Here is a 93,078-nt window from a genome sequence, read left to right as displayed (position 1 = left end):
ACCACATTGGCTTCGTCTTCCAGTTTCATCACCTGCTGCCCGAGTTCACGGCGATGGAGAACGCGATGATGCCAGGTCTGATTCGGCGTCAAAACCGCCGAGAATGCGAGGCCGAGCTCGGCAGATCCTGGACAGGGTCGGGTTGTCCCATCGGCTTACCCACCGGCCAGGTGAGCTATCCGGGGGAGAGCAGCAGCGCGTGGCATTGGCGCGGGCCTTGTTCTTGAAGCCGCGGCTTCTGCTTGCCGACGAGCCCACGGGGAATCTCGATACGCGGACCAGCCGTGAGATGCACGGCATGTTTTTCGAGCTGAACCGCGAGCTGGGCATGACGATCTTGCTCGTGACCCACAACGACGAGCTGGCGGCGCAGGTGCCCCGGCGCCTGCGTATGGTGGACGGGGTAATCGAGGAGGTGGTGGGCTAGATGCGACCTTCTCTACACCTGCGGAAGGTCCTTCAGGCCCTCGGGCTTTGGGCGCTCTTGGGGGCGGGTCCATTGTCGCCGCTCCTGTGGGCGCAGGCCGAGGGGGCGGGCGAGGGCGAGGGCGACTCACTCGACGTGGCCGCGGTTGGCTTCCGGGGGAACCGGAAAGTCGAGGACGATGCCATTCGGGTGAACATCCGGACGGCGCCCGGCATCACGCTCACGCAGGAAACCCTGCGAGAGGACGTCCGTGCGATCTGGGCCATGGGCTTCTTCGACGACGTCCAGGTGGAAACGGCACGTGGCCCGAAGGGCCTGGTGGTGACGTTCGTCATCAAGGAAAAGCCATCGATTCGAAAAATCTACATTTCGGGGCACGATGAGATCGGCCTCAGCAAGATCAACGAGATCCTCGACATCAAGCGCGAGGAGATCCTGGACCTCGCGAAGGTCAAGAAGAACTCAGGAAAGATCCGCGACCTCTACATCGAGCGGGGCTTTTATATGGCCGACGTGTCCTACGAGGTGAAGCCTCAGGACAAGGGCCAGGTGGACGTCTACTTTCGCGTCCAGGAGAACACGAAGGTGGACGTGAGGCGCATCACGTTCGTCGGCAACCAGCACGCGTCGGACCGGGACCTGCGGGGCGTGATGCTGACCCGTGAGGGGGACCTGTTTTCGCTCCTCACGTCGTCGGGAACCTACCGAGAAGACGCGTTCCAACGAGACCTTCTGCTCATCCAGTCCTGGTACTGGGACCGGGGGTTCGTGGACGTCAAGATCGGCGAACCCCTGATGGAGCTGTCACAGGACAAAAAGTCGCTCTTCATCACGATTCCGATCGAGGAGGGGACCCGCTACGAGCTCGGGACCGTGAACATCGTGGGCGAACTCATCGCTCCGCGGGACGCCTACCTCAAGCTGATCTCCGTCAAACCCGGACAGCTTTTCAATCGTTCGCAGTTGACGCAGGACATGCAGACGATCATGGACACCTTCAAAAACGAAGGTTACGCCTACGTCAATGTTACGCCGCTGACCGATAAGGACGAGGCTTCACGGCGAGTCAACCTGACCTTCGACGTTCAGCGCGGCGAAAAAGTCTTCGTCGAGAGGATCAACATCCGGGGAAACTCGAAGACCCGCGACAAGGTGATTCGGCGCGAGATGCGGATCGTCGAGGGCGAAGAGTTCAGCCAGTCAGCCTTGGACCTGTCGAAGCGCAGGGTGACGGCGCTTGGGTTCTTCGAGCGGGCCGATATGGCCACCGCGCGCGGCACCTCGGATGACCGGATGGAGATCAACGTGGAGGTGGCCGAGCGCCAAACGGGGGCGTTCCAGATCGGTGCGGGCTTCTCCTCGGTAGAAAACTTCATCGCACAGGCTCAGATCTCGCAGAACAACCTTTTTGGCCGCGGGCAGATGCTGACCCTACAGGCCCAGCTCTCGTCGATCCGCAGGCTCTTCCTGCTTCAGTTCCAGGATCCCTACTTCCTGGACACCCGGTGGACCTTCGGGTTCAACCTCTTCAACCAGCAGCGTTTTTTCTTCTCGTTCTTCCGCGAGTCAGTTGGTGGAAGTCTCACCTGGGGCTATCTGCTCCACGACGACGTGCGCCTGCTGCTCACCTACACCCTCGAGCAGGTTGGTGTGCGAACCTCGACCCGGGGCAGCCTGTTCTTCAGCGGCCTGCGGGATCCGATACCGAACGGGTCACTGGCCAACCTTCTGCGTTCGGGGCTGACCTCATCGTGGCGCGTCACCATGCATCACGACACGCGGGACAACCGGCTCTTCACGACCCGAGGGTGGTTCAACACCCTCTCGGCCGAGTTTGCCGATCCGGCCTTTTTCTCTGAAAACACCTTCACGCGCTACGAAGCGGCCACCCGGTTTTTCTACCCCATCTGGGGACCTTTCGTGTTGAGAACGAAGCTCGAAGCGGGCCTCATCACGAGCCGGAACCCCCAGGGCGTTCCCATCACCGAACGCTACTTCGTGGGCGGCATCTTCGACATCCGCGGCTATTCCCCCCGCTCGCTGGGGCCCAGGATCCGTGCGCCGAACACCCAGTCGCCCGACGCGGCGCTCTCCAGTTTCCGGGTGGGCGGCAACCTCCAGCTCATCGGCAACCTCGAGCTCGAATTTCCGATCGTTCCCAAGGTGGGCATCAAGGGCGTGATGTTTGTGGACGCGGGCAACGCGTTCAATACGGAAAGCCAATACTGCGCCCTTCGGCCCCCGGACGTTCACCCCTCGGCTGACCCCTGCAACGTCATCTTTCCCCTGAACAGCCTCCGTACCAGCTGGGGCTTCGGGTTTCGCTGGTTTTCGCCCATCGGCCCCCTCCGCTTCGAGTGGGGCATTCCCTTCTACAGGGTCAGTTCAGCGGAAAGACCGGTGGTCTTCGAGTTTACGATCGGGAATTTCTTCTAGCCGACAAGCGTCTTTCTTCAGGGACCCCCAAGCGAAGGGCTCTTAGTGGGCCGGAACTTCCCTGCAGAGACGGGGCGTGCTATTCGATGGGCCTTCCCCAACGTCAATATCAAAGGGATTCGGGAGACAACTGCCAATGATTCGTTTCGTCAATGCACCGGTGCCGAGGTTCCTGCCCGTCGTCTGCAGCCTTTTCTTGGGCCTCACGGCGAGCCTGGGCGTCTGCGGGACGGCGCAAGCCGAGGAGCCGGTGAAGATCGCCTACGTCGACATGCAGCGGGCTCTCCTGGAAGTCGAGGATGGGCGCCGGGCCCGCGAAGAGCTCAAGAAGACGCTCGAAAAGAAGCAGAAGGAGTTGGACGAGCGTCAGCAAGAGCTGATGAAGGCGGGCGACGACCTCAAAAAGAAGCGGACCCTGTTGCCCGAGGACAAGCGGCTCGAAAAAGAAGCCGAGCTTCAGGACGGTTTGGCCAAGCTGCAGCAAGCGTTGATGCGCAATCAGCAGGAGCTGAACCAGCGGGAGCAAGAGGTGCTGGCACCGATTGTCGAGCGCATGCAACGCATCGTGGGGCAGATCGCCCAGTCCGAAGAGATTTCGCTGGTGCTCGACCGCAACCAGGCGGGCATCATCTTCGCGAAGACTCACCTGGACCTCACCAACGAGGTCATTCGCCGCTACAACAAAGACGGCGGCGGTGCGCCGGCTGCCGCAGCGGCGCCGGCCAAGAAGAAGGGCAAGTAAGCCCCCCGCCCACCTCGGCCTCGCGGCGCGGCCCCGTTCCGCGCCTTGGTCGCAGAGGACGCCGGCCAGCTGACGCGCCGACGGTGCGCGTCCCGGAGCGGATCGCCACGCTCGAGAGGCGCGGCTTCGCCCGGGCAGCTTCCCGACCTCGTTGACCCCGACCCTTCAGGAGATGCCTTGTCCATGGAACTCGACGTTCGCGCCATCGAAGCCTTGATCCCGCACCGCTACCCGTTTTTGATGATCGACCGGGTGGACTCCCTGACGGACGACAAGATCGTCGCCCGCAAGATGGTGACCCGCAACGAACCGTACTTCGACGGCCACTACCCTGGCTTTCCCGTCATGCCGGGTGTGCTGCAGGTGGAGGCCATGGCCCAGGCGGGGGCCCTGATGGCCTGCAAGGTCCTGAAGATCGATCCGAGTCAGACGCTCATCCTGCTGATGGGCGTGGACAAGGTGAAGTTCCGCAGGGCCGTGGTTCCTGGGGATCAGCTGACCATCGAAGTCACGCCGCTGCGCAAGGGCGCCTCCATTTGGAAACTGCGAGGCGAAGCAAAGGTGGACGGCGAGATCGCGGCCGAAGCCGAGTTCCTCGCCAGCATTCAGCCTCGTCAGCCCAAGAGTGCTCAGCAGGGGGAATGAGGCAAGGCACTCCCCCTCGGCTCGAGACGCGTCCCCCGTCGCGGGCGTGCGCCGTGGGGCTGATGGTGCTCCTCGCGGCACCTGCAGGACTCGCAGGATGTCGCTCGCGGAAAGTCCTTCTGCCTGCAGGGGAGGGTGTTGCCGTCGAGGTGGTCGAGCACGACGCGGGTACGGGTGGGGACCCAGGGGCCGACGTCGTGGCGATCGCCGAGTCTGAGCCCAACAACTTTCCCTCGCAGGCCCAGTTGCTTCATCTCGCCGAAGCGCCGGCGCTCGAACTCGACGTGGAAGGGCCGCCGGCAGCGCGCCAATGGCGCGTGTCGGGAACGCTCGCGGGGGCCACCGACGTCGACACATTTCGTTTTCGGCTCAGCCAGAGGCGAGAGGCTTCCGATGCCGCGGCGCCTGACGCAGCCGAAGGTGCGGACGCCGGCGTGGAGGGGCCGACGGAACCTGCCTTCGTCGTGCGGATAGCGCTCGAGGCGCTCCCCGGGGCGAGCGCTGCCACTCCTCTGCGCCTCGACGTCTCGAACGCAAGCGGGGCAACGCTCGTGCGTATCACGAACACCGTAGAGGGTGAGGCGCTCGTGGTACCGAACCTGGACATCGGCGCGTCCAGCGATTTGCTCGTGCGCGTGGGCCGAGGCCAATCTCCCTCCGAAGAGCCCGTACCCTTCGTTCTCACCGTGAGCCTGAGGTCCCTCGGCGCAGGGGAAGAACGGGAGCCGAACGGCACGCCGGAGCGGGCCACCGTGGTCGCCGTTGCAACCGCCACCGCCGAAATGGCGGGGCACCTCGGATGGCGCCAAGACACCGACTGGTTTCAGGTGAGGTTTCCTTCGGCGCTGGCCGGCATGGTGATCGATCTCGACCTCCAGCTGCCAGGCGACGCTGCGGCTCAGGTGGGGTTCGCCGATGCGGCGGGCACGATGCTTTACGGGTACCAGCGCCCCGCCAGTGGGCGTTTGCAGCTTGCTGGCTTCCAGCCGCCCGGGGACGGTGTGGTGATGGTGAAGGTGCAGAACACGGCAGGTGCGATAACCGATCGACGGTACCGCCTGACCCTGGCGGCAGTTCCCGCCGCCCCGGAGCTCGAGCAGGAGCCGAACGACCAGCTCTCGACCGCGCCAACACGCACGGCCGACGCGCTGAGTGGGCGCATTCATCCCGCGGGAGACGTTGACGTGTTTCGCTTCTGTAGGCCCGCCTCGAAGAGCCTGATGGTCGTGCCGCCGGCCAACTCGACGCTTGAGATCGACGTTCTGGACGCGACGGGGCGCCTCGTGACCAGCGAGACCATCAGCGCCGACCGCCAGGTGACTTTGGAGGGGCTGGAGCTCCCCGAGTGTTTCTTCGTCCAAGTTCGAGAAAAGTCGGCCAAGCGTTCGAATTTCCTTGAGCCTTACTCTCTCCGACTCACACCACCGTGAGGACGAACGAATCCCCGGAGGGCGGTGCCGCATCAGATGATTGGAGGGTCTCAAGAAAGCGCCAAAAACAGCCGCTGCTTGACTAAGGGGCGGTGATGTAGCAAGCCAAGACAAAGGGGGTAGCCATGCTCGACCCGTGGATCATCGAACAGATTCGGCGCCGCGAGAGCGAAGAACGGCGTCGACGAGAACAGCCGGTGCTCGAGTTGCCCCTTCCCGAGCCTGACCCGGACGCTTACGAGCGCCCGGTCAGCTGGCCGGGAGAGCCGCAGCCCGAACGCGGGGTGGTCATCATCGGAATGTAGGGGGGCCGAGAGCCCAAGGGCTCTCGCAGTGCTTCGGCTCGGGCGAGGGTGGCGCTTCGGGGGACGTCGGTGGGCCCGAGCCGCGGCGGCTCTAGAAACGTCGGAGATACGTAACGGCGCTTCGTGTTCGATTTATTGCCCTCCTCGGTGAATCGTCATGTCATGGCTGCATGAGGGACGACGCCCTGGACGTGACCCGCATAGAGCCACTGCCGCTTGCAGAGATGGAATTGCCTTTCGTGGCAAGACCTACCGAGTGGCGGGCCCTCGAGACGGCTCTCGAGCGCGCCGTTCGGTTCGAGGCGCCCCAGATGGTGACCGTGAGCGGACCGCTCGGAATCGGCAAGTCTCGCCTGTTGCAGGCTTGGCTTGACGACGTCACCCAGCGCAGCGTCTTCCGCGTGGTTCGGGCGGGCCGACGAGAAGCCACGGTGGCGGCGAAGCACACGCCCGAGAGGTTTGCGTGGTGGGGGGCGTTCTTGCGCATGCGTCTTGGCCTCACCCGCGAGATGGGACGGCAAACTGCCATGGAGCTGTTTCGGGGCGAGCTCCAGTCCGTTTTCGGTGACCGCCGGGTTGCGGAGGTGGCCGCTTTTTTGGCGCCTTTCCTCGGCTTCGAGCTGCCCGAAAGCCCTCTGCTTCATGCCTTGGCAGGAAAGCCAGAGTCGTACGCGGACGTCGCGCGAGCCGTGTTGTGCCGCTTCCTCGAGGAGGACGCGCGCATCACGCCTCTAGTGGTGGCGTTCGAGGATTTGGATGTCGCAGACGAGGCCTCCCTCGACCTTCTCGCACGCCTTTGCAATGAGCTCGGCGAAGCGCCCCTCGTCATCATTTGCACGGCCCGTCCCGAGCTCTACGTGCGGCATCCCGAGTGGGGGCGTTCAGGAGGCAGCCACGTGCGGCTGGACATGGCGCCCTTAGAGCCCGCGCAAGTTGCCGTTTTGGTCAACTCGGCGCTCTCGGGCCCCGCAGACCCGCGGCTCCTCGATCGCATCGAGGACGAAAGTGGGGGCAACCCTCGTACGGTCTTGCGGTTGCTCGATGGATATTGGCGACGGGGGTTCCTCACGCAGGCGGCCGGGCAGGGCACCTGGAGGCTCGACGTGGAAGAAACGGGCGCGAGCCCGATCGATTTGTCACCGGAGCAGATCGCGTTTTCTCGCGTGGCCGCGCTCTCGCCTGCCGAACGTGACCTGTTGGCTCGTGGCGCAGCGTTTGGCCATTCGTTCACCACCGGCGGCGTGATCGCACTCGGACGATTGGGCGGTGTGCCACCGGATCCCACGACCGTGTTCGCTCCGGATCCAAACATCGAGCACACCCGCCAGATACTGGTCATGCTCGAGGCGCGCGGACACCTCGAGCGGCTCGCCGAGCCTCGGCTGGCGGGGGAGACCGAATGGAGCTTCGCCATTCCGGGGGACCGCGAGATCCTTTACGGGTCTGTGGATCCCGAGCTCATGCGTCGCCGCCGGCTGTTTGCGGCCCAGTGGATTGAAGGGCGGATGCTGCTGGATGCCCGGCCGGACCGCTTCGAGTGGCTGGGCACACTCTACGAGGCAGGGGGCGACGGGCGACGGGCAGGTGAGTGCTTCGTGGCCGCGGCCGACCGCATGCGCGAGGAAGGTCGTCTCGAGCAAGCGCGCACTCTTTACTTGAAGGGGGTTCGCCTGCTCGACATGGCGGACTCCGTTTACAAGATGGATGCTCTTCACCAGCTGGGTGACGTGGCAGCGCGGTTGGGACGAACCCGCGAGGCCCTGGCACATTTTGCCGAGATGCTGCATCTGGCGTGGCGGCTGGATCTTCCCGCCAAGGGGGGGGCCGCTCATGCCCGGATCGGCCGGCTGCATCGCACGCTCGGCAATTACCGACTGGCGCTGCGGCACCTCGAGCTGGCCCGCTTGCTCTTCGAACTCGCGGGCGACCTGCCAGGTGTGGCCGCAAGTCAGGACGATGTGGGCCGCGTGCACATGCTCACGGGCGACGTTCACACGGCCATGGCCTGGCACCGCAAAGCCTTGGCGCTGCGGGACGAGCTTGGAGACCACCGGGGCAAGGCGTTGACGCTCTCCTGGTTGGGACTGTGCGAGGTCCAACGAGGCGACCTCCTCGCGGCGGAAGCCTGCTTCAAGGTCTCGCTCGACGTGTCCCGCAGCGAAGGTGACCCGCGCGGCGTGGCGTTTGCGCTGATGGATCAGGCCGCCGTACAGCGTGAGTTGGGACGGCCGGATCGGGCCCGAGCGTTGCTCGAAGAAGCGCGTGAGGTGGTCCGCCAGTTGGCCGATCCTCTGACAGAGGCGCACCTCGGCATTCAGATCGGTGAGTGTCTGCTGCTCGTCGCGTGGCCGAAGCAGGCCGAGCTCGAGTTCGAGGCGGCCCGGAAGTTGGCCGATCGTTTCGGGACGAAGCGGCTGGTGTCACAGGCCGAGCGGGGCCTGGCCGAAGTGAAGCTGGCGATGATGGACGTGCTCTCGGCACGCGACCACGCTGAAGCGGCGCTGACCGTGGCGGAAGCCATCGGTGTGCCCTCGCTCGTGGGCGCGGCGCTCCGCACGATGGCAGAGGCGATGATGGCCGGGGCGCCGGGCGACCCCGATCGTGGCGGCGCCCGGGAGATCTTCGATCGCGCCATCGAGGTGCTCTCGGACAGGGGCGCCGAGCTCGAGCTGGGACGGACCTTGCGAGCCTATGCGGCGTTCGAGCACAAAATGGGCCGGCGGGACGTGGCGGGTGACCTGCGTGAACAGGCCGAGGGCATCCGGGCCCGTGCCTGGGCCAGCGACAAGTTCGAGGCCTTCGCAACCTGAACGCGGTGCAGGCCAAGGGGCCTCTGATACCATGTCGACGTGTTCGCATGGTTCGGGGTTGCCAGCCTGGCCCTTTCGTCGGGTGCTCTCATCAACGTGACGGCGCAAGGCGAGCAGGCTTGCCCGTCCGTCGCACAGATCGAGGCCGCGCTCTCCCTTCACCTGCCCGGTATGGTAACGGCCTCAGCGGCCCCCGGGGACGTGGGGGTCATGCGCCTGGAAGTGCGCGGCGCCGCCGGGGCCCCCACCATCGTCCTCTTTGACGACCGGGGGACGGCCCGTCTGTCACGGCGGCTCGAATCCTCTCACACCGCCAACGACTGCGCCGCGTTGGCCGAGACGGTCGCGATCATCGTCGAGCGCTATCTCGACGAGCTCGACGTGGGGCGGGGCGATCCTCGCCCGCCTGCCGCCCTGGAGGCCCCCGCGGCCCCCCAGCCCGTGCGAGTCGGCCTGGCGGCGCTCGCGCGGACGCGCAGCGGACGTGAGGGCGTGGGCGCCCTCGGCGCAGAGCTAGAGTTTTCTCTTCACAAAGGCCTGCCTCGGCTCTTGGGTGCCCGGGGCCTCGCCGGGATCGCCCTCTGCCTGGGGGGAGGTGTTCCGGAGCCCCTTCGCTGGCCCGCCTTGGGCTCCCGCCGCGCAGGAGAGGGTGAGGCCCGCGAATTCTGGGCATCCCTGGCGGTCGGCCCCGCCTGGGATCTTGGGGGACGAGGGCGCCACCTTTTGGGGGGACGAGGGGGAGCGGCCCTGGCCCTCAAGGGCGCCGCGCGGACAGAGCCCGACGCGAGCGACAGACGCTGGGCGGTCCAGCCCTGGGTGCATGCCGAAGCGTTTTACCGCTGGCATCCCGGACGCCGATGGTTCGTCCACGTTGCCCTGACAGGTCGGGTGGCTCTCGTGCGGCATGAACTGGTCCTGGAGGGCCCCGAAATGGGAGCTGCGGACCGCGTGGTCGACCGGACGCCCCGGGTTTTCGCCGATTTCGGTGTGGGAGCCGGATTTGCGTTTTAGAATGATGAAGCGGCCTAACCAGGTCCTCTAACTAGGAGAAAAGATGGCACCGGGCGGCATGGCTCAGCAAATTCCACGAGTTTCAGACAAGGAGTTCGTCGCGCGTTGCGTGGCTGGGGATCACCAGGCCTGGCGCGTGCTCTACGACCGACACGTCGGCCAGGTCATGCGCTTCGTTGCCGCGTTCGGCGTGGCGGCCGATGAACGTGACGATGCGGTTCAAGACGTATTCATGGCCGTCTACCGGAGCCTGCCCGGGTTTCGGGGCGACGCGCAGCTGTCGACCTGGATTTACCGCATTGCCGCCCGGCACGTGCAGCGTATGGGCAGCCGCCGCCGCATGCGCGAGATGCTCGGCAACCTGCTTTGGCGGGAGGTCAAGCATCTGACGGAAGGGGCGCCCTCCGCTGCCGAGCACGTCGAGCGGGCCTCAGAGCTCGAGTTGCTCGACTCCATGCTCCAGAAGCTGAGCCCGAAAAAGCGCACGGCGCTCTTGCTCTTCGAAATCGAACAGCTGCCTGTGGAGGAGGTTGCCGAGATCGTGGGTTGCCCGGTAAATACCGTTTGGTCCCGCTTGCACCATGCGCGCGCCGAGCTGACGAAGCTGGCCAAAAAAACCACCTGGCGACGGGCAAGCCAGGAAGGAACGGCGTGATGGGGACGCGCGAAGATCTCGGATCGAAGGACGCTTGGCTGATCTCGGGGCCCGAGGGGGATGTCCTCCGCAAGGGTCTTGCCGCGGCACGCGCCCGCGCTGGCGATGAGATTGCCCGCCGGAGAATTTGGACGGGGCTCAGCGCCCAGATGAACCAATCCATGGAGCGTCCGGCGTCGCGACGGCTGCGCTGGCCCGGTCTCGTCTTGGCGGGTATGGCCTTCGGTATGGCGGCATCTCTGGCTCTGCTCGTGTGGCCAGAGGCTGAGCAGGCAGACAGCCTTTCGGTGGCCGTGGAAAACGTCACGGTCCCCGAGATCGAGCCTGAGTCTTTCCTCCAAGGCCCTGCCGTGGTCCGTACGGGACCTCGGGAAACCATGAAAGTACGTCTGCGGGGCGGCGCTCGCCTCGCACTCGCGACCCACACGCAGCTCGCGGTCGACAGCAAGGACTTGCCGGAGCTCAAGACCGGAAAGATCACGCTGGAGGTTCCAAAGCAGCCCCCGGGGCGGCAGTTCAAGGTCGCGGCGGGGCCCTTCGAGGTCAAGGTGGTGGGCACTCGGTTTTCCGTCTCGGTCGAGCGCGACCAAGTCGGGGTCGAAGTATTTGAAGGCGTGGTCGAAGTGGCGGAGGGTGACCGAGCGGTGCGCCTCGAGGCGGGGCAGACCTGGACGGGGTGGTTGAGCGCGCCTTCGACACCACGCGACGTGGGTCGATCGAAGCCGGCCGCGGGCAGCCGGGGGCGCGGCAAGCTGGCTTCCGTTGCAACGGCTCCGGCGGCTCCGGCGGAAGCGCCGGCCGCGGGCGGGCTTGCGGTCAACGCGCCCGTGCCGTTAACCTTGTCTCAGCAAGCCCGTGCAGCCTTGGCCCAGGGCGACCCGGACCGCGCGATCACCTTGCTCGAGCGTGTCGCGGAGCAAGACGGACCTGCGGGAGAGAACGCAACCTATGAGATCGGGCGTATTTGGCGAGATCACAAGCTGGACCCGCGGCGGGCGCTGCAGATATGGGAGCGCTACCGAAAGGAGCGGCCCAGCGGTTTGCTGCGCGCCGAGGTGGATCTGTCCACGCTGGAAACCTATGCCAAGCTCGGGGACACGCGCCGCGCACGGGACGAAGCCGAACGCTTTTTGAAGAGGTACCCTCGGAGTGAACGCCGTGACGACGTCGCGCGGCTTCTCGAAACGACGTCGGGCGACTGACCGAGACGCGGTAGCCGTGAACGTAAGCCGAAACGGTACCAGGATAGGTGGGGCCGGGGTCTGGCAGTGGGCCCTACTGGCTGGGGTTTTGGGAGGCGCGTGTACGGAAGAGCTCCCGATTGGGGTCGACCTGCGGGTGGGTCCAAGCGCGGGAGCGGGGGGAAACGGCGCGTCCGGGGGCGTAGGGGGAAGCGGAGAAACGTGTCAGGACCTCAAGCAGGTCGTGCTCTCACTCCGGGAGCCGAACCCGGTTGTGTTCATCGTAGCGCAAAAGTCGGTTTCGATGACGCTTCCCTGGCGTGATTCACGCTCTCGGATTTCCCTCGTGGCGGAAGCCGTTCGGGAGGCCCTGGACGAAAGACGCCTGCGCTTTGGTCTGGTTACCTTTCCGTCGCTTCAGTTCAGTTGTGATTCCTTGAACACCTGTTGCGAAGCGGCCGTGGCGTCGTTCCCCATGGAGGATGCAGGCAATCACATCGATCGCGTGCTTCGCTGCGAGCAGGAGGGACCTTTCTGCTTTCAGACGAACGACAGTGTGCCTACGGCCTTGGCCTTGAGGGAAGTCCGTCAGCTCGGAAACGCATTTGACCTACAGGCGGCGTTCCTCGTGACGGACGGTGACCCTACCTGCCCCGGTGACCCCAAAACGGCCTGCGAGGCCGCTGCCATCGAAGCGGCGGGCCTCTTCCAGGACGACGTGCGTACGTTCGTATTTCCCGTGGGAGCCACACCCAGCTCCTGCTTGGCAAGCATCGCGCAAGCGGGAGGAACGTTCGACCAGCTCGAGCCCTTGCCGACGGAGGAAGACTTCGCGCAGGCACTCGAACGAGCCGTATCGAGCGTTGAGAACGCTCTTTGTCAGGTACGGCTCAACATTCCAACAAATCGGCCTGAACGCCTCAAGCTAAGCGTCGGTGGCGTCGAGATCTCACCCAAGACGGAAACCAGCAGTTCCTGGTTCGAGTTCGAAGGAGGATCGCGATCTCGCATTCGGCTGCGCGGCGAGATCTGTACAGCCCTCAAACGGAACAAGCTGGACATCACCGCGCTCGAAGTTTGTTGTCGAAGCGAGCCCGACTGCTTTTGACGCTCTCAGTTCGACTTAACGCGTCCGCCGCGGCGGCACCGGTTCCCCCGGCCGACCGCGGCGGGCGTTCTTTTTGGGGCCGGTCGTCACGTCACCCCGGCCGCGACCGATTCAGCTCGTCTTCTTGAGGTCATCCTTCTTGGGCAGAACGCGATCCACCTGCCACTGCGGGACAATGTACACCTCGGCCCCGCCCGGTACCTGCACGTAGGTGCTGGCCTTGTCTTCCGTACCGCGTCCCACCTTCAACGTACACCCAACACCCGGGGTCTTGGACTTGACCGTGATGGTGGCCACCGGTTTGTCGAGGCCTGTGGCCGCAGGTGAGGTGGTCTCCGCAAAGCCGGTGGCCTTCCACGCGCTGAAGTAGCCTGCGATGGTCGATGCTTTCGAGGTGTCGAGTTCGAGCCCCCGTGGCTGGGTCACTTTCCAGTCGTCCGGGCCCGCGCCGGCCCGTACGAGAGTAAACGGATCCTCCTTACGAGCAACCGAGATCTCGTGCACGTCCCCCGGGGGCACATTGCAAATGGTCTTGTCGCTAAAGTCGAGGGGACGCTTGTTGATACGCTCGAGGTTCCAGCGCTTCACCACGAAGACTTGGTCGCCGCCCTCCTTCTTCACGTAATAGTCTTCATCACCCTTCTTGTTGCCAACGAGGAGCGTCGCGGACGCGTTTCCCTTGAGCTTGACCGTAACTGTGAGTTTGGGTGACGCCAGCCCAGTCACCTCGGGCCCCTCGGCGTCCGCGAAGTCGTTTGCCCTGAAGCTCGACAGAGCGTTGACGATGCCGTCGGCGATCGCCTTGTCGAGAACGTCGATTTTGAGGCTGCTCTCCTCCACCTTCCAGCCCCCATCGGTAGCAGCCGCTTCGTTCCCCTCGGCTTTTGGAGCTGGCTCGGGTTTGGCCAAGGCGATCTTCGATCCGTCTGCCGCGCTCACCGAGAGCCCTGTCACGTTGCTTTCTTCGAACGTGGAGATGGTCTTGTTCCTCCAGCTGGTCGTGTCCCGGTCGTACTTGAACCGGAGAGCCCCCTTCGCCTGCCACACCTCGTCTTTGCCCTCGAGGCGGACCATCGTATGGGCGCCCGAGCTTTTCCCGATGCGGAGGTCGGCAACGGGTTTGTCACCTTTTTGCACGGTGACCCGCAAAGCGGAGTCGCCCACCTCGAACTCTGCGTGCTTCGCTTTTTGGTCGGTGACAATGCTGCCGAATGCGAGCGTTTCGATGCCCTCGAAGGCCTCCTTGGCGGCGCCTTCATCGGCATCGAAAGCAAGCGGGGCGGTGAGTTTGTAGGCGTCGCCTTCACGGACGACGGTGGTGGACTTGCCGTCCTTGGTGACGACGAGCGTGTCGAAGTCGCCGCGGGCCAGCTTCGGAATGGGCCGGGCGCCTTCGCCCGTGCGCTGACCTTTCTCGGGAGACTTCAATACGGTGAGGGCCACGAGCCCAAGCGCCACGAAGGCCACACCGGACAACAGGGTCTTCTTGTTCATGATCGTTCTCTGCGGGAAGGAGGGAGGATCACAGTTTCATCGCGGCACGACGCGAACGGCGCACGCCCCAGCGAACGAAGCCGAGCATGCAGAACGCGAACGGCAGGCCCACGACGTTAGCCCAGAGCAGAGCCGTGGCCTTCGCGGGGTCCACCTGGATCGGCCGTGGCGTGAGGGTCTTGTTGCGCAGAGGCGTCAGTGTTTCGTCCTCGATGGCCCACGAGATGGCGTTGAACATCAGGGCGGCCCCGGTGGCGTAGGCCTGAAGCAAGGGGTGTCGCGCCAGCCCAACGTATTCGTCGTGGGTGAAGTCCGAGTCCGCCATCACCACGAGGCGCGTCTTGGCTTGTTGGGACACCGGCGCGGAGGGGGCGTCGCCGCTGGCCGGGGCCGAAAGTGGAGCCGCCGCGTCCGGGAACGCCGACTTGAGCGTGCCGGCGTAGGCGTAGCCGAAGTCGAAGGGCCCACGCTCGGTCGAAGGCTCGAAGTTCGTGGTGGGCGTCAGCACGAAGAACCCCGTGTGCCGCCAGGCCTCAGCCGTGGATCCCGAGATGCGCCAAAGTGTTCCGTCGCCCACTTTGATGCCCTCGGCAGCGCTGCCCTGCTTGGCGTCCTTGAGCGGGCCCACCAGCTGGAGGCTGCTGGGGTAGGGGAGCACGGCGCCCCGCATATTGGACACCACGGAGAGGTTCGGGTGTTCGTCGATCTCGGCCACCACGAATACAGGTGCGTTCATGAGAGCCATGCGCCCGTTCATGTTCACCGGGCCCGGCGTGTTGGCTTCGGGCTCGAAGATGAAGTCTTGGTTGACCTTGAAGCCGTAGGCCTCGAGCAGCTTTTCCATGCCGTGGTTGTTGGGCTGGCCCATGCGAATCTGGCCCATGTTCATGCCCTGCATGCCTTGGGCCTGGGGCGAGGTCATGGCCATGCCGTCGACCAAGAAAATGGCACCCTTCCCCCTCATCAGGAACTTGTCGATGGCGGCCAGGCCTTGCTCGTCGAAGGCCTGCTTCGGGCCTCCCACGACGAGCAGATCTACGTCGTTGCCAATCTCGGCCTGCGAGGGGTTCACGGTCGAAAGATCGTACTCCTTCTCGAGTTCCTCCTTGAGGGCTTGAAGGCCCTGACTGGTGTCGGCCTCGCCGTGCCCCGTGGTGAAGGCGATCTTTCGTTTGCGCTGGGTCATTCGCTTGACCAGCGAGGTCAACTGGTACTCGAGTCCTTCGGGGCGCGCCACCTGGGGGATGGACTCCGTTTGGTCCGCATACTGAAGGCACACACCCAGGTAGTAGTTGCCCATCTCGAACTTGCCCTCGCGCAGAACCTGAATCTGCAGAGGGTCGACCTTGCAAGCCGAGGCTTCCTGTTGAAGCTTTTCGTCTCCGCCTGGGTCGATCGCCTCCCACTTGAACTTGGGGGACGCGTTGGCGTACTCGTCCACCGTGTCGCGCAGGTAGCGGCCCGCGGCCTTGAGTTCGGGTGGCAAGTCATTCGAGATGAACACCTTGACGTTCAGGTAGTCCGGAAGGTCCTTCACCAACTTTCGCGAAGCGTCGGAAATCGTGTAGGCCTTGGCTTCGGTGAGGTCGGCCCGGGCGAAAAACCGGGTGCTAATAAGGTTCACCAGCACCACGGCGCCCACGACGAACACCGCATAAAGCACGGCGTTGCTGGCAGACACACGCTTCTTGCGCGCCTGGAGACTGGTATGGGGGACGGCTGACTTGGACTTGTCGGTGGTGGCCATGGTCTTACCTCCACTTGCGGGATTCGAGGGTCACCGAGGCCACCACGAGGCTCACGGCGATGATCGACAGGTAGTAGAGCACGTCGCGGGTGTCCACCACGCCGCGGGCCATGCTTTGCATGTGCTCGCCGATGGCGAGCCAGGCAAGCAGCGGCTGTAGGCTCTGGGGCGCCAACGGAACGATGCTCCCGAAAATGAAGAGCGCAAACGAGATCCCGAAGGCAACGATGAACGCCACGATCTGGTTACGAGTAAAGGCCGACGCCATCACCCCGATTGCCGCGTAGGCAGCGCTCATCAGCAGCATGGCCAGGTAGCCCGCGATGGCGGGGCCTGTGTCGAGATCGCCCACGGACGCGACGGTGAAGGCGTAAACCAACGTCGCCCCGATGACGGTGGCCATCAAGGCCAGAGCCGCCAGAAACTTACCCACGACGACCTCCCAGTCGCGCACGGGCATGGTGATCAGCATCTCCAGCGTGCCACTGCCTTTCTCCTCGGCCAGCAGGCGCATGGTTATGGCAGGCACGATGAAACAGAAGAAGATTGGCGTCAGGCCGAAGTAGCCGCGCATCTCGGCCTGCTTTTCGAGGAAGAGCCCGCTGAAGAAAAAGTAGCCTGCCAGCAGCATGTACACCGTGGCGACGATGTAAGCGACAGGGCTATTGAAATACGTGCGGATCTCGCGCTTCGTGATCGCCCAGGCAGCGGTCATGGCGTTGCTCCTTGTAGGTCGTTGCTTCGTAAGTTGGGCGAGCGCTCAGGCGCCGTCGCCAGTGGTCAGGTTTCGGAACACGTCTTCGAGGCTGGCGGATTCCCGTGTGAGCTCGAGCAGCGTCCATTCGTTGTCGACAGCAGCCCGGAACAAGGGCTTGCGCAGATCGTCCGAGGTCGACGTATCGATCTTGAAGGCGTGCTCGCCCCCCTCTCCCAGCGCCAGCTCGCAGCGGGACACGCCGCCCAACTTGGCGAGGCGATCGCGGATGGCTTCCTGAGGGACGCCATTGGCTTCCAGGACCAGGCGGTAGCGGGCGCCGCGGTCGCGGGCCTGGAGTTCCTCGGGGGTGCCGTCGGCCACCAGTTTGCCGCCGCTGATGATGAGGATGCGGCTACAGGTAGCCTGGACCTCGGGCAGGATGTGGGTCGAGAGGATGACGGTCTTCTCTTTTCCGACTTCTTTGATGAGGTCGCGAATCTCTACGATCTGGTTGGGATCGAGACCACTCGTGGGTTCGTCGAGCACGAGGATGTCAGGATCGTGCAGCATGGCCTGGGCGAGGCCTACGCGCTGCCGGAACCCCTTCGACAGTTCCCCCACCAACTTGCCAGCGACGTTGCCCAGGCCACAGCGGCCCCCGATTTCGCGGATGCGGCCGTCACGCTTACCCCGCTCCATGCCCCGGACATCGGCGACGAAGGTGAGGTACTCCCGAACCGTCATGTCGCGGTAAAGGGGTGTATCTTCCGGCAAGTATCCGATGCGCTTGCGCACCTCGAGCGACTGCTCGAACACATCGAAGCCCGCCACCTTGGCCTGTCCCCCGGTGGGGGCCAGAAAGCAGGTGAGCATCTTCATGGTCGTGCTCTTGCCGGCTCCGTTCGGGCCGAGGAAGCCCAGCACCTCGCCCTTGTGGACATCGAAACTCACGCCGTTGACGGCTCGGAAAGACCCGTAGTCTTTCGTGAGGTTCTCAACGTGTATCATCACCTCTGGCATGGAAACCTCGTCATTTTGGGACGTTGTGGCGCCGGCGTGCGGCGTTCGGGCCCTTCAACCGTGGTGGCCGGAGGATTTATTCCCAGCCTGGCGCCTGTGGTCGTAACCCTCGGAAACCCCAGAGCTATACCGCTGGCACCTGAGTGTCAAGAGTGCCAGGAGGGGGCCGGGCGTCGATGGTCTCGCCCGGGGTCAGGGGTTCGAGGAGGTGGGGCTGGGCGCCGCGCGACAGTCAGGATCCGTGGTGGGCGCGTTGCAACTCGAGGCACAACACTGGTCGGAGGCGGTGCTGCACTCGAGAATCGGCGCCTGGACGCACCGGGCGGTGCACGAGCTAGGATCCCCCTGCAGCATGGCCATCGTGCACAGATCTGTGTCGTCTTTGCACGAGGTCGGGCAACTGGCCGGTGGATCACACGTCTCGCTATCTTCGACCACGCCGTTGCCGCAGATGGGCGCGCAATCCGCATCGGTGCCGAACGAGCAGCCCACGGGGCAGCAGCCATCCCCCGACGCGCAGGCGCTTATCTTGGCGAAGACGCAGGAGCGAGAGCAAGCATCAACGCTGCCCGTCGCGAAATCCACGGTGCAGCTCTGGCCGTCATCGCATACGGAGGGGCATGCGCCTGGGTTGCCTGCGGTGATGCCACGGTCGCAGGCCTCACCGGGCTCGCGGACCCGGTTCCCGCAAATGGTCTGGCAGTCATCGTCGGCGGCGGCGCTGCACCCCGCAGGGCAGCAGCCGTCCCCCGAGCGGCAGGCAGTCACGGGCTCCCGTGCACAGCGGGCGTCGCAAGCGTCGGCGCTGCCCGTCAGGCTGACTTGAAAGCAAGCGGGGGCAGGGGGACAGGTTTGCGGGCAAGCGCCAGGCTGCCCCGCGGGCACGGCACGGTCGCAGGTCTCGCGCGGGGACTCCACGATGCCGTTGCCGCATACGGCGGAGCAGTCCGCGTCCACGGCCCGGTTTGCGCCGGGCGGACAGCAGCCGTCACCCGGGCGAAAGCCCATGATGGCCCGCCTCACGCACCGGGCCTGACATGTTCCCCGGGACACGAGCGTCTCCTCGGTGCAGGCGTCACCGTCGTCGCCGCATACTTCGGGACAAGCCCCTTCAGAGCCAGAGCCCCTGGCCGTGTCGCACGATTCGCCCTCGTCGATTTGTCCGTTGCCACAACCGGGCGAGCAGTCTGGATCGGCATCGGAGGTGCACCCCGTCGGACAGCAGCCGTCCGATACCGGCGCACACGCTGTGAGGGCGGTCGACGAACAACGCGCCGAGCAGGAAGCCGCCGCCCCCGTCAGAACTACGGTGGCACAGGCCCGGGGAGCACAGACCTCGACACACCCACCCGGACGTCCAGACAGAGCGCTGTCGCAGGTTTCCCCGGGTTCGACGAGTCCGTTACCACAGGTGGCAGGGCAGTCGGAATCCGCAAGGGCCGTGGCACCCTCGGGACAGCAGCCGTCTCCCGAAAGGAGCTCGACCACCGGCGACGACACACATCGAACACCACACCCCGTGCCCGCGAGGCGATCCGCGGTGCAGGCTTTGCCGTCATCGCACCCCGCAGGACAGCCGCCGGGCCGTCCCGACAGGATGCCGGTGTCGCAGGTTTCACCTGTTTCCAGAATGCCGTTGCCGCAAACGACGGGGCAGTCCGGATCGTCGCGGGCCGTCGACGAGGTGGGGCAACAGAGGTCGCCGGGCGCGGGGGCCGTGATGAGTTGGCGTGTGCAGCGGGCGGCGCAGGTGTTGGCTGACAGCAATCCGTCCACGGTGCAGGGATTTGCGTCGTTGCAGTCTGTTGCGCTCGGGCAAGCGCCGGGGGTACCTGGTGGCCGGGCCGTGTCGCATGTCTCCATGGGTTCCACGGTTCCGTTGCCGCAGGTCTGCGAGCAATCATCGTCCGTCTCGAAGGTGCCGTTCGCGGGGCAACAGCCATCGAGCGACACGAAGGCCAGAACTTCTTGGTGCACGCAGGTGACGCTACAAGCCTCCCCGACCCGAACATCGCGGGTGCAGGCCAACCCGTCGGTACAGTCGCTGGGCGGACAGGACCCGGGTAGACCGGACGTGATCGCGATGTCGCAGGTCTCTCCCGGATCGAGTCGTCCGTTGCCACAGCCTTCCGGCAAGGGCGGGGCGCCATCGGCTCCCGCGCCCGCGTCGGGCACCGCTCCGGGACAGGCACCCAGACAGCTAAGGACAACCTCCGCAGCCACCGTCTTTCCGTTCCGCAGAGTCAGCCCGGGGACCAGCTCCGCGCGCGCCACCGTTCGGCCCGCGCCATCGAGCCCCAACACGCCGAGTTCGAGCGGCCCACGCACCCCAGATGCGACGGTCAGCGAGAACGTGGTGGGAAACCGCAGCGGCAATCCTGCGTCGTCCGCATAGTCTCGGGTATCACCGCCTGCCGCCGCCTCTGCCGTTACGCGCAAGGTGTACACCACCCCCTGGAGTTCGGAGGCGCCCAGCCTGACCGTGACGAGAACGCTGGGCTCGGCCGTCTCGCGACAACCCGCTGCCAGAGCAATCGCCGCGCCCAAAGCCGGGCCGAGCCAGCGCAGGCGGAGCCAGGGGAAGGGGCGCCGTGCCCGCGCCATCCTAAAAGAACCTCTGGTTACCAAGGTCGCTGGGGGGAGGGCCCGCCTGATCCTCGCCCGAGAGCAGGATCCCGACTCCCAACCCGGTGGCGACCAACGCTCCTGCTGCAACCCAGACCCACCAGCGTGCCCAAAGCGGGGAGGGCTCCTTCCCGGCGACGTCATTCACGAACAAAGGGGGTCCGGACGGTGCGGGGGAAGGTGGCAGCGGATACGTTACCGGGGGCTCGGCTCGCACGACGAAGGCTTCGGCTTCTGAGCGATGGGAGGCGTCTGGCGGGGCGGTTGAAAGGTACCGCTTGAAGAAGTAGAGCGCTTTGTCGCTTTGTCCCAAGCGATCGTAGCTTCGTGCGATGTCGAAGAGGAACTCGGGACGCGCTTCGAGCTCGTAGGCTTTACGGAATTCGGATACGGCGTCTTCGTAACGTCCCTCGTCGAAGAGCTCGAGGCCCGTCGCGTGGTGAATCCGCTCGCTCGACTCAGGGGCCGCAGTGGCACGGGTCGCCAGGGGCAGGTCCACGTCAGTCGGCGCGGCAGGCACGGGAGGCGTGGCCCATCCGGCCCGACTCACGCCCGTCGTCAGCACCAGGACGAGCAGGCACAGCCTCCCTGGGGTCTCCTTGGCGCGCCCCTTCGAACGTCCGCACGTTTCGGCCGAGGCACGCCGCTGGGGCGCGAAGGCCCCACGACGCCGAATCCAAGTTCGCTTCAAGCTAGTCCGCTCCCCTAAGTCGTCTCAGTTTCGCGAAAGCAGGGGCGCGCTGTCAAACGCGGAGGGCCCGCACTGTGCGCCTCAGGCGTCGGTGGGGACCTCGGAGGCCTTCAACACCGGTTCGAGCGGGACCAGCGAATCGGCCCAATCGCGCGCAACCTGGGCAGCCGCCTGCGGCACGTTGCCTCCGGGAACTGCCGCACACAACGTCTCGAAGGCCCGGGCCCGCACGTCGAACGTCGAGGCGGCGAACCGCGCCAGCTCGTGTTCGGAGAGCGCATGCAAACCGGGGTGGGTGTTGCCGAGCAGGCGCCCCACGAGCACCGTGCGCGCCAGGACACCGAAGTCGATGGCAGCGCCGTCCCGGATGCCCAGCGTGGGCCAGCGCTCCGGGGAGAGCTCGCGCGGCTCGACGCCGAGGGCGCGGACCAGGGCGATTTGCATCGCCAAGCGCTCTAGCCGCGCAGTGGCGCGTGCCACGTCGGCCAGAGCGCCGAAAGGACGCGTGCCATGTGCAGGATCGGGATCGAGGAGCCTCGGGTAAAGCGGCCGCCCCGCCGTGAGGGCAGACAGCACCTCGGCGTCGTCAGCTGCCCACAGAGCGAGGGCCTCCGTCGCGCTTGCGAACGGGTTTTCGCTCAGGAGCGTCTGGGCCGCCTTGGATACCTTGGCGACGAGCGAAACGCCGAGGCGGTGCAGCCGCAGCAAGGGCACGGATTGCACGGCCTCGCGCTCGACCGATTCGCGCGTCTTCGCGGTGGGTGCGGTGCGCGCTAGATACTCGAGCGCAAGATCCAAGGTGCCTTGCATGCGCGCCAAGACCTCGGCGATCCGCGCGGCGTCCGAAGGCGTGACACGATCGGCCGACAGCACCCGGTTCGAGAGCGCCACCAGGGCCGCGTGCACGTCCGCGAGTTGCTCGTCATCGGTCAACCCCGACAGCGCGCGAGCGAACCGCGATTTGGGGGACGTCACGGACTCGGCGAGAGCCCTCGGCATACGAAGCGCATCTGCGTTCGCGCGGGCGGACTCCTCGTCGACGAAGGGACGGACCCGGTGCCCCGTTGCTTCCCCCACCTCGACCGTCGCGGGATCCAAAGGCGCGTAGACCTCGAGGGCTTCGTAGTAATCGACGAAACCCAGGTCGGCGAGTCGGCCCGCGCGCCAGCGGTAGGCTTGCTCCTCGAGGTCACTGTCGAGCTCGGCGTTCAACGCCACGAGCACACGGCGGGCGTGGACGAGGTCGGCACTGTAGAGCGCTTCGATGAGGGCCAGTGTCACACGCTGGGCATCAGGGCCGCCGGTCGCCTCGATCATGAAGAAGCCATCAGGGGTCTTGAACAGCTGGCCCTCTGGCTCTTCTTCCGGCTCCTCGCCCAAGGTGAGATCCCAGACCTTCATGCGCCGCCGGAGCAGCAAAGCCACGAGCTCGACGTCGAACCCACGCAGCCAGGCCTGGACCTGCTCGAAAGGGGCCTCGACCAGGGCCGAGAGCCAGGGCTCTGCCTTGGCGAGGGACAGCCGATCACGATCCCAGGCCTCGATGTCGAGCACCGTCTGCACCTGCTCGGGCGAGCCCAGGAGCAGAAGCTCTTGCGCCTCGGGCAAGCCTCGTTCGGCCACCAGGTAGAAAAACTCGTCGGCGGGGAGGGCGGCCACGGCCGCGCGGGGGTCAGGGTGGTCCAACAGGGTGTCGCCGCGTCGGATGCGTTTTCCGCGAGCCATGCGCGCGGCGAAGCGCGAAAAAGCGATAGTCTTGTCCGAAGCGTCTGACATGGGTTCCTGTCGGGCGCCTATTTATGACCGATGGGGCCCGGCTTGGCTACTCGTCGAAGAGGACGTCGGCCGACATGTCGGGCACGTGGGCCTCCTGGCGCGCTCCGGAAAGATCCGCGGTGGTTTTCCGCAAACGCTCGGCAAGCACCTGAACGAAGCTCCAGAGGAGCTTTACCGAAAGGGGCGGGTGCTTCCGAATGATCTCATAAAACTCGCGACGCCGGAGCACGAGCAGCCGGCTGCGTTCTTCGGCCGTGGCGCTGACCGAGCGTGGGCTGCGGTCTACAAGCGCCATCTCGCCAAGGTGCGCCCCCGGCTCGAGGTGGGTTATGAACGTGTTTTCCTTGTGCAGCTTCAGCTTGCCGCGAAGGATGATGTAAAGCTCGTCACCCGGCTCACCTTCTTTGAGCACACCCTGGCCAGCGTCGTAGTCGGCCACTTCCGTCACGTTGAGCACCCGCATGATCTCTCGGTACGTCAGGTACCGGAAGAGCGGCATGTGGCGAAGAACCTCTATACGCTGAGTGAGCTCTTCACTGCGCACCTCCTGGGCCTCGGACACGGACTCCTGGATGCGAATCACCACGGCGGTGATGTTGTCGATTCCGCCCGAGCGGTTGGCGTGGTCGATGAGGCGCTGAGGCACCTGCGTCACGTCGTCCTCGGACATGAGCTCGAGCGTGCGGCGCTCGTCGAGGTAGGCGTGAAGGCCATCCGAACAAAGCAGGAACTGGTCTCCAGGAAGGATGTCGAAGTCGATCGTGTCGACCTGCACCGTCTCGTAGACGCCCACCGCGCGGGTGACGGCGTTCTTGAACGATGCATAAGGTGACTGCGCCAAGGTTTCCTTCGTGACCTTGCCTCGACGGATGAGTTCGTTGACCAGCGAATGGTCCTCCGTGAGCTGCACCACCTGGCCTTGCCGAAGCAGGTAGATACGGCTATCCCCAACGTGAGCGATGAAGCCTCGTTCGCCCACCACCAGAAGGACCGACGCCGTCGTTCCCATGCCCCGTTTGTCCGGATCCTGCTGGCCCCGCCTGAACACGGCCTGGCAGGCCGACTGCACAGCCTCCTCGAGGATCTGCAAGACATCTTGTGTGGCGGCCTTGCCCTGCTGATAGGCCTCGAGGGTCGGCCGGTCTTCTTCGACCACGCGCCGCAGCTCGTGAACGGCCAAGTGCGACGCGACCTCGCCGGATGCGTGCCCCCCCATGCCATCGGCCACGACGAAGAGCGACAACTTCTTGTCGACCAGGAAGTTGTCTTCGTTGTGTTCCCGTTTGCGTCCGACGTCGGTCGCGGCCCAGAAGCTGAGTTCCATGTGACCCTTGGACCGGCACACGCCGGCAATTCATCCAGGGTTAACACCGATCCCACAACCGGGCAAGAACCGCGCTCGGTCCGCGGCCCAGGTGAGAGGACGCCGGTTCGGGCCCTCACCGAAGCGGTCGGCGGCTCGATGCGCGCGGGCAGGGACGAAGGCGCCGCGCGCCGAGAAGTACCGGCCGAAGAGCGCACTTACAGGCGTGTTTGCGAACGAATTCGATGCGCGTGCAAGACTCTTGACACCGAATGGCGCCCTGGTACAAACGTTCCTCCCGAAACACAGGTTCGGGCCAACAATCGGGGATCGTCTAACGGCAGGACGCCAGACTCTGGATCTGGCTATCGGGGTTCGAATCCCTGTCCCCGAACCAAATAAAACACTTGAAAAGTACTCGGGGATCGTCTAATGGCAGGACGCCAGCCTTTGGAGCTGGCTATCGGGGTTCGAATCCCTGTCCCCGAACTGGGGCGGGAAAACGTCCCCATGAAACATAAACTCAAAACTTAATACTCCGGCCCCATAGTCTAGCGGTTAGGACGGCGCCCTCTCACGGCGCAGTCCCGGGTTCGATTCCCGGTGGGGTCACAAGTTCAGGTCAGCGCGGAGGATGCTCCGTCTGAGCGGAGCCTCACGCTCCAGGCCGTACCTCCTCAGGGCTCAGGTCGAGCCCAGGGCTCAATCGGGTTTCGTCTCGGAGGACCCATCGGCGGGATCCAAGTCAGCAAGCTCCCAGGGGCGATCGACGCGCGCCCCCGCGGGAATGCCGCCCGTGACCTCGCTCGGGGCCAGCGCGCCTCGCGTCCACAGCGTGCGTTCGACCATCACGCGCAAGAGGTGTTCGAGCTGCAAGCGTACCTTGGAGCCACGAGACCCCTCGAGAACCTCGAGCGCCAACGCGATGGCCTCCAGGGTGCAGACCTGTCCCGGTTCGTTCGCCGTGCGCAACCGATAAAGCGAAGGCCCGTCGCTTGCCACGATCGCCGCGGGCACCCCCTCGAGGCAGGGAATGCGCTTGCGGGCGCGAGCGGCTTGACTCCAAGTGCCGTCGGGCACGATGAGGGCAACGGGTTTATCTCCAGCGGCGTAAACGTGCATCGGTTGTGCGCCAGGAGCCGGGAAGAGCAAAACTGGCTGGTGCGTCTCCGGCCACAGCGGCGCCTGCGAAAGAGGTTCGTGTTGTCCCCGCACGACCTTCTCGCTGTTGGGCAGGCACCGAAGCGCCAGGTGGCCCGTGTTGGTGGTCTTCCTGGCCTCGAGCTGATGCATGATCACCACGAGCCGGGTGCGCGTTTCGATGCGTGGTACGAGGTCGCAAATGCAGACCACCTTGTGCATGTGGCAGGCGCCACAACGCCGATCATGCCCCCGCTTGTGTCGGCCTGCGTGGCGCATGGCTCATTCAGCGCCCGGAGCAAGGGCTCCGCCCGAGCCGCCAAGCCCCATGCCCATGAGCGGCCGCAGGATCGTGGCCAAGTTCTCGAAGGTGCGCCGTGGCACGAAGAGGTCCATCGTGAGGGCCTCGCCCCCCACGTACGAGGAGATGAGCGGCAGGCGCAGTTTGTCGATCCCCGGGATGAACGACAGCAGGGTGTTGGCCTGGTTGAGGCTGGGTTCTACGGCCGCGGCCGCGGTCAGCATCGGACGAAGCATGCGAAACAAGTCGACGTAAAGGAACCCCTCACGGTTCTTGGTCTCGTCGAGCACCCGTTGCACCTCGGGATCTACGCCACCTGCGCTGCCTCCGCTCAGCAGGGCCGCGAGCTGCGATTCGCCGTCGATACCCGACACGACGACCATGCGGCCCGGCGTGAGCGCGACGGTGTAGACCAGCGACTCGCCCCCCAGGACCTGTTTGAGCACCATGTCCTCCCGCGCCCGTGCGGGCGCCGACTTGGCCGTGCGAGGCAGCGTCATTTCGAGGCGGCCCCTTAGCCCCTGACGCTTCCAGGTGAGGCGAGGGAACTCAGGTGCCGCCGCCTTGGCCCTGCCTTTGCCCGCTGCGGCTGCGTCTTGTGCCTCTTTTTCAGCTTGTTTGGCCGCTTCCTTCATCAGGGCGCCAAGCCCCGCGGGCCCCAAGGCTTCGTCGAGCGCCCCCATGAGCGCCTCGGGGTCCGTTCCGGGTTTGAGCTCGACCACGGACGCGTACTGGAACCCCTTGTCCATCGAGAAGCTGATGGACTGCTGGCCTTGGCTTGCCGCCAGCAGGGCGGACGCGCCACGGGCCACCTCTTTCACGCCCGCAAGTTTGACCTCGCCGAGCGCGTCCATGGCCTCGTGGAAGCGTTCGAGCGTTTGCGCGGTGTAGGTACCCGAAAACAGGGCGGCCGGCATCGGCTGTCGCTTGAACGCGGGCTCGAGCACGTAGGGCACGACCGCGCCCACGGATTTCGCGAGGGGAGAGCCCGCAACGGGGTGAAGCCGCGAGATGAGCCGGAGGCCGCGGGAGGCATCGAGCGAGACCGCCATGTCGACCTGGCGGGCGTCGGCAAGAGGCGCGGCGTAGGCGTCGAAGAGGCTCGAAACCATGCGCTCGAGCGCCTCGAGGGGCACCAGTTGGCCGGTCTTGTCAGCGTCGCGCCGAAGCACCTCGAGAACGTCGCTGCGGGCCTTATCGAGGGCCGCGCGCAAGGTCGTCCCTTCGGCGCGCGCCATCGCCTCCGGAAACAGGTTCACAAGCAGATCCTCTCCGCGCCCGTGGCGGCTGCCCATGGCATGAGCGCCTGCGGTGCGCAGGCCCTCCAGGGTGTCGCTGCCCACCAACAGAGCGCCGTCGCGGTAGAACCAAAGATCCGAGCCGGTGACGCCCCTGACGTGAAGGGCGCCTTTGTCCTCTCCGATTTTCGTGCCCGAGGCGTCCACGAACGACGCCGCGGCTTCGGGGGACTTCGCCATCACCGCCGCCGCCGTGTAGGGTGAGGTTCCCTTTTGGCGGCCGATGACAGCGATACCCAGAGGCTGTGAGAGGTCGAGGTGCGCAAGCAGAGATTCGGGAAGCCCGGATTTCGCGAGGAGCATGGTCCGAAGTTCATTCGCGCCGAAGGGCAGGCCGAGACTCTGAGCCAGAGCCCCCGCCGCACCCAGACTGCCTTCGAGGCTGCGCAGCGTGAACGTGGCGTTCAAGTGAGTTTGTGTCTCTTGCGCCGGAAGGAGGGGCGTCGTGGCCACCGGGGGTGTGGTTACGTTCTTTTTGCATCCGGAAGTGCCGGCCACCGCCATCGCCACGCCCAGCATCGCTCCCACGAGACCCCGACGAAGGGAGCGCGCACGGCTCGAGTTCTTCTGCATGGACGACATTATCAGCGGACGTTGCCGCAGCGTCCACCTCGTCGGGTATGATTCCGGCCACCGTGGCCTCGGCGCAAAACCGTACGATTCTGCATGTGGACCTGGACGCGTTCTACGCCTCGGTCGAGCAGAGAGACGAGCCTGCGCTCCGGGGTCAGCCCGTCATCGTGGGTGGGGGCTCGAGGCGTGGGGTGGTGTGCGCGGCCTCTTACGAAGCGCGGCGCTACGGCGTAAGGAGTGCCATGCCCATGGCCCAAGCGATGGCGCTGTGCCCGCACGGCATCGTACGACAGCCCCGCATGGCTCACTACGCCGACGTCTCGGCCCGCTTCTTTGCAATCCTGTGTGCGCATTCACCCCTGGTCGAGGGGTTGTCGCTCGACGAAGCGTTCGTGGATGTCACGGCCGTCAAAAAGCTCCTGGGCGAGGGCCCTCAGGTGGCCGCCCTCATCAAGTCCCGTGTGCGGAAGGACCTCGGACTCGTGGCCTCGGTCGGGGTGGCGCCGAACAAGTTTGCGGCGAAGATTGGCAGTGATCTTCACAAGCCCGACGGTCTCGTCGTGGTCGAGCCCGACGGCTTGTTGGCCTTTCTTCACCCGCTGCCGGTCGGACGTCTTTGGGGGGTGGGGCGGGTCACGGAGCAAGCGTTGGGAGCCTTCGGTGTGCGCACGATTGGGGACGTGGCCTCGACGCCCCTCGACTTTCTTACCGCCCGCATCGGGCGCAACCTCGCGGTCCACCTTCACGCACTCGCCAACGGTGTCGACGAACGGCCCGTGAAACCCGACCGCGAAGCGGTGTCCATGAGCCACGAACACACCTTCGAGCAGGATGAAAAGGATCCGCAGCGTTTGGTGCCGTCGATCTTGCTTCAGGCCGACCAGGTCGCAGAACGGCTAAGGCGTCAGGGACTCCGGGGGAGGGTGGTGACTTTGAAGATCAAGTACGCCAACCACAAGCTCGTGACCCGGCGCCGCACGTTGAGCCTGGCCACGGCTGACGGCCAGACTCTGGGCCAAACCGCAAGGACGCTGCTCGCGGAGGTGCCGGGCATCGCCCAACTTGGCGTACGGCTGACGGGGATCGGGGTTGCAGGCCTGGAGCCCCTGGAGGCCAACGGCGTAAAGCGGGGGGACGACTCCGAGCGCGATGACCCGTCGACAGGCACCGCGACCCGCACGCGGACGCAGCTGGCCTTCACGGGCCTGCTGTCTCCTCGAGCTCCCCAGCTCCCGGAGGGGGGAGAAGCCCGCCGCACAAGGGCCCGAGGCGAACGACTCGGCCGAGCGCTCGACGACATCCGGGGGCGCTTCGGTCCCGGGGCGATCGCGCGGGCGGTGTGCTTGAACGACGGCGAGCCAGACGAAAGCCCCGAGTAAGGACGACGAAACGGCCGAGACAGGGAAAGACACCTCCCTGCCGCGAAGATCATTGACGCCGGCGACAACGTCATCTACGAAAGGCGGACTCCGTTCGTCCCCGAGAAGGTTGTCCAATGAAGACCATCACCGAGTTTCCCGGCATCATTTTGCGCCTTGCGGCCGACGCTCAGCAGGCCTATCGCCGCCAGCAGCAGGCAGAAGCCCCGGCCAAGAACGCCGAGGTCGAGGCCAAGACCGAAGCCGCAGAGCCGATCGCTGCCAGCGATAGTGCACCGGGGGCCGGGGAGGTTCCGAGCGAGGGCGGAGACTCTGCGGAAGCAGCCTCTGCCGAGGCCGGAGACACCACGGACGCAGCTCCCGCAGAGGCGGGAGACTCCGTCGAAGCAGCCCCTGCCGCCGAGGCGGATCCCGAAGCCCCCGCGGCCCCCGTAGCCCTGGGCGAAGGGCCCGAGGCCGAGGCCGTCAGCGCGGCCGTGGGCATCACAGGCGATCGCCTGACCCGTCTGATGGAGGCGTTGCAGGTCGCGGGAAGCCGCGTTCGTAACGTTCGCCTGATCCGCGTGCTGCAAGGGGACAAGGCTCCTGCAGGCTCGGAGCAAAAAGGAGACTTTTTCTTCCTCATCGACATGATGCCGCGGTCCATGTCCCAGGCCCGGCCCGAGCCCCACGGACGAGGAGGGCGTGATCGCGACGGCCGCCGAGGCGGACGCGAAGGCGGTCGCGGGCCCTCCGGCCCCGGTCGAGGCGGGGACCGACCTCAGGGTCGTTCGGGTCCCGGTGGCCCTCCCGGTGGTCCTCCCGGGCCAGCGGGCGAGCGTCGCGAGGGCGACTTCCGTCGGAGCCGACCACCGGGCGGACCCGGTGGGCCGGGCGGACCCGGTGGAGCCCCGGGAGGCCGGGGACCTGGCCGTCCAGGCGGCGGACGGGGAGAGGGCCGGGGCCCTGCGGGGCCGGGAGGCCCTCCGGGACCTGGAGGCGAGCGCGGCCGCTCATTCGGCGGCGATCGCCGACCGCGGGGACCCCGTCCTGCCAGTGCCACGCCTCCGGTCTACGCTGCCCCGCGACGGGGCGGCTGGGATGAACCCCCGGTGGCGCCCCCCGCAGAAAAGCCCGCAGCGGAGCACCAGCCTGCGCCCGCACCGGCCGAAGCGGCACCCGCCGAAGCGGTCAAGCCCGCCGATCAGGGCTGAGCTGGCGCCGGCCAGGCCAGTTCGGTACCCACCGGCTGGCCTGGAGTTCCGGAGGGGCGAGTTCCCGGCACAGCCGGCGGCGAGGCTGTTTTTTTCCTCACGACGTTCGGCCTCACGGCCTGCGAAGGGGGGGGAAACGCCGGATCAGGGCGAGGCGCCACAGGGAGCACTGTGGGCACGAACCTCGCCCCTTGCTCTCCGGGACTCTCCGGCCAGGGCAACTCGAACGCGACCGGCCGCTCTTTCCCACCAGTGTAAAGGCGCGGGGGAGGGTGTTCAGGCTTCGCGTCCGTAGGCCGCGAGGTCAAGTGGGGCGTCGGCAACTCCAGAGGGTGCTTGCTGCTGTCGTGCGTTTGGTTGGCTGGCGGGGAGGTCGTGTAAATCGTGGCCACACCCAGGCGGTCGTCCAAGCCAGGGCGCCGCTGCCGTACCGTGCCCGTGCTGCTGAACATGACAGCATCAGGGTCCACGCTGTGCCCAAGTCCCAGCACGTGCCCCAGCTCGTGGGTCAAGACGGCTTGAAGATCGAGGTGGTCCGGAGCCACGCGATCCGGGCCCACGAAGCGGTAGTCGCACTCGTTGACCTCGACCACAGCCTCCGCAACGAGGCCGCTGCCCGTCTCGGCCTGAAAGAGGGTGTGGCCAAGAAGACCGGCCGGCCGCTCCCAGCGTCCCTGACAAAAACGAACCTTCACGGCTGCCTCGGGGACGGGCGCGCGGACGAACGTCACGCGCATCTCCGTCAGCGCATTCCAAGCCGCCGCCGCCTCGTCGATGGCCTGTGCGATTTCCTCCGCAGACACGCGCCGGCTCACGAAGGCCGGGTCGACGCCCACGGTGACCGTACCCGGGGCCCAGTGCACGAAGTGGCCCGTATCCGTCTTCATGAGATTGGCGGCCCATCCCTCGGAAGAGAGCAGGGCCATTCCGAAAACCAGGGCCTTACGCATGGCTCGCCCGAGACATCGGCGGGTCTCGTGGCCGAGCTGAGTTTCGCCCGTGGCGTCGCGCGTCGACGAGGGGATCAGGAGGGGCGGCCCGCAGGCGCGCCCAGCGAAGCGCGCAGAACCTCGAGGTTCTCCGCGGAGAAGTGATAGGTGGTCCTGCAGAACTCGCAGACCACCTCGGCTACGCCGGGATCGACCAGAATCGATGCAAGGTCCCGCTCGCCGAGCAGCGCCAACGTGGCTTCGGCCCGTTCTCGGCTGCACTGGCAGCTGAACTGGACAGGGCGGGTGTCGAGGACCCTCAGGTCCGCCGCCACTTCACCCAAGGCCGCCCGGGCCAGGCCCTCTGGGCCGTCGCCGGCGACCTGCATGAGGGCGTCGAAGAAGGCGCCCTGATGCAAGTGTTTGCGCTGCTCTTCGAGCGTGGCCTCGTGCTCGCCGCCTGGCATCGCTTGAAGCAACAAACCGCCGGCCCACAACACGCGCCCCTCCTCATCGAGAGCCGCATCGGCCACGAGGACGCTGTCGATTTGCTCGCTGGTCACCAGATACCGCTCGACGTCCTCGTCGACTTCGCCGGAAAGAAACGCCGTTTGCCCGGTGAAGTGCTCCTTGAGACCGAGATCACGCGCGACCGTCACGAGGCCTTCGGCGCCCGTGAGCGGCGCCAACTTGACGCGGGTACGGGGAGGTACAGGGAGGTCTTGCCCGCCGTTTTTTGGATAGGCCCTTACGTCTCCTGACGAACTCGCGTCAACTGTGAGGGTTCCCAGTGCGCCTTCGCCCAGAAGATGCATGGACACCTTCTCGTCGCCCTTGGTCAGAGTCGCCAGCAAGAGCCCGGAGGTGGCTGCGCGTGCGAGCGCTACGGCGAGAGCCCCCGAGGTTTCGTGGCGGCGGCAGATCTCCCCGCACAGCTCGGTCGAGGTGACCGCCACGAGGCGCATCGAGCCGCCCGCGAGCAGGCAGCGGGCAATCAGGTCTTCGCTGGACATCACATCTCTCAAGCCGTCGCCTCCCGAGCCTCGCCTCCGGAGGATTGCGCGAACTTGCCTCTCGGTGGACGCGTCCGTCAACGAATTTTCCAGGTTTCGAGAGTTCGTTACGAGGTCACCCTTCACGACCCCACCGCCTTCGCCGCTTTGAACCCACATCGGTAGAGCATGCCTTCCACCTGACAGGAGGGCCAGCCCGCCCGCGCAGGCCGGTTTACGGTCGTTGGTCCGCTTGCGAGCCGCAACTACTTAACGAGGCGCGTGCACGGACCGACAAGCCTGGCTCCTGGCTCCGGGCAAGGCGCCGGAGCAGAGGCACCGCGCCTCGAGCGCAAACGCCGCCGAGCGCCTCGACGGCCAGGCGCCGCAGGCGAGGGCGCTCCTGCGCCACCAGCTTTTCCGCGAAGTCCACACCGAGGGCCGCGTCCAACGCCAGCAACGCCTCGAGGGTGCTGCGGGCGAGGTCTTCGAGTCCCGGGTCGGAGGCGCTTTGGTTTACGAGGTGCGCGAGCGTTCGGGCCACGAGAGCCGCGTCTTCGTGAGCCCCCCGCTCTCGGAGCAGGTCCGCCGCTGCCGTGCGGAGGCTGACAGGCGCCTGCTGCCGGGCCAAAAGACGCCGGGCTTCCTCATGCCCCGCAGGAGGCACGCATCGGGCCAGTCCCTGAAACGACACGAGGCGCGCGTCGAGCGGGAGGTCGTCGAGCCGCAGCGATTCCGCCCAGGGCACCCCGGGCGTGCAGGCGGCAGAAAGGCCCTCGAGGTACGCCGCCTTCACGAACTCCCAACGTTCGGCGAGGAGCGCGGTGAGCAACGCAGGTCCCGCGTCGGCAACGTCGGCGCGCGTGCTGAGGCCGCGGGCGGCCGTTTGGCGCACCCGGGGGTCCCGGTCGCGCAGGGCCTCTCGCAAGAGCGCCTTGGCGCGGTCGGTGTCGCTGGCGCCCGTGGCGGCCACCGCGAGGTGGCGAATCACGGGATCGGCATCGCGGGTGAGAGGCCCGAGCGCCTCGACGGCGCTCAGCTCCCCCAACAGTTCGAGCGCTCGGGCGCGGATGAGGAAATCCCCGGAGGGCTCCGAAAGGGCGCGAGCCCGGGCCACGAGCGCAGCACGGGACTCTGCCAGGGGCCGATCGCCGCTTGCGATCCGCGCACGCGTGACCCGCAGCAGCTCGGCCTGTCGTCGGCCTTCAGGGGAGCCGCCGGCAGCAGGGGCATCGCCCAGCATGCCGGCGAGGAGGGCGAGCCAGGACGGTCCTTTCGCGCGCGCAACGGCCTCACGCACCACCTTGTTCGTATCGGTCTCTTCGGCCCCCAGGAGCACAAGCAGCCGCTGGCGGGTCTCGCCGTCGGCGCGGGTGGCCAGCTCTGCGGCGGCGAACGCGCGGCCCGGAAGGGAAGCAGACGGATCTCGCACCACGCCGACGAGGGCAGGGTCCACCGTCGCACCCGCGCGTCTCATCCAGGCGCGCAGCACCTCGGCTGCCTCCGGCGGCGCCTCCTGTCGGCCCAGCGACGCCACGGCCACCGGCAGGGCATCGGGCAGCCAGCCCGCCGGATGGGGAACAGAGCCCTCGGGGAGGCTCGCCAACGCTCGCAAAGTACAGAGCTGACCCGTGGCGCCCTGGCTTGGCAGCGCCGCAATGAGCGCCGCCGCACAGGCGTCCGGTTGGCGAACCCCGTCGAGCAGGCGCAGCGCGGCCGCGCAGTGGGTCCCGGCAGCGATTCGGCCGACGAGATAACCCAAGGCAGCCTCGTCGTCCAGCAGGGTCTGCACCTGCACTCCGCCGAGCCCTACGGGAGGAGGGGGCGCCGGCGTGGCCGTTCCCTCGATGTCCACAGTGACGCAACCGCTCTCGACGGGCGCGGGCAACGCGACCTCGAGGGCCTCCGCCAAGGGGTCCAAGACCTCCACCGTGTAGCGATGCCTCGGTGACAGGGAGAACGTGATCCGGGCCGGCCAGCCACCTCCGCCCTCACGGGGGGCGATGAACCGCATGCCTGTGATGGGGACCCGGGCGGCAGCGCCCACCGAAACGAACCCTCCGTCCGCACCGGGGGTCCAGACCCCAGCACCCCGTCCTTCCGTGAGGCCCCGGGGCGCCAGCAACGTGCCCGGCTCGCCCCAGCGGGTGGCGGGCCCCGACGCCCCGGTCACCCGAAAGCGAGACGACGGGGCATCGGCAAGCGGCACGGAGCGCGCCGCGAGAAGAGTGCCTCGCTCAGAAGCCCGAGGGGCAGGCACGAACACCCTTCGCTTCGGGTCGAAGCGGGCAGGGAAGAGCTCGGCAGGCCGTCCGTCACACCGTCGCAGCGCCGCCACGTGATGCGTACGCTCGAGTCCCTCGGGCGTCACCCTGACCTCCACCCGCACTTCGCCGTCGGGGTCGAGCGCGCCCAGGTCGCCCTCCCAGACAGACGTGAGGCGCCGCGCATCCGGAACGGCCCGGAGCAGCACGCCGCGGCGGGCCTGCCCCGCGAGCGGCCACTGCGCCAAAACAAAGCGCTCGCCGTCGAAGGCCATGCTCTCGGTCCGAACGTCTTCGGGACGCACACCCCGCACGGGCAGCACGGTGCGAGAGTTCCCCCACACCAGCTCCAGCCTGCCCCCCGTCAGAGTGCGGACGTGCGGGGCCACGCTCGAGCCCTCGGCCGCAACGCCGGAGGGAAGGGCGGCCCCCAGAGCCACGCAGAACGACACGCAAACGGAAAGCAGTCCAGCGAGACGCACCCGCTTGCCCTACCACAGGCCGGGCCAAGCGCTGCCATGGAATGAAGACACACCCGAGTGCTGGTGGTATAGAAGCGCCCCCTGACCGAACCGAAAGATCTTTCGCCCCATGACCGAGCAACCGTCCCGCCCCGTGCAGGGCCCCCCAGATAGCGAAGCCGCCGAGGCACGCGCCCATGGCACGCCGCAACAGGGAGCCCCGGGCGGCGTCGCTGGCGTCGTAGCCATCGTGGGCGAGCCGAACGTGGGCAAGTCCACCTTGCTCAATCGCGTGGTGGGCGAAAAACTGGCCATCGTCACACCGAAACCACAGACCACACGGAACCGCATCCTGGGCGTGTGGAACGGTCCGCAGGGCCAGATCGTGTTCGTCGATACGCCCGGCGTCCATGCCGCGCGCTCGGCACTCGGCAAGTACATGGTGGACGAGGCGTATCGCGCCCTCGAGCAGGTCGACGCGGTCCTGATGGTCGTGGATCTGTCCAAGTCGGGAGCGGGAGGTTCACGGCATCTGCCCCGGGGCGCCCGGAAGGGGTCACCCGTGGAAGCGGCTCTTCTCGAGCGGGTCAAGCAGGCGGGCAAACCCGCCGTGCTCGCCCTCAACAAGGTGGACCAGTTCAAGGACAAGTCCAAGCTGTTTCCCGTGCTCGAGGGCTGGAACGAGACAGGCGCCTTCTCGGCCCTCGTGCCCATATCGGCCACGAAGGACAAGCACCTCGATGGGCTCGTGAGCGAGCTCCTGAAGCTGCTCCCGGAAGGCCCCCCCCTCTACGATCCCGACACCCTGACGGATCGTACGGAGCGGTTCCTCGTCGGAGAGCTCGTGCGCGAGCAGGTGTTCTTGCAGCTCTATCAAGAGCTGCCCTTCTCGACGGGGGTCGAGATAGATTCGTGGCAGGAACGGCCTGACAAAGGCGACGTGGTCATCTCTGCGACCATCGTCGTGGAGCGAGAGAGCCAAAAAGCCATCGTGGTCGGGCGCGCCGGCGCCGTGATCCGAGACATCGGCAAGGCGGCCCGACAGGAGGCCACCCAGCTGCTTGGGCGCCCCGCACACCTGAAGTTGTTCGTGAAGGTCTCGCGCGATTGGACGGAAAGCCGCGAGGGCCTCGGTCAGCTTGGCTACGCACCGGAAAGCGACAGATGAAGGCCCGAAAGGCTCCAGGCAAAGCCTCGAAGCGCACGACCAAAGCGCCCAAGCGCGAAGCGGCCCCCGCGCGGGAAACGAAGCCCCTCGCGAAAACGTCGCCCCCCAAACGGCGCATTGGGGGCATCCGTGCCGATGAGACCCTGGCGGTTCAGGGCTCCATGGGCCAGCCGCTCTCGGCAGAGGAACAAGCTCTGCCGCTCGTGGCGCTGGTGGGCCGCCCGAATGTGGGCAAGTCCTCCCTCTTCAACAGACTGGTGGGGGGACGACCCGCCCTCGTGGAGGACGAACCCGGGGTCACGCGAGATCGGCGTTACGGCACCATCAACTGGAACGGCGCGCGGCTTCGCGTGGTGGACACGGGCGGCTTGGATCCGTCGGCTGAAGGCATCCTGGGCGCCATGCGCTCACAGACCTTGCGTGCCGTAGACGAAGCTGACGTGCTGTTGCTGGTGATCGACGCCGTTGCGGGCGTCACAGGGCTCGACCAAGAGGTGGGGCGTACCCTTCGCCGGACAGGGAAGCCCGTGCTCGTGGGCGCCAACAAGGTGGACACCGATAGGCGGGACGCGATGGCCAGCGAGGCTCACGCGCTGGGATTCCCACAAATGTTCCCGATCTCGGCCGCCCACGGCCGGGGGGTGAGTGACCTGATGGAAGCGGTCCTCGGCCACCTGTCGGACCGGATCGCCCCCGCTTTACCCGAACCGAAGCCAAAACGACGCCGCAAGGCCGCCCGGCACGACCCACCCGACGAGGCCCCGAAGGCTGTCGACGCGATCGCCGACTTGGGCAGCGATTCCGAAGATTTAAGCATCGATCTGGAAGCTTTGCATGAGGTCCAGGCGTCGGCCGATCCAGATCCTCGCAGGCCCATTCGGCTCGCGCTCGTGGGAAAGCCGAACGTCGGCAAGTCCTCGCTGGTCAACCGTTTGCTCGGCGAAGAGCGGGTGCTCGTCCATGACCAGCCCGGCACCACGCGTGACCCCATCGACTCGCCGTTCACCTACGGCGGGCAAGACTTCGTCCTCGTGGACACCGCGGGCCTGCGCCGCCGCAAGGTGGTCAAGACGCTGACGGAGGCGGTCTCGGCCAAGATGTCGCGCGACCAGATCGAACGCGCCGATGTCGTCGCCCTGGTGGTGGACCTGGCCGCGGGTGCCAGCGACGAGGACGCCAAGTTGGCCAACTTCGTCGAAGAGGCCGGCAGGGCCCTTGTGGTGGTGCTGAACAAGAGCGACGCCGTCCCGCGGGCTCAAACCGACGCCAAGATCAAGCAGTGCAAGGAACGGCTGTCGTTCGTCTCGTGGGCCAGTTTCGTCGTGACCTCGGCCATGACGGGACGGGCGGTCACCGAAATCATGCGGGCCTCCCAGTCAGCCTTTGGGGCCTGGAGCCGCAGGGTTCCCACCTCCGAGCTCAACCGCAACTTCGAGGAGATGATCGCACGACGGCCGCCGCCTTCGGGCCCGTCGGGGCGCCACATTCGCCTTTACTACTGCACGCAGGCCCGCGTGGCACCTCCCGTATTTTTCGTCAGCGCCAACTTGGCCGAAGCGGTGGGTCAGCCTTACCGCCGCTACTTGGCAAACCAGTTCCGCAAGATCTACGGCTTCGAGGGCAGCCCGCTCAAGGTCGTGGTGCGAGGCCGCCGGACCCCTGAAGACGAGCCCGGGCCCCCAGGACCCCGCCGCAAACGCTGACCTCAAAACAGGCGGTACGACAGACGCACAGCCAGCGCGACGAGGGCAGGCGCCCCGGCGGCGCCCCGGCTGGCACCGTTCAGTTCGACGGGCAAATACGTGTACTGCGCCACGAGGCCGAGGGACCAGCGTCGGTCGAGCAGATAGTCGCCCCCGAGGCCGAGCTGCAGTCCCAGGTCCAGCCGGGCCTGCGGATACGGCCCGGAGGCGCTCACCACGGCCACTCCCGCTTCCGCGAAGGGCAGGACCCGGAGGACATCGAGCGTGTACACCACACCTGCGACCCCTGAGCGCGTCCCCAGTGCTCCGGCCTCCCGCGAGGGGGCCTGGAACCAAGACGTCCCCAAGGCACCGTGCAGAGCCACCGCATCCGAAAGCCCGTACTGGACGTCGGCCGCGACCCCTCCGCCCCAACCCGTGTCGTCCGAGACGACCGCGCCGCCTCCCGAGAGCATCAGCCCCAGCTGCCACTCTTCCTCGGCGGCTGCGTGAAGGGGGGCCGGCAGGCACAGCGCCACCCCGGCGAGGGCCCCAAGGGCCCACCTCGCAGCCGAAGCTCGGTTCCGGCGTCGCGTCGACATGGGGTCGTACTATAGCGGTCGAGGGTCGAACGGCAGCACTGCCCCCCTTTCCGGGCCGTTGAACCCCATCGGGCGCTCGCAGGCCTTCGACGCGGCCCCGGTTCGTCATGTTGACCGCGGTCGGGGCGTCTGTTAATCCGGAGGGGCCGTGGCCAAGAAAAAGCACAAGGAAGAGCTCGCAGAGCTAAAGCAGCCGGACCAGTTCGTTTCGTTCTGGAGCCGGATGGGGGAGCGCGCTGCTCGCCACCGCCGTGCGCTGGTCACGGTCGTCGTCACCGTGCTCGCCGGGACCGCGGCCCTACAGGCCAGCCGCCACGTCTTCGGCAAGCGCGATGCGGACACTTCGCTCGCGTTCGCGCGCATCGAACGGGTGGCGCGGGCGCCCCTGCTTCCCAAAGAGGGCGAGCCTCCGAAATTCGAGGACGGCTTGCCCCACTTCAAGACGGACGCGGAGCGGAAACAAGCCGCGCTGAAGGAGGCCGAATCGTTTTTGGCCACCCATCGCAAAGGGAAGCTAGCGGCCATGGCGGGCCTCATGAAGGCCGACTATTTGCGCGACCTTCAAAGGCACGAAGAGGCCCTGGGTCTTTACGAAACGCTCAGCCAGAACGAAGACCTCACGCCCGACCTTCGGCTCATCGCGCTCGACGGGCTCGCGCTGACGCAGGAGTCACTCGGTAGGCTCGACGCGGCGATGGCCAGCCTGGACAGACTGGTAGCCGCCTCAAAGGAACGAGGGGGCTTCATGGGGGACAGGGCCACGTACCACAAGGCCCGGCTTCTCGAATCGCAGGGCAAGGCAGCAGAAGCCTTGCGACTCTACAAGGCCATCAGCGCCGAATATCCCGACACGACCTTGCGCGAAGAGGTTACCCGCCGCCTTGCCCTTCTCGAGGAAGAGGACACGGCAAAGGCCGGTGGCACGGCGACACCGTGAAGGCGTTTGACCTGAGCCAACTTAGCCGTTTGCGGCGTCGCGGTCCCCGCGTCGAGGCCCGCATCTCGGCAACGGCGCTTGGCCTCGTCACGGTCCTGCTCGGGGGCTGTGCGGCGATGACCGTGCGGCGACCGTCCGAGCCTACGCTGGCCCGGCAAGCCCCCCAGGGGGCGCTGTCGCTGGCGTGGCAGCGTGAGGTTCACGCCCATGAGCTCTTCGAGCCGTCGCCCGAGGAGTGCTCGACGGGCGTCGTGGTGAAGAACCGGTTGGTGCTTGGCAGTCGTGCCCGGGACGTCGTCGCCCTGAGTACGGTTGACGGGACGGTGCTGTGGCGGCGCTCCGTGGGTGCCCAGATCGAAAGCGAGGCGCTCCACGACGCGGAGAGAAACCTGGTGTACGTGGGCGCCAACGACGGCCGGGTGTTGGCACTTCGACCTACGAACGGCGACATCGTTTGGTCCTTCCAGGCCGAGGGCGGCTTGGTCGAGGCGCCCTCCTTGGCAAACGGACGTCTTTTCTTCACGACGAACCGCGGGCGCCTTTACGCACTCAACGCCGACAATGGCCTTTGGCTTTGGGACTACGAGCGGGAGCGTCCCGAAGAGTTCACCATCGCGGGGCAAGCCTCGCCGCGGGTGCACGGCGATACCCTCTACGCAGGGTTTTCGGACGGTTTTCTCGTGGCCCTCGAGCCGGAATCAGGCGAGGTCAAGTGGGCCCGCTCCTTGGCGTCGGCCTCCGAACAGTACGTCGACGTGGATACGACGCCCCTGATATTCGAGGATACCCTGATCGCGGGTTCGCACTCCGGAGGCCTTTACGGCCTGTCCCCGGACGGCTCCACTGTGAAGTGGCGTCTGCCCGTCGAAGGAGCGGGTACGGGCACCTTGGTCGATGGCAAGCTGTTCTTCTCCACACCGCGTGAAGGGCTGTACGCCATCGACCCCCGCGACGGGCACGTTCTGTGGCGCCGCGCCGTGCCGGGGGCGAGCAACCTCACGCGGCCGCGGGTGGTGGGTCCCTATCTCGTGTTCAGCGGGGCGCGGACCGGGCTTTACGTGGTGAACCGCGATTCCGGCACTCTCGCCCAGACGTTCTTCCCGGGACGCGGCATGTGCGCCGCCCCTGCAGTGGACCCGATGGCGGAGCGACTCTACGTACTTTCGAACGGCGGCTCTGTCTACGCGATGAACGTCAGCTGGTAGCGGCCCGGCCGGCGGACAGAAAGCCCGCCATCACCTGACCACAATCGGGTGCGACAGACCAGGTACGATCGGTCAGGTCGAGGTCAGTCGGCGAACCAGCTCTTTGATCCGGCGACCACCCCCGGCGTCCCGGGCGCGCCACTCGAGGCCGAAGCCCGTCTCGTTGCCCCCGCTGTTGGTCCAAGCCACGCGCCCCGAAAACGACATCGCACGGGCTGCGCCTGGCGGAGCCAGCTCGAGCACCACCTCGCGGTCACGATCCGACGGCGGTTGCGTCTCCACGAACGCCCCTCCATGACCAATGTCCCTCAGGGTCCCCGTGCGGGGCTCCTGCTCGCCCTCGAGCCACCAGGAAACCGGCATTGCCAACCGCACGCGCTCATGTCGACGCCGGCTCTTCACAGGATCTCCCGCTGGGGCTACCTCGAGAACGAAGTCGAGCTTGGGTCGCTCGGTCAGGGCGAACTGCACCCCAACACCAGCGCGCACTTTGTCGGCATGCCGCCCCGGTCGACGCCAGCTCACCTGGCCTTCGAGGAGGAGAGGCGGGCGACGGCGACCCAGGCGCACCATGATCCGGACCGGAAATCCCGGCGGCAGCTTGCGCCGGGTGGGGCAAAACACGATGCCTGCGTCAGCTCCGTCTTCCATGGCCGCGTCGCTGGGCGACGTCGCCTCGAAGGCCTCGAAGAACTCCTGGCGGCTGCGGAACAAATACTCAAACGGCGCCCATCCTCGGGGGTCCCCTGGGACGTGGACAAAATCGGTTGCTTTTGAACCCACGGAAGGCATCCTGCTTGGCGTCTGAAACGGAGGAATACTACCTGCGACTCGATGACTTTGACTACGATTTACCACCTGAGCAAATCGCATCCCATCCGCTCCCGGAACGCGACGCATCGCGCCTGTTGATCCTGGATCGAAACGGAACGGGATTCAAATTTAGCGTTTTCAGCCAGTTACCCGGGCTGCTCCGCCCGGGCTCGGTCCTCGTACTCAATGACACCCAGGTCATACCTGCGCGTCTCGCAGCCCGCAAGCCAACGGGCGGTGCCGTGGAACTGCTCCTGGTGCGTCGGCTGGTGGATGCCGAGATCACCGCCGAGGGCTCCGACGCAGCGCTTGAGAAGGCGGCTGCGACACCTGCCACCTTCCGCGAAGTCTGGGAGGTCATGGGCAAGGGCCTGGGTCCGCGAGCGGAGGGGATGGAGCTGAGCATATCGCCTGAGGTGCGTGCGCGCGTCCTTCTAGCAGGGACCCAGGGAAGCTACAAGTTGGCCATCGAGGGTCACGGACACGAAAGTCTGCTTCACGCCGCCGAGACCCTGGGGCGCATTCCTCTGCCCCCGTACATCGAAGCGCAGCGGCGTCGAGCCACGGAGGCCAGCGGAGGTCTGTCGTCACGCGACACCACGGTACCCAACGACGAGCAGCGCTATCAGACCGTCTACGCCAGAGTGCCCGGTGCGGTGGCTGCACCGACCGCCGGCCTGCACTTCACGCCGGAGGTGCTCGCCGAGGTGAGGGCGCGCGGCCACGAAATCGTCTTTCTCACGCTTCACGTCGGACCGGGGACGTTTCGTCCGGTCAAGGAAGACGATCCGTCCCGGCACCGCATGGAGGAGGAGCATTACGTACTGCCCGCGGCCACGGCGGATGCGGTGAGCCGCGCCCGCGCCGAAGGGCGGCCCGTCGTGGCCGTGGGAACGACCGTCGTGCGCACGCTCGAAGGGGCTTTCCGCCAAGGCTTTCAGCCAGGCCCGGGGCGCACCGACGTTTTCATCAAGCCGGGGGACTCCTTCAACGTGGTGACGGACCTGATCACCAACTTTCACCTGCCCAAGTCCACCTTGCTCATGCTGGTGTCGGCCTTCGCGGGACGGGACCACGTTCTAGCCGCCTACAAGGCGGCCGTGGAGGCGAAGCTACGCTTTTACAGCTACGGCGACGCCATGTTCATCTCGCCGGGGCAGGTCTAACGCGCACGGGACAGGTGGCAAAGTTCGCGTTAAGACTTGCGGGTTCCGCTCTGACGCCGCCCCCAAGGAAACGTACATGCCCGATGTCACGCCCGTGTTCACCGAGGAAGCCCGTGACGGCCAAGCACGCGCCGGTCGCCTCCGAACCGCTCACGGAGAGGTTCCCACGCCGATCTTCATGCCGGTGGGCACCCAAGCCACCGTCAAGGCGCTGTCGTCCGGGGATCTCGAGACCCTGCAGGCGCCCATCATCCTGGGCAACACGTATCATCTGGCGTTGCGCCCCGGCGCCGACCTCATCCGCGATCTCGGAGGCCTACACGGCTTCATGTCGTGGAACAAGGCAATCTTGACGGACTCTGGCGGGTTCCAGATCTTCAGCTTGGCCGAGCGTCGCAAAATCGACGAGGACGGGGTCACGTTTCAGTCTCACATCGACGGCAGCCTCGAGCGGTTCACCCCAGAACGGGCGATGCAAATCCAGGCCGCGCTGGGGAGCGACATCGCCATGGCCTTCGACGAATGCCCTCCAGCCGACGCCCCGCAGGCGGCAGTGATCGCTGCCATGGATCGCACCACCCGCTGGGCGCACCGTTGCCTGACGGAGGCGCCTGCTCCGGGTCAGCTCCGCTTCGGCATCATTCAAGGGGGCGTGCACGTGGATCTGCGCCTCCGCCATCTCGAACAGATGGCCCCGCTGGGCTTCGATGGCTTGGCGCTGGGGGGCTTGTCGGTGGGAGAACCTCCCCCTGTCATGTACGAGGTGGTCTCGGCTGTGGCGCCACGAATGCCAAGCGATCGGGCGCGCTACTTGATGGGGGTGGGAACGCCGGCAGACCTCCTGACCTGCATCAGGGCCGGAATCGACATGTTCGATTGTGTCATGCCCACGAGAAACGCTCGCAACGGCCATCTCTTCACGCCTGATGGTCACCTCAACATCGCCAACGCGGTTCACAAGACGGACCAGCGCCCTCTGGTGGAGGGGTGTCCTTGCGAAGCATGCCGGCGCTATAGCCGAGCGTATCTATCGCACCTCTTCCGAGCCAAGGAGCTGCTCTTCCACAGGCTGGCCACCCTCCACAACCTGCAGGTCTATCTGGACCTCGTGCGAGGCGCCCGCCAGGCCATCTTCGACGGCCGTATCGATGCCTACGTCGACACGGCTCTTCGTAGACTGCGCGGCGGCTGAGCGGCTTCGAGGGTCTGCGCCCCGCCGCAGAGCCAAGTCGTCGGCGTAAGCGGCGTCACTCCATGCCGCGGTTGCGCTTGATTTGCTCCATGACCTTGCCGTACTCCACCTCCCAGGTGGAGGTGCCTTCTTCCAGGTTCTTGATGCGGCGGCGAACCTCCGCATCGAGCTCTTGGTCGGCGGTCATGTGACGCTTGAGCACGTTCGTCATCGACCGGCGCAGCTGGTTGTCCTCCGCAAACACCTCATCGACGTGAGGCGAGTTCAGGAACGCTTCGATGAGCTGGGTCGTGATCCAGGCCAGGCCTTCTTCGCCAAGGCCGAAGCGCTTCTCTTCGGCCACGGAGCGCTTGACACGCCCGAACTGCTCGTAGGGGAGGTTCTTCTGCTGAAGGATGTCTTTTGCCCGGTCCGTAATCTCCCGGTCGAGCCGTGTGTATTCCTTCAGAACGGCCTGCACGTCGAGTTCGGCTTCGCCCCGGTCCGACACCGCGATGGCGCCTTCGTCGACCAAGGCTTTCACGACCTCGGAGCCAATCAGCGGGATTTTCGTGGAGTAAAGACGCATGCCAGCGCGGTTTATACGGGGGGCGGCCGGCGAGCGTCAAGGCAAGGCCGCCCTGCAATCGCCCATTCGGCTCATTCGAAACCGGCTTGCCCGAAAACAGTCACGCAAGTTCAACGGGCGTTTCGACAAGAACGGTTCGGTTCTCGCACGCCGACTCTTGACAGGCGGCTCGCCTTGAGCAAAATCGCGTCTCCCCTGGCGGATTAGCTCAGCTGGTTAGAGCAGGCGTTTCATACGCGCCGGGTCCGGGGTTCGAGTCCCTGATCCGCCACAAAAAAAGCGCCGGAGGAATGATGATTCCTTCGGCGCTTTTTTTACTCACGAGCCTACAGGCCCGGAGTCGGTGACACAGGGTGCGTCAAGGGGCAGGGGGTTCAGTGCCGGCGGCGCCAGGCTCCGTGGCTGCGGCAGCCGGTTCGGCTTCGGCCTGAGCCTGGGGCTCTTCGGCGGCGCGGTCCCACTTGTCCGCTTTGCCGTCGCCCTTGGTATCGTAGCCGATGCGGTCGAGTTTTCCGTTCTCGTAGTACTGCCACTCGTCGACACGGCCGTCGCCGTTGGCGTCGCGCTCGACGCGCGCCACCTTGCCGTTTTCGTAGAACTCGACGTAGTCCGGGCGCGCGTTGAAGTCCATGTCCCGTTCGAGGCGCACACGCTTGCCGGCGCTATAGAACACGGTTTGGTCGAAGCGGCCGTCGAAGTCGAGGTCGAACTCCGACATCTCCACCTTTCCGTCGTCTCCGTAGTGGTCGATGAGATCCACCTTGCTGTCGAGATTGAGATCCACCTGCTTGCACGACAAGCGCTGGGTCTCCCCCCCTTCGGCATAGAATTTCCAGACGTCGGGCTCGTTGTCCTGGTTGGTATCGGCCGTCACGACCTGCTTGCCGCTTTCTCGGCAGCGGGAGCGGTCGATGTTGCCCATACCCCAGTTGACTTCACTGCCCCCTGCGGCGTTGGCCGTATTTTTCTTCTGCGAACCACCACAAGCCACGAGGCCCAGGCTGGACGCGAAGAGCGTGGCCGTGAGAGCCGAGGCCAACCATGCGATGGGCTTGCGACGAGGTCCCGTCGAACGCCCGGACTCCGTTTGAATCATGCAGCTACGCTAAGGCGAAACCCGAGCGGCATCAAGAGATTGCAATGTTCGAGCCCTCTCGAACTCGCAGCATGCGATGGCGCGACGAGTCGTGAAGCTTCTCCCGCAGGGGGCCGAGGCCGCTTCTCTTTGACTATTCATGTATGGTCATGCATGGTCTCGCCCATGGCGCGGAAGAAAATCTCCACGACCGTCTACATCACCCCTGAGCAGAGCGAGTTGCTCAAGGCCCTACATGAGCGTACCAAGGTGCCCATTGCGGAATACATTCGCCAGGGCATCGATTTGATGCTGGAGCGGGAAAAGCACAACCTCCCGGGACAGCAACAACTCTTGCTCAACATGCCCCGACCCCAGTAGTGAATAGAGTCCGTTCACGCGCCTGTCGTTGGACCTTTTCCCACACCGTTCGCCAGAAACCACCTCCGTGACCACCCCGACCCGGCTGATTCGTAACTTCTCCATCATCGCCCACATCGACCACGGAAAGTCGACGTTGGCCGATCGCCTCCTGGACGAGACGGGTGCGCTCACCCAGCGGGAGCAGCGGGCGCAGTTCATGGACAGCATGGACCTCGAGCGCGAGCGGGGCATTACGATCAAGGCTGCCACGGTGAGGCTCGAGTACAAAGCCAACGACGGGGAGACCTACGAGCTGAATCTCATCGACACCCCGGGGCACGTCGACTTTCACTACGAGGTCTCGCGCTCGCTCAACGCCTGCGAGGGCGCTCTCTTGGTGGTGGACGCTTCCCAAGGCGTGGAGGCCCAAACGATGGCCAACGTCTACATGGCCTCCGAGCTCAACCTCACGGTCGTGCCCGTCTTGAACAAGATCGACCTGCCTGCGGCTGACCCCGAAGGCGTTCGGAGGCAGATCGAAGAGGTCATCGGCATCGACGCCAGCGAGGCGATCGAGGCGTCCGCCAAGGACGGCCGCGGCATCTCGGAGATCCTCGAAGCCATCGTGAAGAAGGTTCCCCCTCCCAAGGGCGACCCTGCAGCCCCCTTGCGGGTTCTCTTGCTGGACAGCTGGTACGACACCTATCGGGGGGTCGTGCTGCTGGTTCGTGTCTTCGATGGGGTCTTGCGGCGAGGTCAAAAGATTCTGCTCATGGCGGCGGGCCGGGATTTCGAGCTGCAAACGATCGGTGCCTTTGCTCCGTTCGCTCGCGAGATCGACGAGCTCGGCCCCGGTGAGGTGGGTTTCCTCACGGCCGCCATCAAAGACGTCGCCCTTGCGCGGGTGGGGGACACGATCACGGAAACGGGGCGCCGCTGTCTCGAACCGCTACCGGGCTTTCAGCCTGCAAAGCCCATGGTTTTTGCCGGCATTTTCCCCACAGACTCGGCGAAGTACGGCGATTTGAGGGACGCACTCGAGAAGCTACGATTGAACGACGCTTCCATCTCGTGGGAACCCGAGACCTCGGAGGCCCTCGGCTTCGGTTTTCGCTGCGGCTTTTTGGGGCTGCTCCACATGGAGATCGTGCAAGAGCGGCTCGAACGCGAGTTCAACTTGGATCTCATCACCACCGCGCCCACCGTGCGCTTTCGGGTCACCCGCCGCGGTTCGGGAGAGGTGACCGAGCTCGATAACCCTGCCAAGCTGCCTCCCGAGGGCGACATCGACCACATCGACGAGCCCATCATCGCCTGTACGATCCACACGCCTCCCGAATACATCGGCGCCATCTTGAAGCTGTGCGAGGACCGGCGGGGCACCCAGACGGGCTTGCAGTACATCAGCGAGTCTCGCGTGATCATTCGTTACGATTTGCCCCTCACGGAGGTCGTCTACGGATTCTTCGACAAACTCAAGTCGATCTCTCGCGGCTACGCGAGCATGGACTACGAGCCCAATGGCTATCGTCCCGCCCAGCTGGTGCGGCTGGACCTCCTCGTCAACGGGGAGAAGGTAGATTCACTGTCCGCCATCGTCCACCGCGTGAGCTCTTATGACAAGGGTAGGGACCTTTGCGAAAAGATGAAAGAGCTCATCCCTCGACAGCAGTTCGAGGTAGCCATACAGGCTGCGATAGGCTCGAAAGTGATCGCCCGCACGACGGTGAAGGCTCTTCGAAAGAACGTCACTGCGAAGTGCTACGGCGGCGACATCTCCAGAAAGCGCAAGCTGCTCGAGCGCCAAAAAGAGGGCAAAAAGCGGATGAAGCAGGTGGGTAGCGTTGAGATTCCCCAAGAGGCCTTCCTGGCCATTCTGAAGGTCGACTGAGCAAAGAGAAATGGGATGACTGGATTCTTCGATACCTGGAAAGCGCGCCGCGAGCTCAAGCGCACACGTGGAGAGGCCAGGCATGCGCTTGCCGAGTGCCGACGCATCCTCAAAAAGCGTGGCTATTTGGTGCCCGAGGCGGCGACACAAGAACTGAAGATCCATGCCGATGCGGTGGAGGCCGCCCTTGGCACTCCCGACGTGGAACGGCTTCGGGAAGCCGTGGTAAGTCTGGATGACCGCATGACGAAACACCTTTCCTTCGCCCGCAAGTCGGCCATCCGAGAATACGCTGAGTCGATTGGGGTGGCCGTAGGCATCGCCATCTTCTTGCGCGCGTTCGTCGTCGAGGCGTTTCAGATCCCCTCCGGGTCGATGATCCCCACGCTGCAAGTGGGGGACCACATTTTCGTCTCGAAGTTTTCCTACGGAATCACCATTCCGTTCACGGACCGCAAGCTCGTCGACTTCGGGCCTCCAAAGCGGGGCGACGTGATCGTGTTCAAAGTACCCGGGGGACCCGTCCATCGACTACATCAAGCGGTGTCGTGGGTCTCCCTGGAGACGAGGTGGAAATCCGGGACGACCAGATCTTCATCAACGGCAAGCCTGTCGCTCGTGAGCACCAACCCGACAGCTGCAAGCCCGAACAAGAGCGATCCATCTTCACGAGAGAGTGTGAGCTCTGGGTTGAGCACCTGGGCGAACGGACGCACGACACCATCTTTTACGGCGGGGGCGACTCGTTCGATTCCATCAAGGTTCCCGAAGGCTCGGTTTTCGTGATGGGCGACAACCGAGACAACTCGAACGACTCCCGGGTTTGGGGCAAAGTCCCCCTCGAGTACGTCAAGGGCCGCGCCCTCGTCGTATGGTGGTCACGCGGTCCCACGCGCGCCGAAGGGCTCGGGGCGTGGTTCAACGCGATTCGCTGGCAACGCTTTTTTTCCCTCATCCGTTAGGCAGATGAGGGCCGTGGTCAGCGGCGCACGACCGCCAGCACGAGCGCCAGCACGATGAGCAGAGCGCCCGCGACCACGCCGAGGCGCATGAGCTGTTGGCGTCGGGGCGCTCCACTGGCAGCCGCCCGGGCACGCTCGATGTGCCTTCGCAGGTCGTTGACGTCCGCGTGACGGTCTTCTGGATTCTTCGTGACCATCTTCAGGACGACCTCGTCCACGTAGGCGGGTAAATTCAGGTCGGGGCGCAGCTCCGAAGGCGCGGGAGGGGCCTTGTGCAGATGAAACTCGATCACCTCCGTAGAGCTCTTGGCGTTCTTGAAGGGCAGCTGCCCGGTGAGCATTTCGTAGCTCATCATGCCCAGGGCATAGATGTCGGAACGACCGTCCAGGGCCTTTCCGCGCAGCTGCTCCGGAGACATGAACTCGAGGGTGCCGACCGTCTGACCGATGGCGGTCAGCGCGGGGCCGCGGGCACCGTCTCCCGAGACAATCTTGGCGATGCCGAAATCGAGCACCTTCACCAGATCCCCGTCCTGCGTGACCTCGATCATGACGTTCTCCGGCTTCATGTCCCGGTGAACGATACCCTGGCGGTGAGCCTCGCCCAGGGCCTGAGCCACCTGGTCGAGAATGCCGAGCACCCGGTCGGGTTCGAGCGTGCCGGCTGCCTTCTGCACTTGCTGAAGACTCTTTCCCGAAAGGAGCTCCATGGCCAGGTAGAGCACACCATCTTCGGTTTCGTCGAAGTCGTACGTGATGACCGTGTGCGGATCCCTCAGCTTCGAGCACGCCTCGGCCTCGCGCTTGAATCGAGCCACGACGGTAGCGTCCGCCACGTTGTGGGGATGAAGGATCTTGAGCGCCACGTCTCGCCCTGTCGCGAGCTGCTTACCCTTGAAGACAGCTCCGAACCCCCCTTCGCCGATCTTGTGTTCGACCAGGTAGCGGCCGTTGAGCTTGCGCCCCACCAGGCGGTCCACGGACCTGGCCTTCGCATAGGCCTTGCTAGCGAGCGCTTTGGGGTCGGTGGCCGGACTCGAACGATCGGCGGCGGCAGAGACGGGCTCGGGCACCGGTGAGGCTACAGGAGACATGCCGAGGGTTGCGGCCGCGTTTCCTGAGGTCGTGAGCTTTTCGCCGCATTCCCCGCAAAACCTCGCACCGGCTTCGATGGGGGCACCGCAGCGGGGACACGGAGGCTCACGGGAGGGTTCGACGTTGGTCACGGCACGTTCGACGTTGAGGGGTGCGCCCCAAGCTGTTCTTGTTCGAGCGTTCGGGCTCGATCGAAGTGCAGGAAAAGCCCCGCGCCCACGGCCGCCAACAACACGAGCACGACGAAGGTGACCACGGACCGGCTGCTTTCGTCTGCGGCGTTGCCTTCCCGGGGAACCGGAATGTCCTGGAGGGTCTTGAGTCCGGCGTCGCTGGTCATCGAGATGAACTCTCGCGGAACCGTGACCTCCTGGGTTGCCTTCTCGGGCAACTCGGCGCGGTCCCCCGGGCTCCGTCCCGGGTCACAGGGCACGAATTCCACGAGATCCGATGCTGTTGCCTCGGCGAGAGCGCCCCCCTCAGCCTTGAAGAGCACCACCGTGACGTTGTCGGGCCCCTCGTGTTCCAGGGCCCGCGCAATGAGCGCGTCCGCGGCTTTTTTGATCTCGGGCTCGTTCCTCAAGATTTCGAGGATCTCGTCGTCGCCAACGGGTCCGTGCAAGCCGTCCGACGACAGCAGTACCACGTCCCCTTGGCGCAAGGACACCTGAGAGAGCACCACATCGACGCGCTCTTGTACGCCCAGCGCCTGCAAAATGATGTTGGCGTGTTCGAACTGCTTGGCCTCTTCGGGCGTCATGGCGCCGGCTTCGATGAGCTGCCAGGCCAGAGACTGATCTTTCGTGACTTGGGCAAGACGCCCCTGCCGGAGGACATAACAGCGAGAGTCTCCGATCTGGCCAATCACCAGGCTCGCGTCGCGGAGCGCTGCAACCGTGCACGTGGTACCCATGCCGCGCTCACTCTGGTTGTCGCGCGACTGGGCGTAAATGCGATCGTTGGCGTCCTCGACGGCCCTGCGAAGGCCCCGGGCAAAATCGTCGCGCGAGGAGGGTGAATAGCTCGCCATCGACGACGAGATGGAATCGACCGCCATGAGGGAGGCCACCTCGCCGGCGGCCGCGCCCCCCATGCCATCGCACACCAGAAAGACTGCCCCCTTGTCGCCGAGGCCGAACACCAACGGAGCGTCCATCTCGTGGGTACGAAACCCATCGTCGAGATTGGCAACAAGGAAATTGTCCTCGTTGTGCTCGCGGATCAAGCCCACGTCGGTGCGGCCGAACACGGAAATCCGCAGGTCGCGCCCGTTCGGAGCGGCGACATCGGCGCCCGTACGCGTGTCGTCGCCTTCCGCGTCACTCATGCGGCGAAGCCCCTCGGGCGAAGGCCCTCGCACGCCAGGGAGGAGAATTCGAGGATATGGGCAGGGCGTTTTTCACGGAGCATCCTCATGATAACTCGAAGCGTAGGAGTTCGTCTCCTAAGCGGATCATCTCTCCGTTTTGGAGGGGGTGGGCCTCGCGCAGTCGCACGAAACTACCGTTCGAGCTGCCAAGGTCCTCGAGCTCGTACCCGCCACCCCGGTTCCGGATCGCCGCGTGGCGTCGCGACATGAACTCGTCACTCGAAAACACGATGTCCCCTTGCTCTCGACCCAATATCACCTCCGCGCGGGTCAGATGGTAGATGTCCCGCGCCGTGCCGGCCGCCGTCATTTGGCGAAGACGCCCCCAGGGGGAGTGGGTGGGCGTACCGAAGAGCACGACGCCTTGTTCGATGCCCGGGGGGAGGGTGCGCTCCACGGCAGGGACCTCCTCGAACATCAAGACCTGCTTGCCGACGAGCATGTGGTCCCCATGTCGCACCGTCTTGGGTTGCGAGATGCGAATGTAGACGCCGTTGCGGAGCTCGAGGGGAATCAGGGTGAATCCGTGCGGGCCGCGCACGATGCGCGCGTGGCGCGCAGCCAGGTGGGGGTCCTCGAAAAGCAGCTCTCCCTCGCTTCGGCCGATGTCGAGCTGCTCGCGGTCGATCGTGTATACAGCGCCGTCGGAACCGTCCCGGCGTACGGCCACGAGGCGCGCTCGACGAGGCGCATGCGGGGGCGGCACCGCCGAGACCGGGGTCCGCAAGCGCGCGCCACACTCGAAGCAAAAGTTCGTGTCCGACGGATTTTCGTTTCCGCAGGCCAAGCAAGGAACGGCCGGCGTCGGGACGCCCAGGCCCTTTCCGCAGAACTGGCAAAAGGACGCCGTCGACGCATTCGTACGCCCACAAGCAGGGCAGGGCGAGGCCCTGGGGGCGTCAGGGGCCAACAAGCGGCGTCCCTCGGAATCCGCCGCGCCCGTGCGCACGCGCAGCACGGCGCTTGGACTTCGGCTGGTTTGGATCAGCGAGCCTCGTGCTGAGGTTTGCAACGGGCGCAATCCTCTGGTAACAGGCGAGCGGAGAGTTCTTCATCGAAAGCCCTTCGGGCGCTCATCGTCGCCGCGAAACGACGCTTTTCCAAGCATTTAACAGGGCCTCGGCACAGGCGTCAAACATGTCCATTCGCACAACTTCCCGCATTTTCGCTCGAAACCCCTCGCGTTGCGAGGGTAGGTGAGCGACAAGGCGTTCGGGTCGGGAGACCCCGTCGCGCCTCTGGCCGTCCGGCCCGCTACCGCACGGGGCCGAACGGGTGGGTTGCCCCCCCAGATGTGGGTCATCGGTGCATGCGCGGCACTTTGCTGGGCCGCCTGCGGTCCGATCGTGCCAAGAGCGCCCTTTACCGCGCGCCCCGAGACGCTCGATCCCGGCGATCTGTTGGGCCCCTTCGATGGCTTGGTGCTGGACGCCGAAACCGAACGCCCTCTGCCCGAAGCTGTGGTCTCGGCCTCGTGGGCGTTCGAGGGAGGCGTGGGGCTCGTGGGTCCAGCGGGGGGCTACACCCTCGAAACGGTGACCAACCCGGACGGTCGATACGAGTTGCCCTCGTTGCCTCGGCTACCCGAGGGGGCCTCGGCGCGCGTCGCCCGGTTCACCTTGGTCATCTACAAGCGCGGCTACGTGGTTTGGCGCAGTGACCACCTGTTTCCAAGCGGCGAGGCACGCAAGGACTTCAGCCAGAACCGCAACCAGGTTCGCTTGATGCGCTGGAGGGACGAGCTTTCTCACGCGCGACACGTCGTCTTCATGGGCGGAAGCCCCGCGGTGCGAGAGGCGGCGGCCTGGGAGCGTCAGCCGGCGGCACTCGAACTGCGAACGCCGGTACCCGGTGCGCCCGAGATCGAACCCACACCCACCGGTCTGCTCGACGCCTCCCCCCTGCTGACGGAAGCCGAGCTTCGGGCCATCAGCACATTCGAGGGGCTACTCACCGTGGGAAGGCTCCCCGACCTCCCCCGCAGCGAGTTCTACGACAGCTTGCACTTTCGCGCCGAGACTGAATCGGAGCGAGACGACGTGGCCGTGCGCCTCTGGCGGCTAGGGGAAGTGGCCGCCGAGGCCCAGTACCGGCAGCTCGTGTCCGAGTTACCCGAAGCCGAAGCGCGGGGCGAGCTTGGTGATGCCTCCGTGCGCGTGCGCGCCGAAGAGGTGCGCGCCGTGGTCTTCCTCGTGCGGGACCCCGGATTCGTCGTCTCCGTCACCTGTGGACTCGGGCAGTGTGACGACGCGGCCAAGGTCTCGCAACTGGCGCGCCTGGTACGAGAGCGGCTCGGTCGCCTCCCGTCGCCCGGCGATGCCAGCGGCGGGGACCAAGGTGTTGGCAACCCCTTCGAGGCCCCTCGCTCACAGACTTCACCCATTCCCGGTGCGTCGAAGCCCCCGGAGGCTGAGCCAAAGCCTCCTTCGTCCGGAGCTCTCACTCCTCCCGAAACCCCGTCAACGCCGGAGCGTGCGCCATGACCCGTCGTCACCTCTCGATTCGGCTCGGTCTCGGCACCCTTGCGTTCGCCGTCGCTCACCCCACGGTGGCCAAGGCCTGGGCACCAGCCACCACTCAACCCGGCCTCGTCGAAAAAGCGGCGTTGGCCTCGCGCCTTCACGACAAGCTCACGGGGCCTTTGGGCCTGGCCTTGGGTTTGTTCGAGCCACTGGCGCTCCCCAAGCCCAGCGCCGCGGCGGCGGCAGGACTCGAGCCCGAGCGGCTGACCTGGCTTTGGCAACGCCTTGCGGCCCTGGATCCCAGCGCGGGCAACACCCCCGATAGCCAGGGCACGAACCTGGCGCTGAACTGGCTTGCGGCGGGGGCCGTGATCGAAAACACCCCTCCGGAACGGGGACGCCATCACTTCCTCGACCCACTGTCGGGGCGGGGACTTCACGACGACCCGGGCCTTACGGGCATGGCCCACAGCCTACGACTGGCGCTCGATGGTCGAGGCGGGGTTCGAGGACTTGCGACCGGAACCACTTTCGACCTTACGGGGCGTCCCGCTCTGAGCTGGGCACTGGCAGAGGACAACGAGCTCGGCTTGCCTCGTTTTCTGACGTTCCTCGAGCGCACGGCCTCCGGCGAAACCCCCGAGGCCCGCCGCGCGGCCTTGGTCGAGGCGCTGCTGTCTCTGGGAGCCCTGGGCGCCGTCCTCGCCGACATGGGTGAACCTGCCCACGTCCGCAACGACTTCCGCGGGGCCTACCTGAGACGCGGGGGCGGAGCAGGCTCCTGGGATCGCGGCTCGGATTTCGAGGCCTTCGTGGCCGCACGCTACGGGCGGGCCGGAGTGCCGTCAGCCGCGGCTCCTGTCGAGCGCCCCACGTTGAGCGCCTTTTTCACGGCCCCCGATGGCCGAGGGCTCGCGGACGAAACCCAGCGGCGGTTCTTCTCGGCGGGCACCGTCCCCGAGAACGTGGCCGTGGACGCCAACACCACGCCCCTGGATGTCAAGGTCGCCGCGAACGGCTCGCTCACCTATCCGCAGCCCCGGGTTGACCGGCTCCAGTTGCGCCGAACGGGCAAGCAGTACCTTGTCTCGAACGGGCTGCGCCAGCTGGCCTACGAGCGCGTCCCGGGGCAGGTGCTCTTCTCCCTGGACGAGGCTGTCTACCTGGATACGGCCGAAGCGTGGCTGCCGGTCGTGGGCAGCTACGTGAGTGGGCTCTTCAACCAGCTCATACGTGTGCAGGTCGCCATCAAGGTCGAGCACGAGGGGGCCGGCGGGCGCGCCGAGGTCACCCTTTTAGGCTTCTCGGGACCGGCGCGGGGCGAGCTCCTGATGTACGCGGAGGACGCTGCGGGGATTCGGCGCAAGATCGCCGCCCCCGTTCCGTTCAGCGCCGAGGCGTCTTCGTCTTCGACCGAGAACCAGGCGACGGGCCCGACCCAGATCGCTGAGAACGCACCGCCTGCGCGGCCTTCGCAGGTCGCTTTGTCGCTCGTTTTGCCGCCGGGCGTGAAGCGGGTGGCGGTTTCGGTGCGCGGCCAGGACGCGGCGGGGGCCTTCGTGGGGGTGGGGGAGCACTCGGCACCGTAGGGGCCAGCGCCTTCGCGGTGGGCAGGCGCTTGGCCGACGTGGCCGGGGAAAACGCGTCGAGCAGAGGAGCCACGGCGGCGTAGGCATCCGTATCGTCGGCCTTCACGGCTTCGGCTGCGGCCTTCGTGAGCTCTTGTACGATGCCCTCGGAGAGGGAATGGGCCCTCACACAGGCTTGCTGGCGTTCTGCTTCGTGCTCGGGACCTGCAGACTTGAAGGCAAAGGCCCGCCAGGCGAAAAAGCGTGCAGCGTCGTCATCGTCGACGAAGGCAGCAGCCTGGCCGAATGCCTCGGCAGCCGACAGCCACGCGTCGGCCATGAGGTGGGCCCGGCCGAGGTCGAACCAGATCCACGGGTTTCGCGGATCGCGCGCGGCCGCCAGCGCGAACGACTGGGCAGCCTCTTTGGCACGCCCCATGCGTCGCTGAGCCAGACCCAGCTCATGGTGGGGCTCAGCAGCCCCAGCATCTTTCTTTGCGACCCTGCGGGCCAGCTTGAGGGCGAACGCGGGCGTCAGGGACATGCCATCGTCGTCGAAGGCCTCCAAGATGAATTCGCCTTCGGAATCGTAGAGAGGTAGCTCTCGGGTCACGGTCGTGGCCAGCCATGTCTCGAACGTGGTCCCCGCATCCCAGCGTTCCTCCCACCTCGAGCGCTCCTCATCGAAAGCGCGCAAGCGGGCGACGCGCCCGCTGGGGTCGATGACCAGGCATTCACCAGCTGAGGTCGTTCCGAAGACAAAGTCTCCTGATGCGAGTCCGGCTGGCCGCTCACTCAGGTTGGCGTCTGCAAGCCCTCCGAACGCATTGCCCGTGCCGTGGATGCACACGCTCTCGTGAAAGAGATCCGCACCATCCCAGGATTGAAGAAATGTTCGGAGAAGCGGTGGAAGCGGGTGAGGAAGCTGCGCCTCGAGCGCCTCCAGCGCCTCGGAGCTTGCTGGTTCCCCCACCCGAATGAGCCCCTCGGCGCCACGGGACAAGGCCTGCCGGAAGTCGTCGAAGAAGCTTGAAGCCACGCGTGTTCAGCGTCGCAAGACGTCGTTCGGAACGGGCTTGCCCCGTGCTTCCAGGGTCATCGCCAGGCGGCTGCTGGTGCTGCCCGACTTATAGGCTCCCCCAGTGCCCTTCGGCTCGAAGGCGATGAGCTCGGTGGCGTCGATGCGCCCGTCCTGAGTCACCGTCGGCTCTGCCAGAGTGGATATCCGCCACCCGGATTGAAGAGGCACACAGTGCACGACGAGGTCGAAGGCCGTGGCGATCAATTTCGTGGCAGAGGCTGCACGAAAGGAGGAGCCAGTGCCAGCCTCGAGCCGGGCAAGCGCATCTCGTGCCGAGCGGCCGGGCGCGAGTACCACCGCGCCCTGCTGCCCGAACGTGCACTCGTGGAGGATGTCAGCGGCAACGGCTGCGGCCGACACGTCCGCGAAGACGTACTCAGGGTGCAGATGCGCAACGGCGTGAATGAGGTCCGGATTGCGAGGCTCGGTTGCCAAAGTCACCCAGGGCTTCTCTGGATCGTTGCTCGCCACCAGTTCGCCCACGCTGATCACCGTGCTGTGCGGGTCAAGCTCACGGGCGAGGGCGCGCAGGAGGGAAAGAGCCGGCAAGCGATCGCCCGATACGAGGATGTTGCACCTCGAGGCAAGAGCCGCCTGCAAAACACTTTTCACATCGGCCGACATGCAGCCCGCGCTCTGGAGAGACCCAAGGTCGGTCTCGGTCATGACGCCGCGGGTGAGGCTGGCACAGACACTGCGTGCGTAGGGCGGGAAGATGGCTACGAGGCGTGCGCCGCCTTCCACGGCAACGTCCACCACACCCGGCTCGACGGAGACGCCGGCCCGCTCTGCCAAGGTCCGGATCGTCAGCGCCAGGGCTTTGGACTCGGCCTGTCCGAGCGACACGGCCTCACGCTTTCCGTTGCGTTCGAGCTCGACCGCCTCGGGGCCCATGACGTAAACGCCAGCCACGGAGGCATCCGACAGGACCTGCGAAATCCACGCGGCAGGGTTGGCGGGGTTATCGAACCTGTTGGGAGCAACGGCCCCGCGCTTTTTCGTGGCGGTGATGGCGTCGCTCAACGCCCGCTCACGAAGATCGTCGTCGCCTTCGGGAGCCTCCGCATACACCGGAGGTGCGGCCACCGGAGCCGGCGGTTGGATGGGGGATTGAGAAGCGGGGGCCTGGGCCTTCGCGGGGGGGGCCGAGACAGGCTGGAGCACCGGGGGCTGGAGCACCGGGGGCTGCAACGCAGGCGCCGCGAAGGGAGCCTGCAACGCAGGCGCCCCGAAGGGAGCCTGCAACGCAGGCGCCCCGAACGAGGGCTGCACGGGGGGAGAAGGAGCCGGCGGCGGCGTAGGGGCGCGGGGCGGCGCCGTGGCCAACGGCTCGCTGTCGTCGAGATCGAGCACGGTGGGGGGGGAGACAACAGCCGGCGCCGGTGCAAGCGGCGCAAACACAGGCGCTTCTGCCGACTGCTGAGGCACCATGGTGTCGCGGCGCCCGGGAGGCGGGGGCGGCAGAGGAGGGCGGCTCCCCTCTTCACTCTGCGTCGGCAAGGAACTCGTGGGGCGCCCGGGTGGGGGCGGAGGAGGGCGGCGGTTTCCCAGAGCGGTGCTCAGCGAGCCCGCTTCGGTGCCGAGATTCGCCGCCTCGGCGGTGGGCGCGTTCTCGATGCGAATGACGAAGTCGCCGATGTAGATCTTGTCGCCGCCGAAAACCTCGGTCACTTCAGCGACCTTGCGGCCGTTCACGTACGTGCCGTTGGTGCTTTTGAGGTCTTCGATGGAGAAACGGCCGTCCTGCAGGACGATCCGGCAGTGGCGTTTCGAGACGTTGCCCTTGGGCAAAACGATGTCGTTGCCCTGCACCCGTCCGACCCCTACTTCGGCTTTGTCGAACTGCAGCTGCTTCGTCTCACCGCCTTTTTCGGTCAGGCTGAGAATCACCATGGTGCCACGCTAAGCCGAGGGTCCAAAACGGTCAAGGATTTTGGACGGATAGGTCACCCTTGGCGAGCGACCACAAGCCTTCGCCGAAGACTGTTACTATGCCCACCGCCGCCAACAGCAGCATCCCGACGAGCACCACGCGGCTCGTGGTGTCGGGTCGGGAATGGAGTTCGTGCCTCTCGGGGTTCACGGGAGGCAAAATACCCTTCGAGACGCCCAAACGACAAGTCGTGTCCAAAGCGAACCCTCCCGAAGACCCGTGTTCGACGCGTCACCAAGGCCCCCGCATGACCAGACCCACCCGCTCCTCCGCAAAGCACATCCCTGGCGCACGGCCAGCCCTCTCCCGTTCGAGGCTGGCAGCTTGCCTTCTCTGTCTATTCCTGCTCGCGTGCAGACGAGAAGCGCCCTCGACCCCGCCCGTGGTGCCTCTTCCGCCGGAGCCGGTCTACGTGGAGTCGGGCGGCGGGTGGCTGTTCGTATACGCCACGTCCGAAGGCACCTTCGCTACGACGGACCAAGCGAGCGACGTCCCCGCGGAGTCACGAGGCGTGGTACGCGCCCTCGAGCCGAAACCCTCGGAAGGCTCGCCATCCGCGACGGGTGTGTGGGTGGTGAACCTGGCACAGGTGATGGACGCGGGACGCGCGCCCGCTCGACGAGTAGCGCGAGAGGTCTTCGAGACTCAAGCGTTGGCTCGCTTGCCCCCGGGCGACTCGTCCCGCTTGGCAGAAAGACCCGCAGCCGAGCCCACGGACCAGGCCATCGCCCGAGCCAAGCCGGGAGGCGATCGTAGGCCTGACGTCACGCTCTACGGGACGAGCTGGTGTGGAGCTTGTCGAAGCGCGCGGCAGTACTTCCTTTCCCACGACATTCCGTTCGTCGACAAGGACGTCGAGAAAGATCTCGCAGCTGCCGATGAGTTGCGGCGAAAGGCCGCAGCCCTCGGGGTAGATGCCGACAGGGTGCCGATCCTCGAGGTTCGCGGACGTTTGTTGATCGGTTTCGACCCAAGAAGGGTCGAGGCCCTCCTCGGGGAGACGATATGAATAAACGACTCGGTTTGGCGGTGCTCGGAGCCTTGGCCCTGGTGGCTCGCGACGCGCCTCGGGCCGAAGCAAAGCTGCTCGACCTTTACGCCTCGATGAAAGGCGGCTGGGTCACGGGCCAGGGATCGAACAGCCTCGCCGCCAACGCCTCTGATTACTTCGACCTCGCGCAGGGCCCTTCGATGGGGTTCGAGCTTGGCGCCGAGGTGCTTTTCATCGATTTCGTCGTCAGCGGGACCCGTATCTTCGACCAACGCTCGCAGGACGAGGCGGGTGTCTCGGGGCCAGGAGGAAGCACACTTTTTCAGTTCCTCCTGGGACTCGACGGTGACTTCGCGCTCGACAGCCATCCCGAGCCGTCCACCTTCCTGCGGCTCGGGGTGAACGGGGGCGTCGCCCTGGGTCTGCACAGGGACGTCCGGCCACCGCTCGATAACGACCAGGTCTCCGACAAGGGCTTCGTCTGGAACGGGGTGGTGGCACTCGACTACCACCTGAACAAACTGTTCGTCGTGGGCCTCGAGGCCTCTCCCGGTTACCATTTTTTCTTCCCCGGGGGGGCCGCCGCCAACCAGAACGTGAACGAGGCGGAGAACTCCCACGGAACTCACTTCCTGGGGATGGCGTTCGTGCAGTTTCACCTCGATCCCCTGACCTGGGAGAGCGGCTCCCGCCCTGCGCGTCCCGACCCTCGGCCCGCCACCTATCCCGAGCCAGACTCGCAGCCTCCGGGGCCACGGCGTCCGCCCGCCCCGTGAGCGGGCGTTCGAGGAGCCTCCCAGCTGTCGGATGCTTCCGTCACGGGCTGCTACTCTGTGCCGCATGGGACCGACCTCGCACCCAACCTTCGAGACCGGCGCGCTGTTGGGCGTGGGCTACATGGGGGGCTCACTGGCGCTTGCCGCGCGCCAGGCTGGCTGCGTGAAACACGTGGTGGGCTACGATCTCGATCCTGCCGCCGGTCTTCCGGCCATGGCAAAGGGGGTCGTCGATCGCATGGCCGCGAGCCCCGAAGCGGCGGTCGCCGATGCGCATCTCGTGATCCTGGCGGCCCCGGTGGGCAGCTTGGGCGCTCTGGCGCGCCAGATGGCATCCGCACTCCGTCCGGACTGTCTCGTCATCGACATTGGGAGCGTCAAGAGCCGGGTGATCGCAGACGTCAAGGGCGCACTTCCCCCCGAGGTGGGCTTCGTGGGATGCCATCCGCTGGCCGGGCTCGAGGCGACCGGCGTTGCGGCCGCGACGGGCGATCTGTACGCCGCGAAGCCTTGCCTGGTTTGCACCGATGGCGCCCGCCCCGCAGACGTCGAGCGAGCCTTCGCGCTCTGGGAGGCGGTGGGCGCAAAGCCCGTCCGGGCAGAGGCCCGCTCGCATGATGCGTTCATGGCTGCGGCGAGCCACCTGCCTCACGTCGCAGCCTTTGCGCTCGCGCACGCCCTCGCGCCTCAAGCGGAGGCGCTCGTGCAGGCGATGCCCGCAGGAGCGAGCCCCACGAGCCTGCGGGACACGACTAGGATCGCAGCGTCTTCCCCCGCGGTGTGGCGGGATATCTTTCTCGCCAACAAACCCCACCTCATGCCTCTCGTGGACGCACTTTCCACCAGCCTCGGCCTGCTGCGAGACGCCCTCGAGCGTGAGGACGCGGTGGCACTCGCCGAGCTTTTGGGAGTGGCCCGCGCGGCACGCCGCACCTTGGTGGACGACGGCGCTCGGCGGAGCTGAGACCCTCCCCATGTGTTCCCGACTTCGGGCTCTGCTGGCTGCGGGACTTTTCGCTTCGGCCTGTGCGTCGCCCCCCCGGCCCCCCCGGGAGGATGACCGGGTGCCGGTGCCTCCCACGCATCCCTTGATGAAGGCCGTGCCGACAGGGGCGGTGTCGGTGCTCTACATCGACTACGCCCGGTTGCGGACTACCTGGAAAGAGGCCCTCGCTGCGGGCACCTCAGCGAGCGAGCTGCGCCAGCGCCAGGGGTTCGTCGAAAGCGAAGATGTGGATCACGCCGTACTGGTGGCCGTGGACGCCTGGGGCGAGGAGAACCTGGGGATTTACCAGGGCCGATTCGGCGAGGACGCGCTCGCGCGATCGGAGATCGCCGCCGGACGCGATCTGCCTGCCTACCGCGAGCGTCCCCTCTGGGGCGATTCGCAACGAAGCCTTTCCCTGATTCAGGCCGGCAGGGTGGCTCTGGGACCGCGGGCGGCCGTGGAACGTGCCGTCGATGTAGCCGAAGGGCTTGGCACCTCCTTCGTGTCCGCCCCCTGGTACCGCGCATCGAACCAGGCGCTTACCCGTGCGTGGCCTGCAGGCATCCCCGTCGCTTTGGAGTTGCTCGTCGAGGTCACGCCGCAGATGCAGACACGCTTCGCGTCCGTGTTCCCGGAGGCCGCGAAGCTCACGTGGTTTGCGCTCCGGGCGGGCGGGCGAGACGACCTCCACGTGGTGGCCGTGGGGCAAGCCGCCACGGAGGCCGATGCGAGAGCCGTGGTCTTCGCGTTGGCCCAGCGTACCGAGGCCCTCGCCATGCGTCCCCAACTCAAGGTCCTGGGCGTCTCCGGAGTCCTCGAGGCCCTCCGCTACGACGTGACAGGTACGAAGGCCCACGTGGGGCTCGAGATCGGCACGGACGCATGGCAAACGCTCGAGCGGCGTTTTGCCCAGATCCTCACTTTCTTGCAGCAGCGCCGGCAGACTCAGCAAGACGCCGCGGGGGCGCGGTCAGGGGAGTAAGGCTGAGCGCCACAGCCTACATCGCCCCGCTCTGGGAAATGGCCACAAAAGGTGACCGTTACCAAGAGCGGGTATATAATTTGGTGGTCATGCGTTGGGTCTGGATGTGCCTCTTGGCACTGCTGCTCGTGCCCGGGTGTAAATCGCGCAAGCGGTACGACGGGACCTGCAAGGTCGACGCGGATTGTCTCGAGTTCCAAAAGTGTGCGTCGGATGTGTGCGTCAGGGCAAAGCCGATCTTCAAGCCCTACGAGCCCGCAGCTGCCGTCCCCACGCCCGCCCCCCTCAAGAAGGCCGCCGCGCCGAAGGCCCCGGTTCCGGCCTCGACGCCCGAAGAGCCTGCCGCCACACCTGCGGGACCCGTACCAAAGCCGGGTGGTCTGGGCCCCGCCGTTCCCCGCCAGCGCGATCCGCAGCTCGGTCGAAAGTTCCGCCTCGACGCTTGAACCGGGCACGTGAAGAAGCCTCTTTCGCTCACCGTCGACACCCAGACTCACGTCCCATGAACCGAAGACGCCTGCTTCAGCTCGCCTGCACCTCGACCCTGGGCGCCGCCCTTGCGCCGCCCTTGCAGCTCCCGGCCCACGCCGGCCGTTCCAAGCGAAGCGCCACGCCCGCACGGGCCCCGCGCGGGGAGACGGAGGGGACGTGGACGGAGCTTTGGAACGGCCAAGACTTTTCAGGTTGGCAACCCCGCTTGGCCCCCGCCGAACCGCCCGCCAGCCCGGGCCGAGGCGGAACCGAAGACCCGCAGGTGTTTTCGGTGGTCGAGGACACCCCGCGCAAGGGCAGCCCCCGCACCCTCTTGCGCATCTCTGGCGAGCGCTTCGGCGCCCTCGTCTCCGAGGCCGTGTACCAAAACTATCGGCTCCGCGTGGAATGGCGCTGGGGCGAAGCCAAGTGGGCACCTCGGATCCACCTGCGCCGCTCGAGCGGGCTCGTGGTCCACTCTCAGCTCGACCTGACCCCGTTCGGGCCGCAGAAGCCTTGGGCCAGCGGCCTCGAACTCGATCTTCAGGAAGGCTCCTGCGGGGACCTCTGGGTGGGACGAGGCCTCAAGGTCGACGTGCCTTCTCGCCGCGAGAGGTTCATGGGCACCCCACTCTACGTTTACGCGGGAGGACACCCGCCCGAGACGTTGCCTCTGCCCGAATCCGATCCGCGCGTCGTGAAGAGCTCGGACTACGAACGCACCTTTGGTGACTGGAACGTGTCCGAGGCGCTCGTGGTGGGCAGCGAAGTGGCTTTCCTCACCAACGGCGCTCTCACGCTGTCGTTGGCGCGTGCGCGGCGGACCGACGCCGCGGAGGAAACCCCTGTTACATCCGGCGCGCTGCAACTGTTGTCGGAAGGGGCCGAATTGTTCGTGCGCCGCGTGGCCTTACGCCCGCTCGAAGACATGCCCGCTCGTTTTCGCGTGCGAGGTAGCGCTCGCTGACTCAGGGTGCGGAAGGTGTCGGGCCCAGGACAGGACGGCGGCGGAGGGCTTCCCCGTAAAGGTACAAGCCCGAGACGGAGCCCAGCGCCCCGGCGCCCATGAAGGCGCCGCCCAGCGCGTGGAGGCCCTTGTCCGAGCCTCCCGAGGCCGACAAGATCACCGTGCCGAGCGCAATCGAGGCCACCCCGGCAACCAAGGCCGAAAGGCCGACCCGTTTCGACCAAGGGGCTTGCAGGGGAGGCAGAGGACGATCGGGATCGAGCAGGCGGGGCTCGTCCGGCACGCGCACGCCGTCCGCCAACCTGAGCATGGCCTCACGGGCTTCCGTCACGGTGCATACGTCGCAGAAGCGGGACTGCGTTTCGACAGGAAGCGCTGCCGGAGCCGCGCCGGTGGTTCGAAACACCCGGGCCGTCATGCGGTAGCTATTGCCTGTCACGACGACCACCACACGCACCACGTGGCGGACGCCCACGAGCTGTCCCAGCTGCTTGAGACAGGGAGAGCTGTCGCAGCCGAGTAGCTCTGGCTCGTCGTCGAGTCGGCTCTTGAGGTCTTCGGGGTCGATCACCCTCACGCCCGCCCGCACCAGGCCCAACACGAAACCGTCCTGCAGCTGGTACCGAAGCGCCGCCGGGGCCTCGTCGCCTTCGACGACGAACGAGGTAATCGCGATCTTGGAAGGAGGCGTGCTGTCGGAGAGCTCGGGCAAAAGATCGCCCGCGAGGGCAGGTGTGCCCTCGAAAATCGACGTGTCGGAAACGGAAGCACTCACGGGTGCCTTCTTGGCTGGCTCCGGGGCCTTCTCCGGGGGGGCGGCGCTGGGAGGCGGTGACGGCCTGGCGGGGCTCCGCTTCGCGCGACGCCGGGCTTTTTTGGTGTCTAGAGCCCCGGCCTCCGTCGAGGGGCTCTCCGGCGGCTGCCCGTGAGCTGGAGCTACGCCGCCGCCCAAGACGACCCACGCCAACAACGCCATCACGAGGGCGCGCGTACCGACGTTCAATCGCAGGCGTCGCCGCGATTGTCGCAGGTCTCGGGAAGCCGATGCCGGGTCAAGTCGAAACAGACCCGGGTCGAGTCTTCGTTGGGAAGGCGGGGACAGCGTCCGACGGCGCGGCATGTTTGTGACGCACTCGGCTGGCAGGACAGGATCAGGCGAGCGGGCCTGGGACGATAATCGAGCTCAATGCGTAAAGACTTGAGGGCCGCGGCGCCGATCAGCCCATCGAGCTCAGGCCCTTCCGGCCGGATTTCGGCCCGAAGGGCTTGCAACAGGGCCACGGAATCGTCGACCACGACCACGGGAATGTCCCCTGAAAGCTCCGCGTACGCAGCGCTCGACAGGGCCGTTCCCGGGCTGCGTGGGTCTTGGTCGCAGGGCTCCGCACAATGCGCAAGGGATGAGCTCTGGGCCTGGCTCATGGACACGAGCTCGGTGCGCCGTGCACGCCCCAGCTCGACACACGCGCCGGGGTCCTGGCCTACGGAGCTTTCCAGATTCACGAGCGCCAGGCGCGGCAAGCTGGCGCCGAAGCCGGACAGGGGAGCGGCCAGAGCCGGATGAAACACGTCGATCGCGGGCCCGGCGGGGCTCGCCGGCGGGCCCCCTGTGGCCGTGGCGACGCGCTCCCAAGCTGAGCGAGACAACACCAAGGGGCCAAGCCCCGTGCTGACGGCCAAGGCCAAATTCACACCGGTGGCCAGCCTCCGCTCGTCACCTTGGCAGCAGGTAGGTAGAGCCGTGTCCGTGGGGGTGAAGGGCGCTGGCGAAGCACAGGCGCGCACCACGAGCTGCGACCCTGGAAACTGGTGGGGCCCGCGCAAACCGAGGAAGTCGGGCTCTCCCTCGACATCGAGCTGTCCACCTCCTAGCGGGTCCATTTCAAGGACCGCGTACCGCGAGGTGTCCAGAAAGCCCGTGCCGGCGGGCTGGCGCAAGGCCATGCTGAGGGTAGGGACTTGCATGTCCTCGTTGGCATCGAGGACGGGCGAGAAGCTTCGCCAAAATTCGCCCCCCAAGACCCCGAACACAGGCCCATCGAGCGTGGGGGGGGCGGCCAAGGGCACCCCCACGAACCAGACGTCACGAAACACAGCCCGGAGAACAGGTACCTCGTTCACCGCGGAGAGGACCTCGAAAGACCGCGGTGCCAGCGCCTCGGTGCGCCCCGAGCGGCTTTGCCACAAGTTCACGGGCGTCGCGGTATCGATGAGAACGTAGCCTTGCCTTCCCTCGGCCCGCACCCGGAACCACAACGCGCCGTCCGGAGTCGCTCGTAGGGCGATCGGCTCCCCGTCGAAGGTGCAGCACTCGTCGGAGCAGCCCGCGAGGGCAAAGGCCCCCATCGCCAACGACAAAAAACAAATCCCCCGGATCTTTCGACCCAGGGGAACTCCATGCGCGGCCTCGCGGGCGGTCGTCACGGCCCGAAGATAGATCACTTCGTCTTCGCTGCCGCGATCTCACGCTTTTCGGCCAGCTTCTGCTTGAGCTTCTCGAGGAGCGCGTCGAAGGATTCTTTCTTGATGACCTTGTTGAACTCGGACCGGTAGGTCTCAAGCAGGCTCTGCTCGTCTGTCACGACGTCGTAGACCACCCAGCCCCGCTGCTTGTGTACCATCCGGTACTCGAGGGACATCTCGATGGGTTTGCCCCGTGCCGTGGTGTTCAACGTGGCGGTCACCTTCGCCTCGGTAGGCTCGAGCTCTTCACCGCCCCAGGTCAGCTTGTAACTGGCCTTACCGCCGCTCATCTGGTCGATGTAGTTGCGTTCCACCAACTCTCGCAGGGTGGTTACAAACTCCCCACGCTTGGTCGGCGGAAGGGCGTCCCAGTGCTTCGACAGAGCCCGAGTGGCCAGCTCCTGAAAGTCGAGGAAGCTGTTGACGAGCTGGCGAATTTCCTGCGACTTCGCGTCGCTTTCCGGCGACCAGGAAGGGCTCGTTTTGCCAAGAAGCTTCTGCAGCTTGACGTGGGACTTCCTGAGATCCTCCATGGGGTGAGAGTTCGGAGGAGCCGGAACGACGGGTGAGCTGGGCTCTTCCGCGGGGGCTCGCACCACGGCCGTGGTGACTTTCGCGGACCTCTTTGCCTTTGCGCTCGCAGCCACAGCGGAGCCGGAACCCAGCGAGACGGACAGCAGCGCGATCAGGGAAAAGTGAGCTTTCATGTCGTTACCTCTATACTTTGGACGTGGCCCTCGGGGAAGTTATGCAAAGGCCAGTGGCGTAAACGGTCAACCTGCCGATGTTCTCGTCGGCATCCACCCTTACATCGGCAAACAATTCATGGTCGATACCTTCGATGCCAGAAATTGGCTTGGGACGCTCGCTTCCGACACCCGCGACACCTACGCCCAAAATCGCCGCGTCATGTCGTTCGGCGAGTATTTGACCCTTTTCGGCGAAAGCCCCCAACAACAGGCCCGCTCCGCCGCCGAGTACGTCCGCGACGTCTTCGATCACTTCGGCACGGAGACGGTCACAGGCCCCCGAGGTCCCCAAAAGCGCTTCCGCCTCTTCGACTGTCCCTGGGACGGCGGTCGCGACCACCTCATGGGGCAGGAAGAGGTGCAAAATTCCGTTTACCGCCTGCTGGCGAACTTTGCCCGTGAGGGAACGACCAATCGGCTTATTCTGCTGCATGGCCCCAATGGAAGCGCCAAGTCTACGTTCATTTCATGTGTGCAGCGCGCTATGGAACATTACGCGAGCCTCCCCGCGGGCGCGCTCTATCGCTTCAACTGGATTTTCCCCGTTCAGAAGCTCGTCAAGGGCGGCATAGGGTTCGGGGATCGGGGCCCCGAGCCCGCGCCGGTGGGCGATTCGTACGCGACGCTCGACGAAGACCTCGTGGAGTCGAAGCTGGTCGACGAGCTCAAGGACCATCCGCTCCTCCTGATTCCGCGGGAGCGACGTCGCGCCTTGCTCGACGAATTGCTGGCGGGGCCCATGTCCGATGGCTTTCGTCCAGCGGAGATCCTGCTCGAAGGAGACCTCAGCCCTCGCAACCGACAGGTGTACGAGGCGCTGCTGGTGACGTACCACGGGGACCTCTCGAAGGTGCTTCGTCACGTCCAGGTCGAGCGCTTCTACCTGTCCCGCCGTTACCGGGTCGGGGTTGCGACCGTGGGGCCGCAGCTGGCCGTGGACGCCTCGGCTCGGCAACTTACCGTGGGCAAAAACCTCGCGGGATTGCCACCTGCCATCAGCGCGCTTCCGCTATACGAGTACCAGGGCGAACTCGTCGACGCCAACCGGGGCCTGGTGGAGTACGCAGACTTGCTCAAGCGGCCGCTCGATGCCTTCAAGTACCTGCTTGGCACCGTGGAAGACGGACAGGTTTCACTTGATGCCGTCACCTTGCAGGTCGACACCGTCTTTTTGGCCTCGTCGAACGAGGGCTACCTGGCAGCGTTCAAGGAGATCCCCGAGTTTCAGTCCTTCAAGGGACGCATGGAGCTGGTGCGGGCGCCCTACCTACTCGACTACAAGGTCGAGCAGCAAATCTACGAGGCGCACATCCAATCCGTCATGAGCGGTGGCAGCGGCCACGTCGCCCCCCACGTCGCCTGGGTGGCCGCGCTGTGGGCGGTCCTCACGCGCATGCGCAAGCCCATGATCGAAAAGTACGCCAAGAACACCGCCGATCTCGTGGGACGCCTGTCGCCCATGGACAAGGCGCTGCTCTACGCGGGCGACGAGCTGCCTGAGGGCTACACCTCCGATCAGCTTCGCGATCTGCGCTCAGAACGGGAAAAGGTGGCCAAGGAGTCGGATGGCTATCCGAACTACGAGGGCCGCTCAGGAGCCTCGCCCCGGGAGATGAAGCTGATGATCATGAACGCAGGGCAGAGCCCCCGGTACGGATGCCTCTCTCCCTTTGGAGTTCTCGACGAACTCGAGGAGCTCGTCAAGGCGGTGTCGGTCTACGAGTTCCTCAAACAGGAGCCCGTGTCAGGCGGATACCACGAACACCGGAAGTTCGTTTTCCAGGTTCGTGACAAGCTCATGGATCGCATCGATCACGAGGTGCGCGTGTCGATGGGCCTCGTGGACGAAGGTCGATACCTGGACCAGTTCAGCCGCTACGTTTCGCAGGTCTCGGCTTGGCTCAAGGGCGAAAAGGTAGACAACCCGATGACCCGCAAGGAAGAACCGGCAAACGAAGACTTCATGGCCGAGATCGAACGGCTGCTCGACGTGGGCACGGGAAGCAAACGAGACGAGTTCCGGCGCGACGTCATCTCGCGCATCGGCGCATGGTCGGTGGACCACCCCAACCGCAAGCCCGACCTCGAATCGATCTTTCCCCGTCACATCGAACGACTGCGGGAGGCCTTCTTCAGTGACAACAAACGCAAGATCCGAAAGATCAACGAAAGCCTTCTTCAGTTCCTCACGGACGGTGAATCGGGACTGGATCGCGAGACCCTGGGCGTTTGCCGCACCACCTTGAGTACGCTCACATCCCGCTTTGGGTATTGCGAGACCTGCGCGAAAGACGCCATCGTCATGCTCGTGCGCAAGCGCTACGGCAGTTCATGAGCCAGTGGCGGACGAGGTGGGCACGCGCGCTGCGACCGCCTCAATGCGACTGAGCAGCTGCCGGGCGCTCGGTAGCTTGGCGAAGACATAAAGCGCAGCGGGCACGTCGTCTCCCAGCACGTCCTCCCGGACGCGCAGGTGCTTACTGACCCCAAACACGACGTTGAAGGGCAAGCCAGACGCGGCGAGCTCGACCCGCTTCCACACCGCGTCCCGGCTCCAGAACCCAAGCATCTCGAAGAACACCTGTTGACCCGTTCCCCTGTGCTGAAAGACGAGGTCTGGCACACACAGTCCCACGCCGGGCATGTCGAGCACATGGGCGCTTGGCTGCACGTGCCAGGGGCTCTGTAGTGACGGCCAGCGATCAATCAGCGCTTGGATAGGTTCGGGAAGAGGCGGGGGCTCTCCTTCTGAGTCGAGAGTCGAAGCAGACTCCGTGCGGAAGGTCAGAGCCCGGCGTTCTCGCCCCCACAGCACGGTGGCCACGAGCCGGCTGTGGCCACACGCCAAAATGGCAGGCAGTGCAACCGCCAACTTGAGCCCGTAGCGCGTGACTGCGTCGAACATGGAGTAGGGACCATCGACGCCCAACCGGTACCCCCCTTTTGGCAAAGGCGTGATCGAGAACAAGAGCTGATGGAACTTGAGGGTTCGAAACAAGGTGCGGTAAGCAGTTGGTGCCGCGTCCGTGATGGACACCTCGACGTGCGTTGCGCGCAGGAGTACCGCCTGGACTTGGGCAAGGTCGTAAAGTTGCAAGAGCCGCTCGGGCGCGGGCACCAGAACCTGCCGCAGCACGTGGGCAGAAGGCAGGTCTCCAAAAAGGGCGGATTCGATGACCTCCACCTCGTGGCCCAGCGCCTCGGCCGCACCTTGCAGGACGCCCGTGCGATCGAAGGGGGCAAGGGTAGCGTCCCGTCGGGCCGCGGCCGCACGGCCGAACACCAAGGCGCGCACCGCAGCGGCGTCGAGCTGCGTTTCCTCCTCGAACACGCACCGGTCGAGCACCAACTTCAAGAGGCCGTCGGCGAGCCTTCGGTCCGCGGCACCAAATCCTGCGGTCACGGCCTTGCACGCGAAGGAGAAGGTTTGCTGGTCTTGACCCAGGTGTGCACGCGCCAAGTCGGCATAGGTTGCCGCCATGTCGAACGCCCGCGTGCGCCTCGCCCCCTCGAGCTTGACCACGGTAAGCTCGTCGCCGCGTCGGCGCGTGTGAACGTGCTCAACGGTAAGCAACGTGATCCCTCCTGCGTTCACTGGTGCGCGCCTCGGAGGTACCTCCCGTGACCACTTCGTAGAGCAGGGCTCGCTTGCCCGCCGACTTTCGCAGCACCCGCCCGAGGCGCTGCACGTGCTCGCGCACCGAACCGCTCCCCGAGAGCACGACGGCCACGTTGGCCTCGGGAATGTCTACGCCCTCGTTGAGCACCTTTGAGGTCACGAGCACTCCGTAGTGGCCCGTGGCGAACGCTGCCAACAGATGGCTTCGCTCCTTCACCTTGGTGTGATGGGTGATGGCGGGCACCAAAAAGGTTCGGGCCACCTTGTAGCAGGTGGCGTTGTCCTGGGTGAACACCAAAACGCGGTCCTGGCGGTGCTCGTGCAGGAGCCGCTCGAGATAGGCAAGTTTGGCAGGCGCCGTGAAGGCAAGGTCTCGCTGTCTGCGGTAGGCGGACAAGGCGCGTCGACCTTCTTCGGAGCGTGCCGCGCGGATGATGAATTGCGTCCATCCATCGGGAGTCGCCATCGAGATGCCCTGGGCGCGGACGAACCCGACATACTCCGAGCGGGCTTCTTCGTAGGCACTTCGCTCGTCTGGCTCCAGGTCGACCGTGATGCGAACGGTGTCGTAGTCAGCCAGGTACTGCCCAGACAGCTCGACGATGTCTTTGCGGTACACGGTGGAACCCACGAGGGCCACCAGGTCGGCATCGCGCCCGTCGGTCCGCTCGGGTGTGGCGGTGAGACCCAGCCGAAAAGGCGCCAGGGACAGGCGCGCCGCCAAAGCATACGACGTGCCCGGCAGGTGGTGACATTCGTCGAACACCAACAGCCCGAAGCGGGCACCCAGGTGCTCCATGTGTAGATAGGCCGAATCGTACGTCGTGACCGTCAGGGACTGCACGTCATAGCTGCCACCGCCAATCACCCCGATCGGCCCCCCGAAGACGTTTTCGAGCTGGTCGTGCCACTGGCGAACCAGGTCCAACGTGGGCGCGACGACCAGGGTGCTGCGCTCCTTGGCGTCGATGGCCATGAGCGCCACTTGGGTCTTTCCAGCGCCCGTGGGAAGCACCACCACACCCCGGCCTCCCGCACGCGTCCACGCCTGTAGAGCTTCCGCCTGGTAGGGACGCGGTTCGCGATGTACCCGCGCCGCCCGTTCCAGGTTGGGGTAAGCCCGGGCGTCGTCCGCGTAGGCGACGCGGTTCGCGATCAGAAAGCGGATGGTCTCTGCGTAGGCGAGGGCGGGCGCACGATGACAAGCGGCACGCTCGTCGTAGACCCAGGCCGAGGGCAACGCGAGGTCTTCGCGCGTCCAACGCCTGAGCTCGAGCGTGCCGCCTCGAAAGCGGAGGTCCACCGTCGGTGCATCTTCCATTTTCCGGGCGACGGAGCATAGCGCAGTTGATAAAGTCGGAAGCGAGGAGTTTCGCCGTGTCTCGCCGCGCGACCACCGCCCAACTGGAGATCATCAAGGCCGCCTTGGCGCTGGCCACGAAGAGGCCGTTCGACCACCTGCTATACGTGGGGGACTTGCCACTGCCCGACGAGCCTTTCCGAGGACGTTCGCAGGCCCGCAAGAAGATGGTCCAGGCCGTAGTGAGCGAGGCACAGCGCCAGGTGGTGCAGTCTCAGGGTATTCCTGTGATCGCGTTGCCCAAGTACGACCTCGGCCGCGCAGAGAAGCTCAAGATCGCGCTCGTAAGCGGTATTTCGCGCGGGATTTACGCCGAAGGTGAGACCGTGGTGGCGCTGCTTTCCCGCAGGCCCACGTCTTTGCCCGACTCGATTCTCGTGGTGACGGTGGGCGCAGAAGGTGAGGAGGGAGCGTTTTCGTTTCTGCAAAACGAAGCGGTGGCCCCTGAAGTCCTCGAGGCTGTGATCGACTTGGCCGTCACCACGGGCGTCGAGGGCTGGGAGGGACGTCCCGTCGGGGCGCTCTTCGTGGTGGGAGACTCGAACAGCGCCATGGAAAACTCTCGCCAGATGTCGCTCAACCCCTTCCAAGGTTATTCGGAGGACGAACGCAACCTGCTCAACCCCGACGTCCAGCGCTCCCTCCGGGCGTTTGCGGTTTTGGACGGCGCCTTCGTCGTACGTGAGGATGGTGTGGTGCTGGCCGCCGGACGGTACTTGAACTTCGACGAAAAAGACGTCCAGGTGCCACTGGGGCTCGGGGCGCGGCACATGGCGGCCGCCGGAATCACCACTCAGACCGACGCGATCGCCATCGCGGTGTCGCAAACCTCGGGTGTGGTGAGGGTGTTCAAGAAGGGGCGGGCCGTTCTGGAGCTGGCGCCGCGCGCACGACGAAGCTGACGGCGCTCAACGCGCGGGCACGACCACGCGAAAGCCTCCCTGGGGATCCGAGACGGCCTCGGCACGAAGGCGCGTCCCGTCGGCCGACGCCTCGTAAAGCTCGACGCGGCAGGCAGGGCAAGGGAGCCCGTCAGGTCCCACCAGGCTTCCATCGAGGACGTGGCCCTCCGGAACGAGCACCGTCGTTTCGAGGCCCTGATTCGTCACGGCGAGGCCAGGCACTTGCCAAAGCGGCAAGGCCTGACCGCCAGGGGGCCGGACCTCGAGCAGATACAGACCTTCTTCCACCCGCAGATTGAATAGACCAGCCCGGTCCGTCGAGGTCGAAAAGACTCCTCGCTCGGCGACGCTCGAGCAGTCGACGCTTCCCGGTAGAGGCCCCGTCCGGAGGGCAGTCACGACGGCGCGTGCCACCGGAGCCTTTGTGCCTTGGGCCTGAAGGGTACCTGCCAACCCGGGCCGGCGGGGTAAGACGAGATTGGCCGTCGTGGGAACCACCTGCCCGGACGACAAAGCGCCCACCGGAAAGCGGCGGAGACAGCGAGAGGCCCCAGCTGAGTCAGGGGGGCTCCTAACCTCCACATCGTAGGGGCGAACGCCTTCGAGCGCGCCTCCGATGAGCGGCAACTCGGCGAGCCCAGTGTGACCGGTTTGAACCTCTTGTACGTAAGCGGCGCTCGCACTTGGAAGGTTGGCGGCGAGCACCGTGCGGAACCTCACGAACGCCCCGACGACGGGCACGAACGCGCCGACCGGGTCGACCCACCCCACGGGAACACGCACCACCTCCGCAGCCGGATGAGCGGGTAATCGAAGCGTTCCGAGATCGCTGAGAGTGCTCGAAAGAGGAAGGGACATCCGAGGACGCGCCGCCCCAAGGGGCGGGAAGAGTTCGAGCGTGCCCGGGGCACCTTCCGGCGCCAGGACGGAAAGTCGGAAACGCCCCTCTTCACCCACGATGCCGCGGGTGCTGATGGGACGTCCCTGAGACATCACTTGAATCCCGTAGCCAGAGGCAGGTTGATCGAAGGCGTCGTTGACGAGTCCCTCGATGATGCGCTGCTCGGCCGCCCCGGGCAAAGACACCTTGATCGGGACGTCGGGGATCAAGGCGATGTCTTGAAACACCGGAGGAACCACCTGCTCGAGCGCGCCTTTCGGTCTGACCGCGAAGGAGGCGGGCTCGTTGAGCCGGTTGGCGGGCAACTTCAGCGAAAAGGAGGCCACACCTCCGGGGCCGGGCAGGGTGGCCGTGGCGAGCGTCTCGACGGGCGCCAAACCGGGAACCAACGAAGGCAAGGTGACCACCACGGAGAGTTCCCCTGCGCCTGCCTGCGCGAAGGGCGCCGTTCTGAGAGACTCCACGGTGCCTTGAAGAGCGACGGGACGGGCCAAAGGCACGACGGTGAGGCCGCTGCCGAAAGCATGTGCCACGAGCTCCGTGCGTGCGGCGCCCGCTTTGCCGTCCGGTACCACGACCACCGAGAAGCTCTGAGGGAGTGCCCGCGGAGCGCAGGTGGCAACCCAACACGCCTGCCCCGATGGACACTCGCTGTCCTGGCGGCAGCCGTCGGCCACCTCGACGGTTTCGCAGCTCGCCACTAGAAGGCCGACAACGAGAGCCCGGGTGGCAGCCTCCGCCCCCCGCATCACCGACAGTCCTTCTCGACCACCCAGGTGACCCGAAGCACATGGGCGTCCACGGGTACGGCATCGAAGGGAAACTCGGAGGACGTGGGTTCCGCAAAACCGCGATCGGAGACGACCAGCATGGCACGGTGCCGAGCCAACCCTGGGACGAGGTCTCGAAAACACGTGGGGCGAATGCGCGCAACCCGGGCCCGCACCTGCCCACCGCCCTCGGGAGGCGGCAGAAGTTCACCTACGAACACACGGCTCGCGGACGCAGAGAAGGGCGGATAGTTGAACACCCAGCGTAGCGAAAGAGTGTCGCCAGGGTTCGGATCCGCCAGCACCACCTCGAGGTCTTGATCGCCGACAAGCCCGCCGATGGGGGGGCTAGCGCTGACCACATAGGGGCTCAGATTCGGCTCGGGAGGCTCGAATTCGGGGGCCACCGGAACGATACAGGCGGCGCTGAGGCAGAGAGAGAGCCCAAGTACCCCTCGCCACATGGCCTGCAAGGGCCGCGCACACGAAGCCCGCCAACTCGAGCGCCCGAGGGCTCGCAGCAAACGGAGGGGGGGCGGCGACACGCCCAGGCATACTACCAGCCCCCCTGAGCGTTCGAAAAACAACATGCGCACCTGCAGGAGACCGCGGGCCGAACGGGGGGGCTGAGTCCCAAAGGAGACCCAGCTGCCCTCCTTCATGGCCTACGCTAGAGGTCGTCGGGCGCTGGGGACTCGGATCCCCCCAGGGAAGGGCCGTCGTCCCTTTCGAGGTGGCGAAAGATGGTGCGGGGATCCACGCCCAGGTCCCGCGCAGTTTTGGTACGGTTGCCGTCGTTGAGAGCCAGGATCTCGTTGATGTAGTTGCGCTGAAACTGTTCCTTGGCCTCGTTCAACGGAAGAATCGGGGGCAGCTCCGCCGGGGTCAGGCCCAAGTCCTCGGGACCCAGCAGAGCCTTGTCAGCGAGCACGACCGCCTTCTTCATCCGGTTTTCCAGCTCACGGATGTTGCCCGGCCAGTCGTGCCGCTTGAGGGCTGCAATGGCCCCCGGCGAAAATCCCTTCACCTTGCTGCCGTACTCCGGGGCGTAACGGCCCAGCATGTAGCGAGCCAGCATGACGATGTCATCGCCGCGTTCGCGCAGCGGCGGCAAATGAAGCTGCACGACGTTGAGGCGGTAGTAGAGATCTTCCCGGAAGCGGCCCGCCTTGATCTCCTGTTCCAGGTTTCGATGAGTGGCAGCGATCACACGAATGTCCACCTGCTCTTGTCGGGTGTCACCCACCCGCACCACCACCCGCTCCTGAAGGGCGCGCAGGATCTTCACCTGCAGCGACATGGGCATTTCCCCAATCTCGTCCAAGAACAAGGAGCCGCCGTTGGCTGTCTGGAATCGACCCAACTTGTTGCTCACGGCTCCCGTAAAGGCACCCCGAGCATAGCCAAAGAGCTCGGATTCGAGCAGGTTTTCAGGGATGGCCCCGCAGTTGATCGTAACGAAGGGCCCCTTGGCCCGGCTCGAGCGGTTGTGCAGCTCGCGTGCGATGAGCTCCTTCCCGGTGCCGGTCTCGCCCGTCACCAATACGGAGATGTCCGTGGCCGACACCTTCTGGACTTTGCGAAAAACCTCTTGCATCGGCGGACAAGAGCCAACGATCTCGCCAAAGCGCATGCGCTCGAGCTGCTCCAGCAACGAGCGCTTGTCGAGCGTGAGCTCGTTGACCAGGAGGGCGTTGCGAATGATGAGAGAGGCCTGGGCGGCGAAGATGGAGAGCAACTCGAGGTGGGTGTCGTCGAACAGACGCGCGACGTTGTCGTTGCCCACGTAGATCACCCCCAAGAGATCCCCTCGTTCGAGCAGCGGAACGCACATCACGGACGTGAGCTTGAGGTTCACGACCGAGGCTGCCGTGCTGAACGCGTCATCATTGAGGGCGTCGGAGACGATGAGCGCCTTTCTGGTTTCAACCACCTTCGCGAGGATGGAATCCGAGACGTGGCTGATGGCGTTAGAGATGCTCTCGCGACGCAAGTTCCGGGCAACCTTCACGACCGGATCTCCGGACTCCATCAACACGATGAAGCCCTTGTCGGCGTTGCTCACCTGGATGACCATGTCGATGAGCGATTCGAGCAGGGCGGGCACCTCGTAGTTGCTCATCAGGTGCTGAGAAAACTCGAAGAGCTTCTTGTACGAGTTGAGCTCGGCGATAGTCTTTGCCGCCACGTCGTCGGAAACGGGCGTGTCGTAGAGAGAAAACTCGATCTCCACGGGCCCAAGGCGGACCCGATCCTCGTGCCCAAGCCGGTGTTTGGTCCGTTTGCGGCCATTCACGAACATCTCGGTGCCCCGCTCGAGAAGCGCCAGGTGGAAGTCGCGGCCGTCGAAGTTGATGTGTGCGTGCGCCTCCCCAAGCAGGGGGTCTGGCAGGACCACGTCACAGTCGTCACCTCGCCCAAGCGACGTGAGCTTTTTGTAGATGTGGTACACCTTCACCCCTGACGCGGGGAGCTGAATTCTGAGCGTTGCCATGTGCGTCCGTCGTCCGAGGCCAAGTTCACAGCGCGAAGCGCCATAAGCTCACCTCGAACAGCCTAACTACCATGCCTGGCCGCCAAACGGGAAAGGCATACATAAGGGGGCGTCTGAGCCCGGCGCTAGAACCTGAGTTCCAGATGCGTTCCGACACCCGACGGGGACAGGGTGGGCACGAACGACACCCGCGGCCGGGACAGGGGCGCCGGCTCGCCAAGCGGCACACGGGCCTCGAAGTGAAGCAATGCGTCGACGATGCCCCAGGCGGCTACCGCAAAAAAGAGGCCGCCGCTCACCAGCTGAACGTTGAGCAGCAACGTCGACCGCCGCTCGTCGGTGCGATCCACGTCGTCACCGGCACACCTCCCAGAGGCCCCGTTGGCCACCGGGGGTGCGTCCTTGCAAGGCAATCTCGACATCGCGCCATACAACAGGAAGTTCGCCGTGGCCGCCGCCATCGAAACACCTGCCAACGTGGACTCGGCTGCCAGGAACGCCCACCCCTTGGCGCTCTGCTCGTTTTGGAACTGTCCCGCTCCGAAGGGAAGCAGCGCCACAGCCAACGAACGCCGTTCGTACTCCCTCACAATCACCTTGGGCGGCGCGGCCGCCTCCGCCGCACGGAGCCTTTCAGTCGCCTCGGCTTGGCGCCTGCGGGCCTCGAGGGCTGCTATCTGGCCCTCCTGTTCCCGCAGAATCTGATTGAAGAAGTCCACGACCCGCGGAGGATCCAGGAGCGGATCGAAGCGATAGTCGGGGCGGAGCTCCAAAAGACGCAAAAATTCCTGGCGGGCCTCCTCGGGCTGGTTCTCGAAGAGGTGGGCCACGCCCAGCATGCGATGAGACCTGACAACCTGGCTCTCTTCGTCCAGGCGGATTTCGGGGTAAAGCAGGGGGCGAAGCAGTGTGATCGCGCGAGCGTACTCTCCTCGGTCGAAGGCCACCCGGCCTCGAGCGAACGCCTCCGAAGGCAGCAGCGGGCGCTCGGGGGAGGGCAGGGTGGGAGAAGCCTCTACGCCGACCGCGGGATCGGGGGCAGCGCCCCAAAATAGAGCCGCACGGGCCCCGGGGTTGGGCACTGTGGCGACGCTGAGCGAAGCGGCGACGGCGGCGAGAAGCAGCGAAGGCATGACGAAGGAGCCGGGCTCAGGGCAATTCGACCAGCAGCGTCTGCGGCTGTCCAGGCATCACCGTGATCTCCCGAATCTGAGGAGCCGCGTCGTCTGGCACGACCGTCACGACCAAGCGCTTCCTCAACTCGTCCCCCGGCTCGAAGGGCACCCGCACCACCTGGCCGGGTAGCGCGGCGAACTGCCACGCATCGGACCCGCCGTCGTGGGCACTGACCAGCACCTGCGCCTTGCGGCCCGGCGGCATGACCTTGACCACGAGAGGTGCCGGAAGCCCTTGCAAGCGGCCCGTGATGTGGTCGTTCACAGGTCGGTACAAGCTGGGCCCCACGTCGACCTTGAAGGTGTAAAAGCCTCGCTTGCGGAACTCGACGACGTGAGTGCCGTCCCACGGGACGTCCAGGCTGTGGCGCTCGGGGCCGAAATCGAACTGCTTCGTCCCGTCGAGGTACACCTCGACATTGAGGGGGTTTGGACCAAGGGTGAACCGGACCGTCGGCGCCGGAACCGCCACCGAGGTCGCGGCAGGTGCCTGGAGGACCGTTCTTGCCCGCTGCCGGGCTCGTCGGAGCGGCTCTCCGCGCGGCATGGTCGTGCCATCGGCCGCACCGAAGGCTCCGGGCAGCTCGGCGGGCGAGCCGGACTCGGCTGGCAGGCTCGGCGACAAGGCGGCAACAGGCGCCGGGGGAGATGCGGCTGGCCCCGGGCGCGCCTGGTGCTGGACCGAGTGCGCCACCGGAGCCTCCCCAGCGCTCCCCGCGCCCTCCGCGACAGAATCGGGGGGTGGCTCTGTCGCGGGAGGAGGCACCAACTTGAACACCGCAAAGGTGCCAAGGGCGAGTGCGCCCGCGGCGGCCACGCCCACCAGTGTGCGGCGCAAGCGCTGCCCCCGCTCCAGCGAGCGGACCGCCATCAACGCCGGAGGATAAGTGGGATCGAGAGCCAAGGCGCGGTTCCACAGCTCGAGGGCCAAAGCCATCTTCTTCTGGCTCTGCGCTTTGGCGCCCGAGGCCGTCAGCTGCGAGAGGATGTGAGGGCGAAGCTCGGCCTGTTTTCCTTCTGGATTGCCGAAGAACGTGGCCAAGGTCGTGCGCGTCTCACCGAGGCCCGCCTCGGACGCATAGGCGCGCAGATCGTCGACGAGCGCCTGGGCCGTGGGGTACCGATCGTCCGGCTCCCGGGCGAGGGCTCGCGCCACGATTTTCGTCAACTGGGAACCGATGAGGGGGTTTTTGCTGCGGGGATCGGGGTAGCGGGCGTCGGTAATGCGCTTGAACACCTCGTGCGGGTTGCGGCCCGCGAAGGGCAGGGATCCCGTAGAGAGCTGGTACAGCATGATGCCCAAAGCGAACACATCCGTCCGGACATCTACAGGGCGTCCTTCGATGAGCTCGGGCGCCATGTACGCCGGCGACCCGATGAGCTGCCCCGTGACGGTCATGCGTTCGAGGTCCATCACCTGTGCCACCCCGAAATCCATGAGCTTCAGGACGCCGTCCCGGCGGACCATGACGTTTTCGGGCTTGATGTCGCGATGCAAGATCCCGACGCCGTGGGCATGGGCGACCGCGTTGGCCACCTCGATCACCACCAGAGCCGCCAGCTCGGGGTAGGGGAACTGGTGAAGGCCGAGCCACTGCTTGAGCGTTTGGCCCTCGATGAACTCGGTCACGATGAACGATGACGGAGAGTGCGGCCCCGAATAGTCGAAGATCTGGACGATGTTGTCGTGCTGGAGCTTGGCAACGGCTTGTGCCTCACGCTCGAGCCGCGCTTTCGACTCGCCTTCGGCCATGAGGTGCCCGTGCAGCACCTTCACCGCCACCTCTCGGCCCAGGGTCTCGTCCCGCGCACGGTACACGATCGCCATGCCCCCTTGGCCCACTTCTCCAAGGACGCGGTAGCGCGGCGGAATTTCGGCGGGAACCAACGAGTCGATCCTAGGCGCCGCAGGGCGCCGTTCGCAAGGGTAAGTTGTTGACGAGCCTGTCCGCGAGGACAATATCTGAAAGATGGCTTCCGGGGAGGTGAGAACGTTCGGGACGGCACATGCCCTTTGGGCCTCGATCTGCGCCCGCTACGCATCGCGTCCAGCCTTCCGGCACCGCACCCCCTCGGGGTGGGTGACCACCACCTACAGCGAAGCGCATGTCGTCGCCCAGGAGATCGCCGGGGGGCTCTGTGCCCTGGGTCTCGTGCCGGGTGACCGGGTGTGCATCCTCTCGGAGACCCGCCTCGAGTGGATGCTGGCGGACATCGCCTGCGTGCTGGCCGGGGCGGTTTCGGTCCCCGTGTATCCGAGCGCCACGCCGGAGCAGACCCGGTTCGTCGCGGTTCACAGTGGCGCGCGCTTCGCCATTGCGGAGGACGCCGCTCAGCTCGAGAAGCTGCTTCCCGAGGTGAAGCGGGGCCTGACCGTTGTGTACATCGCCGACGACACGCGGCGGACGCGGGGCGATACGCGCGGACGTCCACGCCTCGAGGTCGCGGCCCTGCTCGAGACGGCGGGCGAAGCGCGCGCACGGGTGCTCGACCTGGCGACGCTGCGGCAGCGGGGGCGACAGTTCCGTCTCGAGCACCCTGACGAACTCACCCAGCGCGGCGAGGCCAGCACACCCCAGGCGCCGTTCACCATCATCTACACCTCGGGAACGACGGGACAACCCAAGGGGGTGGTCATCGAAAACGAGGTGTTCACGAGCTCTCTCGCAAGCGCCTGTCGCGCGCTCACGATACGGGAGGACGACGAGCAATACCTGTTTTTGCCCTTGGCTCACGTACTCGGTCGCGAAATGGCATGGGCTTCACCCTTCTTCGGGGCGGTCACATCGTTTTCCGAAGGGTTGGCGAAGATCCGCGACAACCTGCTCGAGATTCGGCCCACCTTCATGGCTGGAGTGCCTCGTATCTTCGAAAAGTTTCACAGCGGCATCCAGTCTTCGCTCCGGATGGGTTCGCCTGCGCGCAAGGCCGCGCTCACATGGGCGTTCGAGATCGGGCAGCGGCGCGCTGAAGCCCGCAGGCGCGGCGAGCCCGGTGAGGGACTCCTCGGCTCGCTGGCCGACCGCCTCGTGTTTTCGCAGCTGCGCCACAAGCTCGGCCTCGACCGATGCCGATTCCTCATCAGTGGAGGCGCACCGCTGGCTCCCGAGATTGCAGCCTTTTTCCTGGGGGTAGGGCTGCTGATTCTCGAGGGCTACGGCCTTACCGAGACCATGTCCGCTGCGTTCGTGAACCGGCCCGACCGCTTTCGCTTCGGTACCGTCGGCCCCGCCATCGACGTGATCACCTGCCGGATCGCCGAGGACGGTGAGATCCTCCTCCGGGGACCTTCGGTCTTCAAGTCCTACCACCAAGACCCCGAAGCCACCCGCGAGGCCATCGACCCGGACGGCTGGTTCCATACGGGCGACGTCGGGCTGCTCGAGGACGGTTTTCTCAGAATCACCGATAGAAAAAAGGACCTGATCGTCCTTGCCGGGGGCAAGAAAGTGGCTCCCCAGCCGTTGGAGAACGCCCTCAAGGCAGAATCTGCCAGCATCGGGCAGGCCATGGTTTATGGCGACAAGCGCCCCTACTGTGTGGCCTTGTTGACCGTGAGCGAGGAGACCGCCAAACGCTTTGCCGGCGACTCGGCCAAGGCTTCCGTGGACCCACAAGTGCAAGCCGAGATCCGCCGCGCGGTGGCCTCAGTCAACGAGAGCCTGGCCAGCTTCGAGACCATCAGGCACCACGTGGTTTTGCCCATCGACTTCACGGAGCAGGGCGGAGAGTTGACCCCCAGCCTCAAAGTAAAGCGCAAGGTCGTTTCGGAGAGATACCGGCGTGAGCTCGACAAGCTCTATCAGTAATCACGCCCCCTCCCCGACGAAACGCCCGCTCGGCCCTGGTAGGATGGGGGGCGTGCCACCGTCACGAAGTCAGATGACCCTGTGGGTCAGCCCTGTACTTTGGGCAGGGGCGCTCTGCCTCGTGCTGGGCCTCGCGCTCTTTTTTGGGGGGGCGCAGAGACCCACGTGGCAGCCGGTGGCGCCGGGCGTGCACCATCGACGCCTCGACGCGAGAGATGTGAAGGCGGATCTGCTGCGCTTCGACCTCGATCTCTTCGAGCTGCGGGTGGAGGTCCTGGGGCAGGCGCACGCCTCGACGGCGGCAGGGGCCGCCTCACGCTTCGGCTCTGTCTTGGCGATCAACGGAGGCTTCTTCGACCCCCAGTGGCGCTCGTTGGGCCTACGCGTTTCCCATGGCGAAACCAAAATCCCACTGCGCCCCCGCGTCGACTGGGGTGTACTCGCGCTCGCAGAGCGGCGCGCGCGCATCGTTCACTCCCGCGATCACAACCCCAAAGCGGCCGTGGACGCCGCCATCCAGGTAGGGCCACGTCTGCTCGTCGACGGCAAACCGACGCAACTCAAACCCCAACTGGCATACCGAAGCGCCGTGGCCGTCGACCCGACGGGCCGTCTCTTGACCTTCGTTTCGACACGCGTGCCCGTCGAGGCCGGGGCCCTGGCAGCCGCACTCGCGCGGCTGGAGGAGTTTCAGGCGGCGCTCTTGCTCGACGGCGGCCCCTCCTCTCAGCTCTACGTGCAGCTGCCGGGCTTCTCCTTGGATCGCCCGGGGGCGTACCCAGTCCCCGACCTCGTTTTGATCCATCCACGCACCCCGTGAAGGCGTACCCGAGATCTGGGGATCGCGTGGCAAGCCCGCCGGGACATCGCTACGCAACTTTCGCTCGCGCGCCCGCGATAAGCCCGACATGCATGCTCCGATTGCGTGTTGGTCGTCCTGGCTGGTGCGCGTGGCCCATCAGGGACTCGAGGCCTCGGCCGAGTTGCTCTGGCCTTCCCGCTGTGCCGGTTGCGACGCCTTCGTCCCGCCAACCACCGGATTTTGCGAGACGTGCCAGGTGTCGTTGCTCGCGCTCGATGGAGCTTGCCCCCGGTGTGCGCTGCCCCAGCTCCCCGGGCAGGTGTGCCAACGCTGCCCCTCGGGCTGGCCCCTCGCGCGCACCTGGTCAGGCGCGCAATACGGCGGCGCTCTCGTATCCGCCATCCTGCGGTTCAAGCATGGTCGACTCGATTTGGGGCGCCCTTTGTCGCAGTTCGTGCTGGCGGGTCTGCGTGGCCTGGGCCCGGACGTGGGCCTCGTCCCGGTGCCGCTTCACGGCTCGCGCCTGCGGGTCCGCGGATACAACCAAGCCAGTGAGCTTGCCCGGTTTGCGCTCCGCCAGCTCGAAAGGTCCGAGCGCCCCTCCTGGCTCTGCGACGGGCTCACCCGGCATCGCCCCTCTCGGGGGGCCGGTGTGGGTGGAATTGCCGCCCGCTGGGCGCGGTCCGAAGGCGCCTTCTCGGTCAATCGGCCGGACCGTATTCGGGGCCGCCCCGTGGTGCTAATCGATGACGTACTCACCACCGGGGCCACCTTGGTGGCGTGTGCAACGACCCTCCTCGAGGCCGGCGCCCGTGAGGTGTCAGCGGTGACGGTCGCACGCGCCGTTTGATAGGCTCAAGGCTGTGTTCCCAGTGCGGGCAGCTGGACGGCTTCGCGCAGGGTTTTGGCCTTGACCGAAGGGGGAGGGGGAGGCGCCTTCGGCGGGTCAGGGATGACCGGTGGAGCGTCTTCATTCGCTTCCTCGGTGGGCGCGTTGCTCTTGGCGTCCTCTCGGCGCTCGCGAGCCCGGCGTCCTTCACGCCGATGGGGCTTACGCTCTTCGGCAGGCTCGCCCGCCGCGGGTGCTCCGTGCCCGCCGGACCCCAGCGAGACACCCCGCCCTCGGTCCCGAACCTTCGTGGAATCCGAGGGCGGCTTGGTGCTGTAGATGCCCTCGATGTGAAACACCACGCGACGGTTTCGCGCACGGCCCTCTTCCGTATCGTTGTCGGCCCACGGCTTTTTGTCGCCGACGCCGATCGCGACCAGCCGTTTGGGATCCACGCCCCGTTGGGCCAAATAGTCCACCACCGCCTCGGCACGCATCACGGACAGACGTTTGTTCCAGTCGGCGGGCCCCGTTTGGTCCGCGTGCCCCTCGACCGCACATCGCCCCAGCTCTGGGTGCGCTTTCAGCGTCAGGGCTACCTGGTTCAGGATGTTCCAGAAGCGGTGACGGATTCGGAAGCGATTCGTCTTGAAGAAGACCGCTTGAAGAACCTCGAGTTCCTTGTCTCCGATGCGCACCTGCGGCGCCCCCTCGTCGGGGCAGCCATCCTCGTCGTCTCGTCCGTTGATGGTCTCGGGTTCGGAAGGGCATTTGTCTTCGGCGTCGTTGATGCCGTCTTTGTCGTTGTCGGGATCAGGGCAGCCATCCTCGTCCTCGAAGCCGTCTCGGTCCTCAGGCTCCTGGGGGCACCCATCGTCCCGATCGAAGATCCCGTCGCCATCGGTGTCGACGTTGGGAAGCTCGTCGGGACACCCGTCATCGTCCTCGAACCCGTTGAGCGTCTCGGGATCTGAGGGACACTTGTCCGCGGCATCAGCCACTCCGTCTTGATCGTTGTCGAGGTCGGGACAGCCGTCTTCATCCTCGAACCCGTCCAAATCTTCGGCGTCCAGCGGACAGTGGTCGAAGGGGTCGAGCACACCGTCGTGATCGTTGTCGGGCTCCGGGCAGCCGTCGACATCCTCGAACCCGTCACGATCCTCGGGGTCATCGGGGCAGGCGTCTTCGGTGTCCGCGAGGCCATCTCTGTCTGCATCGGGGGGAGACGTCGTCCAGGTGGCTGACGCCAACACCCGGAACGCGGGTGAGCCGAAACCCGAGACCAGGCCGGGACCTCCGGCAAGTCCGACGTTGAAGCGCCCGCGCTGGTACCGCCCCCCCACGAGCAGCTCGACGGGCGACGAACGCCTCGAAAACGCGTCCCCTCCCGCTGGCGTGGCCCCCACCACTTCGGCGACGCCATGAATCGCCCGCCCGAAGCGGTGGTCGACCCCCGCGGCGAAACTCAGCTGATGCCCAACGCGGGTCCCCAGAAGCTGCGTCTCTTCCCGAAACCGTACCCCGAGGCGACCTCCGATCTGGAGGTTGCGTCGTTTCCACGCCGCCACGAGCCGCGGCTCCAAGGTGGGCCCCGCCTCGTTAAGGTAGACGCCTGCGTTTCCAAGGCCGCTCGTGACCGTCACGCTGGAGCTCAAAGACAGCCCGTCGCGACCTGAATCCAAGAGTCTGGCCCTGCCCGTAAACCGCGCATCCCCCAGACCGCCTTCGGCTGGGGCCACGGCACCCGGTGGCGCGTCGCCGACCTGTCGCAGAACGAAGGGAAGGGCCAAGGCCACCTCGAAACGCGTGCCCAAGCCCACAGCGAGCAAGAGGTTGGCCGTCCAGGCGGAGCGCACGGCGTCCGTCGCCGACGAGGCGCCTCCCGCAAGGGACGTCACACGCAGCGGATTGAAAGCACTGTGCATGTCGAGCCCGGCCGCGAAAGCAAGATGCCCTAGTGGCTTCGTTCCTTCGAGCTCGAAGCCCCGGTTGACGGGGGTGATAGGTCGGTAGCGCTCCAGCTCCACCGCGCCCCCCTCCTGAGCCCCCACGGGCACCGCCGATGCCATGAGCAAACTCGTGCCCAGGAGCCCATGCGTCCAGCGCAGCGGAACCCGCCTCGCGCGCACGAATGCGGCAGGGGCGTGGGCCGGGGAGCGAAGGGGAAGGTGAGATTGAGGAACCAGGGGAAATGTCCTGCGTGGATGTCCGGGCGGCCCCTGGCGGGAAGGTGCTGGGGAACGACATGCCGGCGGATCGGTCCCTTCATCGAGTCCACCACGGTCTGCTGAGAGCCGACGCCGGCCGTTCCCCCCCAAGGGAGCCTGCGCCAAAGACTTCGGATCTTCTCACTCTTTCCTTGACACCTGCGGCGCGGGAATTAGTGTACGCACACTGATTTTCACCCGACAGGCACGTAGCTCAGTGGAAGAGCACTACCTTGACACGGTAGGGGTCGGCAGTTCAATCCTGCCCGTGCCTACCCGTTTGTCTGCCGGCGGCCTAAGCGTCGTCGGCACGAGGCCCTCGCAACGTTGTGAGGCTCTTGGTGAAGGCGGCTCGAGGCGCCAGCAACGTCCGACCGATTCGGGCGGACGGCGGAAGCGATGTCGATGTAGGGAAGGGGAGTGGCGCGGGGTGGGCAAGCTTTGCCGGGCTGGTTCCGAGGCTGCGATGGCTGATTCCCACTGGGAGGCATGAAGAGGTGAGCGACCGTTCCGTCGTTCGACCCAGGCCAAGGGGCGACGTTCCCGAGGATCCGTTGTCACGTTTGCGCCACACGGCTGCTCACGTGATGGCAGATGCGATCTTGCGCCTGCGTCCGAACGCTAAATTGACCATCGGCCCTGCGATCGAGACGGGCTTTTTCTACGACATCGACACCGAACCGTTTTCGCCAGAGGACATCGAGCGCATCGAATCCGAAATGGCGAAGATCGTGGCGGCCGACCTTCCGGTCGAGCGAACCGAGATCTCGCGCGCCGAAGCGCTTCGGACGTTCGCCAACAACCCTTACAAGGTCGAGCTCGTCAATTCGTTCCCGGACGACGAGGAGGTCTCCCTCTTCCGCCACGGTGAGTTCGTCGACCTGTGCCGCGGCCCCCACGTGGCGCGTACGAGCGAGATCAAGGCCTTCAAGGTGCTCTCGTTTGCAGGCGCTTACTGGCGGGGTGACGAACGCAACCCCCAGCTTCAGCGTGTCTACGGCACGGCTTTCGCCTCGCAAGAGGCGCTCGACGCTCACCTCAAGCAGATCGAGGAGGCAAAGCGCCGGGATCACAGGACGCTGGGCAAGCAGCTCGACCTGTTCTCGGTAGACGAACTCGTCGGTCCTGGCTTCGTACTCTTTCACCCGAAGGGTGCGTTCATCCGACAGACCATCGAAGACCTCCTCAAGAGGGAAACCGCCCGCCGCGGTTATCTGCCCGTGTACACGCCTCACGTGGCGCGAGAGAAACTTCTCGAGACCTCGGGGCACCTGGCTCATTACGGGGAAAACCTCTTTGGCGGCATGGAGCTCGAGGGCCAGCGCTATCTGGTCAAGCCCATGAACTGCCCCTTCCACGTTGCGATCTATCGTTCGCAACTGCGGTCGTACCGTGACCTTCCGTTACGTTACTCGGAGCTGGGAACCGTGTACCGTTACGAACGCTCTGGGGTTCTTCACGGCCTCTTGCGCGTACGCGGCTTTACGCAAGACGACGGGCACCTCTTCGTCCGTGAGGACCAAATCGAGACCGAAATGGAAACCTGCGTGTCCATGGCACTCGGGGTCCTCAAAGCGTTCGGTTTCGAGAACTTCAACCTCTTTCTGTCGACGCGCCCTGACGACTTCATGGGAGAGGTCGAACAGTGGGATCGTGCCGAGGCGGCCATCCGGAGGGTGCTGGAACGCTCCGGGAGCAAGTTCGAGGTCGACGAGGGGGGCGGTGCCTTTTACGGCCCGAAGATCGATCTCAAGATTCGCGACGCGCTTGGCCGCGAATGGCAATGTTCCACCTTCCAGCTGGACTTTCAGCTCCCCCAGCGCTTCGACCTCGAATACGTCGACCCCTCCGGAAGCCGGAGCCGGCCTGTCATGATTCACCGTGCGCTGCTGGGCTCCGTGGAGCGGTTCATGGCGGTGCTCATCGAGCACTATGCTGGCGCCTTCCCTTTGTGGCTGGCCCCCGTTCAGGCGGTGGTGCTGACGGTCAGCGAGAAGGCGAGCGCGTGGGCGGAGGAGGTGAAAACCGCTCTGTCGGCACACGGATTGCGAGTCGAAGCAGACCAATCGGCGGACAAGCTAGGAGCCAAGATTCGTCGCGCCCAGCTCGAAAAGGTTCCGTACATGTTGGTGGTGGGGGAGAAAGACATGGCGGCGCGCGTGGTGTCCCCGCGGACCCGTGATGGCACCCAACTGCCTGCGCTCTCAGTGGAAGAGCTGGCTCAGCAACTCGTGAAAGAAGCCGCGGTGCCCACGTTCGGGTGACCGCTCTCGCAGGACTGGACTGCCGTAGCGGCACAGATCATCGGTAAGAAGCAGAAAGCATGACCATTAGAAGGCGACCATTTCCCGACCGAAGGCAAGACGACAACCACCGCGTGGGGCGACGCATTCGCGTTCCCGAGGTGCGGGTCATCGGCGCCGACGGCAAGCAAGTAGGTGTGATCTCGACTCAGGAAGCTCTGGCCATGGCCGACTCACTGGGCCTGGAGTTGGTCGAGGTGGATCCCCGGGCAAAGCCGCCGGTGTGTCGCATTCTCGACTACGGTAAGTTCAAGTACGAGACCTCCAAGAAGGAAAAGGCCTCGAAGAAGCACCAGAGCACGGTGGTGGTCAAGGAGATCAAACTCCGTCCGAAAACCGACACGCACGACTTCGAGTTCAAGGTTGCCCACATCAAGCGCTTCCTCATGGAGGGCAACAAGTGCAAGCTGGTGGTGGTGTTCCGGGGCCGCGAAATCGTTCACCCCGAAACGGGTGAAGCCATGCTGAGCAACGTGCTTCAAGCGCTGGGCGACCTCGCGCAAGTGGATCAGCGTCCCTCGCTCGAAGGCAAGCGCATGGTCATGGTCATTGGCCCACGCGCGGGAGTCATCCGTCCGCGGCCACCGGCTCCGGCCCCCACGGCCGCGAACCCCGACGGCGCCGCGGTATCGGCCCCGCCCCGGGCTCCCGGTCCTGGTGCTTCGGGCGGAACGCCGTCCAACTGAGGTCGCCCCCGGGAGGGGGCCCTGGCGACGGGGGGAGTTGATGCTCCCGCCCAGTTCACCTATTTCGGAGCGCGTCAGGCTTGAAACCTGATGGCGCTCCGCGTTCGTTGAGGGCTTCGAGGTAGGCCCGCCGGTGACGAATCCTTCCAACTCGACGATGTCAACAGGACGCCGCACAATCACGCAAAAGTTGTTGCGTCCCCGAGTGGTCTCTATATACTCCGCCGCTCCAATGGCCAACTACAAGATGAAATCGAACAGCGGCGCCAAAAAGCGTTTCAAGCTGACGGCGAAGGGGCGAGTGAAGCGCAAGCGGGCCAACCTGCGCCACAACCTCACCAGCAAGTCACCGGAACAGAAGCGCCGCCTCCGCAAGGGCGGGTACATCGCCAAGAGCCAGGAGCACCAAATCAAGGTGCTGCTGCCCTACGGTTAATTCCAGCATTTCGATAGAGAGAGAGTCAGGCTATGCCTCGCGCTAAAGGTGGTTATAAAACTCGTCGTCGTCGCAACCGGATTATGCAGCATGCCAAGGGTTTCCGCGGCGGCCGACATCGGTTGTGGAAGTCCGCGGTGGAAGCCGTTCACCGCAAGTGGCGTTATGCCCTGTTTCACCGAAGGAAGCGAAAGAGCGACTTTCGTGGTCTCTGGATTGTCCGCATCAATGCGGGCGCGCGCGAGCTGGGCCTTTCCTACTCGCGCCTCATCGCCGGCCTGAAGAAGGCGGGGGTGAACCTGGACCGCAAGATTCTGGCCGACCTGGCGCTCACCGACCCGAACGCATTTGCGAAGGTCGTCGAGCTCGCCAAGGCTGCCTAGGGCCTTCGGCCCTCATTCAGCAAGCCGATCACACACGGCCTGGCACGAACGAACGCGGGACTCCGAAAGGGCTCCCGCGTTTGGTTTGTGGGGCCCAAACACTGTCCCGGGGGAACACACCGTGAGCGCCGAGGCCCAACCCGCCGCCGATGATTTGATTGCCGAGCTACGCCAGATCCCGGGGGCGTTCGCCACCGAGATCGCAGGACTTTCGAGCGAAGCCGAGATCCGCGCCGTTCAGTCCCGTTTCCTCGGCAAAAAGGGCCGCCTCAGCGAAGTCATGAAGCTTCTCGGGCGCCTCTCCGGAGAGGCACGCCCGCGCGTGGGGGCTGCGGCCAACGAGACGCGGGCCGAGATGGAGGCCGCCATTGCCCGCCAGCTCGAGACCGTCGGCGAAGTGGCGCTGAGGGCCGACCTGGCGCGGAGCGTGGACGTGACCTTGCCCGCCCGAGGCCAAGGACTTGGAAGCCTGCATCCGCTCACGTTGGTGCGCCTCGAGATCGAGGATGTGTTCGCGCGGATGGGTTTCGAGGTGCGTTCGGGCCCCTGGATCGAAACCGAGTGGCACAATTTCGACGCCCTCAACACCCCGGCCGACCATCCCGCGCGGGACATGCAAGACACCTTCTTCGTAGAGGGTGGCTTGGTGTTGCGCTCGCACACGTCTCCCGTGCAGATCCGGACCATGCTGTCAGGTCCCCCTCCCGTGCGCATCATTGCCCCCGGAGAGGTGTTCCGCCGGGATGACGACGCCACCCACACGCCGATGTTCCCGCAGATGGAGTGCCTCGAGGTCGGCCCCAACGTGAGCTTCGCCGACCTCAAGGGCACTCTGCTCGGCTTCGTCGCCCGGTTCTTCGGGCCGCGGACCCGCATCCGCTTGCGCCCGAGCTTCTTTCCCTTCACCGAGCCCTCGGCCCGAGGTCGACGCCAGCTGCTTCAAGTGCGACGGCAAAGACGCGTCGTGCCGGGTGTGCAAGGGCACAGGCTGGGTGGAGATCGGGGGATGCGGCATGGTGCACCCGAACGTGTTCCGCGCCGTGGGCTACGACAAGTACGACGTCACTGGCTACGCGTTCGGCATGGGCCTCTCCCGCATGGCCATGAACCGCTACGGCGTTTCCGACCTCCGTCTCTTCTACGACAACGACATACGATTTTTGAGCCAGTTTTCGGCCGGCTAGGAGCCAAACATGAAAGTGTCCTCGAACTGGCTACGCGACTTTTTGCCAGGCCTGCCTCGCGACCCCTCGCAGGTCGCTGCCGACCTCACACGCATTGGCTTCGAGGTCGAGGGACAAGCGACGATCGGACGGGGTGTTTCAGGCTTGCGGGTAGGAGAGGTGCTGGGTGCCCGCCCGCATCCCAAGGCCGACAAACTTCGCATCGTGCGACTGAGGTCCGGTGCGCAGGAGGAAGACGTGGTGTGTGGCGCCGCCAACGTCCCACTGCCCGAAGCGGGAGCTCCCAGCGTGAAGGTGTGCTGGGCGCCACCGGGCGCCGTGTTGCCCGGATTCACCATGGTCGCCAAAGAGATACGGGGGGTGATGTCGCCCGGAATGCTCTGCAGCGAGGAAGAGCTGGGCCTGGCAGAGAGGGCCGAAGGCATTCTCGTCCTGCCGGCGGATGCCCCCTCGGGTGCCGATCCCGCTGCGCTCTATGGCTTCGAGGACACCGTCTTCGAGGTGAACGTGACACCGAATCGTGCGGACGCCCTGTCGCACCTGGGTCTGGCCCGCGAGTTGGCAGCCGCCTACGGCATGCCCTTGACGATTCCGACCAGCCCGCCCCTGGCATCGGGGAGCAGCTTGCCCGCTGTCGAGCTGACGATCGAGGATCCTCGAAGCTGCTCCCGGTACCAGGCCAGGGTATTTTCCGGCGTCCGGGTCACTCCGAGCCCGTTGCCCCTTCGCCTTCGGCTGATGGCGTGTGGAATGCGGAGCCTCACGAACTTAGTCGATGTCACAAACTACGTCTTGCTCGAGCTCGGGCATCCGATGCATGCCTTCGACCTCGACAAACTCGAGGGGGCGATCTCGGTTCGGAAGGCGCGGGCCGGAGAGCGGCTCGAGACGCTGGACGGAGTGGACCGCGCGCTCGAGCCGGGGGATATCGTCATCGCCGACGCCCGCGGCCCTGTGGCGCTGGCCGGTGTCATGGGGGGAGCCGCGACCGAAATCTCGGAGACCACCCGCAACGTTCTGCTCGAGACGGCAACTTTCGATCCCGTGATGGTGAGACGAACGGCCAAGCGCCTGGCTCTGCACAGTGAATCCTCGCACCGCTTCGAGCGAGGTGTCGACGCCGAGGGGATTCCGAGGGCCGCCGCACGAGCCGCAGCGCTGATCTGTGATCTCGCGGGCGGACAACAGAGCGATCAGGTCATCGACCGCTACCCGGCGCCTCCGGAGAAACGGCGCGCATTTTTGTCACTCGCAACGCTTCGGCGTCTTTCCGGCGACCCAGGCCGCTCCCTCGACCAAGCCGAGGCCACGTTGAGTCGGCTTTGCGGGGACACACAGCGGGTCGGGCAGGGCGATGCGGCCCGCCTCGAGCTGACCGTACCCTCGTACCGACCTGACTTGACGATGGAAGCCGACCTCGTGGAGGAGGTGCTGCGGCACGAAGGGTACGAAACGGTTTCTGCCCGGCGCGTGATTTACAACGCAAAATCCGAGGTGAACCCCGAGCGTCTGGCCGACCGCGCACGTCGCACGTTACTGGGTGCAGGCCTTCACGAAATCGTCTCCTACGGATTCGTCTCGGCCGCTCATTTGGCGGCGTTGGGAGCAGGAAACCAGGGTCAAGAGGTCTCAGGTGGCCTTGGGCACCTGGTTGAGGGTCTCAAGGTCGCGAACCCTCTGTCGGCGGAGCACGAAAGGATGCGGACCTCGCTTCTGCCGGGCCTCGCAGAGGTGGCAAAGCGGAACCTGGCCCGCGGTGTCGAAGCCGTGCGCCTGTTCGAGGTCGGTCCCGTGGTCCGGCGAAAGTCTCCGCCCGCCCCGGAGGGCGGAAGCGAGGGCTTCGAGCAACGTCGGCACGTGGCTGCGCTCCTCTGCGGCCCCCTGACGGGCTGGCTCAAGCCTGGGGCGCTCGTCGACTTCTTCGATGCGAAGCGTGTGCTCGAGACTCTGCTTCACGGCCTGGTCCCCAGCCAAGCCAGCTATTTTCCCGACGCCGAGGTGCCGTTTCTGCATCCGGGCGTGGCCGCTCGCGTCGAGGTGGAAGGAAAGGGCGTGGGGCTCTTGGGCGAGGTCCATCCCCTCACTCGCAAGGCCCTGCATCTCGAGACCCCGGCCTACTTCGTGGAGCTCGACCTCGACTGTCTCCCCATCGCCGCCGTGGCGCCAAGGCCAACAGCTCCCCCGCGTTTTCCGGCCACGACCCGAGATGTGTCGTTCTGGGTCGACATCATCGTGACGGCTGGGCTCCAGGCGCAGGCCTTGAGAGCGGCCGCAGAGCCCCTGCTGCGCGAGGTCGCCGTCCTCGAAGACTTCCGAGACGAGCGCTACGTACCCACGGGCAAAAAAGGCATGCTGTGGACGCTCACGTACCGGGCGGACGACCGCACGCTTACCGATCCCGAGGTGGACGCAGCCCACGCCCGCGTGCTCGAGGTTTTGAAGGCCTCATTTTCGCTCGAAATTCGCTGAGTGTTGCGCGCTCGTAAAGGGCGGGAGGCGGGCGGGCGAGGGCCCGGCCAAGCCTTTGACTTCAATCGGGAACTGGGGCTTAATGGGGTGTCATGACGAAAGCCGACATCGTTGAGATCGTGTACGAGAAGGTTGGGGGGTTTTCGAAGAAGGAAGCGGCAGACATCGTGGAGACCGTGTTCGACACCATCAAGGACACCCTCGAGCGCGGCGAAAAAATCAAGATTTCCGGCTTCGGCAACTTCGTCGTGCGCGACAAGAACTCGAGGGCGGGCCGCAACCCGCAGACCGGTGAAGAGATCACGATCAGCGCTCGCCGCGTGCTGACCTTCAAGCCAAGCCAAGTCCTGAAGAACGCGCTGAACGGCTAACCGGCGTCCGGACACGCCCCACGTCGACGTGAGAGGGCGCGCAGGTCCGTTCCGGTCGGGAACCCCGGCCCCCACCCGATGTCCACTCGTCGCAAACACCGAACGGAGAGTGCCGAGGGCATTCCCGACAAGCCGTACTTCAAAATCGGTGAGGTGGCCAAGCTCTGCAGCCTGCAGCCCTACGTGCTGCGCTATTGGGAATCTGAGTTCCGGTCCCTCAAGCCGG

The 93,078-nt window shown here is 65.7% G+C and carries 74 protein-coding genes, 5 tRNA genes and 2 pseudogenes; 49 read left to right on the top strand and 32 right to left on the bottom strand.

Annotated elements, in window-relative coordinates; translation table 11 throughout:
• From KA712_25760 to KA712_25710, 11 genes and pseudogenes are all read left to right on the top strand, one after another.
• Positions 1-427: pseudogene (locus tag KA712_25760) on the top strand (ATP-binding cassette domain-containing protein).
• The gene (gene bamA, locus KA712_25755) at positions 428-2,863 is read left to right on the top strand and encodes an outer membrane protein assembly factor BamA (GenBank protein ID MCG5056363.1); all 2,436 of its coding nucleotides are present in this window, start codon (positions 428-430) and stop codon (positions 2,861-2,863) included.
• 136 nt (positions 2,864-2,999) lie between these two features.
• Positions 3,000-3,605 (top strand): OmpH family outer membrane protein, encoded by a 606-nt coding sequence (locus KA712_25750; GenBank protein ID MCG5056362.1) that lies wholly within the window; start codon positions 3,000-3,002, stop codon positions 3,603-3,605.
• A 183-nt stretch (positions 3,606-3,788) separates the two neighbouring features.
• A complete protein-coding gene (fabZ, locus tag KA712_25745; GenBank protein MCG5056361.1) occupies positions 3,789-4,250 on the top strand; it encodes a 3-hydroxyacyl-ACP dehydratase FabZ in 462 nt (153 codons plus the stop codon).
• Positions 4,247-5,680 carry a hypothetical protein gene (locus KA712_25740; GenBank protein ID MCG5056360.1) on the top strand — a complete coding sequence of 478 codons (1,434 nt, stop codon included), beginning with the start codon at positions 4,247-4,249 and terminating at the stop codon, positions 5,678-5,680. The genes fabZ and KA712_25740 overlap by 4 nt, the downstream gene beginning before the upstream one ends.
• Before the next feature lie 125 nt (positions 5,681-5,805).
• Complete coding sequence (locus KA712_25735) at positions 5,806-5,985, top strand: hypothetical protein (GenBank protein ID MCG5056359.1); 180 nt, start codon at positions 5,806-5,808, stop codon at positions 5,983-5,985.
• A gap of 170 nt (positions 5,986-6,155) precedes the next feature.
• Positions 6,156-8,795, top strand: a complete 2,640-nt coding sequence (locus tag KA712_25730; protein MCG5056358.1) for a tetratricopeptide repeat protein — start codon at positions 6,156-6,158, stop codon at positions 8,793-8,795.
• Between the two features lie 39 nt (positions 8,796-8,834).
• Entirely contained in the window at positions 8,835-9,806 is a 972-nt protein-coding gene (locus KA712_25725) for a hypothetical protein (GenBank protein MCG5056357.1), read from the top strand.
• Positions 9,807-9,864: 58 nt separating this feature from the next.
• Complete coding sequence (locus tag KA712_25720; protein ID MCG5056356.1) at positions 9,865-10,461, top strand: RNA polymerase sigma factor; 597 nt, start codon at positions 9,865-9,867, stop codon at positions 10,459-10,461.
• Positions 10,461-11,663, top strand: a complete 1,203-nt coding sequence (locus KA712_25715; GenBank protein ID MCG5056355.1) for a FecR domain-containing protein — start codon at positions 10,461-10,463, stop codon at positions 11,661-11,663. The genes KA712_25720 and KA712_25715 overlap by 1 nt, the downstream gene beginning before the upstream one ends.
• Before the next feature lie 325 nt (positions 11,664-11,988).
• On the top strand, positions 11,989-12,750 hold the full coding sequence (locus KA712_25710) for a hypothetical protein (GenBank protein MCG5056354.1): 762 nt from the start codon (positions 11,989-11,991) through the stop codon (positions 12,748-12,750).
• 111 nt (positions 12,751-12,861) lie between these two features.
• Here the strand turns inward: KA712_25710 and KA712_25705 are convergent, their stop codons facing one another.
• The 8 genes from KA712_25705 to KA712_25670 all read right to left on the bottom strand — a co-directional run bounded on the left by KA712_25705 (position 12,862) and on the right by KA712_25670 (position 24,124).
• Positions 12,862-14,244 (bottom strand): DUF4340 domain-containing protein, encoded by a 1,383-nt coding sequence (locus KA712_25705; GenBank protein ID MCG5056353.1) that lies wholly within the window; start codon positions 14,242-14,244, stop codon positions 12,862-12,864.
• A gap of 28 nt (positions 14,245-14,272) precedes the next feature.
• Positions 14,273-15,991, bottom strand: coding sequence for a GldG family protein (locus KA712_25700; GenBank protein ID MCG5056352.1), 1,719 nt, complete (start codon positions 15,989-15,991; stop codon positions 14,273-14,275).
• A 4-nt stretch (positions 15,992-15,995) separates the two neighbouring features.
• Entirely contained in the window at positions 15,996-16,706 is a 711-nt protein-coding gene (locus KA712_25695) for an ABC transporter permease (protein ID MCG5056351.1), read from the bottom strand.
• Between the two features lie 45 nt (positions 16,707-16,751).
• Complete coding sequence (locus KA712_25690) at positions 16,752-17,708, bottom strand: ATP-binding cassette domain-containing protein (GenBank protein ID MCG5056350.1); 957 nt, start codon at positions 17,706-17,708, stop codon at positions 16,752-16,754.
• A 192-nt stretch (positions 17,709-17,900) separates the two neighbouring features.
• Positions 17,901-20,312, bottom strand: coding sequence for a hypothetical protein (locus KA712_25685; protein MCG5056349.1), 2,412 nt, complete (start codon positions 20,310-20,312; stop codon positions 17,901-17,903).
• Position 20,313: 1 nt separating this feature from the next.
• The gene (locus tag KA712_25680) at positions 20,314-21,024 is read right to left on the bottom strand and encodes a tetratricopeptide repeat protein (protein ID MCG5056348.1); all 711 of its coding nucleotides are present in this window, start codon (positions 21,022-21,024) and stop codon (positions 20,314-20,316) included.
• Between the two features lie 81 nt (positions 21,025-21,105).
• Positions 21,106-22,800 carry a hypothetical protein gene (locus tag KA712_25675; protein ID MCG5056347.1) on the bottom strand — a complete coding sequence of 565 codons (1,695 nt, stop codon included), beginning with the start codon at positions 22,798-22,800 and terminating at the stop codon, positions 21,106-21,108.
• Positions 22,801-22,846: 46 nt separating this feature from the next.
• A complete protein-coding gene (locus KA712_25670) occupies positions 22,847-24,124 on the bottom strand; it encodes a Stp1/IreP family PP2C-type Ser/Thr phosphatase (GenBank protein MCG5056346.1) in 1,278 nt (425 codons plus the stop codon).
• Between the two features lie 302 nt (positions 24,125-24,426).
• Here KA712_25670 and KA712_25665 point away from each other — a divergent pair.
• The 3 genes from KA712_25665 to KA712_25655 all read left to right on the top strand — a co-directional run bounded on the left by KA712_25665 (position 24,427) and on the right by KA712_25655 (position 24,715).
• Positions 24,427-24,500, top strand: a tRNA-Gln gene (locus KA712_25665).
• Between the two features lie 21 nt (positions 24,501-24,521).
• Positions 24,522-24,592: transfer RNA gene (locus KA712_25660), tRNA-Gln, on the top strand.
• Positions 24,593-24,643: 51 nt separating this feature from the next.
• Positions 24,644-24,715: transfer RNA gene (locus KA712_25655), tRNA-Glu, on the top strand.
• Positions 24,716-24,805: 90 nt separating this feature from the next.
• Here KA712_25655 and KA712_25650 read toward each other — a convergent pair.
• Together KA712_25650 and KA712_25645 are read right to left on the bottom strand one after the other, a co-directional pair.
• A complete protein-coding gene (locus KA712_25650; protein ID MCG5056345.1) occupies positions 24,806-25,465 on the bottom strand; it encodes a DTW domain-containing protein in 660 nt (219 codons plus the stop codon).
• A 60-nt stretch (positions 25,466-25,525) separates the two neighbouring features.
• Positions 25,526-27,415 (bottom strand): hypothetical protein, encoded by a 1,890-nt coding sequence (locus KA712_25645; protein MCG5056344.1) that lies wholly within the window; start codon positions 27,413-27,415, stop codon positions 25,526-25,528.
• A 47-nt stretch (positions 27,416-27,462) separates the two neighbouring features.
• On the opposite strand from KA712_25645, the gene KA712_25640 reads away from it, so the two are divergent.
• Positions 27,463-28,794: a DNA polymerase IV gene (locus KA712_25640; GenBank protein ID MCG5056343.1), complete on the top strand. Its 1,332-nt coding sequence runs from the start codon at positions 27,463-27,465 to the stop codon at positions 28,792-28,794.
• 116 nt (positions 28,795-28,910) lie between these two features.
• Positions 28,911-29,987, top strand: coding sequence for a hypothetical protein (locus KA712_25635; GenBank protein MCG5056342.1), 1,077 nt, complete (start codon positions 28,911-28,913; stop codon positions 29,985-29,987).
• Here the strand turns inward: KA712_25635 and KA712_25630 are convergent.
• The 3 genes from KA712_25630 to KA712_25620 all read right to left on the bottom strand — a co-directional run bounded on the left by KA712_25630 (position 29,978) and on the right by KA712_25620 (position 34,654).
• Entirely contained in the window at positions 29,978-30,937 is a 960-nt protein-coding gene (locus tag KA712_25630; GenBank protein ID MCG5056341.1) for a matrixin family metalloprotease, read from the bottom strand. The genes KA712_25635 and KA712_25630 overlap by 10 nt on opposite strands.
• Before the next feature lie 74 nt (positions 30,938-31,011).
• On the bottom strand, positions 31,012-31,929 hold the full coding sequence (locus KA712_25625; GenBank protein MCG5056340.1) for an Hsp33 family molecular chaperone HslO: 918 nt from the start codon (positions 31,927-31,929) through the stop codon (positions 31,012-31,014).
• 214 nt (positions 31,930-32,143) lie between these two features.
• Positions 32,144-34,654, bottom strand: a complete 2,511-nt coding sequence (locus KA712_25620; protein ID MCG5056339.1) for a HEAT repeat domain-containing protein — start codon at positions 34,652-34,654, stop codon at positions 32,144-32,146.
• 109 nt (positions 34,655-34,763) lie between these two features.
• Here KA712_25620 and era point away from each other — a divergent pair, with 109 nt between their 5' ends.
• Both era and der read left to right on the top strand, forming a co-directional pair.
• Complete coding sequence (era, locus tag KA712_25615) at positions 34,764-35,801, top strand: GTPase Era (protein MCG5056338.1); 1,038 nt, start codon at positions 34,764-34,766, stop codon at positions 35,799-35,801.
• Complete coding sequence (gene der, locus KA712_25610; protein ID MCG5056337.1) at positions 35,798-37,504, top strand: ribosome biogenesis GTPase Der; 1,707 nt, start codon at positions 35,798-35,800, stop codon at positions 37,502-37,504. The genes era and der overlap by 4 nt, the downstream gene beginning before the upstream one ends.
• Before the next feature lie 2 nt (positions 37,505-37,506).
• Here the strand turns inward: der and KA712_25605 are convergent, their stop codons facing one another.
• A complete protein-coding gene (locus KA712_25605) occupies positions 37,507-38,085 on the bottom strand; it encodes a hypothetical protein (GenBank protein MCG5056336.1) in 579 nt (192 codons plus the stop codon).
• A 148-nt stretch (positions 38,086-38,233) separates the two neighbouring features.
• Here KA712_25605 and KA712_25600 point away from each other — a divergent pair, with 148 nt between their 5' ends.
• Together KA712_25600 and KA712_25595 are read left to right on the top strand one after the other, a co-directional pair.
• Positions 38,234-39,022: a hypothetical protein gene (locus tag KA712_25600; protein MCG5056335.1), complete on the top strand. Its 789-nt coding sequence runs from the start codon at positions 38,234-38,236 to the stop codon at positions 39,020-39,022.
• Positions 39,019-40,227, top strand: coding sequence for a PQQ-binding-like beta-propeller repeat protein (locus KA712_25595; protein MCG5056334.1), 1,209 nt, complete (start codon positions 39,019-39,021; stop codon positions 40,225-40,227). The genes KA712_25600 and KA712_25595 overlap by 4 nt, the downstream gene beginning before the upstream one ends.
• 72 nt (positions 40,228-40,299) lie before the next feature.
• Here the strand turns inward: KA712_25595 and KA712_25590 are convergent, their stop codons facing one another.
• Positions 40,300-41,010, bottom strand: a complete 711-nt coding sequence (locus KA712_25590; protein MCG5056333.1) for a PilZ domain-containing protein — start codon at positions 41,008-41,010, stop codon at positions 40,300-40,302.
• A 41-nt stretch (positions 41,011-41,051) separates the two neighbouring features.
• Between KA712_25590 and queA the strand changes: the two genes are divergently transcribed.
• Positions 41,052-42,206: a tRNA preQ1(34) S-adenosylmethionine ribosyltransferase-isomerase QueA gene (queA, locus tag KA712_25585; GenBank protein ID MCG5056332.1), complete on the top strand. Its 1,155-nt coding sequence runs from the start codon at positions 41,052-41,054 to the stop codon at positions 42,204-42,206.
• A gap of 76 nt (positions 42,207-42,282) precedes the next feature.
• Entirely contained in the window at positions 42,283-43,398 is a 1,116-nt protein-coding gene (gene tgt / locus KA712_25580; GenBank protein MCG5056331.1) for a tRNA guanosine(34) transglycosylase Tgt, read from the top strand.
• A 55-nt stretch (positions 43,399-43,453) separates the two neighbouring features.
• Here tgt and KA712_25575 read toward each other — a convergent pair whose 3' ends face one another.
• On the bottom strand, positions 43,454-43,966 hold the full coding sequence (locus tag KA712_25575) for a DUF507 family protein (GenBank protein MCG5056330.1): 513 nt from the start codon (positions 43,964-43,966) through the stop codon (positions 43,454-43,456).
• A gap of 197 nt (positions 43,967-44,163) precedes the next feature.
• Between KA712_25575 and KA712_25570 the strand changes: the two genes are divergently transcribed.
• Positions 44,164-44,237: transfer RNA gene (locus KA712_25570), tRNA-Met, on the top strand.
• An 87-nt stretch (positions 44,238-44,324) separates the two neighbouring features.
• On the opposite strand, the gene KA712_25565 is transcribed toward KA712_25570, so the two are convergent.
• Positions 44,325-45,062 (bottom strand): hypothetical protein, encoded by a 738-nt coding sequence (locus KA712_25565; protein ID MCG5056329.1) that lies wholly within the window; start codon positions 45,060-45,062, stop codon positions 44,325-44,327.
• 165 nt (positions 45,063-45,227) lie between these two features.
• On the opposite strand from KA712_25565, the gene KA712_25560 reads away from it, so the two are divergent.
• The 3 genes from KA712_25560 (at position 45,228) to lepB (ending at position 48,081) form a co-directional block, all read left to right on the top strand.
• Positions 45,228-45,422 carry a ribbon-helix-helix domain-containing protein gene (locus KA712_25560; GenBank protein ID MCG5056328.1) on the top strand — a complete coding sequence of 65 codons (195 nt, stop codon included), beginning with the start codon at positions 45,228-45,230 and terminating at the stop codon, positions 45,420-45,422.
• A 67-nt stretch (positions 45,423-45,489) separates the two neighbouring features.
• Positions 45,490-47,295, top strand: coding sequence for a translation elongation factor 4 (gene lepA, locus KA712_25555; protein MCG5056327.1), 1,806 nt, complete (start codon positions 45,490-45,492; stop codon positions 47,293-47,295).
• Positions 47,296-47,310: 15 nt separating this feature from the next.
• The gene (gene lepB, locus KA712_25550) at positions 47,311-48,081 is read left to right on the top strand and encodes a signal peptidase I (GenBank protein MCG5056326.1); all 771 of its coding nucleotides are present in this window, start codon (positions 47,311-47,313) and stop codon (positions 48,079-48,081) included.
• Positions 48,082-48,274: 193 nt separating this feature from the next.
• On the opposite strand, the gene KA712_25545 is transcribed toward lepB, so the two are convergent.
• The 3 genes from KA712_25545 to KA712_25535 form a co-directional block, all read right to left on the bottom strand.
• On the bottom strand, positions 48,275-49,483 hold the full coding sequence (locus tag KA712_25545) for a protein kinase (protein ID MCG5056325.1): 1,209 nt from the start codon (positions 49,481-49,483) through the stop codon (positions 48,275-48,277).
• Complete coding sequence (locus KA712_25540) at positions 49,480-50,679, bottom strand: protein phosphatase 2C domain-containing protein (protein ID MCG5056324.1); 1,200 nt, start codon at positions 50,677-50,679, stop codon at positions 49,480-49,482. Before KA712_25540 ends, KA712_25545 begins: the two co-directional genes overlap by 4 nt.
• 85 nt (positions 50,680-50,764) lie before the next feature.
• On the bottom strand, positions 50,765-51,733 hold the full coding sequence (locus tag KA712_25535) for an FHA domain-containing protein (protein MCG5056323.1): 969 nt from the start codon (positions 51,731-51,733) through the stop codon (positions 50,765-50,767).
• Between the two features lie 334 nt (positions 51,734-52,067).
• On the opposite strand from KA712_25535, the gene KA712_25530 reads away from it, so the two are divergent.
• Together KA712_25530 and KA712_25525 are read left to right on the top strand one after the other, a co-directional pair.
• A complete protein-coding gene (locus KA712_25530; GenBank protein MCG5056322.1) occupies positions 52,068-53,204 on the top strand; it encodes a carboxypeptidase-like regulatory domain-containing protein in 1,137 nt (378 codons plus the stop codon).
• Entirely contained in the window at positions 53,201-54,772 is a 1,572-nt protein-coding gene (locus KA712_25525; GenBank protein MCG5056321.1) for a hypothetical protein, read from the top strand. The genes KA712_25530 and KA712_25525 overlap by 4 nt, the downstream gene beginning before the upstream one ends.
• A gap of 1,024 nt (positions 54,773-55,796) precedes the next feature.
• Here KA712_25525 and KA712_25520 read toward each other — a convergent pair.
• Positions 55,797-57,725, bottom strand: a complete 1,929-nt coding sequence (locus tag KA712_25520; protein ID MCG5056320.1) for an FHA domain-containing protein — start codon at positions 57,723-57,725, stop codon at positions 55,797-55,799.
• A gap of 422 nt (positions 57,726-58,147) precedes the next feature.
• Between KA712_25520 and KA712_25515 the strand changes: the two genes are divergently transcribed.
• From KA712_25515 to KA712_25490, 6 genes are all read left to right on the top strand, one after another.
• A complete protein-coding gene (locus KA712_25515; protein MCG5056319.1) occupies positions 58,148-58,774 on the top strand; it encodes a hypothetical protein in 627 nt (208 codons plus the stop codon).
• Positions 58,771-59,532 (top strand): hypothetical protein, encoded by a 762-nt coding sequence (locus KA712_25510; GenBank protein MCG5056318.1) that lies wholly within the window; start codon positions 58,771-58,773, stop codon positions 59,530-59,532. Before KA712_25515 ends, KA712_25510 begins: the two co-directional genes overlap by 4 nt.
• 64 nt (positions 59,533-59,596) lie before the next feature.
• Positions 59,597-60,496 (top strand): prephenate dehydrogenase/arogenate dehydrogenase family protein, encoded by a 900-nt coding sequence (locus tag KA712_25505; protein ID MCG5056317.1) that lies wholly within the window; start codon positions 59,597-59,599, stop codon positions 60,494-60,496.
• Between the two features lie 10 nt (positions 60,497-60,506).
• The gene (locus KA712_25500) at positions 60,507-61,502 is read left to right on the top strand and encodes a hypothetical protein (protein MCG5056316.1); all 996 of its coding nucleotides are present in this window, start codon (positions 60,507-60,509) and stop codon (positions 61,500-61,502) included.
• An 89-nt stretch (positions 61,503-61,591) separates the two neighbouring features.
• A complete protein-coding gene (locus tag KA712_25495; GenBank protein ID MCG5056315.1) occupies positions 61,592-61,948 on the top strand; it encodes a hypothetical protein in 357 nt (118 codons plus the stop codon).
• A 56-nt stretch (positions 61,949-62,004) separates the two neighbouring features.
• A complete protein-coding gene (locus KA712_25490) occupies positions 62,005-62,940 on the top strand; it encodes a DUF1080 domain-containing protein (protein ID MCG5056314.1) in 936 nt (311 codons plus the stop codon).
• A gap of 1 nt (position 62,941) precedes the next feature.
• Here the strand turns inward: KA712_25490 and KA712_25485 are convergent, their stop codons facing one another.
• A complete protein-coding gene (locus KA712_25485; protein ID MCG5056313.1) occupies positions 62,942-63,715 on the bottom strand; it encodes a hypothetical protein in 774 nt (257 codons plus the stop codon).
• A 10-nt stretch (positions 63,716-63,725) separates the two neighbouring features.
• Between KA712_25485 and KA712_25480 the strand changes: the two genes are divergently transcribed.
• Positions 63,726-63,869, top strand: coding sequence for a hypothetical protein (locus KA712_25480; GenBank protein ID MCG5056312.1), 144 nt, complete (start codon positions 63,726-63,728; stop codon positions 63,867-63,869).
• Positions 63,870-63,939: 70 nt separating this feature from the next.
• Here the strand turns inward: KA712_25480 and KA712_25475 are convergent, their stop codons facing one another.
• On the bottom strand, positions 63,940-65,364 hold the full coding sequence (locus KA712_25475) for a hypothetical protein (protein MCG5056311.1): 1,425 nt from the start codon (positions 65,362-65,364) through the stop codon (positions 63,940-63,942).
• A gap of 14 nt (positions 65,365-65,378) precedes the next feature.
• Positions 65,379-66,110, bottom strand: coding sequence for an ABC transporter substrate-binding protein (locus KA712_25470; GenBank protein ID MCG5056310.1), 732 nt, complete (start codon positions 66,108-66,110; stop codon positions 65,379-65,381).
• Between KA712_25470 and KA712_25465 the strand changes: the two genes are divergently transcribed.
• The gene (locus KA712_25465; protein ID MCG5056309.1) at positions 66,109-68,487 is read left to right on the top strand and encodes a serine protein kinase PrkA; all 2,379 of its coding nucleotides are present in this window, start codon (positions 66,109-66,111) and stop codon (positions 68,485-68,487) included. The two genes, KA712_25470 and KA712_25465, sit on opposite strands and share 2 nt — an antisense overlap.
• Here KA712_25465 and KA712_25460 read toward each other — a convergent pair.
• Positions 68,482-69,726, bottom strand: a complete 1,245-nt coding sequence (locus KA712_25460; GenBank protein ID MCG5056308.1) for a DUF790 family protein — start codon at positions 69,724-69,726, stop codon at positions 68,482-68,484. The two genes, KA712_25465 and KA712_25460, sit on opposite strands and share 6 nt — an antisense overlap.
• Entirely contained in the window at positions 69,713-71,092 is a 1,380-nt protein-coding gene (locus tag KA712_25455) for a DEAD/DEAH box helicase family protein (protein ID MCG5056307.1), read from the bottom strand. The genes KA712_25460 and KA712_25455 overlap by 14 nt, the downstream gene beginning before the upstream one ends.
• A 56-nt stretch (positions 71,093-71,148) precedes the next feature.
• Here KA712_25455 and KA712_25450 point away from each other — a divergent pair, with 56 nt between their 5' ends.
• Positions 71,149-72,033: a diadenylate cyclase gene (locus KA712_25450; GenBank protein ID MCG5056306.1), complete on the top strand. Its 885-nt coding sequence runs from the start codon at positions 71,149-71,151 to the stop codon at positions 72,031-72,033.
• Positions 72,034-72,039: 6 nt separating this feature from the next.
• On the opposite strand, the gene KA712_25445 is transcribed toward KA712_25450, so the two are convergent.
• From KA712_25445 to KA712_25425, 5 genes are all read right to left on the bottom strand, one after another.
• Positions 72,040-73,683: a hypothetical protein gene (locus KA712_25445; GenBank protein MCG5056305.1), complete on the bottom strand. Its 1,644-nt coding sequence runs from the start codon at positions 73,681-73,683 to the stop codon at positions 72,040-72,042.
• Positions 73,683-74,168, bottom strand: a complete 486-nt coding sequence (locus KA712_25440) for a hypothetical protein (protein ID MCG5056304.1) — start codon at positions 74,166-74,168, stop codon at positions 73,683-73,685. The genes KA712_25445 and KA712_25440 overlap by 1 nt, the downstream gene beginning before the upstream one ends.
• Before the next feature lie 206 nt (positions 74,169-74,374).
• Positions 74,375-76,198, bottom strand: a complete 1,824-nt coding sequence (locus tag KA712_25435; protein MCG5056303.1) for a sigma 54-interacting transcriptional regulator — start codon at positions 76,196-76,198, stop codon at positions 74,375-74,377.
• 125 nt (positions 76,199-76,323) lie between these two features.
• The gene (locus KA712_25430; GenBank protein ID MCG5056302.1) at positions 76,324-77,331 is read right to left on the bottom strand and encodes a hypothetical protein; all 1,008 of its coding nucleotides are present in this window, start codon (positions 77,329-77,331) and stop codon (positions 76,324-76,326) included.
• Positions 77,332-77,347: 16 nt separating this feature from the next.
• Complete coding sequence (locus KA712_25425) at positions 77,348-79,261, bottom strand: protein kinase (protein MCG5056301.1); 1,914 nt, start codon at positions 79,259-79,261, stop codon at positions 77,348-77,350.
• Between the two features lie 82 nt (positions 79,262-79,343).
• Between KA712_25425 and KA712_25420 the strand changes: the two genes are divergently transcribed.
• The 3 genes from KA712_25420 (at position 79,344) to KA712_25410 (ending at position 82,834) form a co-directional block, all read left to right on the top strand.
• Positions 79,344-81,182, top strand: coding sequence for a long-chain fatty acid--CoA ligase (locus tag KA712_25420; GenBank protein MCG5056300.1), 1,839 nt, complete (start codon positions 79,344-79,346; stop codon positions 81,180-81,182).
• Between the two features lie 52 nt (positions 81,183-81,234).
• Positions 81,235-82,002, top strand: coding sequence for a phosphodiester glycosidase family protein (locus KA712_25415; GenBank protein ID MCG5056299.1), 768 nt, complete (start codon positions 81,235-81,237; stop codon positions 82,000-82,002).
• Between the two features lie 88 nt (positions 82,003-82,090).
• Complete coding sequence (locus KA712_25410; protein MCG5056298.1) at positions 82,091-82,834, top strand: ComF family protein; 744 nt, start codon at positions 82,091-82,093, stop codon at positions 82,832-82,834.
• Between the two features lie 5 nt (positions 82,835-82,839).
• On the opposite strand, the gene KA712_25405 is transcribed toward KA712_25410, so the two are convergent.
• On the bottom strand, positions 82,840-84,882 hold the full coding sequence (locus KA712_25405; protein ID MCG5056297.1) for an OmpA family protein: 2,043 nt from the start codon (positions 84,880-84,882) through the stop codon (positions 82,840-82,842).
• 341 nt (positions 84,883-85,223) lie between these two features.
• Here KA712_25405 and KA712_25400 point away from each other — a divergent pair.
• From KA712_25400 to KA712_25360, 9 genes and pseudogenes are all read left to right on the top strand, one after another.
• Positions 85,224-85,295 (top strand) — tRNA-Val (locus KA712_25400).
• Between the two features lie 312 nt (positions 85,296-85,607).
• Complete coding sequence (gene thrS, locus KA712_25395; GenBank protein ID MCG5056296.1) at positions 85,608-87,284, top strand: threonine--tRNA ligase; 1,677 nt, start codon at positions 85,608-85,610, stop codon at positions 87,282-87,284.
• 59 nt (positions 87,285-87,343) lie between these two features.
• Positions 87,344-88,009, top strand: a complete 666-nt coding sequence (gene infC, locus KA712_25390; GenBank protein MCG5056295.1) for a translation initiation factor IF-3 — start codon at positions 87,344-87,346, stop codon at positions 88,007-88,009.
• Positions 88,010-88,241: 232 nt separating this feature from the next.
• On the top strand, positions 88,242-88,445 hold the full coding sequence (gene rpmI, locus KA712_25385; protein MCG5056294.1) for a 50S ribosomal protein L35: 204 nt from the start codon (positions 88,242-88,244) through the stop codon (positions 88,443-88,445).
• 32 nt (positions 88,446-88,477) lie between these two features.
• The gene (gene rplT / locus KA712_25380; protein MCG5056293.1) at positions 88,478-88,828 is read left to right on the top strand and encodes a 50S ribosomal protein L20; all 351 of its coding nucleotides are present in this window, start codon (positions 88,478-88,480) and stop codon (positions 88,826-88,828) included.
• 280 nt (positions 88,829-89,108) lie between these two features.
• Positions 89,109-90,012: pseudogene (gene pheS, locus KA712_25375) on the top strand (phenylalanine--tRNA ligase subunit alpha).
• A 9-nt stretch (positions 90,013-90,021) separates the two neighbouring features.
• Positions 90,022-92,481: a phenylalanine--tRNA ligase subunit beta gene (pheT, locus tag KA712_25370; protein ID MCG5056292.1), complete on the top strand. Its 2,460-nt coding sequence runs from the start codon at positions 90,022-90,024 to the stop codon at positions 92,479-92,481.
• Between the two features lie 92 nt (positions 92,482-92,573).
• Positions 92,574-92,852: an integration host factor subunit alpha gene (locus KA712_25365; protein MCG5056291.1), complete on the top strand. Its 279-nt coding sequence runs from the start codon at positions 92,574-92,576 to the stop codon at positions 92,850-92,852.
• A 78-nt stretch (positions 92,853-92,930) separates the two neighbouring features.
• On the top strand, positions 92,931-93,078 hold a 148-nt coding region (locus tag KA712_25360), incomplete at its 3' end, for a MerR family transcriptional regulator (GenBank protein MCG5056290.1).

It is taken from the genome of Myxococcales bacterium, from assembly GCA_022184915.1.
GTDB lineage: Bacteria > Myxococcota_A > Polyangia > Fen-1088 > Fen-1088 > JAGTJU01.
The sequence above is the reverse complement of the archived record's forward strand: the minus strand, read 5'-3'. Positions and strand labels throughout refer to the sequence as shown.

Excerpts from the sequence above, each read along its gene's own strand:
- KA712_25685 (MCG5056349.1), bottom strand. The coding sequence starts at position 20,312 with ATGGCGCGGGCACGGCGCCCCTTCCCCTGGCTCCGCCTGCGCTGGCTC.
- KA712_25635 (MCG5056342.1), top strand. The coding sequence starts at position 28,911 with ATGAAGACCATCACCGAGTTTCCCGGCATCATTTTGCGCCTTGCGGCC.
- infC (MCG5056295.1), top strand. The coding sequence starts at position 87,344 with ATGACCATTAGAAGGCGACCATTTCCCGACCGAAGGCAAGACGACAAC.
- rpmI (MCG5056294.1), top strand. The coding sequence starts at position 88,242 with ATGGCCAACTACAAGATGAAATCGAACAGCGGCGCCAAAAAGCGTTTC.
- KA712_25605 (MCG5056336.1), bottom strand. The coding sequence starts at position 38,085 with ATGTCGACGCGACGCCGGAACCGAGCTTCGGCTGCGAGGTGGGCCCTT.
- KA712_25645 (MCG5056344.1), bottom strand. The coding sequence starts at position 27,415 with ATGCAGAAGAACTCGAGCCGTGCGCGCTCCCTTCGTCGGGGTCTCGTG.
- KA712_25735 (MCG5056359.1), top strand. The coding sequence starts at position 5,806 with ATGCTCGACCCGTGGATCATCGAACAGATTCGGCGCCGCGAGAGCGAA.
- KA712_25690 (MCG5056350.1), bottom strand. The coding sequence starts at position 17,708 with ATGCCAGAGGTGATGATACACGTTGAGAACCTCACGAAAGACTACGGG.
- KA712_25715 (MCG5056355.1), top strand. The coding sequence starts at position 10,461 with ATGGGGACGCGCGAAGATCTCGGATCGAAGGACGCTTGGCTGATCTCG.
- tgt (MCG5056331.1), top strand. The coding sequence starts at position 42,283 with ATGCCCGATGTCACGCCCGTGTTCACCGAGGAAGCCCGTGACGGCCAA.
- KA712_25520 (MCG5056320.1), bottom strand. The coding sequence starts at position 57,725 with ATGGTGATTCTCAGCCTGACCGAAAAAGGCGGTGAGACGAAGCAGCTG.
- bamA (MCG5056363.1), top strand. The coding sequence starts at position 428 with ATGCGACCTTCTCTACACCTGCGGAAGGTCCTTCAGGCCCTCGGGCTT.
- KA712_25675 (MCG5056347.1), bottom strand. The coding sequence starts at position 22,800 with ATGTCAGACGCTTCGGACAAGACTATCGCTTTTTCGCGCTTCGCCGCG.
- KA712_25495 (MCG5056315.1), top strand. The coding sequence starts at position 61,592 with ATGCGTTGGGTCTGGATGTGCCTCTTGGCACTGCTGCTCGTGCCCGGG.
- KA712_25565 (MCG5056329.1), bottom strand. The coding sequence starts at position 45,062 with ATGATTCAAACGGAGTCCGGGCGTTCGACGGGACCTCGTCGCAAGCCC.
- fabZ (MCG5056361.1), top strand. The coding sequence starts at position 3,789 with ATGGAACTCGACGTTCGCGCCATCGAAGCCTTGATCCCGCACCGCTAC.
- KA712_25695 (MCG5056351.1), bottom strand. The coding sequence starts at position 16,706 with ATGACCGCTGCCTGGGCGATCACGAAGCGCGAGATCCGCACGTATTTC.
- KA712_25630 (MCG5056341.1), bottom strand. The coding sequence starts at position 30,937 with ATGCGTAAGGCCCTGGTTTTCGGAATGGCCCTGCTCTCTTCCGAGGGA.
- KA712_25700 (MCG5056352.1), bottom strand. The coding sequence starts at position 15,991 with ATGGCCACCACCGACAAGTCCAAGTCAGCCGTCCCCCATACCAGTCTC.
- KA712_25560 (MCG5056328.1), top strand. The coding sequence starts at position 45,228 with ATGGCGCGGAAGAAAATCTCCACGACCGTCTACATCACCCCTGAGCAG.
- KA712_25670 (MCG5056346.1), bottom strand. The coding sequence starts at position 24,124 with ATGGAACTCAGCTTCTGGGCCGCGACCGACGTCGGACGCAAACGGGAA.
- KA712_25575 (MCG5056330.1), bottom strand. The coding sequence starts at position 43,966 with ATGCGTCTTTACTCCACGAAAATCCCGCTGATTGGCTCCGAGGTCGTG.
- KA712_25540 (MCG5056324.1), bottom strand. The coding sequence starts at position 50,679 with ATGAGTGACGCGGAAGGCGACGACACGCGTACGGGCGCCGATGTCGCC.
- KA712_25500 (MCG5056316.1), top strand. The coding sequence starts at position 60,507 with ATGTGTTCCCGACTTCGGGCTCTGCTGGCTGCGGGACTTTTCGCTTCG.
- KA712_25455 (MCG5056307.1), bottom strand. The coding sequence starts at position 71,092 with ATGGAAGATGCACCGACGGTGGACCTCCGCTTTCGAGGCGGCACGCTC.
- KA712_25420 (MCG5056300.1), top strand. The coding sequence starts at position 79,344 with ATGGCTTCCGGGGAGGTGAGAACGTTCGGGACGGCACATGCCCTTTGG.
- era (MCG5056338.1), top strand. The coding sequence starts at position 34,764 with ATGACCGAGCAACCGTCCCGCCCCGTGCAGGGCCCCCCAGATAGCGAA.
- KA712_25440 (MCG5056304.1), bottom strand. The coding sequence starts at position 74,168 with ATGTGGCGAGGGGTACTTGGGCTCTCTCTCTGCCTCAGCGCCGCCTGT.
- pheT (MCG5056292.1), top strand. The coding sequence starts at position 90,022 with ATGAAAGTGTCCTCGAACTGGCTACGCGACTTTTTGCCAGGCCTGCCT.
- rplT (MCG5056293.1), top strand. The coding sequence starts at position 88,478 with ATGCCTCGCGCTAAAGGTGGTTATAAAACTCGTCGTCGTCGCAACCGG.
- KA712_25465 (MCG5056309.1), top strand. The coding sequence starts at position 66,109 with ATGTCGTTACCTCTATACTTTGGACGTGGCCCTCGGGGAAGTTATGCA.
- KA712_25650 (MCG5056345.1), bottom strand. The coding sequence starts at position 25,465 with ATGCACAAGGTGGTCTGCATTTGCGACCTCGTACCACGCATCGAAACG.
- KA712_25525 (MCG5056321.1), top strand. The coding sequence starts at position 53,201 with ATGACCCGTCGTCACCTCTCGATTCGGCTCGGTCTCGGCACCCTTGCG.
- KA712_25750 (MCG5056362.1), top strand. The coding sequence starts at position 3,000 with ATGATTCGTTTCGTCAATGCACCGGTGCCGAGGTTCCTGCCCGTCGTC.
- KA712_25730 (MCG5056358.1), top strand. The coding sequence starts at position 6,156 with ATGAGGGACGACGCCCTGGACGTGACCCGCATAGAGCCACTGCCGCTT.
- der (MCG5056337.1), top strand. The coding sequence starts at position 35,798 with ATGAAGGCCCGAAAGGCTCCAGGCAAAGCCTCGAAGCGCACGACCAAA.
- KA712_25625 (MCG5056340.1), bottom strand. The coding sequence starts at position 31,929 with ATGTCCAGCGAAGACCTGATTGCCCGCTGCCTGCTCGCGGGCGGCTCG.
- KA712_25430 (MCG5056302.1), bottom strand. The coding sequence starts at position 77,331 with ATGCCTTCGCTGCTTCTCGCCGCCGTCGCCGCTTCGCTCAGCGTCGCC.
- KA712_25365 (MCG5056291.1), top strand. The coding sequence starts at position 92,574 with ATGACGAAAGCCGACATCGTTGAGATCGTGTACGAGAAGGTTGGGGGG.
- KA712_25490 (MCG5056314.1), top strand. The coding sequence starts at position 62,005 with ATGAACCGAAGACGCCTGCTTCAGCTCGCCTGCACCTCGACCCTGGGC.
- KA712_25705 (MCG5056353.1), bottom strand. The coding sequence starts at position 14,244 with ATGAACAAGAAGACCCTGTTGTCCGGTGTGGCCTTCGTGGCGCTTGGG.
- KA712_25470 (MCG5056310.1), bottom strand. The coding sequence starts at position 66,110 with ATGAAAGCTCACTTTTCCCTGATCGCGCTGCTGTCCGTCTCGCTGGGT.
- KA712_25720 (MCG5056356.1), top strand. The coding sequence starts at position 9,865 with ATGGCTCAGCAAATTCCACGAGTTTCAGACAAGGAGTTCGTCGCGCGT.
- lepB (MCG5056326.1), top strand. The coding sequence starts at position 47,311 with ATGACTGGATTCTTCGATACCTGGAAAGCGCGCCGCGAGCTCAAGCGC.
- KA712_25640 (MCG5056343.1), top strand. The coding sequence starts at position 27,463 with ATGATTCCGGCCACCGTGGCCTCGGCGCAAAACCGTACGATTCTGCAT.
- KA712_25410 (MCG5056298.1), top strand. The coding sequence starts at position 82,091 with ATGCATGCTCCGATTGCGTGTTGGTCGTCCTGGCTGGTGCGCGTGGCC.
- KA712_25510 (MCG5056318.1), top strand. The coding sequence starts at position 58,771 with ATGAATAAACGACTCGGTTTGGCGGTGCTCGGAGCCTTGGCCCTGGTG.
- KA712_25740 (MCG5056360.1), top strand. The coding sequence starts at position 4,247 with ATGAGGCAAGGCACTCCCCCTCGGCTCGAGACGCGTCCCCCGTCGCGG.
- thrS (MCG5056296.1), top strand. The coding sequence starts at position 85,608 with ATGGCAGATGCGATCTTGCGCCTGCGTCCGAACGCTAAATTGACCATC.
- KA712_25405 (MCG5056297.1), bottom strand. The coding sequence starts at position 84,882 with ATGGCATCGGCGGTGCCCGTGGGGGCTCAGGAGGGGGGCGCGGTGGAG.
- KA712_25445 (MCG5056305.1), bottom strand. The coding sequence starts at position 73,683 with ATGCGGGGGGCGGAGGCTGCCACCCGGGCTCTCGTTGTCGGCCTTCTA.
- KA712_25435 (MCG5056303.1), bottom strand. The coding sequence starts at position 76,198 with ATGGCAACGCTCAGAATTCAGCTCCCCGCGTCAGGGGTGAAGGTGTAC.
- KA712_25505 (MCG5056317.1), top strand. The coding sequence starts at position 59,597 with ATGGGACCGACCTCGCACCCAACCTTCGAGACCGGCGCGCTGTTGGGC.